Source organism: Mesorhizobium kowhaii, from assembly GCF_003253745.1.
GTDB classification, from domain to species: Bacteria; Pseudomonadota; Alphaproteobacteria; order Rhizobiales; family Rhizobiaceae; genus Mesorhizobium; species Mesorhizobium kowhaii.
In genome coordinates this window covers 170,306-281,240 of sequence record NZ_MZXV01000080.1, presented here as the reverse complement: position 1 = coordinate 281,240, position 110,935 = coordinate 170,306, and the positions used below count along the sequence as shown (strand labels likewise).

The window sequence follows — 110,935 nt, the reverse complement described above, 5'->3', positions numbered from 1 at the left end:
TCGCCGCCGTGGTCGAGAAGACCGGCAAGGTGTTTGTGCTCACCCACAACTACACCGCCTATCCGATGATCAGGCAGGCCCGCGAGATGGTGGCCAAGGGCGTGCTCGGCGACATCCGCATCGTGCAATCCGAGTATCCACAAGACTGGCTGACTGAAGACCTCGCCGCCACCGGCCAGAAGCAGGCGTCGTGGCGCGGCGATCCAAAACAGGCAGGCGCCGGCGGCGCGCTGGGCGACATCGGCACGCATGCCTACAATCTGGCGCGCTTCGTCTCGGGACTGGAGCTCGATTCCCTGTCAGCCGATCTCGACGCTTTCGTGCCGGGACGACAGCTCGACGACAATGTCAACGTCATGCTGCGCTTCAAGCCTGCCGGCAAGACGCATCCGGCCAAGGGCATGATCTGGGCCAGCCAGGTGGCGCCGGGCCATGAGAACGGGCTGAAGCTGCGCATCTATGGCTCGAAGGGCGGGCTGGAATGGGTGCAGGCCGACCCGAACTATCTCTGGTACACGCCGTTCGGCCAGCCAAAGCAGCTGATCACCCGCAATGGCGCCGGCGCGCTGCCGGTGGCGGGGCGTGTCAGCCGGGTACCATCAGGCCATCCCGAAGGCTATCTCGAAGGTTTCGCCAACATCTACCAGGAGGCCGCGCGCGCGATCCGCGCCGCGCGCAAGAAGGGTGGCAAGCCGGCAAAGGATGTCGTCTTTCCGACCATTCAGGACGGCGTCGAGGGCATGGCCTTCATCGAGGCCTGCGTGAGGTCGTCGAAGAAGAATGGGGCCTGGACGAAGCTTTAGTCTGAATGGATCTGGGGGGACCAAGGGGGAGAGGCGTCGATGAAAATCGGCATGTGCATGTTCTTGTGGACGACGGCGGTGTCGAAGAAACACGAGCCGTTGCTCCGCGACATCAAGGCAACCGGTTTCGATGGCGTCGAGATACCGATCTTCACCGGTACGCCCGACGACTACAAGAAATTGGGTGAGCTGCTCGACCGTATCGGGCTGGAGCGGACCGCGGTTTCAGCGATGGGCGATCCGGCGATGAACCTGATCGCGGCCGACGCCGCGACCCGCAAGGCTGGGGTCGACTACATGAAATGGGCAATCGACTGCGCCAATGCGCTCGGCGCCAGCACGCTGAGCGGCCCGCTGCATTCGACGCTCGGCGCTTTCTCCGGCTCCGGGCCGACAGCCGCCGAGAAGAAGCGCTCGGTCGCCTCGCAACGCGCCATCGGCGACCATGCCGGCAAGAGGAACGTCACCATCGGGCTCGAGGCGCTCAACCGCTTCGAATGCTATCTTCTCAACACGATGGCGGATCTGTCCGAGCATGTCGATGCCATCGACCGGCCGCACATCAAGGCGATGTACGACACGTTCCACGCCAACATCGAGGAGGCTGACCCGATCGGCGCCTATACAAAACACCGCGGGAATGTCGTGCATATCCACATCTCGGAGAATGATCGCGGCGTGCCGGGGCGCGGCAACATTCCGTGGAAGGAAACGTTCTCCGCCATCCGCAAGAGCGGCTATGACGACTGGCTGACGATCGAGGCGTTCGGCCGTTCGCTGAAGGACCTGGCGGCGGCCACCAAGGTGTGGCGTGATTTTTCCGAGAGCCCGGAAGCCGTCTATCGCGACGGCTACAAGCATATCAAGAATGGGTGGAAGAAAGCGGCATAGGGCGTGTCGATATTCAGGTGAGGCCGGTCTGCAAATGCCGGGTTCCTGCGCTTCCGGTACTCACGTACCCAAAAGTACGCTCCGTTGCGGTGCTCGGAACCCAGCATTTTCGACTCGGCCTGACCTGAATCTCAACACGCCCTGAAGCGCCGGGATCGTTAACCCTGCTCGGCCTGGATCCTGTTGTAGTCGTGGATGGTCCGGCTCAGCCGGCGGCGCAGGAAGTTGGATATGTTGTCGAAGATGAACACGACGGCCAGCGTCAGCAGCACCATGTAGAAGACGTTGGCCCAGTTGGAGTTGGTGCGCATCGCTTCCCACAATTTCAGACCGATGCCGCCGGCGCCGACGGCGCCGATGATGGTGGCCCCGCGGGTGTTGGATTCCCACTGGTAGAGCGTCTGGCTGATGAAGACCGGAATGACCTCAGGCATCACCCCATAGCGCTGCACCAGCAAGCCGTTGGCGCCGGTCGACTTGATGCCCTCGCGCGGTTTGTCGTCGATATTCTCGAGACTTTCCGAATAGGTTTTGCCCAGCGTGCCGATCTCGGTGAAGAAGATCGCGGCACTGCCGGCCAGCGGGCCGGGGCCGAAGGCGCGGGTGAAGAACAGCGCCCAGATCAGCATGTCGACGGAACGCATGAAGTCGAAGAAACGCTTGAGCACCTGACTGAGCAGCCCGTTCGGCGTGATGTTGCGGGCGGCGAAGAAGGCAAGCGGGAAGGCGACGATGCCACCGAGCAGCGTGCCGAGAAAGGCCATGACAATGGTCTGCAACAATTTAGTCCAGACGTCGCCGTGCTGCCACTGGGCGTTGTTCCAGATATTGTCTCCCGCCAGCGCGAGGTTCGAGGTACCGGGCTTGAGTTCGGGGCCGGACACGATCAGCGAGACCACTTCACCGGCCGACTTGCCGAAGAAGGGCGAGCGCGTGTCGAAGACGAAATTCGCCCAGCCGAGGAAGCGCTTGCGGACCTTGACGCGGTCGACGGTGACGCGCACTTCGCCGGCGAAGCCCATCTTGGCCACCACCTCATCGTCATGCGCGGTGATCCAGTCCGGCACCGGGCCCGAGATCACCGGCTTGCCGTCGGTCAGCGACACCGGCACCGTCTCGCCATTGGCCACGATCGTCGCCTTGCTCTTGTCGAAGGTGACGGACTTGCCGGGGCCGTCAATCAGGACGCTAAAGGTGCCTTCCGCGTTCTTGATGACCCAGTCTGGATTTGGGTTCTCGCCGAGCGCGGAAAAGCGCGGGTATTTCGGCGTGATCTCAGGCTGGTCGAGGCGGAACTCGGGCTGCAGGTCATAGCTGACCCACTGTGACAGGAAGAGTGGCAGGCGTTCCCAGCGCGATTCCCGCAGCACTTGCGGCAGGCTGAAGAACCACAAGGCATAGATGAGGTAAAGCAGGATGCCGACGAACAGGAACAGCGGGGCGAAGCGCTTGTACAGCGGCCGCTGGAACACTTGCGGGTAGCGTTCCTCGATCGACCGAATTTCGTCGGCGGTCATCGTCGCCATGATCAAGAGCCTGATCCATCCCGATAGAGCCGGGATGGGGCTCTATCTCTTGGTTTTGCCATGATCTTTTCCGAAAACCGGATTCCACTTTTCGGGATCATGGCTAAGCACCCATCAGGAAGGCTTGTTCGCCGACCAGCTTGCGGCGCAGCCAGGCGGAAAACTGGTCGATAATGAAGATGGTCGTGAACAGCAGCAGTACCAGCGCCAGTGTCTTGGCGCCGAAGCCGCGTGAGATCGAGAGTTTCAATTCCTCGCCGATGCCGCCGCCGCCGACGGCGCCGATGATGGTCGAGGCGCGCACATTGATCTCGACCCGGAGCAGCGTGTAGGACATGAAGTTGGGCAGCACCTGCGGCAGGTCGGCAAAGCGCACCCGCTCGAACCAGTTGGCGCCGACCGCCCTCAGGCCTTCCTCGGCGCGCATGTCGATGTTCTCGTTGATCTCATAGAACAGCTTGCCGAGCGCGCCGATCGAATGCAGGCCGATGGCGATGATGGCAGCGATCGGACCGGTCGAGACAATGGCCGCGAAGAGGCCGGCAATGACGATCTCCGGAAAGGCGCGCAGCAACTCCATGAAGCGCTTGACGACGAGCCTCAGCACCGGATGCGGCGTCAGGTTGCGTGCGGCGATGAAGGAAAACGGCACGGCGAAGATGAAGCCGATAAAGGTCGACACCAGGGCCACGTTCACCGTGGTCAGCATGAGCTCGAAATATTCAGGGATGTAGAACCCGCCCCAGACATAGACACGGCCGAGCGGAAAGTTGAATTCCTGGGTGCCGGTGTCATGCGGCGAGGCAATGTCGAACAGCGCCCGCCAGACGTCGTTCCAATCCTTGGGGACCAGCCAGCTCAGGAAATCCAGAATGTGCGGCAGCCGGTCGAAGAAGTGCCCGGCATTGGCTTCGTCGGCGAACCGCATGCTCGCGAACATCGCGGCAAGCAGCAAACCGACGGCGAGCACTGTATAGAGCCGGCGCAGCGATATCTGGCGTCGCCAGGCATCGGCCATCTGGTGGGTGGCGCCGGAGGGTGCTGTCACGGAAAGGGTCATTATCGGACACACAGAAAGGGCGGTGCTTTGAACACCGCCCTTCTGATTTCGCCGTCAGCCGCCGATGGCTGCCTTACGGGCTTCGACGATGACGCTGTAGAAGTCCGGCTTCACCGGAACGTAGCCGGTGAAATCGCCGCCTTCGACGCCCTCGAAGCAAGCCTGGTCCTTCTTCGGCAGATCGGTGAAGAAGGCGGTCAGCTTGGCGGTCATGTCGTCGCCGAGCGCGGTGCGCACGACCAGCGGGCCGTTCGGGATCAGGCCCGAGCGCCAGACTTCGACGAAGTCGTTGGGGTCGACGGCGCCCTTGGCGACTTCCTTGTGGAAGGTGCCGGAGGTGTAGCCGTTCTTGAAATCGCCGATGCCCGAGGAATCGTCCACCGCGACATCAACCTTGCCGTCGCGCACGGCGAGGACATTGTTCTCGTGGCCGCCGTTGAACTGGGTCGAAGCGAAGAAGGTTTCGTTCGAGGCGCCGGTGTCCTTCGGAATCTGGGTCAGCGGGATCAGATAGCCGGAGGTCGAATCCGGATCGGCGTAGCCGAGCTTCTTGCCCTTGGCCGACTTGATGTCGGTGATGCCGGAAGTCTTGAGCGCCAGGCCGATCGAATAATAGCCGGTGGCGCCGTCGGTCTGCTGGGTGGTGAGGATCGGGGTGACCGCCTTCGGGTCCTTGATGTAGACGCTGGCATAGCCGGAGGCGCCGAGTTCGGCGAAGTCGAGGGTGCCGCCGAGCAGGCCCTGGATGACGCCGTCATAGTCGGCGGCGGGGAACAGCGAGACCTTCTCGAAGCCGAATTCGGTCTTGAGGTGGTCGGCCAGGCACTGGTAGTTGCGCAGCCGGTCGGTTTCGTTCTCGCCGCCAAGGATGCCGACGCGGAATTCCTTCATATCGGCGGCGTGGGCCGCGCTGGTCGCCATGGCGAGCACGGAAACGGCGCTAAAAACCATCTTCCTGAACATTGGATATCTCTCCTGTAGGTTCCGGCCCCGCGCCGGTAGCGTTCGTTATTTTGACAGGTGCCCTTGACGCGGGCTGGCGATCCAGGTCGCTCTCAATATCCCGGGAATGCGGGCTCGAGCGGTCCGGCGGATGCGGTGATCTTTTGCTTGTAGGCGATGCTGGTCGAGGTGATGGCCTCGGAGATTTCGCCGCCATTGCTGTCGGCGCCATAGACGAGACGCACGGCCTCGCGGTTGAGCTCTTCCGGCGGGCCGTCGAAGACGACCTTGCCAGCGGCCATGCCGATGATGCGGTTGCAGTAGGCGCGGGCGGTGTCCAGCGTGTGCAGATTGGTGACGACGGTGATGCCTTCACGCAGATTGATGTCCTGCAGCGAATCCATCACCACCTTGGCGTTGAGTGGGTCGAGCGACGCGATCGGCTCGTCGGCGAGGATCACCTTGGGCTGCTGCATCATGGCGCGGGCGATGGCGACGCGTTGCTGCTGGCCGCCCGACAAAGTGCCGGCAGGCTGCATTGCGGTGCGGGCGATGTCGAGCCGCTCGAGCGCGGCGACCGCCTCGGCGCACTCGGCGCGGGAAAACATGCCGAGCAGGTTTGACATGGTCGAACGATGGTTCAGCTTGCCGAGCAGCACATTGGTCAGCACATCGAGGCGCGGCACCAGGTTGAACTGCTGGAAGATCATGGCGCAGTCGCGCTGCCAGCGCCGGAGCGGCGAACCGCGCAGCTGGGAGACCTCGGCGCCGTCAAAAAAAATCGATCCCTGGCTGGGATCGATGAGACGATTGATCATGCGAAGAAGGGTCGATTTGCCAGCACCCGAACGGCCGATAATGCCAACCATCTGGCCCTGCGGGATCGAGATGTTGATATCGCTGACGGCGGTGTTCTTGCCAAATCGTCGGGTGACGCCGCGGATTTCGAGCGTGGCTGACATGGTCGTTTCCAGTCCAGTCGCGTTGAAGGTCTGTTAGGACTTCGCTAGCGCAGCGCCATGAACCTGCGGTGTCGGATTGATGTCAGTTTTGTTACTGCCCACAGGTGCGGCGTCAGGCGCCTGTTGCCGTCGATCAGCCGAGCACCTGCAATTCCTCGAAATGCTCCATGTCCCTGAAGCCGCAGAAGGCCGGCGCTCTGATCTCGATCACGGGAGCCTGCCGCGCGACAAGCGCGAGAGAGTCATCGAACAGTTGCTGCCATGCGGCCGCCCTGTCGTCCGCAAGACGCTGGATCTGATAGGCGAAGGTGATGTGGAAGACGTAGCTGTCGTGATCGGGATGCCGGTAGCCGAACGGCACCGCCAAGGCATCGCGCCAGGCGCGCATGATGCGCACGTCGTCGTCCGTCGCGCCGGCGACGGTGAGGCCGGTCGGCACGATTTCGACCACCTTGATGTTGAACGGGCCGAAGCCCTTGAAACCCTTCAGGCGTTCCAGATAGAGGCGGGTCATGACGTCGATGCTGGTGTCGAGCGGCACGTCATGCGGCCAGTAGGGCAACCGGCGGCGATATTCGATGATGCCTTGGAACAGCGTCATGTGCAGGCTGGAGACGGGGGTGAAGGCCAGCCGGTCGGCGTCGGGCATCGCCAGCATCCGGTCGCGCACCGCAAGCACCACGGCCTCGGAGGGCGAACCGCTGACGAGATGGCTGACGACGGTGTTGCCGGGCTCGATCAGGAAATTGCCTGACGTGTCGTAGCGCGTGCCGAGATGAACCGGTGGCTTCGGATTGGAGCCGGCAAAGAATCCGGCGAGCGAGGGTCTGACAGAAACAGGCATTGCGATCTCCAGGGGGGGAACACCGCGTCCTGCCCCGGCGATGTGTCAGGGATATGAAACAGGCGCGCTCATGACAATGATGTGAGCGACTATCCCCGGTATTTCTCCAGGAAGGCCTCGGCCGACAGTTCCCGGAAATCATCGAGCGCTGTCCGCAGCCTTGCATGGTCCCAGTCCCACCAGGCGAGCGCCTGGTAGCGTTCGGCCGTGCGGCGATCGAAGCGCTCTCGGATCGGCCTGGCCGGCACGCCGCCAACGATTGTGTAAGGCGCGACATCCTTCGATACGACGGCACCGGCGCCGACCGCGGCGCCATCGCCGACAGTGACGCCGGGCAGGATGGTCGAGCCGTGACCGAGCCAGGTGTCGTGGCCGATGGTGACCCGCTTGGCGCGTCGCTGGGCGAAGAATTCGCTCTCATGCTCGGCGTCGTCCCAATAGTCGGAGGCGCGGTAAGTGAAATGGTGCAGCGTCGGCCGCCATGTCGGGTGGTTGGTGGCGTTGATGCGCACGCTGGCTGCAATGTTGGAAAACTTGCCGATGGTCGCGCACCAGACGGCGCAGTCCTGCATCATGTAGGAATAATCGCCGAGGGTGCTCTCGGAAACCCGGCTGCGGTCGGCGATCTCGGTCCAGCGGCCAAGCGTCGAGTTCTGCACGTCCGCTGTCGGGTGGATCAGCGGCGTCTCCGAGAGCTTCCTGGTCATGCGGCGATTTTTCCGGGCGCGAAAGCGGTGACGTCGATGATGCGGTCGGCGACCGCCTCGCGCACGTCGTGGTCGTGGAAGATGCCGAGCAGGGCGACGCCCGCCGCTTTCTTGGCGGCGATGAGTTCGATCACCACGTCGCGGTTCCTGGCATCGAGCGATGCGGTCGGCTCGTCGAGCAGTAGGATCGGGTGCTCGGTGATGAAGCCGCGCGCGATGTTGACGCGCTGTTGCTCGCCGCCGGAGAAGGTTGCCGGCGGCAACGCCCAGAGCTTTTCCGGCAGGTTGAGCTGCGCCAGCAAGGCGCGTGCCTTGCCGCGCGCGCTCTCGCGGTCCTCGCTGCGCTCGACCAGCGGTTCGGCGACGACATCCAGCGCCGAGACGCGCGGCACGGTGCGCAGGAACTGGCTGACATAGCCGATCATTTGCCGGCGTATGGCAAGCACGGTGCGCGGGCTGGCGGTGGCGAGATCGATCAGCCCGTCATCGTGCATGACGATGATCTGGCCCTCGTCGACGGCGTAGTTGCCGTAGAGCATCTTCAGGATCGAGCTCTTGCCGGCACCGGACGGGCCGCCGAGCACGGTGCATTCGCCAGCCTTGATCGAGAATGAGACACTGGCAATCACCGGCAATTTGATGCCGTCGCGCAGATGCATTGTGAAGCTCTTGGCGACGTCGGAAACAACGAGAGGCGTCGGCATGATTTACACCTGCAAAATGGAAGAAACGAGCAACTGGGTGTAGGGCGCGCGCGGGTCATCGAGCACGCGGTCGGTGAGACCGCTTTCGACGACGCGGCCGTCCTTCATCACCATCATGCGCTGCGACAGAAGCCGCGCGACGGCAAGGTCGTGGGTGACGACGATGGCCGCGAGACCAAGGTCTGTGACCAGGCCGCGCAGCAGGTCGAGCAGGCGCGCCTGGACCGAGACATCGAGGCCGCCGGTCGGCTCATCCATGAACACCAGCCGCGGCCCGGTGACGAGGTTGCGGGCGATCTGCAGGCGCTGGCGCATGCCGCCGGAAAAGGCGCGCGGCTCGTCGTCGATGCGGTCCTCGTCGATCTCGACGCGCGATAGCCAGTCGACGGCGGTGGCGCGGATCTTGCCGTAGTGGCGGTCGCCGACCGCCATCAGCCGCTCGCCGACATTGGCGCCGGCCGACACCGTCATGCGCAGGCCGTCGGCCGGGTTCTGGTGGACAAAACCCCAGTCGGTGCGCATCAGGAAGCGGCGCTCGGCCTCGCTCATGCGGTAGAGCTCACGGAACTGGCCGTCGCGCATGCGGTAGCTGGCGGTGCCGGAACTCGGCAGCAGCCGGGTCGACAGGCAGTTGAGCAGCGTCGTCTTGCCGGAGCCGGACTCGCCGACCACCGCCAGGACTTCGCCCGGCCACAGGTCGAAGGAGACGTTGTCGCAGCCGACGCGCGGGCCGTAGAATTTGGAGAGCGCCGAGACGCGCAGCAACGGTTCGTCGGTCATTGCGCCGGCTCCATGTTTCCTGGGGCAACATGGGTTTCGGGGGCAAGATGGCCGCGATGACCCTCTTCACGCCGCTTCTCGCAGTGATCGGTGTCGGAGCAGACGAACATGTGGCCGCCATGGTCGTCGAGGATGACCTCGTCGAGATAAACGTTCTCGGCCGCGCACAGCGCGCAGGGCTGGTCGAAGGTCTGCACCTCGAACGGATGATCCTCGAAGTCGAGGCTGACCACTTCGGTGAATGGCGGTACCGCATAGATGCGCTTTTCGCGGCCAGCGCCGAACAGCTGCAAGGCCGGCGAGCGGTGCATCTTGGGATTGTCGAATTTCGGCGTCGGCGACGGGTCCATCACATAGCGACCCTCGACCTTGACCGGATAGGCATAGGTGGTGGCGATGCGGCCGTGCCTGGCGATGTCCTCGTAAAGTTTGACATGCATGAGGCCATATTCCTCCAGCGCGTGCATCTTGCGCGTCTCGGTCTCGCGCGGCTCGAGGAAGCGCAACGGCTCGGGAATCGGCACCTGATAGACCAGCACCTGGCCCGCCGTCAGCGGATATTCCGGGATGCGGTGGCGGGTCTGGATGATGGTGGCCTTCGCTGTCTCGGTGGTGACGGCGACATTGGCGACCTTCTTGAAGAAGGCACGGATCGAGACCGCGTTGGTGGTGTCGTCGGCGCCCTGGTCGATGACCTTCAGCACATCGTCCGGGCCGATGATCGAGGCGGTGACCTGGACGCCGCCGGTGCCCCAGCCATAGGGCATCGGCATTTCGCGCGAAGCGAACGGCACCTGATAGCCGGGGATGGCGATGCCCTTGAGGATCGCGCGGCGGATCATCCGCTTGGTCTGCTCGTCGAGATAGGCGAAGTTGTAGGTGGCGATGTCTGTCGGTTGAGCGGTCATTCCGCGGCCTCCCTCTTGTCTTCCGCCTTCACTGGGTTTTCGCGCGCGTCGTATTCGGCGCGCATGCGGCGCACGAGGTCGAGTTCGGCCTGGAAGTCGACATAGTGCGGCAGCTTCAGGTGCTCGACGAAGCCGGTCGCCTGGACATTGTCGGAATGCGAGATGACGAACTCCTCATCCTGGGCGGCGGCGACAACGTCCTCGCCCAACTCGCTGGCGCGCAGCGCCCGGTCGCAGAGTGCCATCGCCATCGCCTTGCGCTCGCTCTGGCCGAAGACGAGGCCGTAGCCGCGGGTGAACTGCGGCGGCGCCTTGGCCGAACCCTTGAACTGGTTGACCATCTGGCATTCGGTGACCCGCACGGTGCCGAGCGGGACAGCGAACGGGAGTTCGGGCACATCCAGTTCCAGCTCGACCTCGCCGATACGGATCTCGCCGACGAAGGGATGGTTGCGGGCATAGCCGCGCTGGGTGGAATAGCCGAGCGCCAGCAGAAAACCTTCATCGCCGCGTGACAGCGCCTGCAGGCGGATGTCGCGCGCCATCGGGAATTCCAGCGGCTCGCGGGTGATGTCGCCGGGGACATTGTCCCGCGGCATCTCGCCATCCGGTTCGATCAGCCCTTCGCGGGCCAGGATGGCGGAGACGCGCGGCATGGCTTGCGCGTCCGTCTCGCGCTGCAGCGGCTCGGCAACATCGCCGCCGGCGGCAAGCTCGGGGTCTAGCAGCCGATGCGTATAGTCGAAGGTCGGGCCGAGCAGCTGGCCGCCGGGCAGGTCCTTGTAGGTCGCCGAAACGCGCCGCTCGACCAGCATGGCAGCGGTGTCGATCGCCTTGGAATAGCCGAAGCGCGGCAACGTGGTGCGATAGGCGCGCACCAGGAAGATCGCCTCGATCAGGTCACCGCGCGCCTGGACGATGGCGAGTGCGGCCAGCTCCCGGTCGTAGAGCGAGCCTTCGCTCATCACCCGGTCGACGCCGAGCGCCAGCTGCTCGACGATCTGGTCGAGGCGAAGGGCCGGCACCGAACGGTCGCCGCGCCGGCGGTCGGCCAGCAGGCTGTGGGCGTTGGCAATGGCCGCCTCGCCACCTTTTACCGCGACATACATCTCAGGCCTCCATCGTCTTGATGCGCGTGGTGCGCGGCAGGCAGGCGACGCCTTCGGCGGTGGCGAGGATGATGTCGACGCCGCGCGGAAAGCGCTTGATATTCTGCTTCCACTGCTCGACGAAATGTCGCGGCATCTGAGCCGGCGCGATCGTGGCGCTGGTTTCGATGCCGGGGCCTTCGAGCAGCAGCGGGGCGCCGGAGACGAGATCCCTCACCAGCAGGATCAGCGTGGTGGAGCGGTCGGGATAGTCCTGGGTACCTTGCGAAAAACCGTCGAGCGCCATCATCTCGGCCGGCGTGGCGATCAAAGCGAAATGTGCATCGGCCGGCGTGTTGGCCAAAGGCGCGCCGGTGTGGAAACCAAGCCAGGATCTGATCGCGGCGGAAGCTTGCAAAGCCGGGTCGAGCCAGAGCGGGGTGTCGTTGTCGCAAAGCGCGAGTGCTACGGCGCCGGCGGTCGCCGAAAGCGGCACCGGCGGGCGGGCGAAGGCCGGCAGGGGCTGCACGCTGCCCGGCCGCGCCATCGCGTCCATGACGGCGCGGAACACGGTCTGGGCGTTGAAGACCGGATCGGCGAAACCGCCCTCGATCGATTGCGCTGCCATTTCCATCAGTCTTCTCCGCGAACCATGGTGAAGAAATCCACCTTCGTTGCCGCCGTCTCGGCGCGGCGCCGTTCATGCGCCGTGGCCAGAGCCGACCGCAGAGGCGCTATGAGCCCGGTCTCGACCTCGGCGCGACGGGCCGGGTCCTGCCACAGCGCGTCGGCGATGGCCGCCAGCCTCGCCTTCTGCTTGTCGCGGCCAAGCGCATAGCAATGGCCGACCTGTCCGGACCGCAGCCGGACAGTGGCGCGGGTAACGGTCGTCTCACCAACATTGAAGGGGGAGCCGCCACCACCGATGCGGCCGCGCACGGTGACCAGGCCGGTCTCGGGACCGCGCAGCAGCTCAGCGTCCGAAGGCAGCCCGGTAGCGTTCCAGAGCCGGACGATGTCATCGCCGCTGGATTGTGCCAGTGTTGCCATGGCGGCCTTGCGCTCGGCCTGGTCGCGGGCTTCCTGTCCTCGCATGAGCAACATTCCTTTTGTCTAAATTTGTCTATTGATATAGACAACTATACAAATTATACCTATTATCTAACGCGAGTCCATGACGGGTGGATGACAGGGATAGAAGGCTGGGGGCAATTCATGGTCGGGCAGCTGGCAGCGGACAGCATCGAACGGCGCAGCGGTGTCTCGCTGTGGCGGCAGATTGCCGACAAGATCCTGCATGCGATCGCCATCGGCGATTTCGCCGAGAATGCAGCGCTGCCGCCGGAGGTAGCACTTGCCGAGCGATATGGCGTCAACCGCCATACAGTGCGCAGCGCCATCGCTGCCCTTGTGCAGGAAGGGGTGCTGCGGGCCGAACAAGGACGCGGCACCTTCGTGCTGTCGCGCAAGCGGCTGTCCTATCCGATCGGCGCGCGCACACGCTTTTCGGCAGGCCTGCAAGGGCAGGCGTCGGAACGGCATACCGTCCTGCTTACCTCGTCGGTCGAGCCGGCCAGCCAGCGCGTCGCCGAGGGGCTTGGCCTTGCCAGGGGAACGGATGTGATACGGCTGGAAACGCGCGGCGAAGCCGATGGCCGCCCGGTGTCGCGCGCCGCCGGCTGGTTCGAGGCCAGGCGCTTTGCCGGCATCGATGCCGCCATGACGGCAACCGGCTCGATCACCGTGTCGCTGGCACGTTTCGGCATAGACGATTATCTCAGGCAATCGACCATGCTGTCAGCGCGTCATGCCGATGCGGCCGACCTTGCCGACCTCGACCTGCAGCCCGGCGCCATCGTGCTGGTGACGGTGTCAGTCAACGTCACGCCCGACGGCCAGCCGATCCAGTTTTCGGAGTCGCGCTTCCCGGCCGAGCGGGTCGAGCTCAAATTGTCGGCGCTATGAGCTGACGCTGGCGACGGGCCGGATTGTCTGACGCAATTCCCAAGGGAAAGCGCTACGCGGTTTTCCCGGGAAAACCGCTTCACACTTTTCCCGGAATTGCTTCTATCCGACCTCGATCACAGCCTTGATCAGACCGGATTTCTCGTGTGTCCAGCGGGCGAGATCCCGTGGCGTATCGGCCAGCATGGTGCGGTGGGTGACGAGCTTTGCCAATGGCACGGCGCCGTTGCGGATCGAGGCGGCGACATGGTCGAAGTCGGCGCGCAGCGCATTGCGGCTGCCGATCAATGTCATCTCGCGCTTGTGGAATTCCGGGTCGGAAAAGCTGATGTCGTCCTTGACGACGCTGACCAGCACCAGTGTCCCGCCATGCGCGACATGAGCAAAGGCCGACTGCACCGACTGGGTGTTGCCGGTGGCGTCGAAGACCACATCGAAGCCTTCACCAGCGGTTGCTTGCCTGACCAGATCGGGCACCGCGCCGCGCGAGCCGTCGAGGGTCTGAAAACCAAGCTCGCTTGCCGCGAAGTCGAGCCGTTCGCTGCTCATGTCGAGCAATGTCACGTCAAGCCCGGCGATGCGGGCGAAGATGGCCGTGCCAAGCCCGATCGGGCCGGCGCCGATGACCAGCGTGCGGGCACCGGGCTGCCCCTGCGCACGCTGCACGGCATGCGCGCCGATGGCCAGGAACTCGATGGCGGCGGCGTCCGCCAGCGACAGGCCGTTTGCCGGATAGAGATTTTGCGCCGGCACCAGGATCCGTTCGCACATGGCGCCGTCGCGATGAACGCCGAGCACCTCGATCCTGACGCAGCAGTTCGGTTTGCCGTGTCGGCAGGCAATGCATTTGCCGCAGGAAAGATAGGGATTGATGATGACCGGTTCGCCAATGGCGAGATCGACACCATCACCGGCCTCGACGATCGTTCCCGACACTTCATGGCCCATGATGCGGGGATAGGCGAGGAACGGGTGCTTGCCCTCGAAGATATGGTAGTCGGTGCCGCAGATGCCGACATGGCTGACAGCCACCAGCGCCCAGCCGGGAGGCGGCGCGTCCGGCGCGAGACGGTCTTCCAGGACAAGGTCGCCGGGCGAGCGGCAGACAACGGCTTTCATGCTTCGATCCAGTCTGTTCATGAAATCGCCGGCCCGTCAGTCATGTCGGGCCGGCGATCGTTGAGGTCGGCTTACTTGCCGCGGCGGCGCAGCCCGTCGAAGTAGACGATGATGATAATCAGCGCGCCGGTGATGATGCGCTGCCAGAACGAGTTGACGTTGAGCAGATTGGCGCCGTTGTTGATGGTGGCCAGGATGAAGGCGCCGAGCAGCGGCCCGTGCACCGAGCCGACGGCGCCGAACAGCGACGTGCCGCCGATGACCGACGAGGCGATCGCCTGCAGCTCCCAGCCCTCGGCCTGGGTCGGGTTGCCGATGCCGATGCGGGCGGCAAGCAGCACGCCGACAAAGGCCGCGCACAGGCCGGACAGCGTGTAGGCCATGTAGATGGTGCGCTGGACATTGACGCCGGAAAGACGCGAGGCCTCGGCGTTGGAGCCGACCGAGAACAGGTAGCGGCCCCAGCGGCTGTGATGCAGGAAAATATAGGCCGGAATGCCGACCAGGATGACCATCCAGAACAGGTTGGGAATACCGATAAAGGAATTGCGCGAGAACGCCGTGAAGGTGTCGCTGTTGATATTGATGGAATTGCCGTTGGTCATCAAAAGGCCGATGCCGCGCAGCGAGGTCAGCGTCGCCAGCGTGATGATGAAGGGCGGCAGGCCCATCTTGACGATGCCGAACCCATGAAACATGCCGATGGCAACACCGACCAGCAGTGTCACCAGAATGGCGAGCCAGATGGGAAAGCCGGCATTGATCATCATGGCGACGACGACTGTGGCGAAGCCGACCACGGCGCCAACCGACAGATCGATGCCGCCGGTGATGATGACGAAGGTCTGGCCGACCGCCATGATGGCGATCATCGAACCCTGGCGCAAAAGATTGGCGAGGTTGTTGCCCGAAGCGAAGCTTGGCGTTGCCACGGAGAGCACAATCCACAGCAGCACCAGCAGCGCCAAAAGCGTCAGCCCAAACAGGACGTTATAGTTGCGCTTCGGTTTTTCGACAGCAATCGCCTCGGTGCTCATATCTGTCCTCCCAGCTTTTCTTGTTTCTCGGCGAGCGCCTGCGTCAGCACGTCTTCGTGGCTGGCGGCGCGGAAGCCATGGCTTGCCACCAGTTTGCCGCGCCGGAACACATGCAGCGTGTCGGCGAGTTCATAGACTTCCGGCAGATAGGACGAGATCAGGATGATGCCGGCGCCCTTCGACAACAGCGCGCCGAACAGGCGGTAAATCTCGGCCTTGGTGCCGACATCGACGCCAACCGTCGGCTCGTCGAAGATGAACAGCTTGGCGCCGTGGGCCAGCCATTTGCCGATGACGATCTTTTGCTGATTGCCGCCCGACAGGCTGGAGGCCAGCGCGCCACGTGTCGGTGTCTTGATGCGGAGATCGGCGATCTGGCGGTCGGCTTGCGTCTTCTCCTGCGCGCTCGAAATCAGCAAATTGTTCGAGATGCGCTTGTAGATCGGCAGGTTGAGATTGAGGCCGACCGGCAGGTTGAGGCAGAGACCCTGGTCGCGACGGCTCTCCGGCGCCAGCGCCATGCCGAGCTTGATCGCGTCGTGCTCGGAATTGACCTGAACCGGCTTGCCCTCCCAGAGAATTTGGCCTGCCGATTTGCGGTGGCGGCCGTAAAGTGTGGTGACGAATTCGCTGCGCCCGGCACCGATCAGGCCATAGAGCCCGACGATCTCGCCGGCGCGGACCGTCATCGAGACATTTTCAAACCCCTTGCCGGACAGGTTCCGGGCTTCGATGATCGCGGCACCCGGGGTGAAATGCTCCTTGTGGTAGACCTGCTCGATCGAGCGGTTGATCATCATCTTGACCAGTTCGGCATCGTTGGTTTCGGCAATGTTGCGCGTACCGACCAGCGTGCCGTCGCGCAGCACCGAGACACGGTCGGCGAGTTCGAAGACTTCTTCCATGCGATGGCTGATGTAGATGATCGTCACGCCTTCGGTCTTCAGCCGGCGGATCAGGGTGAAAAGCTGGTCGGCCTCCTTGCGGGTCAAGTAGGCGGTCGGCTCGTCGAAGATCAGGAATTTGGTGCCGCGCACGGTGGCGCGGGCGGCCGCGATCAACTGCTGCTGGCCGATGGTCAGGTCGCCCAGCGTGACATGCGCCGGCAGGTCGAAGCCGAGATCATCGATGATCTTCTGCGCTTCCTTGACCATGGCGCGTTGCTGCAGGATGCCGAAGCGCGAATTCTCCTCGCCGAGGAACATGTTGGCGGCGACCGTCAGGTGACGGCAGAGCACGACCTCCTGGTGCACAGCATTGATGCCGAGCGCCATCGCCTCATGCGGCGTCGCCAGGGCTGCCGGCTGGCCCTCCCAGATCACCTCTCCGGAGGTGCGCGGCATGACGCCGGTGAGAAGCTTGATGAGCGTCGATTTGCCGGCGCCGTTCTCGCCGACGATGGCGTGGATCTCGCCGGACTTGAAGGCGAGGTTGACCGGCTTCAGCGCGTGGGTGCCGGGATAGCGCTTCTCCAGCCCGCGCAATTCGAGGATGGTCCGCCCTGGTTCCAGCACGGGTGCCGGATGCAGGTCCTGCGCCGTCGACGTCATGACAATCCTCCCAGATTGGCCTCACGATTGGCACGCGGCGAGGCAAGGATATGCCCCGAAAAACAGCCTAGCCTAAGCTTGTGGATTGCCAAGCCGTTTGTGCCGGCAGTGGATGTTTCCGGGGCGCGAGGCCCCGGAAACGATTTGGATACGACGGCTTAGAGCTTCGGGTTGAGCAGCGCGTCGATCTTCGGGTCTTTCATGTTGTCCTTGGTGACGAGGTTGGCGCCGGTATCGACGTTGGCCTCGACCTTTTCGCCCTTCGAGGCGGCGAGCGCGGTCTTGATGCCGTCATAGCCCATCCGGTACGGATCCTGGACGACGAGGGCGGAAATGACGCCGTCGTTGAGGAACTTGATCAGCTTCTCGTCGCTGTCGAAGCCGACTAGCGCCAGCTTGCCGCCAAGATTGTTTTCGGCGACAGCCTGACCGACGCCCTGCGCCATGATCAGGTTGGAGGCGAAGATGCCCTTGAGGTTCGGGTTGGCGGTGATCAGGTCGGTGGCGATGTTGAGGCCGGTGGTGGCCTGGCCGTCGGCATATTTGTCGGCGACCAGCTTGAGGCCCGGATATTTTGCCTTGAGCTGTTCGGTGAAGCCCTGCTTGCGCTGCTCGAGCGAGCCGGCGCCAGGTGCGTTGGTGATCAGGGCGACGTCGCCCTCGACCTTGCCGCCGTTGGCGGCGCCGATGGCGGCTGCGAGGCCATCGGCAGCGACACGGCCGCCCTGTACGTTGTCGGTGGTCAGGAACGAGGTGAAGGCCTTGGAGTCGGCGCCGGAGTCGATGCCGATAACCTTGACCTTGGCAGCGGCTTCATCGATCGGCTTGCCAAGCGCCTTGAACTCGGTGGGCGCGATCACGATGGCCGCCGGGCTGCTGGCGACGGCGTTCTCGAGGATCGACACCTGACCGTTGACGTCGGTTTCAGCCTGGGCGCCGAGCTCCGGCACATTGACGCCGAGATCCTTGCCGGCCTTGCGGGCGCCGGCCAGAACGATCTGCCAGTAGAAGGACGTGGTGTCCTTGACGATGATCGGAATGGTCACGTCCGCCGCCGAAACCGGCGCCGAATGCATGACGCCGGCGAGCATCGACGCTGCTGCCAGCGCCATGACGGCGCGGCGGTTGAGAATGCTGGTCACGAATTTCATTAGGAATCCTCCCTAAGTCGCCCGGTGAACGTTACGGAAGCTCCGTCCGGATAGGCGTGGCCCAAACAGAACTTTATCAATAAAAAACAGTTGCCATGTTTTGATAGTGCATCGATCCGGCCGATGCAAGCGGTGTTTGACGCCAGTCCTCGCGAGGCCTGGCAGGGGCAGATCCACCGCGCTGCTCCTCCCTTACCGCCGTCAAACGCTCCCGTTTCCGTTGTGAATACATGGAATATTAATTCCACATATTCGTCAATATGGAATGTTCATTCTTTTATAGGATCGCAAGAATGTGAAGCTTGGGTCACCAGTTCATGGGCGGGTGGATGCGCGTTTCACGCCAGCTCCTGCACCAGCGTATAGGGGCGGTATCTGGCGTATTCCGTCTCCGGCACGTCGACGTCGAGCAGTTCGAGATTGCGCGTCAGGTTTGCCAGCTTGGCGGTGCCGGTCAGCACCGTGGCGACCGCGGGCTCATGCAAGGGAAACTGGAACGCTGCAGCGGCCAGGGGATAGCCGCCCTCAGTGGCGATCCTTTCCATCGCACCGACGCGGTCGAGCACATCGTGGTTGGCGGGCAGATAGTCGAAATGCGCGCCTTGCACCGGCCCGGTCGCCAGGATGCCGGAGTTGAACACGCCGCCGATGACCAGTGATGTCTGTTGCGCCTGGCACAGCGGCAGCAGTTCCGCTTCGGCGCTACGGTCGAGCAGGGAATAGCGGCTGGCGAGCAGGATGCAATCGAGCGGCGCCCGGCGCATCACGTCGAGGCAGATCTGGACCTCGTTGACGCCAAGCCCATAGGCGGAAATGACGCCGGATCGCTTCAGCGCCTCGAGTGCCTTGAGGCCGCCGTCCATCAACTCGCGAAAGTGCAGCTTGGTCCTCTCGACACCATGCGTGTAGACGCCGATGTCATGGACGAACAGGATGTCGATCTTGTTGAGGCCAAGCCGCGCATAGCTGAAATCGACCGAACGCATGATACCGTCATAGGAATAGTCGTAGTCCAGCGCGAAGGGCAGCGGATCGACATAGGAGTGATCGGGAACGTGGTCGTCCGGCACCGGGCGGAACAGGCGGCCGACCTTGGTCGACAGCACATAGGAATCGCGCGGCTTGTAGCGCAGGAAGTCGCCGACACGGCGTTCCGACAGGCCAAAACCGTAGAAGGGTGCGGTGTCGAAATAGCGCAAGCCGGCCTCCCAGGCGCCCTGCAGCGTCTCCATCGCGGCCTCGCGCGAACAGGCACGGTAGAGGCCGCCGATCGCGGCGCCGCCAAAGCTGATCTCGGTGACCTCGAGCGCGGTCTGGCCGATGCGGCGTTTGTCCATACGAAAACCTCCCCGCTGCCGACCGTTGTCCGGCTCGGCAGTCTACCAAATATCAGTTCAATCTAGAGCAATTCCAGGAAAAGTGTGTAGCGGTTTTCCGTCCGGAATTGCGTAAGAACAAAGAGTTACAGCGTTGCGCCAAGATGCCAGGGCACGAACTCGTTGTCGCCATAGCCGAAGTCTTCGCTCTTGGTCTTGCGGCCGGAAGCCGTCTCGACGATCAGTTCGAAGATCTCGCGGCCCATGCCGGCGATGGTTTTCTCGCCGGAGGCGATGACGCCGCAGTTGACGTCCATGTCCTCTTCCATGGTGTGATACATGGTCGAGTTGCTGGCGACCTTGATCGACGGCGTCGGCCGGCAGCCGAAGCATGAGCCGCGGCCGGTGGTGAAGACGATGATGTTGGCACCGCCCGCCACCTGGCCGGTGGCCGAGACCGGGTCGTAGCCGGGCGTGTCCATGAACACCAGTCCGCTGCCGGTGACCTTTTCGGCGTAGCCGAAGACGCCGTTAAGCGGCGTCTGGCCGCCTTTGGCGACCGCACCCAGCGACTTTTCCAGGATGGTGGTGAGGCCGCCGCGCTTGTTGCCGGGCGAGGGGTTGTTGTCGATCGAGGCGCCGTGCTTGGCGACGTGATCCTCCCACCACTTGACGAAACCGTCGAGTTTCTGCGCGATCTCCGGTGTAGCCGCGCGGTAGGCGAGCAGGTGCTCGGCACCATAGATTTCCGTCGTCTCGGAGAGGATGCCGATGCCGCCGACGCCGGCCAGGATGTCGACAGCAGCGCCCAGCGCCGGATTGGCCGTAATGCCCGACATGCCGTCGGAACCGCCGCATTGCAGGCCGACGACGATCTCGCTGACCGGGATCGGTTCACGCTTCAGCCGGCCGACTTCCTCTGATATCTCGGCCAGCACCAGCATCGCCTTTTCGACCGATTTGCGCGAGCCACCGGCGTCCTGGATGTTGAAGTGGCGTTTGCCGGCGGCGGCGCCCTTCTGGCCGTAGAGGGTGAGCTGATTGACCTCGCAGCCGAGCCCGACCATCAGCACGCCGCCGAAATTCGGGTGGCGGGCATAGCCGGCGAGCGTGCGGTGCAGCACCATCATGCCGTCGCCGGTGCCGCTCATGCCGCAGCCCTGGCCGTGGACGATCGGGACGAAGCCGTCGATGCCAGGATATTTAGGCAGCAGGGTCCGGTTGGCTTCGTCGGCGATGGCATGGCAGACAGTGGCCGAGCAATTGACGCTGGCAACGATGCCGATGAAGTTGCGCGTACCGGCGCGACCATCGGCGCGGCGATAGCCCATGAAGGTGCGGGCGCGGTCGGCGTCCGTCGCGTGCTCGGCCTCGCTTGGCGGCACGACGGGCAAGCGGCCGGATTCGAAAATCAGATTGTGCGAATGAACATGCTCGCCCGGTGCAATGTCCTGTGTCGCGCGGCCGATTGCCTGGGCGTATTTCACCACGGCCTCGCCGGCGGCGATCGGCTTGATCGCCACCTTGTGGCCGGGCTCGATCAGCGCGGTGGCGACGGCACCGCCCGGCAGCGCGGTGCCGATCTCGATGCGGCCGTTGGCGACGGCGACATTGTCGGCGGGGGACAGAAGGATGCTGTTGGAGGCGTTCACGGGCGGTTTCCTGGGTAATCCTGGGATGCGCGGGCGGATTGACACGCGCCTGTTAAAAGATAATGTCTTTTATCGTGAAAAAACAGTTTTGCGTCAATTGTTTTTTCGCTGGGGAGTTCCGCATGTCCTTGGGTGTTCCGAAAAGCGATTTCGCTTTTCGGGGGTCATGGGAACGTCATATTGCGCTTGAAGCCAGCAGCCGCAAGCGACGGCGTGCAACGGGTCAGGAATGTCGAAGAGCAACAACGTCTACAAGGATGCCTACAACAGGTGCCTCAGGCTGCTCGATGAAACACGCAGCCTGCCTTCGGAGCCGGAACTGGGTACATTGCTCGGCGTCAGCCGCACCACGGTGCGCACCATTCTTGCGCGCATGGAAGAGACCGGGCTGATCGCCTGGAACAAGCGCGCCAAGACGGTGCTGCGCGAACCGCGCCCCGACGATTTCTTCCCCGAGGAAGAGACCGACACGCTGGCCGAAATCATCGAGCGGTCGTTCATGCGACGGCTGCTCGCTGGCGGCGCCGAGGCCGGCATGCAGATCAATGAGCTCGAACTGGCACGCGAGATCGGCGTCGGCACCACCAGCGTGCGCGAGTTCCTGATCCGCTTCTCCCGCTTCGGCCTGATCGAGAAGCGCCGCAACAGCCATTGGGTGCTGAAGGGCTTCACCCGTGCCTTCGCGCTGGAACTGACCGAAATCCGCGAAATGTTCGAACTGCGCTCGGCGGCGGCCTTCGCCGCTCTGCCGCAGGACAGCGCGGTCTGGGCCGATCTTGACCGTCTGGAAGACGAGCATCGCCTGCTGGCAAGCGAGATCGCCACCCGCTTCAACGAATTCTCGGAGCTGGACGAGCGCTTCCATCGGCTCATCCACCGTGCGTCGCACAACCGCTTCATCGTCGATTTCTACGACGTCATCGCCATGATCTTCCACTATCACTACCAGTGGAACAAGGCGCAGGAGCGCGAGCGCAACGAAGTCGCGATCGGTGAGCATCTTGCCTATATCGAGGGGCTCAAATCGCGCGACCTCGGCAAGGTCGACGCAGCCTGCCGCAAACACCTGAAGTCGGCGCGCCAGACATTGCTGACCTCGATCCCGGAGAGCCGGCCGCCACAAAAATCCTGATCGCGCCGCGTTGCCGCAGCATCGAATTGCCGATTTTCGACCTGCCCCACCCGTGGTAGATATCTCTCAGGTGATTGCTTGATGAGGCAGATCGTTTGAACAGGCAAGTCATTTGAACAAGGAGGGGAGACGGTGGAGCATGCCGGTCGCGCTTGTCGCGGCCTATTTGCTGCTGCTCCAGTCGACGCTCGGTGCGTTCGCCTTCGGCACCGAGCCGAATGCGTCACAACTCGATGCCTTCGGCAACGTCATCTGTACCCGTGAGGGTGCGACCCAGCTTCCCGGCGGCAACCCGCCGCCGTCGCATCTGCCGGAATGCTGCGTGCTCGGCTGCGGCATGTTTTCGCCGGCCTTCGCGCCGCCGCCCGATGCGGGGCTTGCACTGGGCGCACTTTCCTTCGAGGCCGTCGCCTTCGTCTTTCCGGCGGCCATCCATCTCGACTTCGCGCGTGAGCGCTCGCCGTCGAACCCGCGCGCGCCGCCGCGGACGGCCTGAGCCTGTTTGCCCGGCGGAACCTTTCGCGGGCGTACCCATCCAAACATCAAACTGTTCGCGGCCGGCAACGGCGCGACCATCACTTCATGGAGCAACCATGTCCCAGTTTTTCCGCACCGCCGCGCGCCCCATGCTCGGCAGCATTCGACGTAGCTTCGAGGCGCGTCTCGAGCTTTTTTTTGACGCAATTCCGGACGGAAAACCGTTTCACACTTTTCCTGGAATTGCTCTTGCCGTACTGGCTCTTGCCCTGTTGTTCGCCAGCGCCCAGACCGGTTTCGCGCATGAGTTCAAGATCGGCGATCTTGAGATCGGGCACCCCTGGTCGCGCGCCACGCCGACCGGCGCCAAAGTCGCCGGCGGCTATTTCACCATCACCAACAAAGGCGGCACGTCGGACCGGCTGCTGTCGATTTCCTCCGATGTCTCGGACAAGGCCGAACTGCATGAAATGGGCGTCAAGGACGGTGTCATGACCATGCGGCCGGTTGCCGGCGGCCTGGAGATTCCGGCTGGCGGCAAGGTAGCACTGGCGCCTGGCGGCTATCATTTGATGTTCATAGGCCTGAAGCGGCAACCCAAGCAGGGCGAGAAGTTTTCCGCCACGCTGACCTTCGAAAAGGCCGGCACCGTCAGCGTCGACTTCGCCGTCGAAGGCATGGGTGGCGGCATGGACGACCACGCCGATTGATCGCGCCAGTCGGACAAATTTCGAAATCAGAGGGACCATCATGAACAAGTATCTTTTGTCGGCCGGCGCGTTTCTCGTCCTCGGAACAAGTGCTGCCTTCGCGCACATCACGCTCGAAACGCAGGAGGCGGCTGTCGGCTCGACCTACAAGGCTATCTTGCGCGTGCCGCATGGCTGCGACGGCAAGGCGACGATCGCCCTACGCGTGCAGATTCCGGAAGGGGTGATCGCGGTGAAGCCGATGCCGAAGCCTGGCTGGACACTGCAGGTCAAGAAGGGCAAGTACGACAAATCCTACCAGCTCTACGGTCAGGCGGTGACCGACGGGGTCAAGGAAGTCGACTGGAGCGGCGGAAGCCTGCCGGATGAATTCTACGACGAGTTCGTCTTTCGCGCGACGCTGACGGCGGATCTCCCCGTGGGCCAGAAGCTTTACTTCCCGGTGGTGCAGGAATGCGACGGCGCTGCCGATCGCTGGATCGAGATCCCGGCAGCAGGGCAGGATGAAGACGCGCTGGAAAGCCCGGCGCCCGGCATCAAGCTGTTGCCAAAGAAATAATGGCTTTCGGCGGCGCGCTCCGTTCGCAGAATGCGCCGCCATTTCATGGCAATGGCATGAACGCGATATCCTCACGGCGGAAGATTCACATAAGCAGCAAGCTCGTCTGCCGGCTTGCCGGTGGGCTGCTGGCCGTGGTCATGCTGCTCATCGTCATGGCCTCGACAAGTCCGGCGCTTGCCCATGCCGCGCTGATCAAGACCGACCCGGCCGACGGCGCGGTGCTGGCACAGGGTCCGGCACAATTCTCATTGACGTTCAGCGAGCCGGTCTCGCCGCTGGTGCTGACATTGGTGAAGCCCGATGGCACGCCGGTTCCGCTGACCGCCTTCCGCCTCAGCGACCAGACGGTCGAAATCGACAATCCGCAGACCCTCAAATCCGGCACGCATGTGCTGAGCTGGCGCGTCATCTCCGCCGACGGTCATCCGGTCGGCGGCTCATTGCTGTTTTCCATCGGCGCGCCAACAGAGCCGCCGATCGTGGCCGAGGCCGTCGACTGGCCGCAGCGGTCGGCGATCTGGCTCGGCAAGGTTCTTCTCTACATCGGCCTTTTCCTTGGCGTCGGCGGCGCTTTCGCCCTTGCCTGGCTGACCCATGGCTGGTCGGCCGGTCGGCGCTTCGTCGTCGCGGCAATCCTGTGCGGGCTGGTCGCGGCACCGCTGTCGCTCGGCTTGCAGGGGCTTGATGCGCTGGGCGCGCCGCTCTCTCATCTGGCGCAGCCGGTCATCTGGTGGACCGGGCTCGACACCAGCTTCGGCTGGACGGTGCTGGTCGCCTTGATCGCGCTGGGGCTCGGCCTGCTGTCGCTGGCCGGGCCGCGCGTGCCCGCCAAGCCAGTCGCGCTGGCTGGACTTGCCGGGGTGGGTGTTGCGCTGGCCGCCAGCGGCCATGCCAGTGCCGCCGAACCGCAATGGCTGACGCGACCGATGGTGTTCCTGCACGGCGTCGGCATCGCTTTCTGGGCCGGGGCACTGATGCCGCTCGGCCTGGCGCTGAAAGGCCAGTCGGCGGAGGCCACGCCATTCCTGCGGCGGTTCTCACGCATGATCGTGCCTGTGGTGGCTGTGCTTGTCGCTACCGGCATCGTGCTTGCCGTCATCCAGGTGCAGACGCCGGCGGCACTGGTCAACACCGCCTATGGCAAGCTGCTGCTGATCAAGCTCGGGCTGCTGGTCTTTCTGTTCACGCTCGCCGCCGTCAACCGCTGGAAACTCACGGCATCGGCCGAGGCCGGAGCGACGGAAGTGCAGCGCAGGCTCGCCCGCTCGATCGGCGTCGAAATGCTGATCGTGTTGGCCATCTTCGGTGTCGCCGCGGGCTGGCGCTTCACGCCGCCGCCACGGGCACTGGCGATCGCGGCCGCGCAACCAGTCTCGGTCCATATCCATGCGCTGCAAGCGATGGCGGATCTCAGCATCACGCCCGGCCATGCCGGATCGGTCGTCGCCTCGATGATCATCATGACCGGCGACTTCGGGCCACTCGATGCCAAGGAGGTGACACTGGTGTTGTCGAAGCCCGATTCCGGTATCGAGCCGCTCAGACGCGCCGCGACCAAGCCCGGCGATGGCAGCTGGCGTGTCGACAATCTCGTCATTCCGGTTCCCGGCCGCTGGACGGTGCGCATCGACATCCTGGTCTCGGACTTCGAGATGGTGAAGATCGAAGCACCCGTCGACATCAGGCCGTAAGCCGGACCGCCAAGCGCCTCGGCACGGGCTCGGGCCGATGCAACACAATTCGGCGAGGCGGTTGACGCGGCCCGAAAGGCCCGTCAATCATCTCGCCCAAGAATGGGCATCCCCGCAAATCGCGGGGCTTCAACCAACAAGATTCGAAGCAGGGAAGAAACGATGGAAAAAGCCGAAATCGGCCTGATCGGCCTTGGCACGATGGGCTCCAACCTGGCGCTCAACATCGCCGAACACGGCCACCGCATCGCTGTCTTCAACCGAACCAGGGCACGCACCGACGCTTTCGTCGAGAATGCCGGCGCGCTGAAGGACATGGTGGTGCCGTGCTACAGCCTGGAGGAACTCGCCGCCGCGATCCGACCGCCGCGCCCGATCATCATCATGGTGCTGGCCGGTAAGCCGGTCGACGAACAGATCGAAGCCTTGCGCGGCGTGCTGTCGGCCAACGACATCGTCATCGACGCCGGCAACGCCAATTTCCGCGACACGATGCGGCGCTTCTCCGAGCTTTCTGGCTCGGGTCTGACTTTCATCGGCATGGGCGTGTCCGGCGGTGAGGAGGGCGCGCGCCACGGGCCGTCGATCATGGTCGGCGGCACGGAAGAGTCTTGGAAGCGCGTCGAGAACGTGCTGACCGCGATCTCCGCCAAATTCAACGACGAGCCTTGCGCGGCGTGGCTCGGCACCGACGGCGCCGGCCATTTCGTCAAGACCATCCACAACGGCATCGAATATGCCGACATGCAGATGATCGCCGAAATCTACGGCATCCTGCGCGACGGCCTCGGCATGGGGCCGAAGGACATTGGCGCGGAGTTCGCCAATTGGAACAAGGGCAGGCTCAATTCCTACCTGATCGAGATCACCGCCAAGGTGCTGGCATCAGACGATCCGAAGACCGGCAAGCCGGTGGTCGACATCATCCTCGATCGCGCCGGCCAGAAGGGCACCGGCAAATGGTCGGTCATCGAGGCGCAGCAGCTCGGCATTCCGGCGACCGCGATCGAGGCGGCGGTGGCGGCGCGCGTGCTATCGTCGATCAAGGACGAGCGGCTGGCGGCGGAAAAAGCCTATGGCAACATCGGCGTGACGAAGATTTCCGGTGACAGGAACGCTTTGCTTGGAGATCTCGAACTGGCGCTGTTCGCCGGCAAGATCGCCGCCTATGCGCAAGGGTTTGCGGTGATGAGCGGTGCGTCGAAGGAGTTCAACTGGAACCTGCCGATGCCGACCATCGCCAGGATCTGGCGCGCCGGCTGCATCATCCGCTCGCAGCTTCTCGATACGATGGCCGAGGCGTTCGGTTCCGGCGGCGCATCGACCAATCTATTGATGGCGCCGGCCTTCATTGCCCTGATGCAGGAAGCGCATCCGTCGCTACGGCGTATCGTGGCAAGGGCATCGGAGGCAGGCTCGCCGGTGCCGGCGCTGTCTTCAGCGCTGGCGTATTTCGACAGTTACCGCCAGGGCCGCGGCACCTCGAACCTGATCCAGGCGCAGCGCGATTTCTTTGGCGCGCATGGCTTCGAGCGTATCGACGGACCGGGGGCATTCCACGGGCCGTGGGGCAGTGGTGCGGCTGGCTAAAGCAACTCCAGGAAAAGTGTGAAACGGTTTTTCCGTCCGGAGTTGCGTCAAGCAAGGGGCTAGGGCACTGCCTGGCTGAGCGACAGGACGTCACTGGCTGCGCTCAGGCTCTGCAACGAGCCGGGTGCGGCGCCACCGATCCAGCCCAGAACGGAGCGGGCAAGCTCGGAACCCGCCAGCCGGAAGTTCTCGTTGACGACCAACAATTCCCTGCGGAACAGGTGCAGCAGGTCCGACGACTGCTTGGACACCACGTCGACGTCGCGGCCGAGTTTGAGGCCGGCATCCTCGATGCCGGCGACGATGGCGAGTGTCGCGGCGGCTGCGCTGCTGACGAAGCCGTCCGGCCGGTTTTCGCGGCGCATCACCTGTGCGGTCCGGCTCCTGATCTGCTCGATCGTATGGTCGATTGAAACAGTGTTGAACGGAATTTCGCTGGCGCCAACCTCGCTCAGCGCATCGGCAAAGCCGTTCAGCGTGTGGCCATAGTAGGTCAACCCGGGCGGCGGCGACAGAAGCGCCAGCTTGCGCCGGCCCATGCTGGCCAACCGGTGCACGGCTGCAACCGCGAAAGCATGGTTGTCGAAGTCATGGTAGGGGTGGACGAGGCCCATGTCGGTGCGGCCATGCGTGGCAAAAGGCATGCCATGCTCCAGCATGTACCGGGCGCGCGGATCGTTCGGCTGGGTGCGCGAGATGATGACGCCGTCGGCGGAGCCTGTCTCGACCAGATAGCGTATGGGGTCGAGTGGATCCTGCGAGCGGGAATAGGGCGTGACGATCAGATGATAGGGCGTTTCGGCGAGCACTTCCGAAACGCCGTAGATGATGTCCGAGACGAAGCTCATGATCTCGCGATCGGTGTTGAGCACGAGGCTGATGACATTGGTCCTGCCGGTGCGCAGGCGCACGCCGGCGCGGTTCGGCCGGTAGCCGATCTGCTTGGCGACGAGCTGGACACGACGCCTGGTTTCGGCGCCGATTTCCGGGGCGTCCTTCAAGGCTCGCGACACGGTGGTGACGCCGAGCCCGGTCATGAAGGCAAGCGTCTTCAACGTCGGGCGCCCTTGCGCCAATGCCTCCTCGTTCTTTTCCGTACGCCGTCTGTCCATTCGTCCCGCCCGTCAGGCGCATAGCAGTCGCAGGCCGGGTCGGCAATCGCCGCCATAGCGATGTGATATTGCGTTCCAGCCCCGGCGAAGCGTCAATATACTGAAACGTTACAGATTGCCAATGTCGAGATGTCGGACGCTCGCGGCGAGATGGACGGCTGTCTTGCGAAACCCATTGGGATTCCAGAAGAAATCGCCTTGCCATCGCCTTTTGCCGGCCTTTGCGCGCCATTTCGATGTTTTGCAGCGCAGCGATCCATGTTGCAGCGCACATGGAGTGGCTGTCCACGCGAATTTGTTCGCAGCTCGAAAAAATGTCCAACTCGCTTCGTTTCATGGGTTGCGCAGCCCACGCAATTCCCGTATCGAAAATCTGTAACGTTTCAGATTCTGGGAGGAACCGAAATGCGATACAGACTTTTGACCGCTGCGCTGGCAGCGACGGCTGCTCTACAATTTGCCGGTCCGGCCGCCGCGACGGACCTGGAAGTGATTCACTGGTGGACGTCGAAGGGCGAGTCGGCGGCGGTCTCGCAGTTCGCAAAGGCCTTTGACAATGACGGCCACGGCGACCGCTGGGTGGATAGCGCCATCGCTCTCGGCGAAACCGCGCGCTCGACCGTCATGCAGCGCGTGCTCGGCGGCGATCCGCCCGGTGCCGCTCAGTTCAATCCCGGTCGGCAGTACGAGGAACTGATTTCGGGCGGGAAGCTGCTCGACCTCACGGACGTCGCGACCGCCGGCAAGTGGGACGAGGTCATTCGCCCGAAGGCTATCGGCAGCGCCTGCCTCGTTGACGGCCACTGGTGGTGCGTTCCGGTCAACATTCATTCCAACTACTGGGCCTGGTACTCCAAGCCGGTCTTCGAAAAAGCGGGCGTGCCAGAGCCGAAGAACCTGGCCGATTTCATCGCGGCAGCGCCGAAGATCAAAGAGGCAGGCCTCATTCCCTTCGCAATCGGCGGCGACGGAAACGGCTGGCAGATTCAGTTGCTCTTCCAGGACATGGTCACCGAGGCTCTCGGTGTCGCCCAGCGCGACAAGATGTATACCACCAAGAGCGCCGAAATTGCCGGCGGCCCCGAGATGAAAGGCGTCTTCACGCAATTGAGGACCCTGAAGCAGTTCACCGACAACGGCTACGCCAACCGCAACTGGAACGACACCACCAACCTGGTGATCACCGGCAAGGCCGGACTTCAGGTGATGGGCGACTGGGCGCGCGGCGAGTTCGCCGCCGCCGGCATGACCGGAGTCAAGGATTTCGGCTGCATGATCGGCTTGAACGAGGCCAAGCCGGTGGTCAGCACCGACGGCGACATCATCCTGTTCTTCAAGCAGGGCAATGCGGATGTCGAGGCAGCGCAGAAGCGTCTTGCCGCGCTGCTCATCAGCCCGGAGGTTCAGGTCGCCTTCAACAACGCCAAGGGTTCCATGCCCGTGCGTGGCGATGTCGACATGTCGACGGCCGACCCGTGCATGCAGAAGTCGCTGAAAGCGGTGGAAGACCCAGCCAACATCGTCACCGCGACGAACCGGTTCATCACCGAGAACACCAATCAGCAGCTCAATGAGCTCGTCGCCCAATTCTTCGCCGACGACTCCATGACGGCTGACGATGCCACTGCGAAGTTCGCCACGATCATCGGCAGTTCCGATTAGGAGCTGATCAGTACCCAGAGGCGCCGCCGTTGCAGCGGTGCCTCTGGCGCGTCCCGACCCGACAGGAAGCTCCTTTTCTCGGCGACGGGCTGACAATCGCAGGACGGGAAGCTGCGGCGATCCGGAGCCCGGTGGTCCGGACAGAGCTGATCTTCACGTCGGCAAATGACCCAAGGGTGTCGGTGGAAGCGGAGAAAGACTGACGATGCAGAAGAGCTGGAGGCGCAGATTTCACCTGCCCGCCGTCATCGGGACGATACCGATGATTCTCGTTGCCGTCGGCGTGTTCGTGATCGGCATCGGCTTCTCGGTGCTATGGTCCTTCACCAGTTCGAAGCTCTTCCCCACCTACGATTTCGTCGGTCTGGCGCAGTATAGGCGCCTCTGGGCCGATAACCGCTGGCTCGTCTCGGTCAACAACATCTGGTTCTTCGGCCTGATGTCCATCACCTGCAACATGGTGTTCGGCTATCTGCTCGCCGTTTTCATGGACCAGCGCATCCGGCAGGAGGACCTTTTCCGCTCGATCTTCCTGTATCCTTTCGCCATGTCGCTGATCGTCACCGGACTGGTGTGGCAATGGGCGCTCGACCCGAACCTCGGCCTGCAAGAGGCGCTCCGCAACTGGGGCTGGTCGAGCTTCAGCTTCGCCCCGCTGGTCAGTGCCGAGACCGCGCTGTACGCGCTGGTCGTGGCGGGCATCTGGCAGGGCTCGGGCGTGACGATGGCGATCCTGCTTGCCGGCCTGCGCGGCATTGACGAGGATATCTGGAAAGCGGCGAGGGTCGACGGCATCCCAACGTGGCGCACGCACATGTCCATCGTGGCGCCGATGATGAAAGGTGCCTTCGCCACTGCCTTCGTTCTCCAGTGCGTAAGCGTGGTGCGCGTCTACGACCTGGTTATTGCCATGACTGGCGGTGGGCCTGGCATCGCCACGTCCATGCCGGCAGTCTACGTCATCCAGCTCATCACAGTTCGCCAGAACGTCGGCCAAGGCATGGCTGCGGCAACGATGATGCTGCTGCCGGTCCTGGTCGTGCTGGCTTTCAGCGGAATTCTACTATGGCGGCGAAATCGTTTGCGGGAAGCGGGCGCATGACCGCCGGACAGATCACCGCAATTCAACCGGTCCAGGAAGCGCCGGATCAGGCTGGCGTGGCGCCCTTCGGGCCGAAACCGCGACGGATATCGGCCGGTCGCATCGGCATCTATGCTTTCCTGGTCGTTGCGGCTCTCTTCTTCCTCATTCCGGTCTACATCATGATCGTCACATCGTTGAAGGGGATGCCGGAGATCAGGCTGGGACATCTTTTCAACCTTCCGGGCGAGCCGACCTTTCAGCCCTGGGCCGACGCCTGGCGGCATGCCTGCACCGGTCGCGACTGCAACGGCCTCAGTCCAGGCTTTTACAATTCGGTGAAGATCACCCTGCCGAGTGTGTTCATCTCGATCATCTGCGCGTCGATCAACGGTTACGCGCTGACCTTCTGGCCATACAAGGGCGCCAACCTGCTCTTCGGGTTGCTCGTGTTTGGCGCCTTCGTGCCCTATCAGGTCGTTATCTATCCATTGATCATCGGACTGAGCTCGGTCGGGCTGTTCGCGTCCCTGCCTGGCATCATCATCGTGCACACGATCTTCGGAATGCCCATCCTGACGCTGCTGTTCCGTAATTTCTATGCGGCAATACCGGTCGAGCTGTTCAAGGCAGCGCGTGTCGACGGTGCGGGTTTTTGGCGCATCTTTTTCCACATCATGCTGCCGATGTCGGTGCCGATCACTGTCGTCGCCGTCATCCTGCAAGTTACCGGCATCTGGAACGACTTCCTGTTCGGCGTCGTGTTTGCCGGGCGGGCCAACTGGCCAATGACGGTGCAGCTCAACAACATCGTCAACACCACCACCGGCGTGAGGGAGTACAATGTCAACATGGCGGCAACCATTCTGACGGCTGCGGTGCCTCTGCTCATCTACTTCATCTCCGGACGATGGTTCGTGCGCGGCATCGCCGCTGGCGCGGTGAAAGGCTAGTGGATATGGCGCAGAACGGTACCAGCGTTTCGATCCAGGACCTGTCGCTGAGTTTCGGTGTGGTGACCGTCCTGCAGACACTCAATCTCGATGTCGCCGAGGGCGAGTTCATCGTGCTGCTCGGCCCCTCCGGCTGCGGCAAGTCGACCTTGCTCAACTGTATTGCCGGCCTGCTCGACGTCTCCGAAGGCCGCATCTTCATCAAGGGCAAGAACGTCACCTGGGAAGAACCCAAGGATCGTGGCATCGGCATGGTGTTCCAGTCCTATGCGCTGTACCCGCAAATGACGGTGGAGAAGAACCTGTCCTTCGGCCTGCGTGTCGCCGGCACAGCGAAGGACGAGATCGCCAAGCGGATCGCGCGGGCGGCCGAGATCCTGCAGATCGAGCCGCTGCTGCAGCGTAAACCGGCAGCACTTTCCGGCGGCCAGCGCCAGCGCGTGGCGATCGGACGGGCGCTGGTGCGCGATGTCGACGTGTTCCTGTTCGACGAGCCGCTCTCCAATCTCGACGCCAAGCTGCGTGCCGAGCTGCGCGTCGAGATCAAGCTGCTGCATCGCAAGCTGCAGAACACCATGATCTATGTCACCCACGATCAGATCGAGGCGATGACGCTGGCCGACCGCATTGCGGTGATGAAGGGTGGCATCATCCAGCAGCTCGATGCGCCGCAGACCATCTACAACCGCCCGGTCAACCGCTTCGTCGCCGGATTCCTCGGCTCACCCGCGATGAATTTCATCGATGGGCAACTCGAGAACGTGGACGGCGGCTGGCGGTTCGTGGCCGACGCTCTCAAGATTCCGCTCGGCACTTATGACTTTGCCGGGCTTCCAACTCCCGGCCCGGCCGTATTCGGTATCAGGCCCGAGCATGTGAGTCTGAACAGTGGCGCGGGCTGGCCGTTCTCGACAGCCGCCAATGTCGAAGTGGTCGAGCCCATGGGCTCCGACACGCTGGTCTGGCTCAAGCTTGCCCAGCAGAATTTCAGCGTCCGAGTCACCTCGGAACGCACGCCCGAAAACGATGAGGCGGTGACGGTCGGTTTCGATCCGATGCGCGCTTCGCTCTTCGATAGCGCAACCGGCAACCGCATCTAGCTTCCGAGAACCACTCTCCCAACGACAATCCACAAGCAGAACGGACAGAGACGATGAACTGGTCATTCCAACTTTACAGCGCCCGCAATTTCCAGCCCTGGGAAGGCGTCCTCGAGACGCTCGGCAAGCTCGGCTACACCCAGGTCGAAGGCTTCGGTGGCGTCTATGATGATCCCAAGGCCTTCCGCGCCGAACTCGACAAGAACGGGCTCGCCATGCCGACCGGGCATTTCTCGATCGACGCGCTCGAGAACGACTTCGACGGCGTGCGCAAAATTGCCGACGCGCTCGGCATCACACTGCTCATCTGTCCTTTTCTGATGCCCGACCAGCGGCCATCCGATGCCGCCGGCTGGCGCGGTTTCGGCGAGCGCCTGGCAAAGGTCAGCGATACCGCAAAGAAGGCCGGCTACGGCTTTGCCTGGCACAACCATGATTTCGAGTTCAAGAAGCTCGCCGACGGCTCGGTGCCGCAGGATCTCATCCTCACGGCGGCACCCGACATCGGCTGGGAGATGGACGTCGCCTGGGTGGTGCGTGGCGGCGACGATCCGTTGGCGTGGATCGACAAACATGGCAAGCGCATCAGCGCTGTCCACGTCAAGGACATGGCCAAGCCCGGTGAGGGGCTGGACGAGGATGGCTGGTCGGATGTCGGCCATGGCACGATCGACTGGGCCGGCCTGTTCAAGGTGCTGCGCGCCAAGAGTGCGGCCCAATACTACGTCATGGAACAGGACAACCCGAACGACATCGAGCGCTTCGCCCGCCGCTCGCTCGCAGCCGTCAAGACCTACTAGGAGCAATCAGCATGGCAAAGAAACTTGGCATCGGCGTCATTGGCTGCGGCAACATCTCGAAGGCGTATTTTTCGCTGGCGCCGCTGTTTCGCGGCATCGAGATGCGGGCCTGCGCCGACATCAACATGGATGCGGCGAAGGCTCGCGCGAAGGAGTTCAAGCTGCGCGCGGAGACCGTCGACGATCTGCTCAAGGCCGACGACATCGACATCATCGTCAACCTGACCATCCCGGCGGTGCACTATGAGGTGTCGAAGCAGGTGCTCGACGCGGGCAAGCACGTCTATTCGGAAAAGCCCTTCGTGCTGTCGGTCAAGGAAGGGCTCGACCTGAAGAAACGCGCCGAGGCGAAAGGCCTGCGCATCGGTTCGGCGCCCGACACGTTCCTGGGTGGCGCGCATCAGCTGGTGCGAGAGCTCATCGACACCGGAAAGCTCGGCAAGATCACCAGCGGCACGTGCCACGTCATGGGCCACGGCATGGAGCACTGGCACCCCAATCCCGACTTCTTCTTCCAGCCGGGCGCGGGACCGGTGCTCGACATCGGCCCGTACTACATCACCAATCTGATCCAGCTGATCGGACCGGTGAAACAGGTCGCCGCCTTCGCGTCGACGCCGGCCAAGGAACGCACCATCAGTTCAAAGCCGCGCGCGGGCGAAAAGATTCCGGTCAACACGCCGACGACCATCCATGGCCTGCTGGAGTTCGAGAACGGCGCCGTGATCACGCTCAACACCAGCTGGGACGTCTGGGCCCATGGTCACGCGCCGATGGAACTCTATGGCGAGACGGGTACGGTGTTCGTGCCGGATCCGAATTTCTTCGGTGGCGACGTGCGCTTCACCGAAGACAGCAAGCCGGTCAAGAAGCTGCCGAAATGGAAGCACCCGTTCGGCGTTCCCAACGAGATGCATTCGCAAGGCATGATGGCCAACTACCGTACCGCCGGCCTCGCCGACATGGCGGTGGCGATCGCGGAAGGCCGGCCGCACCGTTGCTCCATGGAACTCGCGCTGCATGCCGTCGACGTGATGACCGGCCTGTTGCGCTCCGGCGAAACCGGCAAGTTCGTCGCCATGCAGACCAGTTGCGAACGGCCGGCCGCACTTGGCGTCGAGGAAGCCAAGGCGCTGCTGGCGAAGAAGAAGTAGACCGCGCACCTCAACCCTCTCCCCGTTCCGGCAGGGAGAGGGTAAGGGTGAGGGGCAGAGCCGACTCGCCGCGTTGTCGTGATGGCAGCCGACTGGCTCGCTTCCATTTGAGGATTTTCCCATGCCCTACATCCCCGCCGAAAACCGCTACGAGAACATGATCTACAACCGCTGTGGTCGCTCCGGCCTGAAGCTGCCGGCGATCTCGCTGGGGCTGTGGCACAATTTCGGCAATGACACACCGCACAAGACCAAGCAGGCGATCGCGCGCAAGGCCTTCGACCTCGGCATCACGCATTTCGACCTCGCCAACAATTACGGCCCGCCGCCCGGCTCGGCCGAGACCGCTTTCGGCGAGATCCTGCGCACCGATTTCGCCGGCTATCGCGACGAGCTGATCATCTCGACCAAGGCCGGCTACGAGATGTGGGCTGGGCCTTACGGCGAATGGGGCGGGCGCAAATACATGCTGGCCAGCCTCGACCAGAGCCTGAAGAGGATGGGGCTCGACTATGTCGACATCTTCTATTCGCACCGCTTCGATCCCGATACGCCGCTGGAAGAAACGATGGGCGCACTCGACCATGCCGTGCGCTCGGGCAGGGCGCTCTATGCCGGCATCTCATCCTACAATTCGCAGCGCACGCGTGAGGCCGCCGATATCTTGAAGCAGCTTGGCACGCCTTGCGTCATCCACCAGCCGAGCTATTCGATGCTGAACCGCTGGGTGGAGGAAGACGGCCTGCTCGATACGCTCGAAGGGCTCGGCGTCGGCTCGATCGTGTTCTCGCCGCTGGCGCAAGGCATGCTGACCGACAAATATCTTGGCGGCATCCCCGAAGGCAGCCGCGCCTCACAAGGCAAGTCGCTGAAGACAGCCTTCATCAACGACAAGACCATCGCCAACATCAAGGCGCTCGACGCCATCGCCGGCAAGCGCGGCCAGACACTGGCGCAGATGGCGCTGGCCTGGGTGCTGCGCAAGGGCAAGGTGACCTCGGCACTCATCGGCGCCAGCCGGCCGGAGCAGGTCGAGGACTGCGTTGGCGCGCTCAAGGTGCTCGACTTCAGCGATGCCGAACTTGCCGAGATCGACAGCTATGCGCGCGAGTCCGACATCAACCTGTGGGCGGCTTCCGCCGAGCGCAAAGGCCCGCCGAGAAAGTAAGCTCGCTCGTTAAGCCGGCAAAATAAAACGGCGGGAACCCTTCCCGCCGTTTTTCATGTGAAGCGAAATGCTGTCGCTTCAGGGTGTGGCTGGTTTCTGGGCGGTGCCTAGTCCCACCTTGGGTTTGGCCGGAGCCGGAGCTGAGGTCTTCATCTTCGCCTCGATCCAGCCGGTGTAGTTGGCCAGCCGTGTGTAGATGCCGTAGGCATCCTTGTGGCCGCAGGCCGCACTCCCGTCCGCCGGGCCTTCGCCCCAGCTGACGACGCCGACCTGGACCGGACCGTCGGCGCCGGTCATGAACAGCGGGCCGCCGCTGTCGCCATTGCAGGCATCGCGCACGCCGCTGGTGGTGCCGGCGCAGATCATGTTGCCGGTCAGCGGGTCGGTCATGTCGGCGGCAATCGCAGTGGCGGCCGCGTCGATGCCTTTCTCCGAATAACGCATACGGTGAGAGAGATCGCCAAGTGCGGCCTTCAGATCATGCGCATAGATCGCCTTGATGCCGCTGTTGCAGGCCTGGTTCGGCTGCAGGTCGAGGTCGGCAACCATCAGCGCGGTTGGAAAAGTGCCATCCTGCATCTTGCCCCAGCCGGTGACGGTGGTCTTGCCGGCATCGGGTGTGGCGTCATGGGTGACCTTGATGGTCGGCGCGTCGGCCGGTTCGGCAAGGCGGAGCAGGCCGAGGTCGTTGTCGAGCGTCTGCTCGCTGTAGCCCTCGTTGACGATGACCTCCACCACCTTGTGGCGCTTGCCCTCGCTGAGATCGGTGGCGCCGGTCAGCACGGTGACGGAGTCAGGCGAAATCGGCTGGCCCTTGTCGTTGAGGCAGTGGGCTGCCGTCAGCACCCATTGCGGCGCGATCAGGCTGCCGCCGCAGAATTGTGCGTTGGCCTGCGAGGCCGGGTTCTCGTCCAGCCTGTCGGTGGTGAGCAGCGCGACCTGAAATGGATAGGCACCCTTTTCGGCCTGGTTGCCGCCATAGACGCGATCGGCGCCGTCGGGATTTTCCGCCGCAGCCTTCGCCTTGGCATCCGCAACGCGTTTCATCGGCGAGACCGCCGCTTCGGGCCTGGCTGTGTCATCCGCCTGGCTGGCGCTGACGGTGGCAAGAGCCGAGGCGATGGCGAGCGCCGACGCGGCGGCGATCGGCCTGAACCGATGGATGATGTGCACCTGAAATCCTCCTGAGACACGTTCCCGAACGAGCCAGCCCCCGGCGCATGATCAACCAAACAGTCGCCAGCAAGTCAGGCGTTGCTTCGCGGATTGCGTTCCCGTGCGGAACCCGTTCAAAACCCTATAGCCCCCCACGGGCTACGTGGAAGCGAATTGTCATTCCAATGTTGTATTAATTTAGGCAGTATACCGGCGCGGATGTCTTTGGCGGGGGCCTTCGACAGACCGCATGGGGTGATGATCAGGTTCAGGTACCGGTAACCAAACTCATTTTTCGACTTCACCACGATCTCGACAATATTTCTGTATTTTGATCCAGTCCTTGCTGACTTTTGGGAGAGTCTCACCATGACAAAACTGACAAACGCTATCATTGCGTCCGCATTGCTTTCCACTGCAATGTGGACGGTCCCTGTTTTCGCCGCCGATCCTGGCTCCGCCAGCGCCGGCAATGGTGAAAGCATGCGGGACGTAACTTCAGGCGACTACAAGCCCGGGCGGGCAAAACCAATCGCGTCGCCGAAGCTGACTGACGAAGACAGCCGCGCTGCGCCGCTTGCTGACGAGGCAACGGCTGTCAAATCCTATGGCATCGTCGGACGTTCCGCCGATGGCAAGGAGATCAAGATCGAGCCGAGCGAAGCGTTGCGGGACCTTATCATCAAGGAACTGAATGCGCCGGCCAACGGAAAAGACGCGGCTCCGCGCAAGACCGAAGATCCTGACCTTGGCGAGGGCGAAGCCGGTCGTCAGGTTTTCGGCACCGACGATCGCGAGCAGGTCAAGAACACCAAGACCTATCCGTTCTCGGCAATCGGCTATCTCGAAGCCAAATCGGCGAAGACGGGCAGCTATGGCAGCTGCTCGGCAACGCTGATCGGCCCGCGCACCGTGCTCACCGCGGCGCACTGCCTCTACAGCCATGAGGACAAGGACTGGCTCTCCGAGTATCTGTTCGTGCCAGGCCTCAACGGCAGCACTGCCGACGACGCACCGTTCGGTGCCTTCACCTTTGAAAGCGCCTATGTGCTGCAGGGCTTCATCGACAACTACCAGGGCTATTATGGTTCGGTCATCCCGTGGGATCTCGGCATCATAACCCTCAAGCAGGACGTCGGCACCAACCTCGGCTGGCTGGGCTATGCCAATTATGACGATCTTGGCGACTTCACCGCCAACCTCGTCGGCTATCCCGGCGACAAGCCGATGGGCACGATGTGGAAGGCGAACTGCGAAGTGCACGCCGAAAACATCGCCCCGGAATATTTCCAGTATGACTGCGACACGTTCCCGGGGTCGAGCGGCAGCTCGGTCTATGCCTATGACAACAACTCCAAGCAGCGCATCATCACCGGTGTCAACGTGGCGGAAAGCCCCGACGCGAACACCGCCGTGCGCCTGAACGCAGCCAACATCCAGTGGATCAACAGCCTGTATAAATAATCGCTGCGCATTCACTGTGGAGATAAGGCGGTGGGGCAATCCCGCCGCCTTTTTCATGCCGATGCTTCCCATGCGGCTTCTCTTGCACGAGGCCGGCTCGCCGACTACGCTTAAGGGGCCAAGGGGTTGGCATCCAAAGGGGCTCAAGGGATGGCGCGGGCAAGGGCAGTGTTCGGGATCGCGGCCGCATCGATGCTGGCCGCGTTGATGCTTTCGCCGGCCTTCGCCGATCCGGCGACCGCACCTGCCGGTGGCGCGTGGGCGGTACGGGTGCAGATCCTCTACCAGGCAGACACGCGCTCGGTGCTGCGCAGGATGGTCCGTGTGTGGGACTTTCATCCGGATAAGAATCTCGACTTCGTCTGGGAGCCGGCGGCCGGCCAGTCACCTGACCGGACGATCGCCGAAGACGGCACCATCAACGGCAAGGGCAGGCTGGTCTGGCGGGTGCGCGGCTCGGCGAGCTATGATCCCAAAACCATCTATTCCAGCTATTTCGGTGACGTTCGGAATGGCCGGCCCGACGGGCAAGGCCGGCTCGAGCTGCGCTCGGGCGAGGTTTTCGACGGGCATTGGCTGGCCGGTGAACTCAACGGAAAGGGCATCCATGTCGATGCCGACGGCAACCGCTATGAGGGGCAGTTCGTCGCCGGCGTGCCGAATGGTGAAGGCCGATTGCTGTCGAAGACCGGCGAGATATTTGCCGGCTCATTTGTCGACGGGTTGAAGAACGGCAAGGGCCGCACGCGACTGGCCGGAGGCACCGTCTACGAGTCGCAATGGGCAATGGGCAAGCAGGTTGGTGGCTCCCGCCCCGACGTGCTGGCCGATGCCAGGGTCGGCGGGCTGCTCAAGGCGCAGACCGGCGGCGGCGACGCCGACAAGGTCGAGATCGGCGTCGCGGTCGACCAGCGCATGACCCAGCAATCCGATATGCAGTACCAGCATCTGGCGCGCGATGAGGATATCGCGATCTATCCGCAGGCGGACCAGTATAATGACAGCTGGAACGGCACCGGCCAGGTCACCACCAGCAATGTCTATGAAGGCAAGGACTGGGAGGACGCGCCGGCCTTTGCCGAGGTCGACCTGAAGACATCAGACCAATCCAGGGTCAAGCTCGACAGTCTGGAAATGAAGGTCGCCGCCAGCGATGCCTACCGCAAGCCGATGCTGTCGATATCGGAGCATTTCGGCTGCGTCGGCTTCCGTCCGGATTTCTCGATCGTCAACAATGGCTGGGGTGACGCCAAGGACATGAAGATGTCTATCCAGTTCACCACGATCGATGACGAAGGCAATCCGACCGGTGATCCCAGCCGCATGTTCAGCAAGGACGTCGGCAGTTTTGGCGAAGGCGTCGACGTGTCGATCAAGAGCGTGCTCGCAGAGGCCGGCGTCGACACCGCCAGCCTGGAGACGGGGCGGTTTCCCTGTCCTTCGGTGGACAGTCTCAATGTCTGCCGCAGCCAGCTGACCAACAAGATCAAGTTCGGTGAGGTCGCCGACTATCTTGGCAATATGCAGCAGGCGATGACGCTGAATGCGATCGGCAAGTTCGACTATTCCTGGGCGGATGACGAAGGTCATGTCTACCAGCAGAGCGAGCCGTTCCGCACCTCCATCACCATGGCGGTTTTGGAGACGCCGGAAGCGATGGCCGAATGCGGCGATGGCGGCGGTGGCACGCCGGAAGCGATGCGCTACCAGAACATCGAGTTCCCGATCGGCAAGCATGACTACACCATCGCCATGCCGGTGCGTGGCAACAAGAAGATCAGCGCCTACACGGCGCGGCTGAAGATGTGGTCGTCGATGTCGTCGATCCATAGCTTCAGCATCGCCGCGCATTTTGCCGACGGCAGCGTGCGCGAGAGCAAGCCGGTGACCTTCTTCTACTTCCGGCCGAAACAGTCGTTGTTCGAGACCAAGACCGAGCCGGCGGCCTGTTACCTGCCGCGCGACATGGTCGGCTGCGGCTAACTATTTCCGGCCCATCTCGAAATAGTTGGGCAGCGGCAAAAGCCGGGTGAAGATTGTGCCCTGGGCGAAGACGCGCAGTTCCAGCATCGATCCCGACGACCGCTCGGCGCTCTGGTCGAAGAGGAAATTGCCGAGCGAATAGACCTCCGCCACATCGCCGCCGGCAAGCGGGACAATCGCCTCGCTCGACACATGCGGATGGCCGCCGACGATGGCCGAGACGCCACGCAGCCGCATCTGGTCGGCAAGCATGTCCTCACGCGCCGACGGTTCGGTCTTGTATTCGCGGCCCCAATGGACGAAGGCGACCACCGGCCGCTCGGCATCCTCGTGCAGCAGCCGGTCAAGCAGGGCAGGCGTCAGCAGGTCGGTGTTCTTCGAGCCGTTGGTGTCGATGTCGGTCAGGCCGACAAGATCGAGATCGGCAAGCGCCAGCGTCTCGCCCTGACCGAAATGGGCAATGCCGGCCTCGTCCAGCGCGCGCAGCGTCTCGGCATATCCTGACGGGCCGAGATCATAGGCGTGATTGTTGGCGAGGCCGACGCCGGCGACATGTAGCCTCCTCAGCATGTCGACAACCAGGTCTTGCGGCATCGCCAGCGTCATATCGTCGATCGCTTCCGGCACGTTTGGCAGGATGACGCCTTCGAGGTTGACGATCAGCGGCCGTGAGCCGGTGAGGGCCAGAACGCTGTCGACGATCCGGTCGGCAACGCCGTCGCGAACCAGAATCTTCTTCATCGCGCGGCCGAAATTCACGTCGCCGGCGAGATAGTAGATCCTGTCCTTCGGTCGCGTCGGGTTGTTGAAGCCGGGAGCGAAGGCGCCGAACAGCGCCACCACATAGCTGGTGGTCCGCTCGACATAGTCCGACGTGTGCTCCTGCGAGTTCTCGTTGGCGACGACCAGCGGCTGGGCGCCGAACAACTCGCGCTGCAGCCTGGTCTGGATGTAGAGCGCGCCAACGGAATCGGCGTGATCCGGCTGGCGAAGGGATGCGATGCCGTCGAGCGACCCGGCGGCCAGCATGTTCAGCGTCTGCTGGTCGAAGCGCCGTGCGTCGTGCTGCGGCAGATAGTGCGAGAAGTCGGTGGATTCGACGATCAGCGTGTCCTGGTCGACGATCGGCTTCAGAGCCTCGGCCAGCCTGTCCCAGTCGCCGCGCCGCGCCTTGACCGACATCGCGACGGGCACGATTTTCGCCTCGGGGAAGTAATGGTGCAGGAAAGGCAGCATGGCGCGCACGCCATGCTCCTTGTCGAACAGGCAGGATTCCTCGACCATGTCACCGTGCGTTTCGAGCTGGCGCACCGCTTGCGCGTCGGCCGCCACCGGGCCAAGCACGGTATCGAAGCCGCGCAGCGTGGTGGCGTACAATTTGTGCGTCTTGTGGAAATGGTCCGGCGACAGGATGACGATCCGCTTGTAGCGGAAGCTGGACGCCGCCCGGAAACCCAGCGCCACCAGGTCGGCAGCCAGAAGGTGATGCGGAACGGTGATGCCGGTCAGCCGCTGGTTGGAAGGCTCGACATCCGCGACCTTGGCGATGGCGTCGTCGTAGAAGGGCGGGAAGTTGTTGGTGCCTTGCGGGCATACGATAGGCACGGCAAAAGCTTTAGAGGGAGGGAGGGCGAGCAGAATAATTATCAAGGTCAGCAGAACGCTGACCGGCAGTTTGCCTGGGCGCAGACCTAGTCCCCTCATGGCTCGGCGAGCACAATGTTCTCCACGCCGCCGACATAATAGAACGGCTTTTGCTTCGACGACGCCACGCTGTTCAAGGATGCTGCGCGGCAAGGCCAGGACGTCCGACGGCGGCGTCACGCTGTTCGGCCTTGCCGACTACATTTCACGCGAAGTGGTGCGGCTGACGGCCCTCGAGGATCGAATAGGTGAACACGCCGTGGCCCAAGTTCGGGCAGTTCGGCTGCGGTGTTGTTGGCGGCGGTGGCCGAAAACACGACGATGCGCGCGTCCTGCGCGTCCTTTTCCAGGCGCGGGTTGAAGGCGTTGGCGGCATGGCAGGTGTCGAGCAGCATGAAGCGCATGCCCTTGGCCCGCTCGACCGATTTCTGGATGTCCGACCAGTCGACAAGCGAGGAGCGCTTCCAGCGCTCGGCATCCTGTTTGCGGCCGTCGGTCGGGATGAAATAATAGTCCTCGTCGATGTTGATGCCGTGGCCGGCGACGAAGATGATGGTGGTGTCGTGCTCGCCCGGTCTGTCGAGGAAATCGGCAAGCTGGTCGTCGATCGTGTCGGAGTCGGGCTCCATGACGGTGTCGGCGCTGGCGACGGCGTAGGTCTGCTTGGCCTTGTCGGGGGCCTCGTCGAGCGCTTCACGGTTGACCAGAACCAGCGTCTCCATCGATGAGAACAGCGGTGCCGATTTCTGCGAAATCACCTTGAGAAACTCGGTGGCATCATCGACGGGATAGCGCAGGTCGCAGGCGTGGCCCGAACAGGCGTCGGTCAGGAACGGATATTTGTCGACGCCGATGACCGCGACATAGAGCTTGCCCTTGGCCTCGGCCTTCTCGGTCTTTCTTGCCAGCGCCGTCACACTGCGTTCGGTCAGATAACCGAATTCGTTGGTGCCGGTGATGCGGATGGTGTTTTCGCCATTCTCGACCGGTATCTCGACAATGGTGCTGTTGCCGTCCACCGAGCGGGCGGTGACGTCGCCGACATTGCGGCTGTTCGACAGGATCGAGAAGCCGGCGACATCGGTCGCGGCTTGCCTGGCACCGGTGATTTCGACGGCGACATAACCGTCACGGACCTTGCTCTGGTCTTCGGCGAGGCCGATGTCGAACTCCGGCGGCTTGCGCTGCAGCAGCTTCTGCAGCTCATTGTCGACGCCTGGCCGCATCTCCCTGACCGCCTGTTTGGCGCTGCGCAGGATGATCGCGCGGCGCACCATTTCCGGGCTCCAGAGATATTTCTTCAACTGGCCGGCGCGGATGAAGCGGCCTTCATGGTCGCGGCCCTGGTTGACCTGCCAGCCGATCAGCTTGTCGCCCTCATCGGAGGAATAGTAGTAGCCCTGCGGCATCCAGGCGATCCATTGCGAGCCGGCAAAGAACATCGACACGATCAGCTCGTGCGTCTTCAGATTCCAGAGCCTGAGCGTCTGGTCGGCACTGCCGGTAACCAGCAGGCCGGCTTTCTCGGAAGCCACCATAGTGTTGATTTCGCCGGTATGGCCGGTGAATTCGCCCGACACTTTCGCGGTCGCCGTCCTGTATTCGATCAGCGTGCCGTCATTGCCGCCGGTGATCAGGCCAAGGCCATTGTCGATCAGCGTGTAGGCTGAATGGACAAAACCTTTGGTGGCATCGTTCTCGATGCTGCGCACCATTTTGCTGCCATTGGCGATCTCCAGCACCGCGTTTTCCAGCGCGTCCTTGCCTCCCTCCCTGGTGCGCAGCGACCACTGGCCGTCTGTCAATGCTGCGCGGGCAAACGAGTCCGGCTCCGCAAGCGGCTGCGGGTCGTCGAAGAAACGCTCGGCGGTGGGCAGCACCAACCTGTTGTCTAGTGCGCCTTGTTCCTCCGGACAGGACACGCGCTCGGGGCAAGGGTTGGCATTGCCCCAGGCGATGACGTCGTTCGCCGTATCGATGCCGACGGCGGTCACCGGTTCGCCCAATCCCTGCAGCAGGGCCTTGCGCTCGCCGGTCGCGGGGTCCCAGACCTGGATGGCGTTGCGCGTACCGCCGGCGGTTGCCACCAGCGAGCCGTCGGCATTGGCGGTGCTGGCATAAACCGTGCCGTCATGGCCGGTGTAGTCGAGCGCCTTCTCGCCGGTGTCGGTGTTCCAGACGATGGAGCGATGCCTGTCGGCGCAGCGATAGCCGCAGGAGGCGACCAGCCGCGACCCCTTGGCAAAGGTCAGGGAGCCGATGAGGAAATCCTGCTTTGGCATGGCGCGCAGCAGCGTGCCGTCGGCAGCGTGCCAGAGCTGGACCTGCCCGTCCTTGCTGCCGGTGGCAAACAGGCTGCCATCCTGCGACACGGCCAGCGCCATGACACTGATATCCCGCAGCGGCTCGGCTTCGGCCGGCAAGGCGATCTCCTCGCCCTTCGCGACGTCCCAGAGCCGGATGCCGTTGTCGGTGGTGGTCGCCGCCAGCCGGGTCCCCGCGGCAACGAAGGCGAGCTTGTCGATGTGCCAGGAATCGGCATCGAGCTTCTTGTCCAGCGTCCAGCCGGTCACGGATTTGTCGTCCAGCCGCCAGAGATAGACCACGCCGTCGGCGCCACCGGCGGCCAGGATCGTTCCGTCGGGAGAGAAGGCGAGGTCGTAGGTCGCGTAGTCGGTGGCCTTCAACACGGCCTTCATCTTGCCGGTGGCGAAGTCGAACAGTCTGACATCGCCATAAGGCGGCTTGTCGCCGAGGCTGGCGCCGAAATAGCCGCCGGCGGCGACCGTCTTGCCATCCGGCGAGACCGCGACCGCGAAGATCTTGCCGTCGCTGCCATTGCCGAGATAACCGCGAATGGTGCGCAGTGTCACCCCGCTCTGCCAATCCCAGATGCGGATGGTCTTGTCGTTCGATGCCGAGACGATGTTCTCTCCGTCGGGCGTGAAGGCGAGGTCGGTGACCTGCGCGCTGTGGCCGCCGGTGTCGAGATCGAGGTGGAAGTCAGGCGCCTCTTCGGCGCGAGCAGCCGATGCGATAACAAGCGCACCGGCCATGGCCAGCCTGCAGCAGGCGCGCATGAGGCGGCGAGCTGCTTTTCCCATCGCTATTTGACTTCGGCCGCGGGCTGCCCATTGCGCACATAGGTCTCGATCGCCGTGGCGAAAGTGGGTGAACCCGCCTTGCGCTGCTTGTCGACATAGCCGGCAAAATAACTCCAGAACGAGACGGCATAGTCGCGGAAATAAGCGTCGGTCACCTTGCGCGAACACAGATCGCCGTCGATGCAGAAGGACAGGCGGTTGAGGAAATAGACGATGCGGTCGAAATTTTCGCTGAAATCGGCGAGTGGCATGTCGCCACCGCTGGCGGTCATCGCCTCGATGCCGATCCGCTGCCGGAACACCTGCTCCTCGGTCGGCGAGGGGTTGGCGCTGAGCAGATTGTCGTATTTGGCGTTGAGGGCCGCAAGACGATCTTTCAGCGCGCGCTGCGCCTGCTGGTAGTCCTTGGTTTCCCAGAGCTCAACCAGCGACATGGTCTGCTCGACGCGCTTCTGCTCCTGGTTGGCGAGGAACTGGTAGATCGAGAACATCAAGGTGAAGATGATAGCCAGACGCACCAGCAGGCCCGACCAGGCATAGATCAGCATGCGCCAGTCGCGGTCGGTGAACGGGTTCGCCTCCTTCTTGATCTCGTGGCTGCTCGGCCACGGAAAACCCTCGGTGGTTTCCGGCAAAGCTGGCTCCGTGGCCGGCGCCTTCGCGGGGGCGGCAGCTGCCGTCTGCCTGGTGTTGCCCGCCGGTTTTTTCATTGGCAGCTGTCCAGATCGATGATGGCGGAAGGATCCAGCACGATGCCTGGCGCCTCCAGCTTCTTTTTCAGGCATTCCAGCTGCAGGCGCGAAATCATGAACTGCACGTCGGGCTCCGCCACCCCCTTGTTCGGTGACGGCAGCGCCTCGACCACGCCGCGCGAGGCGCAGTTGCTGAGATCGACGACAACGGCGCCGCTGCTGCTTTTGGCGATCTGGTCGTACTGATCGAGAAAACAGGTTGCCAGTTCGGAGTTGGTGACGATCTGCTTGACACAAAGACCGCAGGCCTCGTCCGCCGAAGCATTGGCGATCAGGAGCAGACCACCAGCAAGGCCGGCCACCGCTCCACGCCAGGAAAAAATAGAATTCTTCACAATCGATCCTATCCGCCTCATCCGGCCATCATGCGCCATTGCGCCTGCCGGGAATGTTCTCATATCGCGCCGATCGCGCAAGAGCCGGCTCTTGTGCCGGCATTCGCTCAGGCGCGTGGCACCGTCTCCATCGGGAAGATCATCACCGCGCCCTTCGGGCCGCTCTTGTCGGCAAGCCGCATCACCGAGCGGGTTGCCGGCGCCATGCCGATATCGGTCAGCATGTCGGTGAAGCTGGCAGGGCCTAGCCCGCGCGTCATGGACGCAACGCCATCCTGCGCCAGGAAGCTCAGATCCTCCTTCTCGCTCTCCGGCGGCGCCTCGGTCAAAACCGCGATCATCCTTTCCATGCCGAAGCTGGTGTCGGTGAAGGCCAGCAGCCCCTCCTCGAGCGTGGCTTGCGGCGCAAGGCGCTCGGCAACGATGTGGGTGATCGAATAGTCGCTGCCGACATAGAGCACGTTGATGTCGACCAGCAGATCAGAGCCGTTCTTTGCCAGCACATGCACTTCGTCGCCCGGCGAGACGCGAGGCACCACGGAAGCCTGCAACGGTTCGAGGCCGTCCTTGTCACGGCGTTTGACCTGGAACTGGACGTCGACGTCCTCGGGCTTGTAATCGGAGGCCGCCGCCAGCCGCGAAAGCCCGGTGGCACGGAAGATGGTGCGCAGATTCCTCGTTGTCGCCTCGACCAGCTTTTTCCGGTCATCCATGTGGATGATGATCAGCGGCGGCTTGCTGCCATCCTTCAAGGTCACGTCGCCTGAGGCTGGCAGGAACCATAGCGCCGGCTTGTCGGTCGCGTCCTTGGCGGCGCCGGCAATGGCATTCTCGCGCATCACCGCAAAGCGAAGCTCGGCGCTCTTGCCGGGGTCGACCAGTTCGATGTTGAAGCCGGTCTCCTTGGCCGTGGCCAATTCGTCGAGAACCGAATTGACCAGAGCAGTTTCCTTCTTCTCAAGTCCCTTGGTCGCCGCCGGCCGCGCCACGACGAGCTTGTAGTCGACGGCGATCTCGGCCACTCGCGCATAGGCATTGGCGGGGATGTCGGCGAGCTTGAGCGCCGGCTTGTTGTCGAATTCGACCGGCTTGACGCGGCTCTCCAGGTTCTTGGCAGACTGCACCTCGAGATAACCGACCGCGTCGGAAAGTTGCGACAGCGCCGACGGCAGGATGGCGAGCTTGCTGCCGGGGGTGAGGCGATGCAACAGGCCGGCGCCGATCGTCGCGTCGCCGTCCTTGATGACAACAGGCCATTGCATGACCGCGTCCGTCTTGTCGGTGCCGAACACGCGTGCGTCGAGTTCGCCCTCGAACAGCGGTGTCGGCCGCGTGCGGCTGTCGGCCGAATATTGCTGCAGCACGGCCTGGCCGAGCTGGCGATAGGTGATGTTGGGATTCTCGGCCAGTTTCGACAGGATGGTGAAGGTGAACAGACCGAACCGTGGTGCATCCGTCGTGCCCTTGGGCAGCGGCATCTCCGGCGTCGTCTCCACCGTCTGGGCGGCATAGAAGGCGACCAGCTTGCCCTTGGTGATCGGTTCGCCGCCGGTTGGCGTCAGGTTGAAGGCGGGCTTGCGCGTGCCGTTGTCGTCGACGCCGCGCGAGCCTGCGGCGGATGTCACCTCGTCATAGGCCTTGATCGCAGCGGCTCGCTCGGCTTCGCTGCCGCCGACCAGGTCGGCGAACTCGACCTTGCGCTCCATTTCGTCGTCGACTTCGACGGCGCGGGTCGCAGTGCCGGAATGGCAGCAGTCGAACACGACCCAGACGAAGGCACCCTTGTTGCGGATGGCGTCGAGCGCGGCGCCGATCTCGTTGTCGACCAGCGCATTCGGCACCCCGGCATCACGGTTTATCCATTTGTCGATGTCGACAGGCAGGAAAATCTCGTCGAGCCCGTCGGTCTCGTCGCCCTTGACCCTCTCCGGCTGCTGGGCGCCGTGACCGGACAGGTGCAGATAGACGAAATCGTCGCGCTGCACCTTTGCGGCGAGGTCGGCCAGCGCGGCCTTGATCGCGGCATGGGTCGGCAAGCCATTGGCGCCCGGGACGTCCTTGGCCAGCAGCGTGACATTCTCGGGCGCGAACCGCACCGGGTCCGGCACGTTCTTCAACAGGTACTCGTGGACGAGGCCGGCATCGTTCTTCGGCCCGATCAGCCAGTTCCTCTGTGGCAGGTTCGGATATTCGGTGCAGGCGACCAGCAGCGCATGATACGTGCGCGATGCAGCCATGGTCCTGAACGACACCATCCCGGCCATCGTCAGCGCGGACGTGCCGACCAGCAGCGTCCGCCGCGTCAATTTGATCATGATTGCTTCCCCAAGCCCGATCGAATTTCCCAAGCGCGGCAACTCTTGCCGAGGATTTTGTCAGTATTTTGAATGTTGCATCGCAGAGCAGCCCGCCTGTTATCCCACTCCGGTCGACGATAGGCGTTCTCGATAGCCTCCCGGGCAGAGATGTTGGAAACAGTAGCAAAAATGCCTGTTCGTCGCTATCTGGATGGACAGGGATCGTTTGCGCGCGGAAATGATGCGCAAGCGACGCAAGACAGGTTGGAAACAGGATCATGGCGGCAAGGGATGTGCTGACGAAGAACCAGCTGTGCGTGCTCGAGAAACTCGAGGCCGCCAGCGGGCCGCTCAGCGCCTACACCTTGCTCGACCAGCTGCGCGAGCGCGGTTTTCGCGCGCCGCTGCAGGTCTATCGCGCGCTCGACACGCTGGTGAAGTCCGGCTTCGTGCACCGGCTGGAAAGTATCAATTCCTTCGTCGCCTGCGCCGAGCCGCATGACCACAGCCATTCGATGACCGCCTTCGCCATCTGCGACACCTGCGGGCAAGTCACCGAAATGTCCGATCACGATGTCGACCACCGGCTGGACGAATGGGTCCGCTCGACGGGCTTTGCCGCCAAGAAGGCGGTGATCGAATTTCGCGGGACGTGTGCCAAGTGTCTGGCCGAGGCGGCTTAAGGTGCGCTGATATTCAGGTGATGCCGGCCTGCAAATGGTGGCTCCCTGCGCTTCCGGTGCTCACGTGCCCAAAAGTACGCGCCGCTCCGGTTCTCGGGAGCCATCAGTTTGGTCGCTTTGCGCCCGTCTTCGACTCCGGCTCGGCCTGACCTGAATCTCAACGCACCTTGAGTTGGCGCTAATGCGCCTCGTCCCAGTTGTTGGCGGCGCGGGCGTCGACATGCAGCGGCACCGACATCGACACTGCCGGCATCGCCGCGTTTTCCATGACGTGGCGCACGATGGGGATCGTCGCCTCGACTTCCGCCTCGACCGTTTCAAAAATTAGCTCGTCATGCACCTGCAGCAGCATGCGGGCCGACAGCTTTGCCTTCTCCAGCGCCTCGTCCATGCGCACCATGGCGCGGCGGATGATGTCGGCGGCGGTGCCTTGCAGGCGGGCGTTGATCGAAGCGCGCTCGTTGAAGGCGCGCAGCGACGGGTTCGACGAGCGGATATCAGGATAGTGGATGCGGCGGCCGAAGATCGTTTCGACGAAACCGTGCTCGCGGGCATAGGCCTTGGTCTCTTCGATGTAGTCGCGGATGCCGGGAAAACGCTCGAAATACTTCTTGATGTAATTGCCGGCCTCTTCGCGCGGGATCGACAGCTGGTTGGCGAGGCCGAAGGCGGAAATACCGTAGATGATGCCGAAATTGATCGCCTTGGCGCGACGGCGGATTTCCGAAGGCATGCCCACTACCGGCACGTTGAACATTTCCGACGCGGTAATGGCGTGGATGTCGGCGCCGTCGGCGAAGGCCTGCCGCAGTTGCGGGATTTCGGCGACATGGGCGAGCACCCGCAGCTCGATCTGGCTGTAATCGGCCGAGACCAGCCGGTTGCCCTTGTCGGCGATGAAGGCGGTCCTGATCTTGCGGCCTTCGGCGGTGCGCACAGGAATGTTCTGCAGGTTCGGATCGGATGATGACAGCCGGCCCGTCGTCGTCGCTGCAAGCGCGTAGGAGGTGTGGACGCGCTTGGTGTCCGGATGGATGAAGCCCGGCAGCGCGTCGGTATAGGTCGATTTCAGCTTGGTCAGCTGGCGCCAGTCAACGATCTTGCGCGGCAGTTCATGGCCTTCGGCGGCGAGGTCTTCGAGAAGCTGCGCCGAGGTCGACCATTGCCCGGTCTTGGTCTTCGAACCTCCGGGCAGGCCCATGCGGCCGAACAGGATGTCACCAAGCTGTTTTGGCGAGCCGATGTTGATGCGCTCGCCGATGAGCTGGTAGATTTCTTCTTCGAGGCGAGCGGCGCCCTGCGCCAGTTCGCCCGAGAGCCGCGACAGGATCTGCCGGTCGACCGAGATGCCGCGCTGTTCCATGCGCGCCAGTACCGGCACCAGCGGCCGCTCCAGCCGTTCATAGACCGACACCAGCCCCTTGGCGGCAAGCCGCGGCTTCAGCACCAGCCAGAGCCGCAGCGTCACATCGGCGTCTTCGGCGGCATGAGCGGTCGCCTTGCCGATGTCGACCTGATCGAAACCGACGGAGCTTTTGCCGGAGCCGGTCACGTCCTTGAGCTGGAGAGGGGTGTGACCAAGCCATTTCTCGGCAAGCGAATCCATGCCGTGACCATGAGGGGTGCCGGCATCGAGCACATAGGAAATCAGCATGGTGTCGTCAAAAGGCGCGACATCGATGCCATAACGGCTCATGACGACAAGATCGTATTTCAGGTTCTGCGCGATCTTGAGAACCGACTTGTCTTCCAATAGCGGTTTCAGCACGGCCAGCGCCTCGCGAAGCTGGATCTGGTTTTCGACCGTGCCGCCACCGAGCAGGTCACCGTTGCCGCTCTTGTGGGCAAAAGGAATGTAGGCGGCGCGGCCGGGCGCGGTGGCGATGGACATGCCGATCAACTCGGCCTGCATCGGATCGGCCGACGTCGCCCTGACGTCGAAAGCGGCAAGGCCGGTCTCGGTCGCCTCGGCGACCCAGGCTTGCAAGGTCGCGACATCGCGGATGCAGTGATAGGCTGACGTATCTATCTTGCGGGTGGCCGCGCTCTCCAACCGGAGCGCGGCCAGCAGGGAAGGGGTGTCGCCTTGCTTTGGCGTTTCCGTCGCCGGTGTGGTTGTCGCTCCGCCAGCTTGGCCCAGTTCGGTGCCGGCCGCGCTTCGGGCAACGGCCGGCGCTCCCGATCCAACATCAGGCCCATGCGCGCTATCGGCGCGCTCGACGGTCACCGCAACGGCCTGGACATCACCGGCCTCGGTGCCGGTCGCTTCCGCCACGCGGCGGGTCAGCGAAGTGAATTCCATGGTCTTGAGGAAGCCGATCAGCTTCGGTCCGTCCGGCGCGTGCAGGACGAAGTCGTCCAGCCCCTCGGTCACCGGCACGTCATTCTTCAGCGTCACCAGCTGGCGTGAAATGCGCGCCTTGTCGGTGTTGGCGATGATCGATTCCCGCCTTTTGTCCTGCTTGATCTCGCCCGCGCGGGCCAGCAGGCCGTCGAGGTCGCCGAACTGCTCGAGCAGCTGCGCGGCCGTCTTCGGCCCGATGCCGGGCACACCGGGTACATTGTCGACGGAGTCACCGGTCAGCGCCTGCAGGTCGACCATTTTCTCCGGCGGCACGCCCCATTTCTCGATGACTTCCGGAATGCCGATCTGGCGGTCCTTCATCGGGTCGTACATGCCGACCGTGTCGCCGACCAGTTGCATCAAATCCTTGTCGGAGGAGATGATGGTGGTGTCGCCGCCCGCTTCGCGGGCGAGCCTGGCATAGGTGGCGATGAGATCGTCGGCCTCGTAGCCTTCGATCTCGACGCAAGGCAGGTTGAACGCCCTGGTCGCCTGGCGGATCAGGCCGAATTGCGGGATCAGGTCTTCCGGCGGCGCCGAGCGGTTGGCCTTGTATTCGGGGTAGAGATCGTTGCGGAAGGTTTTCGAGGAATAATCGAAAATAACGGCGAAATGCGTCGGCACAATGCCTACATCGGTGTTGCGGGCATCCAGCATCAGCTTCCACAGCATGTTGCAGAAGCCGGAAACGGCGCCGACCGGCAGGCCGTCGGATTTGCGGGTCAGCGGTGGCAGTGCGTGATAGGCACGGAAGATGTAGCCGGAGCCGTCGATAAGGAAGAGATGATCGCCTTTTTTCATGTCGGCAGGGATAGCGCGGCTCGATGCTGCGGTCCATGCCAAAGGCACCGGCACCCACCGGTTCCGGCAACACCCTGACAGAATGGCTGCGGGCCGGCCTGCTCACGCCCATGTTACAAAAGTGTAATTTTCATGCCCTTGAATCGCCACGTTCAAAGACACAAATAAGGGTCATCGGCAGTTTTCGCCGAGTCCGGAGCAAGGCCCGTCCCCCGCCTATCCCGGACACTTGCGGCAGCCTATCCCCCCTCTCCGGGCTGCCGCATCGTTTCGAGTAGAAGACCGCCGTGGTTCCCCCTCCACCACGGCGGTCTTTTTTTGTCGTTCGACAGGCATGGCGGGCCTTGGTCCAATCGTCCCGGGCTTTTCGTTTGCCCGGTCTGCCTTTACGGTTCCGGCACTGAATCGAAAGGCTTCACAAATGTCCGCAGTTTCTCCCGTTCTCGATCGCCTCGACAAGAATCTCGACCAGAGCCTTGAGCGCCTGTTCGGCCTGCTCAGGATCAAGTCGATCTCCACCGATCCGGCCTATGCCGCCGACTGCCGCAAGGCGGCGGAATGGCTGGTGGCGGAGCTCAAGCTGATCGGCTTCGACGCCAGCGTGCGCGACACGCCCGGCCATCCGATGGTGGTTGCGCATCATGACGGGCCAGCCGGCTCGCCGCATGTGCTGTTCTACGGCCACTACGACGTGCAGCCGGTCGATCCGATCGAATTGTGGGAAAGCGATCCGTTCGCGCCCGCGGTCAAAGAGGTCGAGCCCGGCCACAAGGTGATCACCGGGCGTGGTTCGGCCGACGACAAGGGCCAGCTGATGACCTTCGTCGAGGCTTGCCGCGCCTGGAAGCAGGTGCATGGCAATTTGCCGTGCCGCATCACCATCCTGTTCGAAGGTGAGGAAGAGTCCGGCTCACTGTCGCTGAAGCCGTTCCTCGAGGCCAATGCCGACGAACTCAAGGCCGATTTCGCGCTGGTCTGCGATACCGGCATGTGGGACCGCGACACGCCGTCGATCTGCGTCGGATTGCGCGGACTGGTCGGTGAGGAGATCACGGTAAAGGCCGCCGACCGCGACCTGCATTCCGGCCTCTATGGCGGTGCCGCCGCCAACCCGATCCGCATCCTGGCCAAGGTTTTGGCCGATATCCACGACAAGGACGGCCACATCACCATCCCGGGCTTTTATGACGGCGTCGAGGAAACGCCGTCGCAGATCCTGAAATCATGGGAGACGCTTGGCGAAACGGCCGAGACCTTCCTCGGACCTGTCGGCCTGTCGATCCCGTCGGGTGAGAAGGGCCGCTCGGTGCTGGAATTGACCTGGGCGCGGCCCACCGCCGAGTTCAACGGCATCATCGGCGGCTACACCGGCAAGGGCTTCAAGACGGTGATCGCGGCGGAAGCCTCGGCAAAGGTCTCGTTCCGCCTCGTCCACAAGCAGGACCCGGCCAAGATCCGCGCCGCGTTCCAGAAATTCGTCAAGGAGCGCATTCCGGCCGACTGTTCGGTCGAATTCCACCCGCATGGCGGCTCGCCGGCAATCCAGCTTTCCTATGACTCGCCGTTCCTGGCCAAGGCCAAGAACGCGCTCTCCGACGAATGGCCGAAGCTGGCGGTGACGACGGGCGGCGGTGGCTCGATCCCGGTGGTCGGCGACTTCCAGACCTATCTCGGCATGGAATCGCTGTTGGTCGGCTTCGGCCTCGACGACGACCGCATCCACTCGCCCAACGAGAAATACGAGCTGAGCTCCTTCCACAAGGGCCAGCGCTCCTGGGCGCGGATTCTGGAGGCGCTAACCCGCTGACGTGGCGGGAACGCAACTTTCTGTTGATTTTTCGGCGGATCACAGCGAGGACGGGGCCACGAGATAAAGCGCCGCGGCGTCCCTTGCCGGTCAAGGGACGCCCAAGGCTCGACCGGAGAAGACAATGGCCGACATCCGTTTCCACAAACATGACCTGCCCGACCTTTCGCACTACAATGTCGGCGGGGTGGCCATCGACACCGAGACGCTGGGGCTCAACCCGCATCGCGACCGGCTGTGCGTGGTGCAGATCTCGCCGGGCGACGGCACAGCCGACGTGATCCAGATCGCGCCGGGCCAGAAGAAGGCGCCGAACCTCGTCAGCCTGCTGAGAAATCGTGGCGTAACCAAGCTGTTCCACTACGGGCGCTTCGACCTTGCCGTGCTCTACAATGCGTTCGGGGTGATGCCCGAGCCGGTGTTCTGCACCAAGATCGCCTCGCGGCTGACCCGCACCTACACTGACCGGCACGGGCTGAAGGACATCTGCTTCGAGCTTCTCGGCGTCGGCCTGTCGAAGGCGCAGCAATCGTCGGACTGGGCGGCCGAGACGCTGTCGCCCGAACAGCTCGAATACGCCGCTTCCGATGTGCTCTATTTGCACCGTTTGCGCGATGTGCTGGCCGGGCGGCTGGCGCGAGACGGGCGGACAAAGGAGGCCGATGCCTGCTTCCGCTTCCTACCGACGCGTGCCAAACTCGACCTCATGGGCTGGGGCGAAGAGGATATCTTCGCCCACAGCTGATGGGTTTGGCGAAGATCTGCTGCCGGCGGCCGTTTTGGAACCAGATGCGGGCCGCCGCGTTCTGTCGGCTCAGTCTTGTCGGTTTAAAAGGGGGGATGACATGGCGGACAGAAAGCCGATTTCGACCGCGCCGAGGGACGGCTCCAAGGTCTCCGTCACCTGGAAGGACAGCGACGGCGTCATCAACGAATCCATGGCGCAATATCGCGACGACGGCTGGTGGGTCTACACCGACAGTCATACGCAAAAGAAGGTCGAGCCGACCAGCTGGCGACCTGTCGCGAGCGATGATGACGACCAGTGAGCGCGCCGCTGGCGAGGCTGGCTGCTTTCGAATAGCCTGAAGTCGTTGATATCGAGGCCGATTCGGAGCTTTCCGCTTCGCCGTCGTCCTCTTGCTCGGAGGAAATCGCTATGGGTGCTGAAAGCCTGCTCGTCTTCATCATCATTGGTGCCATCGCCGGCTGGCTCGCCGGTCTCATCGTGTCCGGTTTCGGCTTCGGCCTGATCGGCAACATCATTGTCGGCATCGTCGGCGCGTTCATCGCCGGCTGGTTGTTCCCGCGGATCGGCTTCTCCATCGGCGGCGGCGTTCTCGCCTCCATCATCCACGCTACGATCGGCGCCATCATCCTGCTGGTGCTGGTCAAGGTCCTGAAACGAGCTTGAAGCTCGACAACCGAAAGAGCGCGCCATGAAACAGAATACGCTCTATCTCGTCATTGGCGCGCTCGTCGTCGTGGTCATCGCGCTCGGTATTTATGTCTATCGCGAACAGACCAAACCGAAGGGCGTCGAGCTCAAGATCGACGACAAGGGCATCTCGATCCAGCAGAATTGATGGCATCGGATCGGCGCCGACCGCCACCGCCTTGTTGTGGCAAGCGGGCGGTGCTGACGCGCCGTTCGAGCCGGTCCGCAAGCAATTGAATCCACATTGCTTCGATTTTTCCCGACTTAACCCGCCCTTAAATCGCCGCATCTACTCTTCAACCCGAACGCCATAGGCATCGGGGACAGACAGCACAGCGCATGGCGAACCGCAGAGACAGTCGCATCGAACCCAGTTTCGAGGGACCGCCGCAGGCGAGATCCTCGGCGGGTCTTTCGGTGAACGAGGAGGATCGCGTCGTGCCGAGCAACCGCAAAGCCTCTGCAAAACGCAAGCCGGCCAAGGGCAAATCGTCGCGCGGTGGGCGCGCCAGAAGCCGGCGCGGCCTGTTCGGCGTGTTCGGCCGGCTATTCTACTGGTGTTTCGTGCTCGCCATATGGGGCGGCATCGCGGCGGCTGGAATCGTCGTCTACTACGGCGCCAAGATGCCGGCGGCGACGACCTGGTCGATCCCCGACCGCGCCCCCAACATCAAGATCGTCTCAGCCGATAACCAACTGCTCGCCAATCGCGGCATGAGCGGCGGCGAGGCCGTCGGCCTGCACGAAATGTCGCCCTATATCCCCGAGGCCGTCATCGCCATCGAGGATCGCCGATTCTATTCGCATTTCGGCATCGACCCGATCGGCCTGTCGCGCGCGATGGTAACCAATTTGCTTGGCAGGCATTTCTCGCAGGGCGGTTCGACGCTCACCCAGCAATTGGCCAAGAACCTGTTCCTGACCCCCGACCGCACGCTGGAACGCAAGGTGCAGGAAGTGCTGCTGGCGCTGTGGCTTGAGCACAAGCATACCAAGGACCAGATCCTCGAAATGTACCTCAACCGGGTTTATTTCGGTTCGGGCGCCTATGGTGTCGAGGCGGCTTCGCGCCGCTATTTCGGCAAGAGCGCGCGCGACGTCACCCTGTCGGAAGCTGCCCTGCTTGCCGGCCTGTTGAAGGCGCCGTCGCGGCTGTCGCCGGCGCGCGATCCGAAGGCTGCCGAAGAACGCTCGCAGCTCGTGCTTGCCGCCATGCGCGACGAGGGCAAGATCAGCGCCAGGGAGCTGGCTTCTGCGATGAGCGCGCCGGCGACGCGCTCGCCGTCCTACTGGACCGGCTCGGAGAATTACGTCGCCGACACGATCATGGAAGAACTGCCTGACCTGATCGGCGACGTGCGCGGCGACATCATCGTCGACAGCACCGTCGACCTGACGCTGCAGAAGCTCGCCGAACAGTCGATCCGCAGGCTGATCGACGACAGCGGCAAGAAGCTCAACGTCACCCAGGGCGCTCTGGTGTCGATCGACGATTCCGGCGCGGTGCGCGCCATGGTCGGCGGTTACGACTATTCGACCAGCCAGTTCGACCGTGCTTCGGAAGCACGCCGCCAGCCGGGCTCAGCGTTCAAGCCATTCGTCTATATGGCCGCCCTCGAAGCCGGCCGCACACCCGACAGCGTGCGCAACGATGCGCCGATCAAGATCGGCAACTGGACGCCCGACAATTACGGCGGCAAATATTTCGGCAAGGTGACACTGGCCACCGCGCTGGCCAAATCGCTGAATTCGGTCGCTGCCCAATTGACCATGGAGGTCGGGCCGAACGCGGTTGTCGAGGCGGCGCACCGCATGGGCATCCAGTCCGAACTGCAGTCCAACACCTCGATCGCGCTCGGCACTTCGGAAGTGACGCCGCTGGAGCTAACATCGGCCTATGTGCCCTTCGCCAATGGCGGCTACAAGCCGGACATCCATTTCATCCGCCGCGTGACGACCACCGACGGCAAGGTGCTTTACGACAGCGGTGGCGGCAGCGCGCCGCGTGTCGTCAAGCCTGAAATCGTCGGCATGATGAACTCGATGATGACGGGTACGGTCGAGACCGGCACCGCCCGGAAAGCAGCTTTCGCCTGGCCGGCGGCCGGCAAGACCGGCACCAGCCAGAATTCGCGCGACGCCTGGTTTGTGGGCTACACCGCCAATCTCACCACCGGCGTCTGGTTCGGCAATGACGACGGCAGCCCGATGAAGAAGGTCACCGGCGGCGCACTGCCGGCGCAGGCCTGGCACGAATTCATGGTTGCCGCGCATGAGGGCGTGCCGGTGCGGCCGCTGCCCGGCACGTGGAAATCGACACCGGCCGACACCATCGTGCCCGACGAGATACCTTCGGCAAACAACGCACCGCCGGCGCCGGTTCCGTCCGTAGCCGTTGGCCGGCAGGCGCCGGCCGCACAGGCCGCCGCGCCTGCGCCGCCGCCAGCGCCGGTCCGCGCTGCCCGTCCCGCGCAGACGGTCGATGCCGATGGCCTTGCCATGCCGGAAGACGACGGCGCCACCGCGTCGATCAAGCATCCGGTGCCGCCGGGCAATGTCGGTGGCCCCCTGAAGAAGAAGCAGACCTCGATCCTCGACATCCTCGGCGGGGGGTGAGCGGCAACTCGCCTCTCGCCTCCGCGACGCGGTTCGGCTACACCTCCCAAAATGGCTGAACTCGACACCAGAAAGACCATCGTGCTGACCGGCGCCAGCCGCGGCATCGGCCACGCCACGGTCAAGCGTTTTTCACGTGAGGGCTGGCGCGTCATCACCTGCTCGCGCCAGGCCTTTGCCGAGGATTGCCCGTGGCCGGCCGGCCCCGAAGACCACATCAAGGTCGACCTGGCCGACCAGGAAGATGTCGGCATCGCCGTCTCGGAAATCCGCCACCGGCTGGAAGCGCATGGCGGCCAGCTGCATGCGCTGGTCAACAATGCCGGCATCTCGCCGAAGCTCAAGGACGGCAACAGCCGGATGGACTCGATCGACACGCCGATGCATGTCTGGCGCGACGTGTTCCAGGTCAATTTCTTCGCGCCGATCATGCTGGCGCGCGGGCTGTTCAAGGAATTGGCGGCAGCCAAGGGCTCGATCGTCAACGTCACCTCGATCGCCGGCACTCGCGTGCATCCCTTTGCCGGCACCGCCTATGCGACATCGAAGGCCGCTCTCGGTTCGCTGACGCGCGAGATGGCGCATGATTTCGGCCCGCATGGCATCCGCGTCAACGCCATAGCACCCGGCGAGATCGACACCGCTATCCTGTCGCCGGGCACGGACAAGATCGTCGAGACCATACCGCTGCGGCGCCTCGGCACCACGGCGGAGGTCGCCGACATCATCTTCTTCCTGTGCTCGCAGCAGGCGTCCTACGTGACCGGCTCGGAAATCCACATCAATGGCGGCCAGCACGTGTGAGCCGGTTGATCTTTGTCAATCGTGGACGCTATCCCCTGCGAGCTCTATCTCTTTGTTTGACGCAATTCCCTGAGGGAAAGCGCTATGCGCTTTTCCCGGGAAAACCGTTTCACACTTTTCCTGGAATTGCTCTAAGGGGACAGTACTCCCTCCGGGGCCGTGCGGTTAGATCGCTCTCGCCCGTCCGGCAAGACTGCCGAGCTTATGGTGAGAACAGCCTTGCCGCTGAAGCTGCGCTGTCGCAGTGCGTCGAGGGCGTGCGCGACGCCTGTCCACGGCACGGTCAAGGCCACGCGCGTTTCAAGCCGGCCCGCCGCGACCAGAGCGAGCAGCGAGGCGATGTCCGCACCAATGCCTGAACCAGAAGTGTAGTACGCGAAAGTCTGAAGCCTCGCTCCCTCGTGACCCGGAACGAACTGGCGGAAGCCGATGGGCGTGAGTTCGCCGCTGCTCGAGCCGAACATGACAATGGTGCCGCCAGGCGCGACCCGCTCGATCGCGTGTGCGAGGCTTTCACCGCCGACTGACTCCGTGATCAGCGAAAACGGCCCTTCGGCCAGCTCGATCGACTCGACAACCCGCTCGGCTCCAAGGCCGCGGAGATCATCAGCATGCCTCGCGGCGGAGACCGCGGTCACCGACGCGCCCTGCTCGCGGGCGATCTGGATCTGGAAACGACCGACCGCACCGCTTGCGCCGGTGATCAGAACCCGCTGGCCGGCCAGGTCACCGCCGTGGCGCAGAGTGCGCAGCGCCGTCGTGCCCGCGACCGGAAGCGTGGCCGCGGAGACGAAGCTGACGTCATCCGGCAGGACGGCGAGGCGGTCAGTTGGAACGGCGACACGTTCGGCCCAGCCGGCCTGGTCGACCAAAGCCACAACCCGGGCGCCTACGGCTGGCCCGGAGCCATCGGCTGCTGCGCGTTCGACAACCCCAACGATGTCCTGGCCGGGTATCCAGCCGTTCGGTCGGATGGCGAGCAGGCGCAGTTCACCACGGTTCAACGAGGTTGCGCGGACCGAGATCAGGGCTTCGTTCGAGGCCGGCTGAGGCTCGTCGAGCTCGGCGAGCTTCAGCCCGGTGGCGCTGTCGGGAGAGATGACTAGGGCGAGCATGGTTCATACCTCATTGCTGCGTGGTGGATGCATTGCCTTCGTGCAGCTGCTATGCGTCGGTCTTGCTGGTTCGCAGACGGCCGCTGATCGAAGAACCCCGCACCAAGCTTCACACGCTCCAGACGTGGTCATCCACAAGCCGGAACCTATCGACTTTCCCGCTTGAATAATTTAGATATCAGAGCAATTGATCGCTAAAAACCGTCAATCATGAGACAACCCCTCCGCTACCCCTGGCTCAATTTCGATGTGGATGAGCTTTCCGAGCCGGTGATTGCCGTGCGCGTTGACGTCACCGATACCAGGGCCGAGGTCCCCTCCCATCGGCACCGCAAAGGCCAACTTGTCTTCGCGCTCGGTGGCGGCGTCACCTGCCGCGTCCCCAGCGGCCTATGGATGGTGCCGCCTCATTGCGGCGTGTGGATTCCCGGCGATATGGAGCACAGCAATATCGCCACCGCCAATGCCCGGATTTTCTTCGTGTACATCGAGCCCGGAGCCACCGATCTGCCGGACCGGTGCTGCACGCTGTCGATCTCGCCTCTGCTGCGCGAACTGATCGTCGAGCTGGCCGATCATGGGCAGGACGACAATTCACGGCAGGATGTGCTGACCAAGGTTCTGCTCAGCGAGCTGCCGCGCATGCCTGTCCAGCAGCTGCATATGCCGATATCGTCAGAGCCGCGCTTGAGGCGGATCGTCGATGCCTTGGCTGAAAATCCTGCCGACCGCAGCAATCTGGCAGAATGGGCCCGGCGTGTCGCTCTCAGCGAGAGCAGCCTGGCACGCCTGGTGGTGAGAGAAACAGGCCTGAGCTTCGGACGCTGGCGCCAGCAATTGCATTTGATCGTCGCGATACGGGAACTGGCCTCGGGCGCGAGCGTGCAGCAGGTTTCGGCAGATCTCGGCTATGAGTCCGTCACAGCCTTCATCACCATGTTCAAGAAGGCGCTGGGCAAGCCGCCTGCACAGTATCTCAGCAGCGTCGCGCAGAATCGCGGCTCTGCATTCGTTGCGTGATCAATCCGTTTGAAGCTAAGGCCGTTTGAAGCTCAGGCCGCGGCCTGTGGCTTGTGACCGAGGACCTCTTCGACAATGCCCCGCGCGATCTCGCGCTCGCCCATGATCACCGTGTCGGCGCCGAGGCCCTTGAGGTGATCGACCTCGGCGTCGGAATGGGCGCGGGCGATGACGTTGATGCCGGGATTGGCGGCCCGCGCCCGCAGCACGATCTGGCCTGCCTCGAAGGCGTTGGGGATGGCCAGGATCAGCCGCCTGGCGCCTTCAGGATTGGCGGCGGCGAACACTTCGGCGTTGGCCGCGTTGCCGGCCACGGTCTCGATGCCGTCGGCCTTGAGCCTGGCCAGTGTCTTGTCGGCATCCTCGATGACGAGGAAGGGCAGGGCGGCCTCTTTCAGCGCCGCGCCGACGAGGCTGCCGACACGGCCATAGCCGATCAGGATGGCGTGGTTGGCGAGGATTGTCCTGGGCGGCCCGTCTTCCCCATTGGCCGTTGCCGAAACCGAGGCAACCTGGCCCGGTTCCGTCGCCGGGCCGACCGGCTTTGCCTCGACCGGCGGCGCCGTCCTGGCGGCCCGCTTCTCCAGCCACGGCTTCATCCAGTCGATGGCCAGGAACATCAGCGGGTTGAGGACGATCGACAGGATGGCGCCGGCGAGGATCAGGTCGCGGCCCTGTTCGGGCAACAGCTTCAGCCCGACGCCGAGCTCGGCCAGGATGAAGGAGAATTCGCCAATCTGGGCCAGGCTCGCCGAGATCATCAGCGCCGTGGCCAAGGGATAGCCGAAGGCAATGACGATGACGAACGCCGCCAGCGACTTGCCGATGACGATGATGGCCAGCGTCGCCAGGATCGGCCAGCCATTGTTGACCAGGCTGAACGGGTCGAACAGCATGCCGACCGAGACGAAGAACAAGACAGAGAAGGCATCGCGCAGCGGCAGCGATTCCTCGGCGGCGCGATGGCTGAGCTCCGACTCGCTCATGATCATGCCGGCGAAGAAGGCGCCCAGCGCCAGCGATACCCCAAACAGTTTGGCCGCGCCGAAGGCGACGCCGAGCGCGATGGCCAGCACGGCCAGCCGGAACAGTTCGCGCGAGCCGGTATGGGCGACATAGTGCAGGATCCAGGGAATGACCCGGCGGCCGACCACCAGCATGACGACGACGAAGGCGGCAACCTTGGCCAGCGTGATGCCGACGACGCCCCAGATGCCGTAGCTGGCCGGCAGCGACAGCAGGCCGCTCGCGTGGGCGTCCGCCTGTTCCTGGCCGCCGAGCACGCCGGCAAGGGCCGGCAAGAGCACCAGCGCCAGCACCATGGCCAGGTCCTCGACGATCAGCCAGCCGACGGCGATGCGGCCGCGCTCCGTCTCGATCATCCGCCGCTCTTGCAAGGCGCGCAGCAGCACGACGGTCGAGGCGACCGAGAGCGCCAGGCCGAAGACCAGGCCCGCGCCCATCGACCAGCCGAGCATCCAGGACAGCCCGGCACCGAGTGCGGTGGCAAAGCCGATCTGGACGATGGCACCGGGCACGGCGATGGCGCGCACCGACAGAAGATCTTTCAGCGAGAAGTGCAGGCCGACGCCGAACATCAGGAGAATGACGCCGATTTCGGCCAGTTCGTTGGCAAGGCCGGCGTCGGCGACAAAGCCCGGCGTGTTGGGCCCGACCAGCACGCCGGCTACGAGATATCCGACCAGCGGCGGAATGCGGAAGCGGTTGGCGAGAGCCCCGAAGACGAAAGCCAGCCCCAGACCGGCGACGATGGTGGCGATAAGGGGCGTGTCATGCGGCATTGTCTATGGAGCGCTTTTCAAACCAGGGATGTCGGATGTGCGCCGCCCGAAGCCGCCGCCTGTTTGCAATATGGTGGATGGGGTGTCGGCGGTGCAACCCGCAAGGGCGCGAAATCGACGACGACAGCCGCAAAAAACGAATGCCGTCAGAGTTCACGCAGATCATGCCACCGCCTGACCGAAAGGGCGGTGATTTCGCTGCCCTACCTGGGTTTTGGTGCAGGCGGCTTTAATCTACTAAATTGGTAGAATTTAGAAAAAACTGTTTTGCCGCATTTCGCGCTCGGCGCTAAAAGAGGTGTAAATCAAGGCCTGCGGCAGCAGCTTGAATCCGCTCCATGTGCCAACGAGGAATATTTTTCTCTTGGCCGAGAAGCTTTCAGAAAAGCGATTGCATCCCGACAAACGATGCGCGAGTGCGTTCCTTCAGGTTTTCCGCGCCCGCGCGTAGAACTGCAAGCCTGTTCAGGATTATGCTCGCGTCCATGCCGCACACTGCTCCCAAGCTCAATGCCTTCCCCGTCTTCGTGCGGGTCGAGGGCGAAGCTGTGGCCATCGTCGGCGGTGGCGAACAGGCGCTGGCCAAGGCGCGGCTGATCGGACAGTCAAGCGCGGTCTTGCGCATCATCGCGGAACACGCCGAGCCGGACCTGTTGACCTTCATCGCTCAGGCCGGCGCGAACCATTTTGCCGCCGCTTATGACGCGTCGCAGCTCGAAGGCGCGGTCATGGTGTTTGCCGCCAGCGGCGACGAGGAACTCGATCGCCGCGTGGCCACGGATGCGCACCGGCTGGGTATCCCGGTCAATGCCGTCGACCGGCCGGAACTCTGCGATTTCTTCACCCCGGCGCTGGTCAACCGCGCGCCGGTCGCCATCGCCATCGGCACCGAAGGCGCAGGCCCGGTGCTTGCCCAGATGCTGCGCAGCCGCATCGACCAGATGCTGTCGCCATCGCTCGGGCCGCTGGCAACGCTGGCCGCGTCGTTTCGCGGTGCTGCCGAGAAGCTGCTGCCGAAGGGCAATGCCCGCCGCCGCTTCTGGAGCGACTTTTTCGGCGGTGCGCCTGCCCATGCCGTGGACGCTGGCCAGCTGTCGCAGGCGCATGACGCCGCTGTTGATCTTCTGCTTTCGAACACGCCGGCTTCTGGCCATATCGCGCTCGTCGGTGCCGGTCCGGGCGCCGAGGATCTTTTGACCTTGCGCGCGCACCGTCTGCTGATGGAGGCCGATGTCATTGTCCATGACGCGCTGGTGCCCGATGCGGTCGTCGCCATGGGCCGCCGCGATGCAGAGCGCCTGCCGGTCGGTAAACGCAAAGGCTGCCACACCAAGAGCCAGGCCGAGATCAATGCGCTGCTGGTCGAGCTTGGGCGCCAAGGCAAGCGTGTCGTGCGGCTGAAGTCGGGCGATCCGCTGGTGTTCGGCCGGGCCGGCGAGGAGATGGCCGCACTGCGTGATGCAGGCATCGCCTATGAGGTGGTTCCGGGTGTTACCGCTGCTTTTGCGGCGGCCGCCGATTTCGAATTGCCGCTGACCTTGCGCGGCGTGTCGTCGTCGATGGTGTTCACGACCGGCCACGACCTCAAGGGCAATTCGCTGCCCGACTGGGCCAAGCTCGCCATTTCGGGCGCGACCGTCGCCGTCTATATGGGCCGCTCGGTGGCGGCCGAGGTTGCCGGCCGGCTGATCGAGGCCGGGCTGTCGCCCGATACGGCGGTGGCCGTGGTCGAGAATGCCAGCCTCGCCAATCGCCGTCGCTTCCACGGCACGCTTGCCGACCTGCCGTCGCTGGAAGCGCGCACCGATCTTTCCGGCCCGGTCATGACCATCATCGGCGATGCGGTCGCCGGCGCCAACTTTGAACGGTCCGAGCCGCTCACGGCACACAGGCATGAAGGCGCGCCCGTGGCTGCCGCCGAAGGAGTTCAGCAGTGAAGATACTGACCGCCAACCGCCTGAGTGACGGCATTGCCGTCTGGTATGCCGATGGCGGCTGGGCCGAGACGGTAGACCATGCCGACCTCGCGCACGACAAGGCGGCCGAGGATCGCCTGGAGGCGATCGGCGCCAAGGCCTACGCCGCCAACGAAGTGGTCGACGTCAATTTGATCGACGCCGATGTCGTCAACGGCATCGTCGAGCCGGTGCGGTTGCGCGAGAAGATCCGCGCCGCCGGCCCGACCATCCGCAACGATCTCGGCAAGCAGGCTGCCAGGGCAGCTTAACAAGACACCAGGCATGGGCGGACGCGCCCTGAAAGACGAAGCATGTACCGTTACGATGAGTTCGACCACGATTTTGTCCAGGCCCGCGTCGCCGAGTTCAGCGACCAGGTCCAGCGTCGTCTTGCCGGCGAGATCACCGAGGACCAGTTCCGGCCGCTGCGGCTGATGAACGGCGTCTATCTTCAGCTGCACGCCTACATGCTGCGCATCGCGGTACCCTATGGCACGCTGAACGGCAAGCAGTTGCGCATGCTCGGACACATCGCCCGCAAATACGACAAGGGCTACGGCCATTTCACCACGCGCCAGAACATCCAGTTCAACTGGCCGGCGCTGTCGGATATCCCGGCGATCCTGGCGGATCTGGCAAGCGTCGAGATGCACGCCATCCAGACCAGCGGCAATTGCATCCGCAACGTCACCGCCGACCATTTCGCCGGTGCCGCCGCCGACGAGGTCGCCGATCCGCGCCCCTATGCGGAAATCCTGCGCCAGTGGTCGTCGGTGCATCCGGAATTCTCATTCCTGCCGCGCAAGTTCAAGATCGCGGTGACGGGTGCCGAGCGCGACCGCGCCGCCATCCAGACGCATGACATCGGCCTACACCTGAAGAAGAACGCTGCCGGCGAACTTGGCTTCGCCGTCTATATCGGCGGCGGCCAGGGCCGCACGCCGATGGTGGCCAGGAAGATCCGCGACTTCCTGCCGGAAGCTGACCTTCTGTCCTACTGCACGGCGATCCTGCGCGTTTACAACCTCTATGGCCGTCGCGACAACAAGTACAAGGCGCGCATCAAGATCCTTGTCCACGAGACCGGCGTCGAGGAAATCACCCGCCAGGTCGAGGCCGAGTGGCAGGAATTGAAGGATGCCGAGCTGAAGCTGCCGGACGCCGACATCCGCGCCATCGAGGCCTATTTCGCGCCGCCTCTGCTCACTGACCGACCGGACGGCGACGCAGCGGTGAAGCTGGCGCGCCTCGATTCGAAGAGCTTTTCCGAGTGGCTCGACCAGAACGTGGTGACGCACCGCCATCCCGACTATGCGGCGGTGACCATTTCGCTCAAGGGCATCGGCGAGGTGCCGGGCGACGCCTCCGACAACCAGATGGAAGCGGTCGCTGACATCGCCGAGAAATACGCCTTCGACGAGTTGCGTGTCAGCCATGAGCAGAACCTGATCCTGCCGCATGTGGCGCGCGCCGACCTCAAGGCGGTCTATGACGCATTGGTCGACATCGGGCTGGCGACGGCCAATTCCAATTTGATATCAGACATCATCGCTTGCCCGGGCCTCGACTATTGCGCGCTGGCGACGGCGCGCTCGATCCCGATCGCGCAGGAAATCTCGCGTCGCTTCGCCTCGCTGGAGCGGCAGCGCGAGATCGGCGAACTGAAGCTGAAGATCTCCGGCTGCATCAATGCCTGCGGCCATCACCATGTCGGCCATATCGGCATCCTCGGCGTCGAGAAGAAGGGCTCCGAACTCTATCAGGTGACGCTGGGCGGCTCGGCCGACGAGAACACGTCGGTCGGCGAGATCATCGGCCGCGGCTTCAGCTCGGAAGAGATCACCGACGCCATCGAGCAGATCGTCGAGACCTATCTCGGCCTTCGGCTCAACAGCCAAGAAAAATTCATCGACGCCTACCGCCGTGTCGGTCCCGCGCCGTTCAAGGAGGCGCTCTATGCTGGCGAAGCCAAGGCCGCTTGACCGTATCGTCGACGTCGATGACGGCATCGCCGCGAAAGCGGCGGGGCTCGATGCGCTTTACGGGCATCTGAACCCGCTCGAGATCATCGAACGCTCGGCCCGCGAACTGTTCAACGACGAGATCGCCGCTGTGTCGTCATTCGGCGCGGATTCGGCTGTGCTGCTGCACATGATCTCCAAGATCGACCGGACGCTGCCGGTCATCTTCCTCGACACCGGCAAGCATTTCGAGGAGACGCTCGGTTATCGCGACGCGCTTGCCGCCGATTTCGGGCTGACCAACATCCGGGTGATCAAGCCCGAAGAAGCGGCGCTCGAACGGATCGATCCGACGGGCAATTTGCACCAGAGCAATACCGATGCCTGCTGCGACGTGCGCAAGGTCGAGCCGCTGGCGCGTGGCGTTGCACCCTTCCGCGCCTGGTTCACCGGCCGCAAGCGCTTCCAGGCCTCGACCCGGGCAGCACTTCCGGTGTTCGAAGCTGTCGGCCCGCGCATCCGCATCAATCCGCTGGCGCACTGGACGACGTTGGACCAGGCCGACTACATGCGCGCGCACGCGCTGCGCGAAAATCCGCTGGTCGCCTATGGCTATCTGTCGATCGGCTGCTTTCCGTGCACGCAGCCGGTGCAGCCGGGCGACGACGCGCGCAGCGGCCGCTGGGCCGGTCATGCCAAGACCGAGTGCGGCATTCATCTGTCGGGACTGGAAAAGTCGCTGACCGACGCATCGCTCTAGGGTATGCGGTATTCAGGTGATGCCGGCCTGCAAATGGCGGTTTCCTGCGCTTCCGGTGCTCACGTACTTAAGTACGCTCCGCTCCGGTTCTCGGAACCCACCATTTTCGTCTCGGCCTGACCTGAATTTCACGCACCCTGGAATTCTTTTGGACTTAGGAATTTTTGATGACTGAACCGACGACACCGGAGATCCGCCTCTGGACCCCAACGGGTTTTCGCGAGGACGAGTGGGCTCATGCCGAAAGCGCGGACGCGCTGTCCGGCAATGGCCGCTTCATCCTGCCGCTGCAGGCGTTCCTCCATCTCGATCCTGAGGTGCGCCGGTCCGCCAAAGAGCGGCTCGGCGTCGCGCTGCAGCCCGGCGACCAGCTCGAGAAGATAGTTGATCTGCTCGAGCAGCTATCACTGGTGGCACTGGCCTTCCCGGCCTTCAGCGACGGCCGCTCCTTCTCCAAGGGCGAACTGCTGCGCAGCCGTTATCATTTCGAGGGTGCGGTCCGCGCCACCGGCCAGGTGCTGGTCGACCAGTTGCCGCATATGCTGCGGCTCGGCTTCGACGAATTCGAGATTTCGAATCCGGTGCTGTTGAAGCGGCTGGAAGAGGGTCGCACCGGCGGGTTGGGGCTCTACTACCAGCCAACCGCCGTGCCGGAGCCCAAGGGACCAAAATATTCCTGGCGGCGCGTTCGCGTCAGCTGACGCAGCGGTAATTCCGCGCGTCTTTACATCGACTGTGATCGGGCCTTCTCTTGGTCATCCGGACGGAAACATCCGCCGGATGTGCATGAGTCTTGGAGCGTCCTTTGCGCGTCCTTTGGACGCGCGGCGCTCCAATCGGGAGGAGATCATGGATTTCGACTATGTCATTGCCGGTGGCGGGTCCGCCGGCTGCACGCTTGCCGCGCGACTCTCCGAAGATCCATCGAAAAAGGTTTGCCTGATCGAAGCCGGCGGCGAGGGCAAAGACCTGCTCATCCGTGCGCCGGCAGGTGTCATCGCGCTGTTGCCGGGCCGGCCGAAGATCAACAACTGGGCCTTCGAGACGGTGCCGCAGCAAGGACTTGGCGGCCGCAAGGGGTACCAGCCGCGCGGCAAGGCGCTGGGTGGGTCGAGCGCCATCAATGCCATGCTCTACACACGCGGGCACCGCGGCGACTATGACGAATGGGCCGATCTCGGCTGCGACGGCTGGTCATGGGACGAGGTGCTGCCTTATTTCCGGCGTGCGGAAGGCAATCAGCGTGGCGGTGATGCCTTGCATGGCGGTGACGGACCGTTGCGGGTCGCCGAGCAGCAGGAGCCGCGTGCGCTCTCCAGGGCCTTTGTCGAGGCCTGTGGCGAAAACCAGATCCGGCGCAACGATGATTTCAACGGGGCCGAACAGGAAGGGGCCGGACTTTATCAGGTCACACAATTCTGGGGCGAACGCCGCAATGGCGAGCGCTGCTCGGCGGCCGCCGCCTATCTGCATCCGGCGATGAGCCGGCCAAACCTCACCGTTGTCACCGGAGCACACGCCACGGGCATCGTCCTTGACGGCAAGCGGGCCACCGGCGTGCGCTACCGCGCGGGCAAGGGCGAAGCCGTTGCGAAAGCCAGGCGCGAGGTCATCGTCTGCGCTGGTGCCTTCGGCTCACCACAGCTCCTGTTGCTGTCCGGGATCGGCCCGGCTGTCGAGCTTGCAGCGCACGGAATCCCGGTCGTTCATGAACTGCCAGGCGTCGGCAAGAACCTGCAGGACCATCTCGATTTCATCATGGGCTGGACATCGAAGGATGCCGACATGATGGGCATCGGCCTGCGCGGTTTGCCTGGCCTGCTGCGGCATCTGCGGCGCTGGCGCAAGGATGGCGGCGGTATGATCGCCACGCCCTACGCGGAAGGCGGCGCCTTCCTCAAATCCGACCCGGCGATCGACCGGCCCGACCTGCAACTGCACTTCTGCATCGCCATCGTCGATGATCATGGCCGCAAGCTGCATATGGGCTATGGCTTTTCCTGCCATGTCTGCGTGCTGCGGCCGCATTCGCGCGGCGAGGTCGGGCTGTCGACGCCGGACCCGCTGGCGCCACCGCGCATCGATCCGCGTTTCCTGTCCGACGAACGCGACGCCGAGCTGCTGCTCAAGGGGGTCAGAATGATGCGCGGCATATTGGAGGCGCCGGCGCTGGCCAAATACCGCGCCAAGGAAATCTACACCGCCGGCGTTTCGAGCGATGCAGAGCTGATGACCCATATCCGAGCCCGCGCCGATACGATCTATCACCCGGCGGGCACCTGCAAGATGGGCATCGACGATCTGGCTGTGGTCGACCCGCAGCTCCGCGTGCGCGGCATACGGTCCTTGCGGGCGGTTGACGCCTCGGTGATGCCGACGTTGATCGGCGGCAACACCAATGCGCCGACCATCATGATCGCCGAAAAGGCGGCGGACATGATCAAAGCGGCTGTCTGATCGGAATTCTGGTCGAACCAGTATTGCCGTTTTCGTCTACTGTGAAACGCCCTGCGACGATGTCAGCCGCAGTGCACATGAACTGGTCTTACCAATCGTGCGATTTGCGCTTTCTCTTTTATCGTCCTGCCCTTAGGATAGGTTCATTATTTCGCGATCCGAAATAAATGTGGCCACAAGGGAGGAACCGGGAATGGCTGGCAAGAAAATACTGATGCTCGTTGGCGAGTTCAGCGAGGAGTACGAGATTTTCGTCTTTGAACAGGCCATGCACGCCGTTGGCCATACGGTGCATGTCGTCTGCCCCGACAAGAAGGCCGGCGATATCCTGAAGACGTCGCTGCACGACTTCGAAGGCCACCAGACTTATACGGAAAAGCCTGGCCACGACTACATCCTCAACAAGACCTTCGCCGAGGTGAAGCCGGACGACTATGATGCCGTCTATGCGGCGGGCGGGCGCGGGCCGGAATACATCCGCATCGACAAGCGGGTGCAGGCGCTGGTGCGGCATTTCCACGAGGCCGGCAAGCCGATCTTCACCATCTGCCATGGCGTGCAGATCCTGATCGCCGTCGACGGCGTGGTGCGAGGCCGGGAAGTCGCGGCGCTACATTATTGCGAGCCGGAGGTGACGCTGGCCGGCGGCATCTACGTCGACGTCGCGCCGACCGGCGCTCATGTCGACGGCAATCTCGTGTCAGCCAAGGGCTGGCCGGGCCTGTCCAATTTCATCCGCGAATGCTTGAAGGTGCTGGGCACGGAAATCCGCCATGGCGAGATCCTGATGCGCGACGAGCGCCAGGCGGCCTGATCCCGAGCAATTCCAGGCAAAACAAAGAGAGCAAGTCCAGGAAAAGTGAAACGGTTTTCCGTCCGGAATTGCGCCAAAACCAAATCCAGGATTTTGCCAATGCCGCCGCGCCGTATGGTGCGGCGGTTCTTTACGCCGCTGCCAGCGCCTCGCGGAACGACACCAGCTTGCGGCGGTTTTCGTCCCACAACGCCAGTTTGACGCAGCGCAGGCTGTCGAGCAGCGTGACGCGACCGATGCCGCGCAGCTCCGGATAATCCCGCAGCACTTCCTGCAACCGGTAGCCCGGCACCTTGGCGGAGAGGTGGTGGACGTGGTGGACGCCGATGTTGCCGGTGAACCAGTTCAGCACCGGCGGCAGATCGTAGTAGGACGATCCGTGCAGGGCGGCGTGCTGGAATTCCCAGTCGGCGTCCTTTGCCCATTCCGTCTCCTCGAACTGGTGCTGGACGTAGAACAGCCAGATGCCGGCCGAACCGGCGAGGATGACGATCGGCAGATGAACAACCAGGAACGCGCCGGGGCCGACGAACCAGATGAGGATAGCTGCCGTAACCGCGATGCCAAGATTGGTGGTCATTGACGACACCCAGGGCGTCAGGCCGCCCCGCATCATGCCGATGGGCAATCTTTGCTCGAAGATGAACAGCCAGATTGGCCCGAGCCCGAACATCACCAGCGGGTGGCGATAGAGACGATAGGCAAGGCGGCCTCGCCATGACAATTGCCGGTATTCGGCAACGGTCAGCGTCCTGATGTCGCCCATCCCGCGTTCGTCAAGATTGCCGGCGCTGGCATGATGGGTCGCGTGGGCGCGCCGCCAGCAGTCGTAGGGCGTCAGCGTCAGAATGCCGAGCGCGCGGCCGATCCAGTCGTCGGCATAACGATTGGCGAAGAAGGAGCCGTGGCCGCAATCGTGCTGGATCATGAAGATGCGCACCAGAAACCCGGCCGCCGGAAGAATGAGGACCAGACCCCACCAATGACCGTAGGAGTAGGCGGCCGAAGAGAGCGCCCAGAGCGTAACGAAGGGAACAAGGGTGATGGCGAGTTCGAGCGCGCTGCGGCGCCTGTCGGGCTTCTTGTAGCGCGCCAGAATCTTAAGCCAGGCGCGCTTGCTGTTGGCGGCCGCCTCAGGGGAAATCATGTTCATCAGGAAGCATAGTCAGGGCGCCCCGCCACCGCAAGACACAGGTCACGCAAAATTACTGTGCGTAATTGTCGCGTGCCCGGCGGTCGAGCCAGCCAATCGCTTGATCAGCATGATGGTTCACCCTTGGAGCGCCGGGCTTTCAAGTCCAACCGTTCCGGGACCCGATGCTCGCTCTGTCGTCTGAGCATAGGGGTTTTCCGCTTTTAGGGCCGATCTCTACTCGCGATCGAGGATGGGGCGGTTGTCGTGCTATTGCCGGCGCCAGCCGACGTCACTGTCCTCCGCCCCGTCGAGGCGGTCGAGCAACTCCCTGAAGCGGTCGGGAATGTCGGCCTCAGTGCGGAAGGCCGGCAAGGTGCGCAGAAAGCGCGTCACCGCCTCGGCGCCGAACTGGCGCCTGACCTCGGTGGCCAGCTTTTCTCCCTTTTCGCCTTTGTTGCGGGTCATCGTCTCAAAATCCTGTGTCGGCTTCGAAACTCCTCCAGCAAGGGAATGGTTCCCGCATCACGCCTTTGTGGCAAGCAAAGCTGGCGATCAGGGTAAAATTTGAATTAAAATCGAAGGACCCTGCCGTTCGTTGTCCTGCCCTGGCCGAGAGCCTCCACTATCGCTTACCCCTTGATTTTTGGCCGCCAAACCTCGATATCGGGCTCAAAATCCATACCATTCGAGATTGACGGGAAACGGCGATGAGCGACCAGGCAAAAGACGAACGCGCGTCCGATGAAGTCGAGGCGACCGAGGCCAATGCCGAGCGTACGGAGGGCAGCATCGATGGCGACTATGAAGCCCTTGTGCGGCTGCTGAAGGAAAATGAAGACCTGAAGGACCGCGCGCTGCGCGTCGCGGCCGAGATGGAAAACCTGCGCCGCCGCACCGCACGCGACGTGCACGACGCGCGCACTTACGCGGTGGCGAATTTCGCACGCGACATGCTGTCGGTGTCGGACAATCTGCGCCGCGCGCTCGACGCCATCCCGGCCGAGGCCAAGGCATCCGGCGATGCCGGCTTCAAGGCGCTGATCGAAGGCGTCGACCTCACCGAGCGCGGCATGCTGTCGGCGCTGGAACGGCACGGGGTCAAGAAGCTCACGCCGGAAGGCGAGAAGTTCGATCCCAATTTCCACCAGGCGATGTTCGAAGTGCCCAATCCGGATGTCCCGGCCAACACCGTGGTCCAGGTCGTGCAGCCGGGCTATTCGATCGGCGAGCGGGTGCTGCGCCCGGCCATGGTCGGCGTCGCCAAGGGCGGCCCCAAGCATGCCGCCGGCGAAACACCGGTCGAGCCGGGGCCGGTCAATGAGCAGGCCGAGAAGGATGCGTAGTTAGGGAATAAGGCAGGTAGAGGCAGTAGGGCAGTAGGGCAGTAGGAGAATTGGAGGTCGTCCCAAGAGTGCGGCTTCGTGCTAAAACATACTGCCCTACTCCCCTACTGCCTTACTCCCTGGTCCTGCCATGAACCCCATCGCGCTTCTCGACTATGCCGGTGTCGCCGTCTTTGCCGCGACCGGGGCGCTTGCTGCTTCACGCAAGCAGCTCGACATTATCGGTTTCCTGTTCCTAGCCAGCGTCACCGGAATCGGCGGCGGTACGTTTCGCGACCTGATCCTCAACGTGCCGGTGTTCTGGGTGGGAAACCGCGACTATGTGCTGATCTGCGCGGTGGTGGCGGTGGTGGTGTTCTTCACCGCGCACCGCGTCGAATCCCGTTACAAGCTGCTGCTCTGGCTCGACGCCATCGGCCTTGCCGCGTTTTCCGTGATGGGCGCGGCCAAGGGACTTGCCATCACCGGCTCGCCGGCGGTGTCGGTGATCACCGGCATGCTGACCGCCACATTCGGTGGTATCCTGCGTGATCTTCTGGCGGGGGAGCCTTCGGTGCTGCTGAAGCCAGAAATCTACGTCACGGCCGCGCTCGTCGGCGCTGCCATCTTTACAGCAGGCGATGTCGCCGGCTTGCCGCAGATTGTTTCAGGATTGGCCGGCTTCGCCGCGGCGTTCGCCGTGCGCGGCGGCGCGCTTCGTTTCGGCTGGGCGTTTCCCCCCTACAAGAGCCGGCCCGGCCGGCGACCGGAAGATATTCCGTGAAAAGAAAGTGAGGTAGCGAATAGGGAATAGCGAATAGTGGTTGTTGCCGGACAGCTCCCGCCACTACTTCCTATTCGCTATTCGCTATTCGCTATTCGCTATTCGCTATTCGCTATTCGCTATTCACGCAGCAAAGCGCTGGGCTTCCCCGCCATAGTAGTTGACGTAGCGGGCGCCGATTTCCTTGACCGGCATCACGACGAACACGTCGACCGTCGAGAATTCGCGGTCGATAACGCAGCCATCGCCGATGCGGGCGCCGACGCGCAGATAGCCCTTGACCAGCGGCGGCATCGCCGCGATCGCCGCCTTGGCGTTGACCGCCTCGATCGGCATCAGATCCATCGAACAGTAGCGCCCGGACACCGCGCGCACGTCCCAGGCCGAATTCGTCCGGCAATGGTGGGCGAGATAGGTGAACGCTTCGGCATGCGCGGCCGGCACGGTGCCGTGGAAGGACGCGCAGCCGGTCATCACACCGATTTCGTAGTGGTTGATATAGGCCCAGATACCTTGCCACAGCGCCTCGATGGTGCGCTTCGAGCGGTATTCAGGCAAAACGCAGGAACGGCCGAGCTCGAGAAAACGCTGGCCGGGATGACGGGCGATGAGCTTGGTGAGCTCGAATTCGCCCTCGGAATAGAATCCTCCCGCGGCGGCCGCGATTTCTTGCCGCAGCAGGCGATAGGTGCCGACGATGCGGCGATGTTCGGGGCCGGAGAGTGAAGTATCGAAGACAAGCAGATGGTCGCAGAGCGGATCAAACCGGTCGGCATCACGGCGATCCTGCGCCTGGAACAGATCCTTCCTGGCGCCGAGTTCATCGTAAAACACTCGGTAGCGGACTTCCTGCGCGGCCGCGATCTCGGCCTCGTTGCGGGCGAGCCGCACTTCAAGATTACCGATTCGGCCGAGTGCTGCGCCCTTTATGACGGAATCGACGTTACGTCCGGCAAGCAAGCTGCTGGCGTTGGGCCGAGTGTCACATTCCGGCATAACTGTATGCACGAGTGATTCTCCTTCGAGCCATCCCTCTTGGCACGGGGATACGGTGTAGGTGCAACAGGATTGTGACAGTACCGTGATACGACGTCGTGGGCAATACTTCGTCGGCTGGCGAATACGGTCAACCGGCTACGTTACGCGAGCGGGCGGGGTGGATGGGCGGTCGAAATCCTGACCTTCGGTTCGGGACCATGCGCTAGGCCGCGACCTGTCCTTCGACGGCATTGACCAGCGCGTCAGGGTCGAGTGGCTTGGTAACGAAGCCGCTGGCGCCATGGGCCAGCACCGCATGGCGGGTCTTTTCCTGGCTATCGGCCGACAGCACCATGATCGGCACCGGCGGCACGGCGGTTTCCTCCTCGTGGCGGCGGATGGCGGCAATCGCGTCCAGCCCGTCCATGACCGGCATGTGAAGATCCATCAGAACCACGTCGAAGCGGTGGTTGTGTCCGGCGCCGGTGACAGCCTCGACGGCGGCCTTGCCGTTGCCGACCACCTTGACCCGGTGCCCGGCCTTCAGCAGCGTGGCGCGGGCCAGCATGGCGTTGATGTCATTGTCCTCGGCAATCAGCACCGACAGGCCCCGCTGGCGGCTGCCGACGGCACGAAGTGCGGGCCCGCGGCTCTTTTCCGGCTGCGGCTGGGCGAGGGCGGGAGCATGACTGCTCAACAGCACACGCAGAAGCGTTCCGCCACGCACCGGCCTGGCAAGGAAGGTTGCGTAACCGCTGGCGCGGAACTCGCCAAGCATGCCACGGTCGGTCGGTGCGATCAGCGTGATGGCCTCGCAGTCGTCGAAACCGCTTTGGCGCAGGCGCTTGAGCAGCCTTCCGTCGCTCTCTTCCATGGCTGCGTCGACCAGAAGCACATCGCAGCCGTCGGCGAAGGGCGCGGCCTGCGCGGCGGTGGTGGCGACATCGACCGCGCCGCCATTGGCGCGGATGGTGCGGGCGATGGCGTCGGCCTCGACGGCGTTTTTCGACAGGATCACCGCGCGCTTGCCCGAGAGCGCGTTCTGCCGGCTCTGCGGCGCCTCGGTGGCCGATATTGCCGGGATTTCGAAGACGAACTCCGATCCCTGACCGAGCCGGCTCGATACTGAAATCGTGCCGCCCATGGCGGCCACCAGGCGTTTGGAGATGGCAAGGCCGAGGCCAGCCCCGCCATGTGTGCGCGTCGACGTGCCGTCCGCCTGCTCGAATTCTTCGAAAATGCGCTCCAGGTCGTCCTCATGCAAACCTGGACCGGTGTCGGCGATGGTGAAGCAGATGCGGTCGGTGGTCTCGGTGCGCGCGCGCGCGATGCTCACCAATACGCCGCCGCTGTCGGTGAACTTGATGGCATTGCCGATCAGGTTGAGCAGCACCTGCCTGACCTTGCCCGGATCGGCGGTGATCAATTGCGGCACGTCGGGTTCGACATGGCAGCCCAGCCCGATATCCTTGGCGAAAGCGCGGGCGGCCAGCAATTCGACGATGTTGTCGGCGATCTCGCGCACCGACATCGGCTGCGGCTCCGGGTCGAAGCGCCCGGCCTCGATCTTGGAGTAATCGAGCAGATCCTCGATCAGGGCGAGCAATGCGCTGGCCGAGGTCGACACGGCGCCGACATAGGTCTGCTGTTCCGGCGACAGGCTGGTGTCGGCCAGCAGCCTGGCCATGCCCATGATGCCGTTCATCGGCGTACGAATTTCATGGCTGACGGTGGCGAGGAAGCGGGATTTGGCCTGGCTGGCGTATTCAGCCCGCTCGCGAGCGGTGATCAGCGAGGATTCGGCGCGTTTTCGGGCGGTGATGTCGCGCGCGATGGCGCGATGCGAAACGGCGCCGCTGTCCTTGTCGCGCACCGACAGTTCGATCCACGAAAACCAGCGCGGACCGCTCGGCGTGCGGATGGCGACATCGGTGGAGCTCAGGCAGTCATGGTCGGAAAAGGCGGCATCGGGAACGATGCCGACATCGATGCCGAGTTCCGCCAGGGTCTTGCCAGCGAGGTCGCGTTGATCGCTTTCGACGAGGTTCGCGAAGATCTTGTTGGCATAGACGATGTAGCCATCGCGGTCGCGATGAATGACGAGGTCGCCAAGCGCGTCGATCAGGCCGCGAAAGCGTTCCTCGCTCTCCTGCATTTCCCACATGCGGTCGGCCAGCGTCTCGATCTCGGCGCGGCTGCGGGCAGTGGTCTCGTCAAGCAGGACCGCGGTACGGTGTTTGCTCCGCCTTGCGTGCAGATGCATGACAAGGCCGGCGAGGCCGGTTACCAGCAATCCAACGCTGATGAAGATCGGCGCCCCGGTCAGATGCGCCAGGCCGGCCAGCACGACGATGGCGACAAACGTCAGGAGGGGCAGGCCTTCGCGCGTGGAGAACTGTGGCTCGGGCACCAGCGGCGGCGCGGCGACAAAGCGCCGCGTCGACGTCGGCGGGGTCGCCGCATCAACGTCTTCGCCAGTGTCCGCCTGTTGGCTGCCGGATTCCGCGATCATGCGAGACCCTTGCCAGATAGAGATTATGGAAAATTGCGGCGGATCGTTCGAATTTTAGCGGATGAGCGCTTTTTGCCGCCGCGGTGGCGGATTTGCCATCAGACGTGGCAATTCCGTCCGCTTTCTCCCGGCCGTCGAGCGGTTCACATATCCACGACGACGCGCCCGCGGATCTTGCCGTCGACGATGTCGTGCGCGGCATCGACGATGCCGTCGAAACCGATGGTCGTCGACAGGCTGGCGAGCTTCTGCAGATCGAGGTCGGTGCCGATGCGCCGCCATGCTTCGAGGCGGACCGCCTTCGGCGCCATCACCGAATCGATGCCGAGCAGCGAGACGCCGCGCAGGATGAAGGGGGCGACGCTCGTCGGCAGGTCCATGCCGCCGGCCAGGCCGCAGGCGGCGACCGCTCCACCATAGGAGGTCATCGACAGGACGTTGGCCAGCGTGTGGCTGCCGACCGCATCGACGCCGCCGGCCCAGCGCTCCTTGGCCAGCGGCTTGGCCGGCTGGGCAAGCTCGTCGCGCGATATCACTTCGGCGGCGCCAAGGTTGATCAAATAGGGGCTTTCGGCATTGCGGCCGGTGGAAGCAATGACATGGTAGCCGAGGCTGGACAGGATCGAAATCGCGACCGAGCCGACGCCGCCGGCCGCCCCCGTCACCACCACCGGGCCGCGATCGGGCAGGATGCCGTGCCGCTCCAGCGCCATGACGCAGAGCATGGCGGTATAGCCTGCGGTGCCGACCGCCATCGCGTCATGCGGGCTCATCCCTTGCGGCAGCGGCACCAGCCAGTCGCCCTTGACGCGGGCGCGGCCGGCATAGGCACCGAAGTGGGTTTCGCCGACGCCCCAGCCGTTCAGGATGACCTTGTCGCCGGCGCGCCAGTCGGGATGGGAAGACGAGATGACGGTGCCGGCGAAATCGATGCCCGGCACCAGCGGCCAGCGGCGGATCACCGGCGCTTTGCCGGTGATTGCAAGACCATCCTTGTAGTTCACCGTCGTCGCCTCGACCGCGATGGTGACGTCGCCTTCCATCAGGTCGGCCTCGGTGAGATCGGTCACGGCTACCGACTGCTTTTTCTCGGCGTCACGCGAAACGAGGATGGCTTTGAAGGTTTCGGGCATCTCTTTCTCCGCGATCTTGTTTGGCGACATGGACTGTGCGGCGATGGCCGCACGGGGTCAATCGTTCGAAGGTCTCGGCTCGCGCCGCCAGCCGAACAGTTCGTCGAAGACGACCAGTGCCGCGCCCATCGAGATGAAGGCGTCGGCCAGGTTGAAGACGGCGAAGGACCAGACCGGCGTGTGGAACAGGATGTAGTCGATGACGTGGCCGTAGACGGCGCGGTCGATCAGATTGCCGAGCGCGCCGCCGACGATCAGCGCAAAGCCGGTACGGGCAAGGATCTGGGACGGCGCGATCCGCGTCGCCAGGAACAGCACGAAGGCAACGACCGCCAGCGAGATGACGATCAGTCCGGTGTCGCCGAAGGACGAGAACATCGAGAAGGCGATGCCGGTGTTGTAGGTGCGAAACAGCGCCAGGAAAGGCACGAGATCGAGCTTTTCCTGAAAGGGCAGGCCGGTCTCGACCAGGTGCTTTATCCACTGGTCGAGCGCTATGGCCGCGATGACGAGCAGCGCGTAGGGGGACCATGATCTCACGGGCGGGCAACCTTCATTGCTGGTCCACGATTGGTTCGAGCTTCAGCGCGCCGCGCCGGATCTCGAACAGCATGACGCCGGTGGCAACCGCCAGATTGAGCGAATCGGCGCGGCCTGCCTGCGGGATTCTAAGCAGCCTGTCGCAACTCGCCGCCAGGCTTTCGGGCAGCCCCTGCTGCTCGTTGCCCATCATCAGCAGCACCGGGCCGCGGGAAAAATCGACCGAGCGGTAGTCGACCGCGCCTTTCAGGTGGGTGCCGGCGACAAGGCCTGAAAATCCGCCTCGCCAGGCAAGGAAGGCCTCGGTCGTCGCCCTGGCCACCGGCACGGCAAAGATCGAACCCATGGTGGCGCGCACCGTCTCGACGGAAAAGGGATCGGTGGTGTCACCGACCAGGATGACACCCTTGGCGCCGACGGCATCGATCGTGCGGATGACGGTGCCGAGATTGCCGGGATCGCGCACCCGGTCGAGCGCCACCCAGACATCGCCATTGTCGGCGCGGATATCCTTCAAGGCCAGGAATTTCTGCGAAAAGACGCCGACCACCATTTGCGGATTGTCGCGGCGGGTGATGGCGACGAGCACCTTTTCCGACACTTCGAGCACCGTGCCGCCGGCGGCAACCGTGCGTGCAGCGACCTTCTCCACCGCGGCGTTGCCGCGTCCGGCCTTGGCGAAAACCAAAGTCCTGATCTGCCAGCCGAGATCGAGCGCATCGATGACCAGCTTCAATCCCTCGGCCATGAAGGCGTTCTGCTGGTCGCGGAATTTCTTCTGGGCAAGCGCCTTGATATCCTTGACCAGCGGGTTGGCGAGGCTGGTGACTTCCTTCACCAGCCCGGGTGCGCCTGCATGCCGCTCGTTCATTCAGACCACCCAACGCGAAAACAAAGAGGTCGAAAGCGCCCGGCCGGCGGACTTTTCACGGATGATCAGCTCGCCCGATTCGACCGTGCCGCCCATGCCGGCAAAGGTGTCGCGCATCAAGGCATGGATGGCGAAGAAGGAGGCGCGGATCGAATAAGCGGTCAGCACCACGGCGAGCGGTTTCGGTGTCAGGATCGCGCGGCAAAGGTCGGTCAGATCAGGCAGATCCTCGAACAATTGCCAGACCTCGCCCTTGGGGCCGCGGCCATAGGCCGGTGGGTCAAACAGGATGATGTCGTAGCGGCTGCCGCGGCGTTCCTCGCGCTCGGCGAATTTCACCGCGTCGTCGACTATCCAGCGGATCGGCTTGCCGCCGAGCCCGGCCATTTCCTGGTTTTCGCGGGCCCAGCCGATCGCCTTCTTCGAGGCATCGACATGCGTGACCTCGGCGCCGGCGCGGGCCGCCACCAGTGAGGCAAGACCGGTATAACCGAACAGGTTCAGCACCTTGACCGGCCGTTTCGCCGCCAAGATCAGCCCGGCCATGTGATCCCAGTGCGAGGCCTGTTCCGGAAAAACGCCGACATGCCGAAACGAGGTGAAACGGCCGAGATAGTCGATGCCATCATGCTTCATCGGCCAGGTCTCGCCGAGCGGCGTTTTCGGGAAGCGCCAGCGGCCGATGCCTTCCTCGTCGGTATCACCGGTGAAGATGGCGTCGGCGCGCTCCCAGTCTTTTGCCGGCAAGGCCTTTTGCCAGATCGCCTGGCCTTCGGGCCGCACGATGCGGTAGGGGCCGTATTGTTCGAGCTTCTGCCCGGCGCCGCTGTCGAGCAGCGCATAATCGGCATTGGGCGCCACTTCGAGGATTACAGGAAGATGCTCGGTGGGCAGGATACCATCGCGGCGGGCAAGGATGCGCGGCGCCGTTTTCGGCCCGGAGCGGTCTTCCGCTTTCGCCTCAAGCCGCCCGCGCGGCCTGGCGTCCGGCCTTGCTGTGCCACGCGTCTCATGCGGGCGCGCCTCTCCAGATCCGCCCTTCGCGGGCGGGCGGTTGTCGCGGCGTTTGTCGCGAAAAGACTTCAAGCAGGAGCATCTCCGAGCGGCGAGGCCGCTTTTGGCATAGGCCAACCTGCTTCGCAACCAAGTCCGCCGCGCAAGCCTCTCCGGTTTGTGTCGGCCGACGATGGACCAATGTCAAAGAAACAGGCAAATCTTCGATATGTCCCGCTCAGAACGCCTGCTCGACCTGATCCAAACGCTGCGCCGGCACCGCCGGCCGGTGAGCGGGCAGGCGCTGGCTGATGAACTCGGGATTTCGATCCGCACGCTCTACCGCGACATCGCCACGCTGCAGGGCCAGGGTGCGCCGATCGACGGTGAAGCTGGCCTGGGCTATGTGCTCAAGCCCGGCTTCATGTTGCCGCCGCTGATGTTCAGCGACGAGGAGATCGAAGCCATCGTGCTCGGTTCGCGATGGGTCGCCAAGCAGCCGGACCAGCGTCTCTCGGCCGCTGCCGCCAACGCGCTGGCCAAGATCGCCGCCGTGCTGCCGGACGATCTGCGCGAGGATCTCGATGCGAGCACGCTGCTGGTCGGGCCTCCCGCCGCGGCCATCGAGGGCATCGACCTCGGACTGGTTCGGCAGGCCATCCGCAATGAGCGCAAGCTCGGCTTTTTGTACCGCGACGCCGGTGGCGCCGCCTCCGAACGCGTGGTCTGGCCGTTTGCGCTGGGGTTCTTCGACAAGGTGCGGGTCGTGGTGGCGTGGTGCGAGATGCGCCAGGATTTCCGGCATTTTCGCGCCGATCGCATATCTGGCCTCAACACCACCGATACGCGCTATCCGCGCCGTCGCCAGGCGCTGCTGAAGGACTGGCGGGCGACACTCGACAAGCCGCGTGGTTCCTGACGGCCATTGCCCTAATTTGGTACGGGTCAGTTTGAATTTTCCCCTAGCTTTCTCAAGAACCAGCTGGCTGCGATCACGGTCCCGAATCCCAATGCGGCTACGACGGCAGCGAAAGACGTCATGCCAATCGTCAGGTAGGCGAATACTCCAATCGCAAGGCCGAGGGATTTAATCCAACTGGGCAACGATTGGCCTACCCGATTTTCGAGAATGATTTCACCGACGAACATAATGCTGGATTGAAAGACAAACAGCCAGAATAGAGCTGCAAAGAATCCAAATTTTCTCGCAAAATAGAGTCGTTCAAGACCATACGGGATGGCGACTGCTACAAAGGATAAGATCAGAAAAAACATCTAACTGAACTAGCATGATGCACTAAAATGTCCAATGCCCGCAAGGGTTCACGGCGGTTGGACGAATGAACCACCGCGTTGGCGTTCTGCTCTACCTTCTTCGAGAAACCGTTGGTCAGGCGTAGGTCGCCTGACGGCTACTGCCAGAATCTGACAGCAGCTCATCCTATGGTCGCCAAGTCGAAACATTGAACCTTGGAGAGCAGACATGACCGCCCCGAATTTCGTCATCCTCTATGTCGACCAGCCGCAGCAGAGCGGCGCCTTCTACAGCGCGCTGCTCGGTCGCGAGCCGGTCGAAAGTTCGCCGACCTTCGTGCTGTTCGTTCTCTATGCGGGCTTCAAGCTCGGCCTCTGGTCGCGCCACACGGTGGAGCCGGCAGCCGCCGCGGCAGGCGGTGGCGCCGAAATCGTCTTTGCGCTGGATACGCCTGATGCCGTCGACGCTACCCATGCCGACTGGGCCGGGCGCGGGCTGAAGATCCTGCAGACCCCGACCGACATGGATTTCGGCCGCACCTTCGTCGCGCTCGATCCCGACAATCATCGCCTGCGCGTCTACTGGCTGTCCGACGGGGAACAGGCCAATGGGGGACAGAAATGAGTGCGTATTGGATCGCGGTGGCGTCGGCCGAACATGTCCGGCGCGGCCGCCTGGGCGGCTTCATGCAGGTCAATCACGGCAAGGCAGCACCCTTGCGTCGCGTCAAACCCGGTGACGGCATCATCTATTATTCGCCGACCACTGTTCTTGGCGAAAAGGACGGCCTTCAGGCTTTCACGGCAATTGGCACGGTGCGGGAAGGCGAGCCCTATCAGGGCGACATGGGCGGCGGCTTCACGCCGTTCCGGCGCGATGTCGCGTGGGCAAAGGCCGAGGAAACATCGATCAAGCCGCTGCTCGACAGGCTGGAATTCACCGCCGGCAAGTCGAACTGGGGCTATCAGCTTCGCTTCGGGCTTTTCGAAATCAGCGATCACGATTTTCGTGTGATCGCCGAGGCGATGGCCGCCAAAATGGCCGTGGCAGCAAACTAAGCCACGAGCGCCTTGTAGACGGCAATGCCGGCGGCAAGGTCCTCAAGTGCTGCGCCGACCGACTTGAACAGCGTGATTTCACTGGCGCTCTCGCGACCCTTCTTTTGGCCGCGCGCCAATTCGTGCAGATCGGCGACGATGGCGTCCGGCTTCAGCACGCCGGAAGCCAGTGGTTGGACGATGTCGCCGGCCTCCTTGGTGGCGCCGGCGCGGGTGTCGACATAGACGCGGGCAAGCGCGATCGCGTCATCATCGCTTTCTCGCATCGTCGGGGTAAAGCCGCCGACCAGGTCGACATGGGTTCCCGGCCGCAGCAATGCGCCCTTGATCAGCGGCGTGGTGGTGATCGTCGCCGAGGACACGATGTCGGCCTGCCCAAGTTCGGCATCGAGATCGCTTGCGGCGCTGGCCGCCAAGCCTTCGGCACGCAGATCGGCGGCGACCTTCTCGGCATTGGCCGGCGTGCGGTTCCAGATGCGGATGGTCCTGATCGGCCGCACGGCGCAATGCGCCTTGGCGAGGAAGGGCGACAGCGCGCCGGCCCCGACCACAAGCAGCCGCGAAGCGTCCTCGCGGGCGAGATAGGAAGCGGCCAGCGCCGAAGCGCAGGCGGTGCGCCACTGCGTCAACCGCTGGCCGTCGATCAAGGCTTCAGGTTCGCCGGTGGCACCGTTGAGCAGGAGATAGAGGCCCATCACCGCGGGCTTGCCGATGGTATTGTTGTCGGGCGAAACGGTGACGATCTTGACGCCGATGTGACCAACGGAAGACGTGCCGGCGGCGTTGAAGTCGGTCCATGCCGGCATCAAAAGCAGCGTCGAGGCGGCGCCGTCGGGCCGTTCTACCGAGTGATGGTGCCTGACCGGCTGCACCGCACCGTCACGAAACGCCGAGCGCAGCGTCTCGACCAGTCCGGGAAAGGTCAGCGCATGATCGACCTCGGCGGCCGAAATGGTTAGCATGGAAAACTCCGTGGAGAGAAAACCGCCGACCGGCGGTTCAAGTGGTCGGTTTCGGCAAGACCGGTGTTTGGGCTGACCCCTGGGCCGATCCTTGCGGTGCCGCCGGCGCGCGGCTGATCGCCTGGCGCAGGTTCTCGGCCTCGGCGCCACGCTGGCGCGCCAGCTTGCGGTAGCGGCCCTGCTTGACCCAGGTTGCCAGGCTGCCGACGACCATGCCGACGGCGAGCGCCAGGAACAGGAAGATGAACAGCGGCAAGGTCAGCGTCAGCTTTGGATTGCCGGGGTTGAACGGGTCCAGCGTGAAGGCGACCAGTTCGCGATTGGCGACGGCGAGCGCGATCAGGATGACCGCCAGGGGTACGAAGACCACGATGAGCATGAAGCGATTGAACATGATGTTTTCCGTCGGAAAGGCCGTTTGGCGCTGACGCCGCGGCTACTTGCCGCCGTTCAGCCTTTCACGCAGCTCCTTGCCGGTCTTGAAGAACGGCACCCATTTCTCCTCGACCTCGACGGATTCGCCGGTGCGTGGATTGCGGCCGGTGCGGGCGGGACGGTTTTTCACCGAAAAAGCACCGAAGCCGCGCAGCTCGACACGATTGCCTTCGGCAAGAGCGTCGGTGATCTCATCGAAGATCGCGCCGACGATGTTTTCGACGTCGCGCAGGAAAAGATGCGGATTGCGCGTGGCAATAATCTGCACAAGTTCGGACTTGATCATCAGACGGGTCCCCGTGAAAGCAGTGCGGTCAAAATTATGAGGATGATTTTATTTGCTTTTTCACTTGCCCCAAGCGGCATCTCAAGGGTGCCAGACGGAAACGAGACCGTCAAGAAACAAGCGGTCGACGCCGAGTTCATGGATGACATCGCCGCTGTAGGCGGGCAGACCGAGCGCGCTGCCGATCGTTTGCGCCATCGCTTTCGAGAACAGGAAGCCGCCGCGCCGTTCCGTATCCTTCCACTCGACGACCTTCAGTTTGGCATCGACGCCCTTGGTCGCCAGCCAGTCGACCGCTTCGGTCTCGCCGCCGACAGCGTCGATCAACCCGTTGGCGACGCCCTGGCGGCCGGTGAAGATCGAGCCATCGGCGAGCGCCAGCGCTTGCTCGCGGGTCATCTTGCGGCGCTCGGCGACGATGCCGACGAACCAGTCGTAGCTGTCGAGGATGAGCTTGCGGACCATGGCGCGCTCTTCGTCATTGGTCGGCTTGAAGGGAGACGGCGAGGCTTTCAGCGGTGAGGATTTCACTTCCTCCAGCTTGACGCCGAGCTTGTCCATCAGGCCGCTGACGTCCGGATACTGGATCAGCACGCCGATCGAGCCGACGATCGAGGTCTTGCGGGCGACGATGTGATCGGCGGCACTGGCGATCATGTAGCCCGCCGATGCGGCAAGCGTGCCGACTTCGGCCACGACAGGCTTGTCGGCGGCCAGCTTGCGCACCTCTTCGTAGATCGATTCACCGCCGACCGTGGTGCCGCCAGGCGAATCGATCGACAGGATCACGCCTTTCACCTTCGACGACTGGCGGATGGTTTCCAGCCGCTTGATCAGCTCCTCGTCCTCGGTGATGGTGCCTTCGATCCTGACCTTGGCGATATGGTCGACCGCCGAGCCGGTGAAATCGTCGCCGTAGAACCAAGCTGAAAGTGCAATCACCCCAAGGGCTACGATGCCGATGGCGGCAATCCGCCAGAATGTCAGCTTGCGCCGCAAGCGGCGGCGGTCGATCAGGTCGTCGGCTCTCAGTGCCATGGTCAGCCTTTCAGTCGGCGGGAGGACACGCTTTTAGACCATCATCTTCCCATCTGGAAGCAATTCTCTTTTCCGGCCAGACGAGACAATCGGCGCGGACGGTCAAGATGGCCATGCCGGATGCGCGATCGGGCGGTCAGGCGGGCTCCGCCCCCCTCCAGGCACAGCTCTCTTCACGTATTTGTGCAATCGCCGCGAGGTCGGACGGCGTGACCGATAGTTGATAAATTTTACGCCGCGTGTCTGTTTCTGCTATGAAGAACGGGCAGTTGTGCGGATCTCATTTTCATCTGTACAAACGCGGCTGTCACATTTTTGCAGTTTTCATAGGCTTGTGCTTGCTTGAAGGCGCCGGCGTCCCACCTATAGGCGGTGCTCGCGGGTGGGCAAGGGGTTTAGAAGAAAGCGGTAAATGTTAGCGCGACCGATTGAATCGACCAACGCCGAGATGGAGTTGGCTCCCCCGGCGGACGGCCGGATGCGTGGCGATGCTTTCGACCGCGCGCAGCGTCATTCGCGCCGCGTGCGCGTTCTCAAGTTTGCCGTGCCGTTGGCTGCGGTACTGATCGCCGTCGCTTTCCCGGTCTATTCCTATCTCGCCGCACCCGTCTCCGTCGCGGTCCAGGCGGATGGCACCGCTTTTTCCAACGGCAAGCTGGTGATGGCCAATCCCAAGCTCAACGGTTTCACCAAGCAGAAGCAGCCCTATTCGATGACCGCCCTGCGCGCCATCCAGGATGTCAGCACGCAAGGTATCATCGAACTGGAAGGCATCGACGCCAAGGTCCCGGTCGGACCTGACAATATCGCGGCGATCAAGGCCTCGCACGGCACCTACGATCGCAACGGCAATACGATGAACCTGACCAGCGACGTTACCATCACCACGACCGACGGCATGCGGGCCAAGTTCAAATCGGTCTTCCTCGACATGGGCAAAGGCACTATGAAGACGGGAGATCCCGTCGATGTCGGCCGTGAAGGGTCGCGGATCACGGCGGATTCGATGTCGGTCCAGGACAATGGCAAGGTTCTGGTTTTCGAGAACAAAGTGCGCGTCAACATCGATTCCGCCGCCTTGAAGACGGCAGAGGGAAACAGCGGAGAAACCAATGCGGCTCAGTAGTTCGACGCGGCTCGCGGCTGCAACTTCGGCGTTGCTGCTGCTCGGGCTGGTGCCGTCATTGGCGCAGTCCACCAGCCAATCAGGTCTCAAACTGTCCGGCGACAAGCCGATCCAGATCGAAAGCGACAAGCTGGAAGTCCGCCAGGCCGAAAATGTCGCCATCTTCACGGGCAATGTCAGCGTCGTCCAGGGGCCGACATTGATGAAGGCCGGCAAGATGACGGTCTATTATGTCAAGGACCCCAATGCCGCGGCCAAGGGCACGGAAGCCGCGGGTGCGGCGATGACCGGCTCGGCCAACATCGATCATCTGGAGATCTCCGACAAGGTTTACATCAAGTCGGATGCGCAGATCGCGACCGGCGATCAGGGCAGCTTCGATATGAAGAGCCAGGTTCTGGTGCTTTCGGGTCAGAAGGTGGTGCTCTCGCAAAACGACAACGTGCTGGTCGGCTGCAAGCTCGTAGTGCAGATGAAAACCGGGCTGGCCCAGGTTGATCCGTGCGCTGGGCAACGTGTCCAGATGTCGATCACACCGCCGCCGAAATCGGGAGCGGCGAACCCCTGATGGCCAGCCTGTCGTCGCTGACGGCGCGTCTTCCGGGACGGGCCGCCGGCAAGGTTTCGGCGCCGGCCACGGTGACCGTCGATAAGGGAAAGTTCAAGGGAACCCTGATCGCCAAGGGTCTGACCAAGAGCTACAAGGGCCGCAAGGTCGTCAGCGGCGTCACCATCGGCGTGCGCGCTGGCGAGGCCGTCGGGCTGCTCGGCCCCAACGGCGCCGGCAAGACCACCTGTTTCTACATGGTCACCGGCCTGGTGCCGGTGGATGAGGGCACGATCGAGATCGACGGCTTCGACGTTACCTCGATGCCGATGTACCGTCGTGCGCGCCTCGGCATCGGCTATCTGCCGCAGGAGGCTTCGATCTTTCGCGGCCTGAGTGTCGAGCAGAACATCCGCGCCGTGCTCGAAGTGGTCGAAAAGAGCCGCAAGGAGCGCGAGCGCAATCTCGACGAACTGCTCGAGGAATTCCACATCAGCCATCTGCGCAAGGCACCATCCATGTCGCTTTCCGGCGGCGAGCGGCGGCGCCTGGAAATCGCGCGTGCGCTGGCGACGCGTCCGGCCTACATGCTGCTCGACGAGCCTTTTGCCGGCATCGATCCGATCGCCGTCGCCGATATCCAGCAATTGGTGCGCCACCTGACGGCGCGCGGTATCGGCGTCCTCATCACCGATCACAATGTGCGCGAAACGCTCGGCCTGATCGACCGCGCCTACATCATCCATGCCGGCCAAGTGCTGACCCATGGCCGGGCCGACGAAGTGGTGGCAAACCCGGATGTCCGGCGGCTCTATCTCGGCGAGGGTTTTACGCTCTGAGCGTGAAATTTGTTTCCTGACACGATTTTTGGTGCCCAGTCGGCCCTTTTTCTTCGATTTTGCCGCCAGATAACGCTCCGGTAAGCGAGTTTTGCTAGCTATTGCCTTGACAAGCAAAAGCTGGGCCAGTTTCTATGACCGGCTGCAAAAATTCCTGTCCGGAAGCCCGGATGCGTAGACGAGGCGTTTGAAACCAGACGATGGCATTGGCGGCGAAACTACAGCTACGACAATCGCAGTCGCTGGTGATGACGCCGCAGCTGATGCAGTCGATTCGGCTGCTGCAGTTCACCCATGTCGAGCTCGAGCATTTCATCGACGAGGAAATAGAGCGCAACCCGCTGCTGGAGCGCGCCGAGCCGCAGGACGATGCCGCCAGTGATCAGTCGCAGAAGACCGAGGCGGAGCCGCAAGCCGCCGCCGACGGCGACTGGTTCGAAAACGAGACGCAGTGGAGCGCCGAGGCGATCTCGGACAAGCTCGATACGTCGCTGGAAAACCTGTTTCCCGACGATCCGGGGACGAGCGAGCGGCTCGGTCCCGACCTGACGGCGCAATGGAAATCGGCTTCCGGCAATGGCGCGAGTTCCTCATCCGAGGGTTTTGACGCCGGCGACATGGCGGCCGCGGCGATCACGCTGCGCGACCATGTCGGCGAACAGGTGGCGCTCGCCTTCGCCGATCCGGCGGCACGGCTGATCGCTGCCGACCTTGCCGACGGCCTCGACGAGACCGGCTATCTGCGCGCAGACCTGGCCGAGATCGCCGCCCGTCTCGGCACGGACGCTGCCGCGGTGAGCAAGGTCCTGGCGGTGTGCCAGACGTTCGAGCCAGCCGGCCTGTTTGCCCGCGACCTTGCCGAATGCCTGTCGCTGCAGCTTGCCGTGCGGGACCGGCTCGATCCGGCGATGAAGGCGCTGGTCGCCAATCTCGAACTGCTGGCACGGCGCGATTTCCATGCGCTGAAACGGATCTGCGGCGTCGACGAGGAGGATCTGCTCGACATGCTGGCCGAGATCCGGGCCCTTGATCCGCGGCCGGGCATGGCGTTTTCAGGCGGCGCCAGCGACGCGATCGTCGCCGATGTCGAGGTGCGCGCGGCCAATGACGGCAGCTGGACGGTCGAGCTCAATGCCGAAACGCTGCCGCGCGTGCTGGTCGACCATATCTATTTCGCCCAGGTTTCGCCGCAGGCAAAGAACCAGGCGGAAAAGGACTTCCTCGCCGAATGCCTGCAAAACGCCAACTGGCTGACGCGCAGCCTTGACCAGCGGGCAAAGACCATCCTCAAGGTCGCCTCGGAAATCGTTCGCCAGCAGGATGCGTTCCTCGTCCATGGCGTGCGCCAGCTGAAGCCGCTCAACCTGCGCACGGTGGCCGATGCCATCGGCATGCACGAATCGACGGTCAGCCGGGTCACCGCGAACAAATACATGCTGACGCCGCGCGGCGTGTTCGAACTGCGGTACTTCTTCACCGCCTCGATCGCTGCGTCGGGTGGCGGCGATGCGCATTCCTCGGAATCGGTGCGTGATCGCATCAAGCAGCTGATCGATGAGGAAAAACCCGTCGACGTGCTTTCCGACGATGCGATCGTCGACATGTTGCGCGAGAGTGGCGTCGATATCGCCAGGCGCACCGTCGCCAAGTACCGGGAAGGCATGAATATTCCCTCCTCGGTGCAGCGCCGACGCGAGAAACGGGCACTGGCCAGCGCCGGGCGCTGATACGGTTCGATTTTCCACAGGCCAGCACTTCATTGACAAGCCGCGGCGAAGTGGCTAGAAGCCCGCCCGCATGAGAGGGGCTAGATGCCCCCATGCGGATGGTCCGTCACGACGTTGGCCTCGGGACGGTCAAAAGGACGGCTTGTGATCAACCGGAAAGTTCGGATTTAAAATCGGCGCGAGTGACGCCGCAAAGCTTGTGCGCACGGACCACGAGTATAAACTCGGGCCAGTTTGAAGCCTGAGCAAGGAAGGTCAGTTTTCAGATGAATCTGCGCATATCGGGAAAACACATGGATATCGGCGATGCGTTCCGTACACGCATCAACGATCGTGTCGGCGAAGCGATCGGCAAATATTTCGATCGCGGTTTTGCCGGACACGTCACGGTCATCAAATCAGGTTCGCGCTATTCGGCGGATTGCATGATCCGGCTGGATTCCGGCGCCTCGCTGCAGGCCACCGGCGATGCCCAGGATCCGACGGTGGCCTTCGAGGCCGCCGCCGATCGCCTGGAAACCCGGTTGAGGCGCTACAAGCGCCGGCTGAAATCGCACAATTCGGGCGCCGCCAACGGCGATCTGACCGACATCGCCTACACGGTGATGGCGCCGCTGGCCGATGACGACGAGGACATCCCGGAGAATTTCGCGCCGGCCATCGTCGCCGAATCAACCATGACGCTGAAGACCATGTCGGTGGCGTCAGCGGTCATCGAGCTCGACACCAAGGACAGCCCGGTCTTCGTCTTCCGCAACGCCGGAAACGACCATCTCAACATCGTCTATCGCCGGCCCGATGGAAACATCGGCTGGATCGACCCGTCCACGACCAAGGTCGCACAAGGATAAGAGCCGGCCGCACGAGGGGTGAGGACTGGTGACGGCAGGCGAACAAGGGATTTTCAAGCATGGATCTGAGCGATCTTATCAACGTTCCGGCGATACTGCCGGCGTTGAAGGCGAACTCCAAGAAGCAGCTGTTGCAATTGCTGTCCGAACGGGCGGCGGCGATTTCCGGCATTCCGGAGCGGGAAGTTTTCGACACCATCCTGCAGCGTGAACGGCTGGGCTCGACGGGCGTCGGCAACGGCATCGCCATTCCGCACGGCAAGCTGGCCGGCGTGAAGCGCATCGCCGGGGTTTTCGCCCGGCTGGAGACGCCGGTCGATTTCGAATCGCTGGACGATCAGCCGGTCGATCTGGTGTTTCTGCTGCTGGCGCCGGAAGGGGCAGGCGCCGACCATCTCAAGGCCTTGTCGCGCATCGCGCGGGTGCTGCGCGATGCCGACACGGTGGCCAAGATCAGGGGTACGCGCGACGCCACGGCAATCCATGCGCTGCTGTCGGATACGCAAGCCTCGCACGCGGCCTGACATTTTTCTGGATTGGACCAGACTCAAGGGCCGCCGTGGGCGGCCCTGTCCGTTTGAGCCGGGTGCGCCGGGCTTAGTGAATGGCGACCGTGGTCAGGTCGTTTTCCATGGCGCCGGCCAGCGCGCGGTCGCGCGCGTCGGAAAGCAGGATCGGCTGGCCATTGGCGGCAAACAGCGCCCACAGTTCCATGCCGGGAGCGATTTCACCGAGGTTCGGGAAACGGCCGAGCAATTCGTCGCTCGAGACCTTGCGCAGATAGGCGACCGAGCCCTCGCCGAGATGGGCGAATTCGCCGCTGGTCATGGTGAGATTTTCGTCAGTTCTGGTCATTTCAAAGCCTCCTTGGCGCGAGGACGCCGCTCAAGGCCATCCCGCATTAGAGCCATCGGTAAAGATCAGTCTTTCACCGATATGTTTATTTTTCGTACCAGCCGTTCGGACTCCGGCCGATCGAGATCGATCGACAAAAGGCCGTTCTTCAGTTCCGCCGCGATCACCCGCATGCCGTCGGCCAGCACGAAACAGCGCTGGAACTGGCGCGCGGCGATGCCGCGATGAAGAAATTCGCGCTCGGTATCGTCGGTCTGACGACCGCGCACGACCAGCTGGTTTTCCTCCGTGGAGACATCGAGATCGCTTTCGGCGAAACCGGCGACCGCCAATGTGATGCGCAACCTTTCGGTCTTGCCGTCGGCGCCGCTGAGGCGTTCGATGTTGTAGGGAGGGTAGCTGTCACCGGACTTCGCCAGACGTTCCAGTGTCTTTTCCATGGCGTCGAAACCAAGGAGAAGCGGGCTGGAAAAGGGCGTCATTCGGCTCATGTTACACTGTCCTCTCAAGAGCGACATAAAGTGGAAAAACCCAGATGGCATTTTTCCCGATGGTCTTGATATGGTCCGCCCCGCGACCAAGTTCAAGCCGTCAAAAGACCCGCCCAAAAAGACCAGGTCGTGGACTCACAGGAATGATCGACATGGCGCTTGAAACGGCTAGCAGATGCAAGGAGAAGCGCGCAGGTCGGGATTGTCTTCCCCGGTCGAGCGGTTCGACATGGCAGCTCGCAGCCGCTTCGGCGTCATTTAGATGTTTCGATCGGATTCGTCCAAGTCCACGGCCTCGCCAAACAAGGAATTGAAATGCCTCAATCACGCAAGATCATCATCGACACGGATCCCGGCCAGGATGATGCCGTCGCCATTTTGCTGGCGCTCGGCAGCTCCGAGCTGGAGATCGTCGGCATCACCGCCGTTGCCGGCAACGTGCCGCTGAAGCTTACTGAAAAGAATGCCCGCAAGATATGCGAGCTGGCCGGCCGGCCGGACATCAAGGTCTATGCAGGCGCCATCCGGCCATTGATGCGCGAACTGGTCACCGCCGAGGAAGTGCATGGCAAGACCGGTCTCAACGGGCCGCAATTGCCCGAACCGACGATGAAGCTGCAGGAGCAGTATGCCGTCGATTTCATCGTCGAGACGCTGATGAAGGAAGAGAGCGGCACCATCACGCTTTGCCCGCTCGGGCCACTCACCAACATTGCGCTGGCGCTGATCCGCGAACCGCGCATTGCACCGCGCATCAAGGAAATCGTGCTGATGGGCGGCGGCTTCTTCGAAGGCGGCAACGTCACGCCGTCGGCCGAATTCAACATCTATGTCGATCCGCAAGCGGCCGACGTCGTGCTCAAATCCGGCATTCCGATCGTGATGATGCCGCTCGACGTCACCCACAAGGCGCTGACCACCGCCAAGCGCACGCAGGCCTTCCGCGCGCTCGGCACCAAGGTCGGCACGGCGACCGCCGACATGCTGGAATTCTTCGAGCGCTTCGACGAGGAGAAATACGGCACCGACGGCGGGCCGCTGCACGACCCCTGCGTCATCGCCTATCTGTTGAAGCCGGACCTGTTCAAAGGCCGCAACTGCAATGTCAGCGTGGAAACCACCTCGGAACTGACCATGGGCATGACCGTCATCGACTGGTGGAGCGTGACCAATCGGCCGAAGAACGCCATGGTGATGCGCGACATCGACCATGATGGCTTCTTCGCACTGCTGGTCGAGAGGTTGGGGAGGCTTTAGGCGCCTACATGTCGCCGGCACTGCTGCCTACGCTCGGGTAAGCCCGGGCGTAGGCTTCTGGGCGTCACGGATCGGGTTCATCCGTTGAGCAATCGGTACGTGTCGGTGCCATTCTGGTGGTGCTGTCGTTCGAGAGAAACTTCCGATCCGATCCTATGTGGCGTATCGACTTCGCCATCGACAAACACAACGGCATTGATGTCCTGAAGGCGGACTTCATAGGTGAAATAGAATCCGCGACCGATGGAAACTTTCGGATTTTGCGGCATCGTAACGTATTCGACGATGCCGCTCACGCGTTGCGTGTCGACAATCGGGCTATACTGCCTTGTCAAAATCGGCAAGGATTTCACCAGAGCAATCGCACAGAATAAAGCCACGCCGATCACTGCGTCTCGATATCCTGCTTGAAGCAGAATTAGTCGATTTCTAAGAGAAAGCCGTGTTTGGCCCATGCTGTATATTTGAGTGGAACAAGAGTTCACTTCAATAGAGCCGATCTAAAATATGTTGGCCAATTCGATCCTGATAAATGCCGGCCAGGACCGTTCACTCGCGAAGCAACCGGAAGGTATCGACCCCGTTCTCACGATATTGCCGTTCGATCGAAACGCTAGATCCGGCAGCTCGCGGCGCTGCGTCGTAGACGAATACCAACGGGCCATTTTCGTCGAGGCGGATTCCGTAGAGGTAGCGGAACCCGCCGGTGATCCCGGTATCAGGTGATGGAGAGGCGTCGAGCACGGTGGCGACTGTACCTGTCAAGCGCTCCAGCGTGACGATCGGGCTGCTCCGCCTTGCAATCGGGATGCCGATCACAAGAATGCACGTGCCGACGATCAGGCCAGTAATGACGATACCCCTGAGATTCTCCTGCAGGAGCATGAAGGCGAGGGCGAACCGCGCTTTTGCCATATGGCTCAATTGGCAAACCGGTAAGAGACGGAACCGTTGTCGTGGGTAGCGCGCTCAAGCCTGACGTTTGAGCCGATGAGGTGCGGTTGCTCATCGTCGACGAGCACCAACGAGTTGTCGTTGAGGGACAGCGCGTATGTGGTGCCGTGGCCTTTGCCCCAATAGACGCTTTTGATCGTTGCATCGAACACGTCAACAGATCGGATCGGACTCACTTCATTTGCAAGCCTGATAAAAAACAGGGCAACCAAAATTGCAAAAAAGACGCCTATGATGATTGCACCCGGCGTATCAAGTCGCGATTCCAAAGAAGTCCGCGGCACGAACCCTGGCCCCCTGTTCATGAAATCATGTGGAGACCAGAAATCCCAATTTCAATGCATCGGCTTGATGCCCTGACGAACGCATGTCGCCAGTGTCGGTGCTTTAGCGGCCTTGTTAACTACTTCGACCGTGAAAACGCCAGCCACAGGCCGCCGCCGACCAGGAAGCTGCCGCTGATCCTGGACATGAGCTTGATGCGGCTGGCCGACAGCAGACGCCCGGCGCGACCGGCGGCCAGTGCATAGGTCGAATCCGATATGGCGGCGAAGATCATGGCGGTGAGGCCCATGACGACGATCTGCAGCGAGTAGTTGCCCTGAGGCGCGATGAACTGCGGAAAGAAGGCGCCGAAGAACACCAGCGTCTTGGGATTGCTGAGCGCCACCAGCAGGCCCTGCAGGAAGAAGCCGCCGCGCGGTTTCCTTGCCGTTCCATCAGCGTTCAACGTGCCCTTGGAACGGAACATCTGCACGCCCATCCAGATCAGATAGGCGGCGCCGATCAGCCTCACCCATTCGAACCAGTGGCCCATGCCCGAGATCAGCGTGTTGAGGCCAATGCCGACGATGGCGATCATCACGGCGAGCCCGGCCTGCGTGCCGGCGACATTGGCGAGCCCGGCGCGGGAGCCATGGCGGATGCTGTTGGCGATGATCAGCGTGACCGTTGGGCCGGGCACCAGGATGATGACGATGCAAGCGACGACATAGGCGGCGTAGAGTTCCAGCGACATGATTTTTCCCTTGGAATGCCGCCAGGGCGGCGCGGCTGACGATAATCAATGCATAGCTGCGCTGCCGGTGCAAGCCGGTACGCGAAGCGCTGCGATACGCCAGTGCACCCGGTTCAGGCGCCGGCCTGCCAGGGCAGCGTCGCCTCATAGGCGGCTGCCGCCTTGAGCACGGCGAGGTCACCGCGCGGGCGGCCGATCAACTGCATGCCCATTGGCCGGCCCTTGTCGTCGAAGCCGACCGGCACATTGACCGCCGGACAGCCGCCCAGGGTGGCGAATGCGGAAACCTGCATCCAGCGGTGGTAGCTGTCCATCGCTCGTCCGGCGACCTCGCGAGGCCAGTGCGTGCCGACATCGAAGGGGAAGACCTGCGCGGTCGGCAGCGCGACGAGGTCGAAGCGGTCGAAGATCGACAGCAGCGTTCGATGCCAGGACGTGCGGATGACCGAGGCCGCGCGGATCTGCGGCGCCGTCAGCAGCATCGCGTTCTCAACCTCCCAGACGGCTTCCGGCTTCAGCAGGCCGCGTTTCGAGGGATCGTCGTAGTGGGTTTTGAGCGCACAGCCGCTGCTGGCTTGACGCAGTGTCACAAAGGCCTGCCACAGAGCTTCGAAATCGAAATCGGGTCGTAGCGGTTCGCAGGGGAATGATGCATCGGCGAACCGGCCGAGCGCTGTCTCGCACAGGTCGACAATACCGGCTTCGACCGGCAGATGACCGCCGAGGTCGCCGAACCAGGCAATGCGGCCGCCAGTCATCGCTGTTCCAAGCCCATCGAGGAACGAGCTCGGCTTCTCATAGGACAATGGCGCGTGCGGATGATAACCCGCCTGCACGTCGAGCAGCAGGGCCATGTCGCGGACGTTGCGGCCCATCGGCCCATCGACACCCATCTGCGCATGAAAGACCTCGAAGTCGGGTCCGCCGGGAACAAGCCCTTGCGACGGGCGGAAGCCAAAAACATTGTTCCAGGCCGCCGGGTTGCGCAGCGAGCCGCCGAAGTCGCTGCCATCGGCGACAGGCAGCATGTCGAGCGCCAGCGCCACCGCCGCGCCGCCGCTCGAGCCGCCGGCGGTCAGGGCTGGATCGAAGGCGTTCAGCGTCGGCCCGAACACATTGTTGTAGGTGTTGGAGCCAAGCCCGAATTCCGGAACGTTGGTCTTGCCGATGATGATGGCGCCGGCGTCGCGGATACGCTCGACGAAGAAATCGTCTTCCTGCGGCACGAAATCGGCGAAGATCGGCGAGCCGAGCGAGGTCCTGAGGCCCGCGGTCGAGGCGAGGTCCTTGATGGCGATCGGCAGGCCGAAGAGCGGGCCGGTTTCGACATCTGCCCGCCGGGCATCGGCAGCGTCGGCCTCGCGCAGGATGTCGCCGCGGTCGCGCAAGGAGACGATTGCGTTGACCAGCGGATTGACCGTCTCGATGCGGTCGAGGAAAGCCGCGACCACCTCGTGGACGGAAAGCTTCTTTTGGCGGATCGCGTCGGCAAGTGCGACCGCGGACAGGCGGCAGATGTCGCCGGCCGGCGCCACGGCGTGTTTCGTCTGAGGGCGCAGCATCTCAATGAGTTTCCTGCAACGCCTGGTCGACATCCTTGGCCAGCGGGATCGCCGGCTGGGCGCCTGGCTTCAGGCAGGCAAGCGAGCCGGCCGCGCCGGCGCGTGCCAGCGCCTTGTCGAGCGCGAGGCCGGACGACAGGCTGGCGGCAAAATAACCACAGAATGTGTCGCCGGCCCCGACCGTGTCGACAGGGGTGATCTTCATCGCCGGAACGGTCAGGAAATCGCTTGGCGTCGCTGCCATCACACCGTCGCCGCCGAGCGTGACGACGATGGTGCGGCCGGTCTTCCCGGCATAGTCGCGCATGCGCGCCGCCCGGTCGCGGCCGTTCAGCGACAGCGCCTCGCCATAGAGGTCGAATTCGGTTTCGTTGGCTACGGCATAGTCTGCCTTGCCGAGAAAGGCCGCTGCTTCGCCTTGGAAAGGCGCGGTGTTGAGCACCGTGATGGCGCCGGCCACTCTTGCCTGGTCGAGCGCGGCATCGACGGTCGCCAGCGGAATCTCATGCTGCAGGAGTACGACATCGCCCTTTTTCAGAAAGGCTTTTGAGAGATCGCCGGGCACGACCGAAGCGTTGGCGCCCGGCACCACGGCGATGATGTTCTCGCCGTCGTCGCCGACCATGATCAGGGCTGTACCCGTCGAGGCAAAAGTCTCGGCGACGCCGGACAGGTCGACCTTGCCGTCGCGCAGCAATGCCAGCGCCTCGGCGGCGAAGCTGTCCTTACCAACGGCGCCCACCATGCGCACCGGGGCGCCGGCGCGTGCCGCCGCCAGCGCCTGGTTCGCCCCTTTGCCGCCGGGCGCCGTGGCAAAGCTTGAGCCGCCTACCGTTTCGCCTGGGCTCGGCAAGCGGTCGACATTGGCGATCAGGTCGAGGTTGATCGAGCCGATAACGATAATCAAGCAAGGCCTCCTGCCAGAACAAATTCAAATGTTGGAGCGTCCTTTGTGCATGCGGGCGAACGCCGGTCGTTCCAACCGCGCGGGAAGCTAACCTGTAAGGCCGCGGCTTGCCAGACCACGCGAATGGTCCAGCTCGATTTGTGGTTATTCACAGCGCACGGTGACCGTGCCCTGATAGTTGCCGGCAGGAAAGATACCGCTCGACTTGGTGGCGGTCAGGTCGACCTGCATGGGGTGGGTGCCGTTGATAACCCTCTGCGGCACGCTTCCGTTGTTGTCGACCCCCGAGCCGTCGAGACGGAAGACCGAGGCGAAGGTGACGTTGGTGCCGCCGCCGCTTGGCGCGGACGAGAACGCGGCAGGCGCCGGCGCCGAAACGGAATAGCAGTCCAGCAAGTTGAGCACGGAGCACGCCAGGGAACTTGCCACGATGGTGGCGCTCGCACTCGATCCGCCTGCCTGTTTGGAGCCCAGTATGCCGATGGCGGGATTTGCAGTCATCGTTCCCGACGCCCCGACCATGATGGTGCAGGTGCCGATGATCGCCGCTTGCACCGGAAGGCAGAGGCCGGCAAGTGCTGCCGTTGCAAGCAGCGCACGGTTATTTCTTCTTCTTTTTCTTGCCATCGCCATTTCCGGTCCTGATGCTCCAGCCTTCGTTGGCCCATCCGGGTGATGCGACCGCAGGAGCTGGAGCGCTGGCGGCCACGCTCGCCGTCTGGCCGTCGGCGCCGAGCCCCATTTTGAGGAGTTTCAGTTCCAGTTGCAGGCGCTCGACCTCAAGCTCGTAGAGGCGGCTGCAGTCGACGCGCTTCGGCGTACGCCCGATCGGGATCACCACGCGGCCGTAGGTGGCGACGTCATTGTTCGACTGGTTGTTGCCTCTGATGACGCCGAGGTCAACATAGGCGCCGGAACCGGAGACGGCGGAACGGCAGGTGGTGCCGTCGGAAGCGTGGACCTCGTCCTGCCCCTGAGGCAAGGTCACACCGGGCAGGTTGAAGCCGCTCTCATTTTGATTGAGATTGTAGATATCCTCGGCCAGAACCGACGAGATCCCCGCCGACATCACTGCAAGCGCGACTGTCAGGACTTGCGGTGCCCAAAAAACTTTCCGCATATCTGTGCCTTTATCTGGGTCTGCTGATTGGGAAAGGGGATGCTTTCGGTACAGATACGCACTTTACGCTCGGCGGCGCCGGCGAAGGGCACGACGACAAGGACAGGACGGGAGGCCTGGGAAGCCAGTTGGAAGACACTCGGAGAAATCCTGGCTTCCACCGGCTGAAAATCCTGATCGTAGACGTGGATTTCGACCCTGATCTTCTGGTCGTAGGGATTGGCCGGGAAAACCCGGACCGCGAAGGCGTCGGTGAAGCTGTTGACCTCGCCTCGCATCGGCGACATCGACTGGGCCACGGCGGCAATAGGCATCAGGCCGACGGCCAGCGCCGTCGCCAAGGTTCGAGCATGTGTCAAGGACCCCTCCTTCCGAGAGCTTATTCGCAGCGTACCGTCACCGTCGCCTGATAGCTTCCGGCGGCGAAGCGGTTGCTGCCGCCCTTGGTGCCGGCGAGGTTGACCGAGACAAGCGAGGCGCCGGGAGCGGTCAAGCTGCTGGCTGAACCCGTTTCGGCGACAGTGTGGGCGCCGCTGGCGGAATAGGTCGGCGTCCAGGTGGTGGCCGTCACATCGGCAGCCGGCGCCGAGGTGGTGGTGACCGGGTCTACGCTGAGCGACACACCTCCGGTCGTCGTCAGCGTGACCGTTCCGGCCGAGCCGCCACTGTTGTGCGAGCTTAGCGACTGCAGATCGGGGCTCACCGTCATCGTGCCGTTGGTGACGACCACGAGCGTACAGGTCGCGGTGATCGTGCCATTGAAAATGACATTTTGCGTTGTGGCCAATGCGGTCTGGTCAATACAGGTGACCAGCAGAGCTGCGCCGAAGGCGGCGCGAAACAGCGTCATCGAGACCTCCCATTAAGCCGGATCGCCCGAATTAATATGGGTCATCATCACTTTATCGTGGTTAATTTAGAGTTAACTTAAATAATTGATGAAAATAACAATCGGGTAAACCAGAGGTTGCCTTTGGTTGCAATCAAGAAAATCCGATGCAATAATCGTACCTATACTTGATAAGTCTGGCATTTATAGATTTTTCGGCAACATTTGAAAAAATCGACATTCACTGCGACACTTGCCCTGCTTCCCAACCCAGGATGGCGCGCTTGCGGGTCAGGCCCCAGTGATAGCCGGTGAGGTCGCCGGACTTGCCGATGGCGCGGTGGCAGGGAACCACGAAAGAGAGCGGGTTGGCGCCGTTGGCGGCGCCGACGGCACGGCTGGCGCTCGGCGCGCCGATGCTGGCGGCGATCGAGGAATAGGTGCGGGCGTTGCCCATCGGGATCTTGAGCAGCGCCTCCCAGACACGGACCTGGAAGTCGGTGCCGATCATGACGACATGCAGCGGCTGGTCGGGGCGCCACAGCGTCGGGTCGAAGATGCGCGCGGCATAGGGTCCCGTCGCGGCCATGTCTTCGACATAGATGGCGTTTGGCCAGCGGCTGGACATGTCGGCGAAGGCGGCGCGTTCCTCGCCTGGATCGCTGAAGGCGAGGCCGGCAAGCCCGCGGTCGGTAGCCATGATCAGGGCAGTGCCGAACGGCGAGGGGTGGTAGCCGTAGCGGATGGTGAGGCCTGCGCCGCGCGTCTTGTAGTCGCCCGGCGACATTGCTTCATGGGTGACGAAGAGGTCGTGCAGCCGGCCGGGGCCGGACATGCCCAGCTCGAACGACGTTTCGAGCAGCGGCATGCCCGAATCCAGCAGCTTGCGGGCATGGTCCAGTGTCACCGCCTGCAGGAAGGCTTTTGGCGACAGGCCAGCCCAGCGCGTGAACAGTTTCTGCAGGCCGGTCGGCGTCTCGCCGACCTCCTCGGCCAGTTCTTCCAGCGATGGCTGGTCGCGATAGTCGAGGCTGATCTTCTCGATGGCGCGGCGCACGATTTCGTAGTCGCTGCCTTCGGGCGTGATGTCCTTTTTGAGAACTGCTGTCTGTGTGCTCATGGAACTGTCTCCTTGGGCAGGAATATCGCCCCTTGGGGCGTCGGTCGCCACCCGAAACTTGCCTTCTTGCAGCGCATACCCAGATAGACTCGGGTTTCGGCTGAGGAATTGCTCATGGCTGGCGAGAAAGTGCATCTGACCGGGGAAAAGGAGACCTTGCTGATGACGCTCTACGGCAAGGCGCTGGAGAGCAGGTTGCAGGATTCGCTGCTCGTGGATCATTTCGCCGACGAGGCGGTGCTCAAGATCGACTATGATTTCTCAAGGCTCAAGGTCGACACCAATCTCGGTGTCGGCCTGGCGATCAGGGCAAAGACGCTGGATGTCCGCGTTCAGGACTTTCTCGCCAGAAATCCCGACGCCATCGTGCTGCATCTTGGTTGCGGGCTCGATACGCGCATCTTCCGCGTCGATCCACCACAAGGCGTGGACTGGTTCGATGTCGACTACCCGGAAGTCATCGAACTCAGGCGCAAGCTTTACCCGTCCCGCGACCACTGCCATCTGGTCGCTTCGTCGGTGACCGAACCGGGTTGGCTGGCTCAAGTGCCCCGCAATCGCCCGGCCATCGTGGTGGCAGAAGGACTGACTCCCTATCTTCCCGCCGACGAGGGGCCACGGCTGTTTGCGCGGCTCGTCTCGCATCTTGCCAGCGGCGAGCTGATGTTCGATGCCTACAGCCGTTTCGGCCTGAAGCTGCTTCGCCTCAATCCGACCATCAAGGCGACGGGAGCTCAGGTCCACTGGGCGATCGACGATCCGCACGAACTGGAGCTGGCCATTCCGAAGCTGCGGTTCGTCGAGGACATTTCGGCCTACAAGCCCGAACACGCCGCCCGTATGGGCTGGTCCGCCAAACTGTTCATCCGCCTCTGGAGACACATTCCCGCATTGCGCAAAGTCGGCAGGCTTTTGCGTTACCGGTTCTAGAATCAGCGCGCCTTGGCGGTCGCCAGTGCCCGCGAAAAGGCGGTGGCGAAGGTCTCGCGGTCGTCAGGGTTGAGGAAGCCACCGATCGGCACGTTCTGGCCGTGTCCTTCCACCGTCATCCGGGTGATGCCGATCTCGGCGTGACGGGCGACCGAGAACCGCGCCCAGAACGGGTTGAAGCGATGCGCTTGCGACTTCCCAGATGGTGCGGTCTTGCGGATGTCGAGGCTGGTGCGCGAGACCGACACCTCCTCGCGGGCACGTGCGGCACGATAGTTGGCGCGAAAAGCGATGTAGACGGCGACCACGTCGAGGCCGAAGAAGCCGAACACCGGCCAGGCGCCGCGCGACAGGAAAAACGCGCCTGTCACCAGCCAGCCGAACAGCAGCGCGCCCATCAGCATGGCAAAGCCGGTTTTGCCCAAAGACCGGTGCGGGGTCAGCAGTGCCTGAAAGAATGGTTCGTCGGCCTGGAATGAGGCGTTTGTGTCGCTCATGGCGGGATATTATAGGAAGGAAATGGCGAGCCCCAAGTCCAAAGAGTCATCCATGCCCAAAAAAGAGCTGTTGCCCGGCCGGCGTGACGGGTCGAACGCCAAGCCGCGCCCGCGGCGGGTGCGGCACTCGTCGCGCTACAGCCCGGCCGAAATGCACGAGATCTTCCGGCGCTTTGCCGTCCAGCGGCCGGAGCCAAAGGGCGAGCTCGAACATGTCAACGCCTTCACATTGCTGGTGGCGGTGGTGCTGTCGGCGCAGGCGACCGATGCCGGCGTCAACAAGGCGACGCGGGCGCTGTTCAAGGCCGCCGATACACCGCAAAAGATGCTGGCGCTGGGCGAAGCCAAGGTTGGCGACACCATCAGAACCATCGGGCTCTGGCGCAACAAGGCGAAGAACGTGATTGCGCTGTCGCAGGCGCTGATCCGCGACCATGGCGGCGATGTGCCTGATGACCGCGATCAGTTGGTCAAGCTGCCGGGGGTCGGGCGCAAGACCGCCAATGTCGTGCTCAACATGGCCTTCGGCCAGCACACGATGGCGGTCGATACCCACATATTCCGCATCGGCAACCGGCTCGGGCTGGCGCCCGGCAAGACACCGGAAGAGGTCGAGCAGGGACTGTTGAAGATCATCCCGGACGAATATATGCGCCACGCGCATCACTGGCTGATCCTGCATGGCCGCTATGTCTGCAAGGCGCGCAAGCCGGATTGCCCGGCCTGTGTCATCGCCGACATCTGCAAGGCGCAGGAGAAGACGACCAGCATTCCGGCACCGCTGATCGAGCTCGCGCCGCTCGATTCAACACCTTAACTCTCCTCCACAAACACCTCCTCGCGCTTTTTCTTGACCGCGGGCAGGAAGACGATGACGAGCACGGCGAGCGCAATGAGCAGCAGGCTGGCGCTGATCGGTCTCGTCACGAAGGTGACCGGGTCGCCGCGTGAGAGTATCATGGCGCGGCGCAGGTTTTCCTCGAGCAGCGGGCCGAGCACGAAGCCGAGCAGCAGCGGCGCCGGTTCGCAGCGCAGCTTGGTCAGGAGGTAGCCGAGGAGGCCGAAGAAGGCGACGGCGTAGAGGTCGTAGACGTTGCTGTTGACGCTGTAGACGCCGATCGAGCAGAACGCCATGATGATCGGGAAGAGCACGTAATAGGGGATCGTCAGCAGCTTCACCCAAAGCCCGATCAGCGGCAGGTTCAGGATGATCAGCATCAGATTGCCGATCCACATCGAGGCGATAATACCCCAAAACAGCGCCGGCTGTTCGGTCGCGACATTGGGGCCGGGCACGATGCCCTGGATGATCATCGCGCCGATCATCAGCGCCATCACCGGGTTGGCCGGAATGCCGAGCGTCAGCATCGGGATGAAGGAGGTCTGCGCGCCGGCATTGTTGGCTGATTCCGGTCCGGCGACGCCTTCGATGGCGCCCTTGCCGAACTCCCCCGGATTTTTCGAGATGCGCTTTTCGACTGTGTAGGAGGCAAAGGCTGCAAGGATCGCACCGCCTCCCGGCAGGATGCCGAGCGCCGAACCGATGATCGTTCCGCGCACGATGGGCGCTGCCATGCGCCGAAAGTCCTCGCGGGTCGGCATAAGGCCGGTGACCTTTCGGATCAGCACCGAGCGCTCGTCCTCGTTTTCGAGGTTGCGCAGTATCTCGGCGACGCCGAAGACGCCGACCGCCACTGCAACGAAATTCAGCCCGTCGGCATATTCGCGGATACCGAGCGTGAAGCGCGGCGTGCCGGTGTAGATGTCGGTGCCGACAATGCCGAGCAGCAGGCCGAGCACGACCATCGCCAGCGCCTTGACAATCGAGCCGTGGGCGAGCGCGACGGACGAGACGAGGCCGACGATCATCAGCGAAAAATACTCGGCCGCGCCGAATTTCAGCGCTATCGCCGTCAGCGGCGGGGCAAAGATGGCGACGAGGAAAGTCGACACCGTGCCGGCAAAGAACGAGCCTATGGCCGCGATCGCGAGTGCCGCCCCGGCGCGGCCGTTCTTGGCCATCTGGTAGCCGTCGATCGCGGTGACGGCCGACGAGGATTCGCCGGGCATGTTGATGAGAATGGCGGTGGTCGAGCCACCATATTGCGCCCCGTAATAGATGCCGGCGAGCATGATGAGGGAGGAAACCGGGTCGCCAATCTGGAAGGTGATCGGCAAGAGCATGGCGATGGTTGCGGTGGCGCCGATGCCGGGCAAGACGCCGATCAGCGTGCCGAGAAGGACGCCGATCAGGCAGAAACCGAGGTTTGCCAGCGATGTGGCCGTCGAAAAGCCGAGCGCGAGGTTGCCGAGGAGTTCCATGTTCATCGCCTCATAATGGCAGCCATGGGCCGAAGCGCCGGAACGGCAGGCCGAGCGCGTAACTGAAGACGAGGAACGCAAACAACGTCAGGCCGGCCGACAGCGCGAGCGCGGTCAGCGGCTTCATGCGGCTGCTGGCAAACGACGCGATCAGCGCCGTCAGGAAGATCGACGGGATGAAGCCGAGGCCGCGCACCGTCAGGCCGAAGAAGATCGGAGCAGGGAGGATGAACAGCATGCCGCGCCACGCAATGTGCCCAATTGGCTCGCTGCTATCGAAGCGAACTGCCTGGACGAGGATGATGGCGCCCAGCAGGATCAGCACGATCGCCAGGACCAGGGGAAAATAGCCTGGTCCCATGCGGAAGGCGGTGCCGATTTCGAGGCCGAGCGACTGCAGCGCGAAACATGCGCCGAAGCCGATGAACAGCGCGGCGCATATGGCGTTGACCCTGTCGACTGCGAAAGGTTTCATGACATCCTCCCAGGCCCGCGCCGCGGGCGCGCCGCTGCATGCGAAAACGGGGCCGAAGCGAAAACGGGGCGCCGGCGGCACCCCGTTTGAAGCCCTCAGTCGGCGTACTGGCCGGCGGCTTCGATAATCGGCTTCCAGCGCGTGATCTCGCCTTCCAGCTTGGCCTTCAGCGCGGCAGGCGTTGCGTCGGCCTCGGGCGACGGCTTGGTGCCAAGTTCGGCGAAGCGGGCCACGACGTTCTGGTCCTTCAGCGCGACCTGAAGCGATTTCGACAGGCGTTCAGTGATCTCAGTCGGTGTGCCCTTGGGTGCATAGAGGCCGTGCCAGATGCCGACCTGCACCTGAGGAAGGCCCGCCTCCGTTGCCGTCGGGACGTCCTTCAGGACATCGAGGCGTTCCGGCGAGGTGACGGCATAGGCCTTGATCGTGCCGCCCTGGATCTGCTTGGTGGTGTTGGTCGTCTGGTCGCACATGATGTCGACCTGACCACCAAGAAGATCGGTCATGGCCGGGCCGGTGCCCTTGTAGGGCACGGTGACCAGCGGTGTGCCGATGGCGCTCATGAACAGCATGCCGCACAGATGCGAGGCCGCACCTATTCCGGCATTGGCGACGGTGAGGCTATCCTTGTTGGCCTTGGCATAGTCGACCAGCCCCTTCAGATCGTTCGGCTCAAGGTCCTTGCGGCCGACGATGGTCATCGGCACCTCGGTGACGAGGCCGACATATTCGAAGGCGTTCAGCGTGTCGTAGGCGAGCTTTCTGTATAGCGTTGCGCTTGTCGCCATGCCGATGTGATGGAGCAGCAGCGTATAACCATCCGGTTCGGCGTTGGCGACGCGGCCCGCGCCAAGCGTGCCGCCGGCGCCGCCGACATTCTCGACGATGACCTGCTGGCCGAGATCCTTCGACATGGCTTCCGCGACGAGGCGCGTGACCGTGTCGGTCGGGCCGCCGGCCGCAAACGGTACCACAACGGTGATGGTGCGCTCAGGATAGGTCTGCGCACCCGCGGCGAACGGATAGAGCGTGACGGCCGCAGCGGCAGCCAGAGCGGCGACAAATTTTCTCATCGTGATCTCCTCCCAGGATATAAATCTCCAACCGCTGCGCGGAGTTCCTCCCAAGACCGGCTGCGGATAGAGCAACAACTAGCGCAAGCTAGCAGATTGCAATCGGCCTCAAACGGCAAACTGCGATTCTCTGCCGTTCCTCCGCTCTATTCTAGTAGCCGTAGCCGCGTGCCATCGCCGCCGCAAACACCGGGATCAGCAGGAAGATGAATGCCTCGGCGCGGATGTAGGTTTTCACCGAAGCAAGCTCGGCTGCCGGCACTAGGAACGAGGGATTGGCGCCTGCCTGCCTGTTCCAGGAAATGAAGCGGACGGTCGGGATGATCGACAGCAGGCCGACGATGCCAAACGCCGCCATCTTGGCCCAGAACACCCAGTTGTAGACGTAGAATTCCCAACCCTTGAGGCCATAGAAGACGCGGCCGATGCCGACGATGATGATCAGCGCGGCGATGATGCCATAGTGACGGTCGATGCCGGCGAGCCGCTTGAGCGTGGCGGCGGCCAGATTGCCGCGGATCAGCACGAATTCGGCGCCGATGATCCCTGCCAGGGAAAACACCAGCAGATGGTGGACGATGGCAAGCACAAGATCGGTGGTGTCCATGCTTTTCCCCTTGTTGGCAGGCACTGAGACCGGCCACGCTGAACCAGTCACCTTGCCAAGGGTAGCATCGTTCCGCAAGATTCCCACACGCGAGCTCGCTTTCGACCTAGCCGTGAGCGTCATTGACGCCAGTTCCTGACAGCCTAGAAGTTGCGCGCATGACCGGATTGAAGCGCACCCTGAACCCGATGCCAGACGATGTCAGCGCTGTCCTGGTGGAGCGCGGTTTGATAACGGCCTATGAGGCGCGGCCGGATTACCAGAAGAACGATTATCTCGGCTGGATCAGCCGTACCAGGCGGCCGGATACCAGGCAGAAACGGCTCGACCAGATGCTGGACGAGCTGCAGCGCGGCGGCGTCTACATGAACATGGCCTGGCGCGGCTGAGCGCGATTTTCTCGTCTGGAAGATGACATGCTCTGCCTTGGCCCTTGCCTGGCCCGGGCAATTTGCTACGCGCCGGGTAGACAAGCGAGGCAGAACCCATGAGCAATCCGCAATTAACCAGTGCTCCCGTCATCGAGACGCAGCGAACCATCCTGCGGGCACATCGGCTGGGAGATTTCGACGCCTATGCGACGATGTGGACCGATCCCGTCGTCACCCGTTTCATCGGTGGCAAGCCGCGCACGCGCGAAGAAAGCTGGATGCGCTTCCTGCGTCATGCCGGCCTGTGGTCCCTGCTCGGCTATGGCTTCTGGGCGATCGAGGAGAAGGCGACGGGCCGTTTCATCGGCGAGGCCGGTTTTCACGATCTGAAGCGCGATATGGAGCCGTCGATCGAAGGCATTCCCGAGGCCGGCTGGGCGCTGGCTCCGGCCGTTCACGGCGCAGGCTTCGCCACCGAGGTGGTTGGCCGCGTCCTGGCATGGGGCGAAGAGATTTTCGGGCCTGCGAAAACGGTCTGCATCATCGATCCGGAAAACGCCGCTTCGCTGAACGTTGCGAGGAAGTGCGGTTACCGGGAAGTGGTCCGGACCACCTACCACGACGCCCCGACCATCCTGCTGGAGCGGCTGCCCTGAGCAGCGTCATCGACTGGACATACCCGCTCTGCTAAGCATCGATCGCAGTGCGAAGGGGGGATGATCGATGCATGCATTGAAGACGACAGCCATCAAGTTTTTCTGGGCAGGGCTTGTGCTCGTGCTGACATTGCGGCTGGCGGCAGCCGACGCGACGGTGCCGACCGCCGATATCGAGGGCGCCGCAGACAACCAACTCGCCAAGCGATACGAAGGCTCGTTCATCGTCTCCTATGAGAAATTGGCGTTCACCGATTTCAGTGTGCCGCTGTCGCCGCTGAAGCCAAGCGCCGACCCTGACGCGCGTGATGCGATGAACAATCGTGTCTTCGCACCCGACAAGAAGGCCGAGGTCGAGGGCGCTTTGACTCGCATCGCCTATGTGCTGCCGGCCGAGCGCTCGCCGCTCGAAGTGCTGCGCAACTATCAGGATGTGGTTGAGGCGGCCGGCGGCGAAATCCTGTTCGAATGCAAGAAGGAGGAATGCGGCGGCGCCGCTGACCGTTCGTCGAGCGGCGGCGGCGGCGACATGAGCCTGACGATGTATTCCTTCCATGAGAGCGATCTCAAGGACGCGGCCTTTTCCAATGGCGCATGCGCGCTGACCTCAGGCATCAACGACCAGCGCTATTTCTCGGCCAAGGTGCCGCAGGACGGCGGCGACGCCTATGTGACCGTGCAGACCTATTCGATGACTGACGATCTCTACTGCAAGGAGCTCAACGGCCGCACCGTCGCCGTCGTCCAGGTGCTGGAACCCAAGGCGCGCGACAAGAAGATGGTGGTCGTCGAGGCGGCCAAGATGGCGGATTCGCTGTCCGCCACCGGCAGCATTTCGCTGTACGGCATCTTCTTCGACACCGACAAGGCCGACATCAAGCCGGAGTCAGAACCGACACTGAAGGAGATTTCGACACTGCTGGCAAACGAGCCCAGCATGGCGGTGATCGTCGTCGGCCACACCGACAATCAAGGCGCCTTCGACTACAATCTCGACCTGTCGTCGCGGCGGGCGCAAGCGGTCAAGGCAGCACTTGTGGCGAAGTACGGCATTGACGGGGCGCGGTTGACCGCTGCCGGCGCCGGCATGATGGCGCCTGTCGCCAGCAATGAAGACGAGGCGGGCCGCGCCAAGAACCGCCGTGTGGTTCTGGTCAAATTGAACTGACGCAGCCCCGGCTGCGGCGCCTTCGACCCCGCTACGACACAGCGTCCGCGGCGAGGCTCGCCTGCTCAAGCATGGAGGCGTCCTCGCCGAAGGCACGGGTGGCGCGCGCCGCTGCCTCGAGCAGCGGGCGTTTCATGCGCTGAAGGAACGCCGCGTCGACGCGCGTGCTGGGGCCGGCCAGCGTCAAGGCGCCGAGCAGGACCCGACCCGGTCCAAATACCGGCGCCGACACGCCTGCCGTCTCGGGGTCGCGGTCGCCGACGGCGAGACAGTTGCAGGTCTTGCGGATGGTCTCGTAGGGCTCGCCCTGCTGGCCGGAAAACGCCGCAAGCACGCGGCCGCCGGACCCTACCAGCAGAGGCAACACGTCGCCTTCGCGTATCGTGTAGCGGATCGGATGCTTGGATTCGACGCGGTAGAGACAGGTGCGGACGTCGCCCGAGCGAACATAGAAGGCAACGCTCTCCCAGCTTCGCTCGGAAAGGTCACGCATGATCGGCAACAGGATGTCAACCGCCACCACCGACCGCTGATAGAGCGCGCCGAGCCGGAAGGTGGCGGGTCCGACGCGGTAGCGGCCATCGTGCAGACGCTCGAGCAATTGCCCGCGCAACAGGGAATGCGCAAGCCGCAGGATGGTGCTCTTGTAGAGGCCGGTACGCGTTGCGATTTCGGCCAGGCTGAGCGACCGGTCGGCCGTGGTGAAGGCATCGAGGATGGTGATCGCCCGGTCAAGCGCTGCAACACCTTCGGCCGCCGCGTGCCGGATGTCTGGATCAGCCGATCTGCTTGATGAGTCCATTGCGGTTTCCAATTCGGAGAAGGTCCGAGCGGAGCCACTGTGTCGCGCCGCCGCCCCGTTCTGTCTAGTAGAATATCGTTCCCGTTGACAGAACTCGGTAACATCTGCTTGAACTCGATTACGGGTCTGGATTCAGGCGCGTTTTGGCAGGCACCGGAGGAGGTGTCGTGATCTGGAGGAATCCCATGCTGAACAGACGCAGATTTTTGATGAGCACG

Annotated in this window: 112 protein-coding genes (2 of these 112 cut by a window edge); 52 read left to right on the top strand and 60 right to left on the bottom strand. The window is 63.2% G+C overall.

The window, feature by feature from the left end:
- Positions 1-803, top strand: the 3' portion of a protein-coding gene (locus B5V02_RS36865; RefSeq protein WP_111548857.1) for a Gfo/Idh/MocA family protein. It extends 385 nt beyond the left edge of the window; only the last 803 of its 1,188 coding nucleotides appear in the window; the start codon falls outside the window, past its left edge; it ends in the stop codon at positions 801-803.
- A gap of 39 nt (positions 804-842) precedes the next feature.
- Positions 843-1,694, top strand: coding sequence for a sugar phosphate isomerase/epimerase family protein (locus tag B5V02_RS36860; RefSeq protein ID WP_111548856.1), 852 nt, complete (start codon positions 843-845; stop codon positions 1,692-1,694).
- 158 nt (positions 1,695-1,852) lie between these two features.
- Here the strand turns inward: B5V02_RS36860 and phnE (B5V02_RS36855) are convergent, their stop codons facing one another.
- The 12 genes from phnE (B5V02_RS36855) to phnG form a co-directional block, all read right to left on the bottom strand.
- The gene (phnE, locus tag B5V02_RS36855; protein ID WP_111548960.1) at positions 1,853-3,220 is read right to left on the bottom strand and encodes a phosphonate ABC transporter, permease protein PhnE; all 1,368 of its coding nucleotides are present in this window, start codon (positions 3,218-3,220) and stop codon (positions 1,853-1,855) included.
- A 103-nt stretch (positions 3,221-3,323) separates the two neighbouring features.
- Positions 3,324-4,280 carry a phosphonate ABC transporter, permease protein PhnE gene (phnE, locus tag B5V02_RS36850; protein ID WP_111548855.1) on the bottom strand — a complete coding sequence of 319 codons (957 nt, stop codon included), beginning with the start codon at positions 4,278-4,280 and terminating at the stop codon, positions 3,324-3,326.
- Between the two features lie 54 nt (positions 4,281-4,334).
- Positions 4,335-5,243: a phosphonate ABC transporter substrate-binding protein gene (gene phnD, locus B5V02_RS36845; protein WP_111548854.1), complete on the bottom strand. Its 909-nt coding sequence runs from the start codon at positions 5,241-5,243 to the stop codon at positions 4,335-4,337.
- Between the two features lie 92 nt (positions 5,244-5,335).
- The gene (gene phnC, locus B5V02_RS36840) at positions 5,336-6,184 is read right to left on the bottom strand and encodes a phosphonate ABC transporter ATP-binding protein (protein WP_111548853.1); all 849 of its coding nucleotides are present in this window, start codon (positions 6,182-6,184) and stop codon (positions 5,336-5,338) included.
- 133 nt (positions 6,185-6,317) lie between these two features.
- Positions 6,318-7,028 carry a DUF1868 domain-containing protein gene (locus B5V02_RS36835; RefSeq protein ID WP_111548852.1) on the bottom strand — a complete coding sequence of 237 codons (711 nt, stop codon included), beginning with the start codon at positions 7,026-7,028 and terminating at the stop codon, positions 6,318-6,320.
- A gap of 89 nt (positions 7,029-7,117) precedes the next feature.
- Positions 7,118-7,735, bottom strand: a complete 618-nt coding sequence (locus B5V02_RS36830) for a DapH/DapD/GlmU-related protein (protein ID WP_111548851.1) — start codon at positions 7,733-7,735, stop codon at positions 7,118-7,120.
- A complete protein-coding gene (gene phnL, locus B5V02_RS36825; protein WP_111548850.1) occupies positions 7,732-8,439 on the bottom strand; it encodes a phosphonate C-P lyase system protein PhnL in 708 nt (235 codons plus the stop codon). The genes B5V02_RS36830 and phnL overlap by 4 nt, the downstream gene beginning before the upstream one ends.
- A 3-nt stretch (positions 8,440-8,442) precedes the next feature.
- Positions 8,443-9,219 carry a phosphonate C-P lyase system protein PhnK gene (gene phnK, locus B5V02_RS36820; RefSeq protein WP_111548849.1) on the bottom strand — a complete coding sequence of 259 codons (777 nt, stop codon included), beginning with the start codon at positions 9,217-9,219 and terminating at the stop codon, positions 8,443-8,445.
- Complete coding sequence (locus B5V02_RS36815) at positions 9,216-10,127, bottom strand: alpha-D-ribose 1-methylphosphonate 5-phosphate C-P-lyase PhnJ (protein ID WP_111548848.1); 912 nt, start codon at positions 10,125-10,127, stop codon at positions 9,216-9,218. Before B5V02_RS36815 ends, phnK begins: the two co-directional genes overlap by 4 nt.
- Positions 10,124-11,236 (bottom strand): carbon-phosphorus lyase complex subunit, encoded by a 1,113-nt coding sequence (locus B5V02_RS36810; RefSeq protein ID WP_111548847.1) that lies wholly within the window; start codon positions 11,234-11,236, stop codon positions 10,124-10,126. Before B5V02_RS36810 ends, B5V02_RS36815 begins: the two co-directional genes overlap by 4 nt.
- Position 11,237: 1 nt before the next feature.
- A complete protein-coding gene (gene phnH / locus B5V02_RS36805; RefSeq protein ID WP_111548846.1) occupies positions 11,238-11,849 on the bottom strand; it encodes a phosphonate C-P lyase system protein PhnH in 612 nt (203 codons plus the stop codon).
- On the bottom strand, positions 11,849-12,310 hold the full coding sequence (gene phnG / locus B5V02_RS36800) for a phosphonate C-P lyase system protein PhnG (RefSeq protein WP_111548959.1): 462 nt from the start codon (positions 12,308-12,310) through the stop codon (positions 11,849-11,851). The genes phnH and phnG overlap by 1 nt, the downstream gene beginning before the upstream one ends.
- Before the next feature lie 120 nt (positions 12,311-12,430).
- On the opposite strand from phnG, the gene phnF reads away from it, so the two are divergent.
- Entirely contained in the window at positions 12,431-13,180 is a 750-nt protein-coding gene (phnF, locus tag B5V02_RS36795; RefSeq protein ID WP_111548958.1) for a phosphonate metabolism transcriptional regulator PhnF, read from the top strand.
- Between the two features lie 102 nt (positions 13,181-13,282).
- Here the strand turns inward: phnF and B5V02_RS36790 are convergent, their stop codons facing one another.
- The 6 genes from B5V02_RS36790 to B5V02_RS36765 form a co-directional block, all read right to left on the bottom strand.
- A complete protein-coding gene (locus B5V02_RS36790; protein WP_111548845.1) occupies positions 13,283-14,299 on the bottom strand; it encodes a zinc-binding alcohol dehydrogenase family protein in 1,017 nt (338 codons plus the stop codon).
- 71 nt (positions 14,300-14,370) lie between these two features.
- The gene (locus tag B5V02_RS36785; protein WP_111548844.1) at positions 14,371-15,336 is read right to left on the bottom strand and encodes an ABC transporter permease; all 966 of its coding nucleotides are present in this window, start codon (positions 15,334-15,336) and stop codon (positions 14,371-14,373) included.
- Complete coding sequence (locus tag B5V02_RS36780) at positions 15,333-16,886, bottom strand: sugar ABC transporter ATP-binding protein (protein WP_111548843.1); 1,554 nt, start codon at positions 16,884-16,886, stop codon at positions 15,333-15,335. The genes B5V02_RS36785 and B5V02_RS36780 overlap by 4 nt, the downstream gene beginning before the upstream one ends.
- A 158-nt stretch (positions 16,887-17,044) precedes the next feature.
- Positions 17,045-18,037: an ABC transporter substrate-binding protein gene (locus tag B5V02_RS36775; RefSeq protein WP_111548842.1), complete on the bottom strand. Its 993-nt coding sequence runs from the start codon at positions 18,035-18,037 to the stop codon at positions 17,045-17,047.
- A 338-nt stretch (positions 18,038-18,375) separates the two neighbouring features.
- Positions 18,376-19,374: an aldo/keto reductase gene (locus B5V02_RS36770; protein ID WP_111548841.1), complete on the bottom strand. Its 999-nt coding sequence runs from the start codon at positions 19,372-19,374 to the stop codon at positions 18,376-18,378.
- A gap of 125 nt (positions 19,375-19,499) precedes the next feature.
- Entirely contained in the window at positions 19,500-21,005 is a 1,506-nt protein-coding gene (locus tag B5V02_RS36765; RefSeq protein WP_111548840.1) for a UxaA family hydrolase, read from the bottom strand.
- 229 nt (positions 21,006-21,234) lie between these two features.
- Here B5V02_RS36765 and B5V02_RS36760 point away from each other — a divergent pair, with 229 nt between their 5' ends.
- The 6 genes from B5V02_RS36760 to gndA all read left to right on the top strand — a co-directional run bounded on the left by B5V02_RS36760 (position 21,235) and on the right by gndA (position 27,167).
- Positions 21,235-22,137 (top strand): GntR family transcriptional regulator, encoded by a 903-nt coding sequence (locus B5V02_RS36760; protein ID WP_111548839.1) that lies wholly within the window; start codon positions 21,235-21,237, stop codon positions 22,135-22,137.
- A 139-nt stretch (positions 22,138-22,276) separates the two neighbouring features.
- Entirely contained in the window at positions 22,277-22,633 is a 357-nt protein-coding gene (locus tag B5V02_RS36755) for a DUF2946 family protein (protein WP_111548838.1), read from the top strand.
- Positions 22,634-22,730: 97 nt separating this feature from the next.
- Positions 22,731-23,324: a copper chaperone PCu(A)C gene (locus tag B5V02_RS36750; RefSeq protein WP_111548837.1), complete on the top strand. Its 594-nt coding sequence runs from the start codon at positions 22,731-22,733 to the stop codon at positions 23,322-23,324.
- 40 nt (positions 23,325-23,364) lie between these two features.
- A complete protein-coding gene (locus B5V02_RS36745) occupies positions 23,365-23,883 on the top strand; it encodes a YcnI family copper-binding membrane protein (protein WP_111548836.1) in 519 nt (172 codons plus the stop codon).
- 56 nt (positions 23,884-23,939) lie between these two features.
- Complete coding sequence (locus B5V02_RS36740) at positions 23,940-25,577, top strand: copper resistance CopC/CopD family protein (protein ID WP_111548957.1); 1,638 nt, start codon at positions 23,940-23,942, stop codon at positions 25,575-25,577.
- Positions 25,578-25,739: 162 nt separating this feature from the next.
- Positions 25,740-27,167: an NADP-dependent phosphogluconate dehydrogenase gene (gene gndA / locus B5V02_RS36735; RefSeq protein ID WP_111548835.1), complete on the top strand. Its 1,428-nt coding sequence runs from the start codon at positions 25,740-25,742 to the stop codon at positions 27,165-27,167.
- 59 nt (positions 27,168-27,226) lie between these two features.
- Here the strand turns inward: gndA and B5V02_RS36730 are convergent, their stop codons facing one another.
- The gene (locus B5V02_RS36730) at positions 27,227-28,279 is read right to left on the bottom strand and encodes a LacI family transcriptional regulator (RefSeq protein ID WP_111548834.1); all 1,053 of its coding nucleotides are present in this window, start codon (positions 28,277-28,279) and stop codon (positions 27,227-27,229) included.
- 405 nt (positions 28,280-28,684) lie between these two features.
- On the opposite strand from B5V02_RS36730, the gene B5V02_RS36725 reads away from it, so the two are divergent.
- The 7 genes from B5V02_RS36725 to mgrA all read left to right on the top strand — a co-directional run bounded on the left by B5V02_RS36725 (position 28,685) and on the right by mgrA (position 36,197).
- Complete coding sequence (locus B5V02_RS36725) at positions 28,685-29,941, top strand: ABC transporter substrate-binding protein (protein ID WP_111548833.1); 1,257 nt, start codon at positions 28,685-28,687, stop codon at positions 29,939-29,941.
- 205 nt (positions 29,942-30,146) lie between these two features.
- The gene (locus tag B5V02_RS36720) at positions 30,147-31,043 is read left to right on the top strand and encodes a carbohydrate ABC transporter permease (RefSeq protein WP_111548832.1); all 897 of its coding nucleotides are present in this window, start codon (positions 30,147-30,149) and stop codon (positions 31,041-31,043) included.
- Positions 31,040-31,975 (top strand): carbohydrate ABC transporter permease, encoded by a 936-nt coding sequence (locus B5V02_RS36715; RefSeq protein ID WP_111548831.1) that lies wholly within the window; start codon positions 31,040-31,042, stop codon positions 31,973-31,975. The genes B5V02_RS36720 and B5V02_RS36715 overlap by 4 nt, the downstream gene beginning before the upstream one ends.
- 5 nt (positions 31,976-31,980) lie before the next feature.
- Positions 31,981-33,075, top strand: a complete 1,095-nt coding sequence (locus B5V02_RS36710) for an ABC transporter ATP-binding protein (protein ID WP_111548830.1) — start codon at positions 31,981-31,983, stop codon at positions 33,073-33,075.
- A gap of 53 nt (positions 33,076-33,128) precedes the next feature.
- Positions 33,129-33,875, top strand: a complete 747-nt coding sequence (locus B5V02_RS36705; protein WP_111548829.1) for a sugar phosphate isomerase/epimerase family protein — start codon at positions 33,129-33,131, stop codon at positions 33,873-33,875.
- Between the two features lie 11 nt (positions 33,876-33,886).
- Entirely contained in the window at positions 33,887-35,029 is a 1,143-nt protein-coding gene (locus B5V02_RS36700; protein WP_111548828.1) for a Gfo/Idh/MocA family protein, read from the top strand.
- Between the two features lie 121 nt (positions 35,030-35,150).
- Positions 35,151-36,197 (top strand): L-glyceraldehyde 3-phosphate reductase, encoded by a 1,047-nt coding sequence (mgrA, locus tag B5V02_RS36695; protein ID WP_111548827.1) that lies wholly within the window; start codon positions 35,151-35,153, stop codon positions 36,195-36,197.
- Positions 36,198-36,275: 78 nt separating this feature from the next.
- Here the strand turns inward: mgrA and B5V02_RS36690 are convergent, their stop codons facing one another.
- The gene (locus tag B5V02_RS36690) at positions 36,276-37,370 is read right to left on the bottom strand and encodes a S1 family serine peptidase (RefSeq protein ID WP_111548826.1); all 1,095 of its coding nucleotides are present in this window, start codon (positions 37,368-37,370) and stop codon (positions 36,276-36,278) included.
- A 351-nt stretch (positions 37,371-37,721) separates the two neighbouring features.
- Here B5V02_RS36690 and B5V02_RS36685 point away from each other — a divergent pair, with 351 nt between their 5' ends.
- On the top strand, positions 37,722-38,816 hold the full coding sequence (locus B5V02_RS36685) for a trypsin-like serine peptidase (RefSeq protein ID WP_111548825.1): 1,095 nt from the start codon (positions 37,722-37,724) through the stop codon (positions 38,814-38,816).
- 150 nt (positions 38,817-38,966) lie between these two features.
- Positions 38,967-40,799 carry an MORN repeat-containing protein gene (locus B5V02_RS36680; RefSeq protein WP_111548824.1) on the top strand — a complete coding sequence of 611 codons (1,833 nt, stop codon included), beginning with the start codon at positions 38,967-38,969 and terminating at the stop codon, positions 40,797-40,799.
- On the opposite strand, the gene amrB is transcribed toward B5V02_RS36680, so the two are convergent.
- The 5 genes from amrB to B5V02_RS36655 form a co-directional block, all read right to left on the bottom strand.
- Positions 40,800-42,404 (bottom strand): AmmeMemoRadiSam system protein B, encoded by a 1,605-nt coding sequence (amrB, locus tag B5V02_RS36675; RefSeq protein ID WP_245446373.1) that lies wholly within the window; start codon positions 42,402-42,404, stop codon positions 40,800-40,802.
- Between the two features lie 215 nt (positions 42,405-42,619).
- Positions 42,620-45,499, bottom strand: coding sequence for a WD40 domain-containing protein (locus tag B5V02_RS36670; protein WP_245446372.1), 2,880 nt, complete (start codon positions 45,497-45,499; stop codon positions 42,620-42,622).
- A 50-nt stretch (positions 45,500-45,549) separates the two neighbouring features.
- Positions 45,550-46,257, bottom strand: coding sequence for a DUF4760 domain-containing protein (locus B5V02_RS36665; protein ID WP_111548822.1), 708 nt, complete (start codon positions 46,255-46,257; stop codon positions 45,550-45,552).
- Positions 46,254-46,634, bottom strand: coding sequence for a hypothetical protein (locus B5V02_RS36660; RefSeq protein ID WP_111548956.1), 381 nt, complete (start codon positions 46,632-46,634; stop codon positions 46,254-46,256). Before B5V02_RS36660 ends, B5V02_RS36665 begins: the two co-directional genes overlap by 4 nt.
- 107 nt (positions 46,635-46,741) lie before the next feature.
- Positions 46,742-48,949 (bottom strand): caspase family protein, encoded by a 2,208-nt coding sequence (locus B5V02_RS36655; protein ID WP_111548821.1) that lies wholly within the window; start codon positions 48,947-48,949, stop codon positions 46,742-46,744.
- Between the two features lie 260 nt (positions 48,950-49,209).
- On the opposite strand from B5V02_RS36655, the gene B5V02_RS36650 reads away from it, so the two are divergent.
- Positions 49,210-49,614, top strand: a complete 405-nt coding sequence (locus tag B5V02_RS36650) for a Fur family transcriptional regulator (protein ID WP_095084745.1) — start codon at positions 49,210-49,212, stop codon at positions 49,612-49,614.
- 178 nt (positions 49,615-49,792) lie between these two features.
- On the opposite strand, the gene polA is transcribed toward B5V02_RS36650, so the two are convergent.
- A complete protein-coding gene (gene polA, locus B5V02_RS36645; RefSeq protein ID WP_167458811.1) occupies positions 49,793-52,759 on the bottom strand; it encodes a DNA polymerase I in 2,967 nt (988 codons plus the stop codon).
- A 421-nt stretch (positions 52,760-53,180) separates the two neighbouring features.
- Here polA and B5V02_RS36640 point away from each other — a divergent pair, with 421 nt between their 5' ends.
- The 7 genes from B5V02_RS36640 to B5V02_RS36610 all read left to right on the top strand — a co-directional run bounded on the left by B5V02_RS36640 (position 53,181) and on the right by B5V02_RS36610 (position 59,424).
- The gene (locus tag B5V02_RS36640) at positions 53,181-54,566 is read left to right on the top strand and encodes a M20/M25/M40 family metallo-hydrolase (RefSeq protein WP_111548820.1); all 1,386 of its coding nucleotides are present in this window, start codon (positions 53,181-53,183) and stop codon (positions 54,564-54,566) included.
- 124 nt (positions 54,567-54,690) lie between these two features.
- A complete protein-coding gene (locus tag B5V02_RS36635; RefSeq protein WP_111548819.1) occupies positions 54,691-55,311 on the top strand; it encodes a ribonuclease D in 621 nt (206 codons plus the stop codon).
- A 100-nt stretch (positions 55,312-55,411) separates the two neighbouring features.
- Positions 55,412-55,615, top strand: coding sequence for a hypothetical protein (locus B5V02_RS36630; RefSeq protein ID WP_111548818.1), 204 nt, complete (start codon positions 55,412-55,414; stop codon positions 55,613-55,615).
- 110 nt (positions 55,616-55,725) lie between these two features.
- Positions 55,726-55,980: a GlsB/YeaQ/YmgE family stress response membrane protein gene (locus tag B5V02_RS36625; RefSeq protein WP_111548817.1), complete on the top strand. Its 255-nt coding sequence runs from the start codon at positions 55,726-55,728 to the stop codon at positions 55,978-55,980.
- A 25-nt stretch (positions 55,981-56,005) separates the two neighbouring features.
- Positions 56,006-56,152, top strand: a complete 147-nt coding sequence (locus B5V02_RS36620) for a hypothetical protein (protein ID WP_013529552.1) — start codon at positions 56,006-56,008, stop codon at positions 56,150-56,152.
- 191 nt (positions 56,153-56,343) lie between these two features.
- Entirely contained in the window at positions 56,344-58,620 is a 2,277-nt protein-coding gene (locus tag B5V02_RS36615) for a transglycosylase domain-containing protein (RefSeq protein ID WP_111548816.1), read from the top strand.
- 51 nt (positions 58,621-58,671) lie between these two features.
- A complete protein-coding gene (locus B5V02_RS36610; protein WP_095199543.1) occupies positions 58,672-59,424 on the top strand; it encodes an SDR family NAD(P)-dependent oxidoreductase in 753 nt (250 codons plus the stop codon).
- A 131-nt stretch (positions 59,425-59,555) separates the two neighbouring features.
- On the opposite strand, the gene B5V02_RS36605 is transcribed toward B5V02_RS36610, so the two are convergent.
- On the bottom strand, positions 59,556-60,539 hold the full coding sequence (locus tag B5V02_RS36605; protein ID WP_111548815.1) for a zinc-binding dehydrogenase: 984 nt from the start codon (positions 60,537-60,539) through the stop codon (positions 59,556-59,558).
- Between the two features lie 210 nt (positions 60,540-60,749).
- Here B5V02_RS36605 and B5V02_RS36600 point away from each other — a divergent pair, with 210 nt between their 5' ends.
- The gene (locus B5V02_RS36600; protein WP_111548814.1) at positions 60,750-61,559 is read left to right on the top strand and encodes an AraC family transcriptional regulator; all 810 of its coding nucleotides are present in this window, start codon (positions 60,750-60,752) and stop codon (positions 61,557-61,559) included.
- 32 nt (positions 61,560-61,591) lie between these two features.
- Here the strand turns inward: B5V02_RS36600 and ybaL are convergent, their stop codons facing one another.
- Positions 61,592-63,361, bottom strand: a complete 1,770-nt coding sequence (gene ybaL, locus B5V02_RS36595) for a YbaL family putative K(+) efflux transporter (protein WP_111548813.1) — start codon at positions 63,359-63,361, stop codon at positions 61,592-61,594.
- Positions 63,362-63,846: 485 nt separating this feature from the next.
- On the opposite strand from ybaL, the gene cysG reads away from it, so the two are divergent.
- The 7 genes from cysG (at position 63,847) to B5V02_RS36560 (ending at position 71,311) form a co-directional block, all read left to right on the top strand.
- Positions 63,847-65,298 (top strand): siroheme synthase CysG, encoded by a 1,452-nt coding sequence (gene cysG / locus B5V02_RS36590; protein ID WP_111548812.1) that lies wholly within the window; start codon positions 63,847-63,849, stop codon positions 65,296-65,298.
- Complete coding sequence (locus B5V02_RS36585) at positions 65,295-65,588, top strand: DUF2849 domain-containing protein (RefSeq protein ID WP_111548811.1); 294 nt, start codon at positions 65,295-65,297, stop codon at positions 65,586-65,588. The genes cysG and B5V02_RS36585 overlap by 4 nt, the downstream gene beginning before the upstream one ends.
- A gap of 42 nt (positions 65,589-65,630) precedes the next feature.
- Positions 65,631-67,301 (top strand): nitrite/sulfite reductase, encoded by a 1,671-nt coding sequence (locus B5V02_RS36580; RefSeq protein ID WP_111548810.1) that lies wholly within the window; start codon positions 65,631-65,633, stop codon positions 67,299-67,301.
- Entirely contained in the window at positions 67,276-68,040 is a 765-nt protein-coding gene (locus B5V02_RS36575) for a phosphoadenylyl-sulfate reductase (RefSeq protein WP_111548809.1), read from the top strand. Before B5V02_RS36580 ends, B5V02_RS36575 begins: the two co-directional genes overlap by 26 nt.
- Positions 68,041-68,207: 167 nt before the next feature.
- Positions 68,208-68,741, top strand: coding sequence for a DUF934 domain-containing protein (locus tag B5V02_RS36570; RefSeq protein WP_111548808.1), 534 nt, complete (start codon positions 68,208-68,210; stop codon positions 68,739-68,741).
- Between the two features lie 148 nt (positions 68,742-68,889).
- Entirely contained in the window at positions 68,890-70,497 is a 1,608-nt protein-coding gene (locus B5V02_RS36565; protein WP_111548807.1) for a GMC family oxidoreductase, read from the top strand.
- Positions 70,498-70,690: 193 nt separating this feature from the next.
- On the top strand, positions 70,691-71,311 hold the full coding sequence (locus tag B5V02_RS36560; protein WP_111548806.1) for a DJ-1/PfpI family protein: 621 nt from the start codon (positions 70,691-70,693) through the stop codon (positions 71,309-71,311).
- Positions 71,312-71,441: 130 nt separating this feature from the next.
- On the opposite strand, the gene B5V02_RS36555 is transcribed toward B5V02_RS36560, so the two are convergent.
- Both B5V02_RS36555 and B5V02_RS36550 read right to left on the bottom strand, forming a co-directional pair.
- Entirely contained in the window at positions 71,442-72,464 is a 1,023-nt protein-coding gene (locus B5V02_RS36555; RefSeq protein ID WP_111548805.1) for a fatty acid desaturase, read from the bottom strand.
- Positions 72,465-72,713: 249 nt separating this feature from the next.
- Positions 72,714-72,911 carry a hypothetical protein gene (locus B5V02_RS36550; protein WP_111548804.1) on the bottom strand — a complete coding sequence of 66 codons (198 nt, stop codon included), beginning with the start codon at positions 72,909-72,911 and terminating at the stop codon, positions 72,714-72,716.
- A gap of 242 nt (positions 72,912-73,153) precedes the next feature.
- Between B5V02_RS36550 and grpE the strand changes: the two genes are divergently transcribed.
- Both grpE and B5V02_RS36540 read left to right on the top strand, forming a co-directional pair.
- Complete coding sequence (grpE, locus tag B5V02_RS36545; RefSeq protein WP_111548803.1) at positions 73,154-73,789, top strand: nucleotide exchange factor GrpE; 636 nt, start codon at positions 73,154-73,156, stop codon at positions 73,787-73,789.
- A 130-nt stretch (positions 73,790-73,919) separates the two neighbouring features.
- The gene (locus B5V02_RS36540) at positions 73,920-74,552 is read left to right on the top strand and encodes a trimeric intracellular cation channel family protein (protein ID WP_111548802.1); all 633 of its coding nucleotides are present in this window, start codon (positions 73,920-73,922) and stop codon (positions 74,550-74,552) included.
- A gap of 123 nt (positions 74,553-74,675) precedes the next feature.
- Here the strand turns inward: B5V02_RS36540 and olsB are convergent, their stop codons facing one another.
- The 6 genes from olsB to B5V02_RS36510 all read right to left on the bottom strand — a co-directional run bounded on the left by olsB (position 74,676) and on the right by B5V02_RS36510 (position 81,672).
- Positions 74,676-75,548, bottom strand: coding sequence for a l-ornithine N(alpha)-acyltransferase (gene olsB, locus B5V02_RS36535; RefSeq protein ID WP_167458820.1), 873 nt, complete (start codon positions 75,546-75,548; stop codon positions 74,676-74,678).
- A gap of 205 nt (positions 75,549-75,753) precedes the next feature.
- Positions 75,754-78,042, bottom strand: coding sequence for a hybrid sensor histidine kinase/response regulator (locus tag B5V02_RS36530; protein WP_111548800.1), 2,289 nt, complete (start codon positions 78,040-78,042; stop codon positions 75,754-75,756).
- A 143-nt stretch (positions 78,043-78,185) separates the two neighbouring features.
- A complete protein-coding gene (gene acuI / locus B5V02_RS36525; RefSeq protein ID WP_111548954.1) occupies positions 78,186-79,175 on the bottom strand; it encodes an acrylyl-CoA reductase (NADPH) in 990 nt (329 codons plus the stop codon).
- Between the two features lie 57 nt (positions 79,176-79,232).
- A complete protein-coding gene (gene lspA / locus B5V02_RS36520) occupies positions 79,233-79,715 on the bottom strand; it encodes a signal peptidase II (RefSeq protein WP_111548799.1) in 483 nt (160 codons plus the stop codon).
- Positions 79,716-79,728: 13 nt separating this feature from the next.
- Positions 79,729-80,586, bottom strand: coding sequence for a TrmH family RNA methyltransferase (locus B5V02_RS36515; protein ID WP_111548798.1), 858 nt, complete (start codon positions 80,584-80,586; stop codon positions 79,729-79,731).
- Positions 80,587-81,672: an RsmD family RNA methyltransferase gene (locus B5V02_RS36510; RefSeq protein WP_111548797.1), complete on the bottom strand. Its 1,086-nt coding sequence runs from the start codon at positions 81,670-81,672 to the stop codon at positions 80,587-80,589.
- A gap of 136 nt (positions 81,673-81,808) precedes the next feature.
- Here B5V02_RS36510 and B5V02_RS36505 point away from each other — a divergent pair, with 136 nt between their 5' ends.
- Positions 81,809-82,498 carry a helix-turn-helix transcriptional regulator gene (locus B5V02_RS36505; protein WP_111548796.1) on the top strand — a complete coding sequence of 230 codons (690 nt, stop codon included), beginning with the start codon at positions 81,809-81,811 and terminating at the stop codon, positions 82,496-82,498.
- A 26-nt stretch (positions 82,499-82,524) separates the two neighbouring features.
- Here the strand turns inward: B5V02_RS36505 and B5V02_RS36500 are convergent, their stop codons facing one another.
- On the bottom strand, positions 82,525-82,854 hold the full coding sequence (locus tag B5V02_RS36500) for a hypothetical protein (protein ID WP_111548795.1): 330 nt from the start codon (positions 82,852-82,854) through the stop codon (positions 82,525-82,527).
- Positions 82,855-83,062: 208 nt separating this feature from the next.
- Between B5V02_RS36500 and B5V02_RS36495 the strand changes: the two genes are divergently transcribed.
- A complete protein-coding gene (locus B5V02_RS36495) occupies positions 83,063-83,458 on the top strand; it encodes a VOC family protein (protein ID WP_111548794.1) in 396 nt (131 codons plus the stop codon).
- On the top strand, positions 83,455-83,892 hold the full coding sequence (locus B5V02_RS36490; RefSeq protein ID WP_111548793.1) for an EVE domain-containing protein: 438 nt from the start codon (positions 83,455-83,457) through the stop codon (positions 83,890-83,892). The genes B5V02_RS36495 and B5V02_RS36490 overlap by 4 nt, the downstream gene beginning before the upstream one ends.
- On the opposite strand, the gene lhpI is transcribed toward B5V02_RS36490, so the two are convergent.
- The 4 genes from lhpI to sppA all read right to left on the bottom strand — a co-directional run bounded on the left by lhpI (position 83,889) and on the right by sppA (position 86,613).
- Entirely contained in the window at positions 83,889-84,854 is a 966-nt protein-coding gene (gene lhpI, locus B5V02_RS36485) for a bifunctional Delta(1)-pyrroline-2-carboxylate/Delta(1)-piperideine-2-carboxylate reductase (protein ID WP_111548792.1), read from the bottom strand. The two genes, B5V02_RS36490 and lhpI, sit on opposite strands and share 4 nt — an antisense overlap.
- Before the next feature lie 37 nt (positions 84,855-84,891).
- Positions 84,892-85,248 carry a LapA family protein gene (locus tag B5V02_RS36480; protein ID WP_111548791.1) on the bottom strand — a complete coding sequence of 119 codons (357 nt, stop codon included), beginning with the start codon at positions 85,246-85,248 and terminating at the stop codon, positions 84,892-84,894.
- A 42-nt stretch (positions 85,249-85,290) separates the two neighbouring features.
- Positions 85,291-85,575, bottom strand: a complete 285-nt coding sequence (locus B5V02_RS36475) for an integration host factor subunit beta (protein WP_006200394.1) — start codon at positions 85,573-85,575, stop codon at positions 85,291-85,293.
- A gap of 81 nt (positions 85,576-85,656) precedes the next feature.
- A complete protein-coding gene (sppA, locus tag B5V02_RS36470; RefSeq protein WP_111548790.1) occupies positions 85,657-86,613 on the bottom strand; it encodes a signal peptide peptidase SppA in 957 nt (318 codons plus the stop codon).
- Positions 86,614-87,025: 412 nt separating this feature from the next.
- Between sppA and lptC the strand changes: the two genes are divergently transcribed.
- The 6 genes from lptC to ptsN all read left to right on the top strand — a co-directional run bounded on the left by lptC (position 87,026) and on the right by ptsN (position 92,227).
- Entirely contained in the window at positions 87,026-87,739 is a 714-nt protein-coding gene (gene lptC / locus B5V02_RS36465) for an LPS export ABC transporter periplasmic protein LptC (protein WP_111548789.1), read from the top strand.
- Positions 87,726-88,307, top strand: a complete 582-nt coding sequence (locus B5V02_RS36460; RefSeq protein ID WP_111548788.1) for an LptA/OstA family protein — start codon at positions 87,726-87,728, stop codon at positions 88,305-88,307. Before lptC ends, B5V02_RS36460 begins: the two co-directional genes overlap by 14 nt.
- Positions 88,307-89,125, top strand: a complete 819-nt coding sequence (gene lptB, locus B5V02_RS36455) for an LPS export ABC transporter ATP-binding protein (RefSeq protein ID WP_111548787.1) — start codon at positions 88,307-88,309, stop codon at positions 89,123-89,125. Before B5V02_RS36460 ends, lptB begins: the two co-directional genes overlap by 1 nt.
- Positions 89,126-89,325: 200 nt before the next feature.
- Entirely contained in the window at positions 89,326-90,852 is a 1,527-nt protein-coding gene (gene rpoN / locus B5V02_RS36450; protein WP_111548786.1) for an RNA polymerase factor sigma-54, read from the top strand.
- A gap of 266 nt (positions 90,853-91,118) precedes the next feature.
- Positions 91,119-91,703, top strand: coding sequence for a ribosome hibernation-promoting factor, HPF/YfiA family (gene hpf / locus B5V02_RS36445; RefSeq protein ID WP_111548785.1), 585 nt, complete (start codon positions 91,119-91,121; stop codon positions 91,701-91,703).
- Between the two features lie 59 nt (positions 91,704-91,762).
- A complete protein-coding gene (gene ptsN, locus B5V02_RS36440) occupies positions 91,763-92,227 on the top strand; it encodes a PTS IIA-like nitrogen regulatory protein PtsN (RefSeq protein WP_111548784.1) in 465 nt (154 codons plus the stop codon).
- A 73-nt stretch (positions 92,228-92,300) separates the two neighbouring features.
- Here ptsN and B5V02_RS36435 read toward each other — a convergent pair whose 3' ends face one another.
- Both B5V02_RS36435 and B5V02_RS36430 read right to left on the bottom strand, forming a co-directional pair.
- Positions 92,301-92,558, bottom strand: a complete 258-nt coding sequence (locus B5V02_RS36435; protein WP_095084707.1) for a BQ00720 family protein — start codon at positions 92,556-92,558, stop codon at positions 92,301-92,303.
- Between the two features lie 65 nt (positions 92,559-92,623).
- A complete protein-coding gene (locus B5V02_RS36430; protein ID WP_111548783.1) occupies positions 92,624-93,049 on the bottom strand; it encodes an Hsp20 family protein in 426 nt (141 codons plus the stop codon).
- A 315-nt stretch (positions 93,050-93,364) separates the two neighbouring features.
- Here B5V02_RS36430 and B5V02_RS36425 point away from each other — a divergent pair, with 315 nt between their 5' ends.
- The gene (locus tag B5V02_RS36425; protein ID WP_111548782.1) at positions 93,365-94,306 is read left to right on the top strand and encodes a nucleoside hydrolase; all 942 of its coding nucleotides are present in this window, start codon (positions 93,365-93,367) and stop codon (positions 94,304-94,306) included.
- Positions 94,307-94,383: 77 nt separating this feature from the next.
- Here B5V02_RS36425 and B5V02_RS36420 read toward each other — a convergent pair whose 3' ends face one another.
- The 11 genes from B5V02_RS36420 to B5V02_RS36370 all read right to left on the bottom strand — a co-directional run bounded on the left by B5V02_RS36420 (position 94,384) and on the right by B5V02_RS36370 (position 101,816).
- The gene (locus B5V02_RS36420) at positions 94,384-94,695 is read right to left on the bottom strand and encodes a hypothetical protein (RefSeq protein WP_167458810.1); all 312 of its coding nucleotides are present in this window, start codon (positions 94,693-94,695) and stop codon (positions 94,384-94,386) included.
- 160 nt (positions 94,696-94,855) lie between these two features.
- Positions 94,856-95,230: a hypothetical protein gene (locus B5V02_RS36415; RefSeq protein WP_146606216.1), complete on the bottom strand. Its 375-nt coding sequence runs from the start codon at positions 95,228-95,230 to the stop codon at positions 94,856-94,858.
- Positions 95,227-95,544 (bottom strand): hypothetical protein, encoded by a 318-nt coding sequence (locus B5V02_RS36410; RefSeq protein WP_146606215.1) that lies wholly within the window; start codon positions 95,542-95,544, stop codon positions 95,227-95,229. The genes B5V02_RS36415 and B5V02_RS36410 overlap by 4 nt, the downstream gene beginning before the upstream one ends.
- Positions 95,545-95,663: 119 nt before the next feature.
- Positions 95,664-96,278: a LysE family translocator gene (locus tag B5V02_RS36405; RefSeq protein WP_111548778.1), complete on the bottom strand. Its 615-nt coding sequence runs from the start codon at positions 96,276-96,278 to the stop codon at positions 95,664-95,666.
- A gap of 113 nt (positions 96,279-96,391) precedes the next feature.
- Positions 96,392-97,840 (bottom strand): amidase, encoded by a 1,449-nt coding sequence (locus B5V02_RS36400; RefSeq protein ID WP_111548777.1) that lies wholly within the window; start codon positions 97,838-97,840, stop codon positions 96,392-96,394.
- A gap of 1 nt (position 97,841) precedes the next feature.
- Positions 97,842-98,747, bottom strand: coding sequence for a ribokinase (locus tag B5V02_RS36395; RefSeq protein WP_111548776.1), 906 nt, complete (start codon positions 98,745-98,747; stop codon positions 97,842-97,844).
- Positions 98,748-98,891: 144 nt separating this feature from the next.
- On the bottom strand, positions 98,892-99,374 hold the full coding sequence (locus B5V02_RS36390) for a hypothetical protein (RefSeq protein ID WP_167458809.1): 483 nt from the start codon (positions 99,372-99,374) through the stop codon (positions 98,892-98,894).
- Positions 99,349-99,867 carry a hypothetical protein gene (locus tag B5V02_RS36385; RefSeq protein WP_111548774.1) on the bottom strand — a complete coding sequence of 173 codons (519 nt, stop codon included), beginning with the start codon at positions 99,865-99,867 and terminating at the stop codon, positions 99,349-99,351. Before B5V02_RS36385 ends, B5V02_RS36390 begins: the two co-directional genes overlap by 26 nt.
- Positions 99,834-100,226: a hypothetical protein gene (locus tag B5V02_RS36380; RefSeq protein ID WP_111548773.1), complete on the bottom strand. Its 393-nt coding sequence runs from the start codon at positions 100,224-100,226 to the stop codon at positions 99,834-99,836. Before B5V02_RS36380 ends, B5V02_RS36385 begins: the two co-directional genes overlap by 34 nt.
- Positions 100,227-100,246: 20 nt before the next feature.
- Positions 100,247-100,717: a hypothetical protein gene (locus B5V02_RS36375; RefSeq protein WP_111548772.1), complete on the bottom strand. Its 471-nt coding sequence runs from the start codon at positions 100,715-100,717 to the stop codon at positions 100,247-100,249.
- Between the two features lie 220 nt (positions 100,718-100,937).
- On the bottom strand, positions 100,938-101,816 hold the full coding sequence (locus tag B5V02_RS36370; RefSeq protein WP_111548771.1) for a methylated-DNA--[protein]-cysteine S-methyltransferase: 879 nt from the start codon (positions 101,814-101,816) through the stop codon (positions 100,938-100,940).
- A gap of 114 nt (positions 101,817-101,930) precedes the next feature.
- Between B5V02_RS36370 and B5V02_RS36365 the strand changes: the two genes are divergently transcribed.
- On the top strand, positions 101,931-102,746 hold the full coding sequence (locus B5V02_RS36365; protein ID WP_111548770.1) for a class I SAM-dependent methyltransferase: 816 nt from the start codon (positions 101,931-101,933) through the stop codon (positions 102,744-102,746).
- Positions 102,747-102,748: 2 nt separating this feature from the next.
- Here B5V02_RS36365 and B5V02_RS36360 read toward each other — a convergent pair whose 3' ends face one another.
- Positions 102,749-103,243: a DUF2244 domain-containing protein gene (locus tag B5V02_RS36360; RefSeq protein ID WP_111548769.1), complete on the bottom strand. Its 495-nt coding sequence runs from the start codon at positions 103,241-103,243 to the stop codon at positions 102,749-102,751.
- 22 nt (positions 103,244-103,265) lie between these two features.
- On the opposite strand from B5V02_RS36360, the gene nth reads away from it, so the two are divergent.
- A complete protein-coding gene (nth, locus tag B5V02_RS36355) occupies positions 103,266-104,060 on the top strand; it encodes an endonuclease III (RefSeq protein WP_111548768.1) in 795 nt (264 codons plus the stop codon).
- Here the strand turns inward: nth and B5V02_RS36350 are convergent.
- The 4 genes from B5V02_RS36350 to B5V02_RS36335 form a co-directional block, all read right to left on the bottom strand.
- Positions 104,057-105,565, bottom strand: coding sequence for a tripartite tricarboxylate transporter permease (locus tag B5V02_RS36350; protein ID WP_111548953.1), 1,509 nt, complete (start codon positions 105,563-105,565; stop codon positions 104,057-104,059). The genes nth and B5V02_RS36350 overlap by 4 nt on opposite strands.
- 10 nt (positions 105,566-105,575) lie before the next feature.
- Positions 105,576-106,040, bottom strand: coding sequence for a tripartite tricarboxylate transporter TctB family protein (locus B5V02_RS36345; RefSeq protein WP_111548952.1), 465 nt, complete (start codon positions 106,038-106,040; stop codon positions 105,576-105,578).
- A 95-nt stretch (positions 106,041-106,135) separates the two neighbouring features.
- The gene (locus B5V02_RS36340; protein WP_111548767.1) at positions 106,136-107,113 is read right to left on the bottom strand and encodes a tripartite tricarboxylate transporter substrate-binding protein; all 978 of its coding nucleotides are present in this window, start codon (positions 107,111-107,113) and stop codon (positions 106,136-106,138) included.
- 151 nt (positions 107,114-107,264) lie between these two features.
- Positions 107,265-107,720, bottom strand: a complete 456-nt coding sequence (locus B5V02_RS36335; protein WP_111548766.1) for a DUF2214 family protein — start codon at positions 107,718-107,720, stop codon at positions 107,265-107,267.
- Positions 107,721-107,878: 158 nt separating this feature from the next.
- Between B5V02_RS36335 and B5V02_RS36330 the strand changes: the two genes are divergently transcribed.
- The 3 genes from B5V02_RS36330 to B5V02_RS36320 all read left to right on the top strand — a co-directional run bounded on the left by B5V02_RS36330 (position 107,879) and on the right by B5V02_RS36320 (position 109,915).
- On the top strand, positions 107,879-108,109 hold the full coding sequence (locus B5V02_RS36330) for a YdeI/OmpD-associated family protein (protein WP_111548765.1): 231 nt from the start codon (positions 107,879-107,881) through the stop codon (positions 108,107-108,109).
- Between the two features lie 98 nt (positions 108,110-108,207).
- Positions 108,208-108,747, top strand: a complete 540-nt coding sequence (locus B5V02_RS36325) for a GNAT family N-acetyltransferase (RefSeq protein ID WP_111548764.1) — start codon at positions 108,208-108,210, stop codon at positions 108,745-108,747.
- Between the two features lie 67 nt (positions 108,748-108,814).
- The gene (locus B5V02_RS36320) at positions 108,815-109,915 is read left to right on the top strand and encodes an OmpA family protein (RefSeq protein WP_111548763.1); all 1,101 of its coding nucleotides are present in this window, start codon (positions 108,815-108,817) and stop codon (positions 109,913-109,915) included.
- Positions 109,916-109,946: 31 nt separating this feature from the next.
- Here B5V02_RS36320 and B5V02_RS36315 read toward each other — a convergent pair whose 3' ends face one another.
- Positions 109,947-110,717: an IclR family transcriptional regulator gene (locus tag B5V02_RS36315; protein ID WP_111548762.1), complete on the bottom strand. Its 771-nt coding sequence runs from the start codon at positions 110,715-110,717 to the stop codon at positions 109,947-109,949.
- A gap of 185 nt (positions 110,718-110,902) precedes the next feature.
- Between B5V02_RS36315 and B5V02_RS36310 the strand changes: the two genes are divergently transcribed.
- On the top strand, positions 110,903-110,935 hold the 5' portion of the coding sequence (locus B5V02_RS36310) for a Bug family tripartite tricarboxylate transporter substrate binding protein (protein ID WP_111548761.1). 948 nt of this gene lie beyond the right edge of the window; 33 of the gene's 981 nt are visible here — the first part of the coding sequence; its start codon is at positions 110,903-110,905; its stop codon lies beyond the right edge, outside the window.

What these genes read in the sequence shown, in the direction of transcription:
- B5V02_RS36460 (WP_111548788.1), top strand. Translation starts at nt 87,726, where the DNA reads ATGCGGCTCAGTAGTTCGACGCGGCTCGCGGCTGCAACTTCGGCGTTG.
- B5V02_RS36770 (WP_111548841.1), bottom strand. Translation starts at nt 19,374, where the DNA reads ATGGACAAACGCCGCATCGGCCAGACCGCGCTCGAGGTCACCGAGATC.
- B5V02_RS36725 (WP_111548833.1), top strand. Translation starts at nt 28,685, where the DNA reads ATGCGATACAGACTTTTGACCGCTGCGCTGGCAGCGACGGCTGCTCTA.
- B5V02_RS36775 (WP_111548842.1), bottom strand. Translation starts at nt 18,037, where the DNA reads ATGAAATTCGTGACCAGCATTCTCAACCGCCGCGCCGTCATGGCGCTG.
- sppA (WP_111548790.1), bottom strand. Translation starts at nt 86,613, where the DNA reads ATGGCACTGAGAGCCGACGACCTGATCGACCGCCGCCGCTTGCGGCGC.
- B5V02_RS36715 (WP_111548831.1), top strand. Translation starts at nt 31,040, where the DNA reads ATGACCGCCGGACAGATCACCGCAATTCAACCGGTCCAGGAAGCGCCG.
- B5V02_RS36500 (WP_111548795.1), bottom strand. Translation starts at nt 82,854, where the DNA reads ATGTTTTTTCTGATCTTATCCTTTGTAGCAGTCGCCATCCCGTATGGT.
- B5V02_RS36790 (WP_111548845.1), bottom strand. Translation starts at nt 14,299, where the DNA reads ATGAAAGCCGTTGTCTGCCGCTCGCCCGGCGACCTTGTCCTGGAAGAC.
- B5V02_RS36600 (WP_111548814.1), top strand. Translation starts at nt 60,750, where the DNA reads ATGAGACAACCCCTCCGCTACCCCTGGCTCAATTTCGATGTGGATGAG.
- hpf (WP_111548785.1), top strand. Translation starts at nt 91,119, where the DNA reads ATGAATCTGCGCATATCGGGAAAACACATGGATATCGGCGATGCGTTC.
- B5V02_RS36630 (WP_111548818.1), top strand. Translation starts at nt 55,412, where the DNA reads ATGGCGGACAGAAAGCCGATTTCGACCGCGCCGAGGGACGGCTCCAAG.
- B5V02_RS36740 (WP_111548957.1), top strand. Translation starts at nt 23,940, where the DNA reads ATGAACGCGATATCCTCACGGCGGAAGATTCACATAAGCAGCAAGCTC.
- B5V02_RS36490 (WP_111548793.1), top strand. Translation starts at nt 83,455, where the DNA reads ATGAGTGCGTATTGGATCGCGGTGGCGTCGGCCGAACATGTCCGGCGC.
- phnK (WP_111548849.1), bottom strand. Translation starts at nt 9,219, where the DNA reads ATGACCGACGAACCGTTGCTGCGCGTCTCGGCGCTCTCCAAATTCTAC.
- ybaL (WP_111548813.1), bottom strand. Translation starts at nt 63,361, where the DNA reads ATGCCGCATGACACGCCCCTTATCGCCACCATCGTCGCCGGTCTGGGG.
- B5V02_RS36785 (WP_111548844.1), bottom strand. Translation starts at nt 15,336, where the DNA reads ATGAGCACCGAGGCGATTGCTGTCGAAAAACCGAAGCGCAACTATAAC.
- B5V02_RS36760 (WP_111548839.1), top strand. Translation starts at nt 21,235, where the DNA reads ATGTCGAAGAGCAACAACGTCTACAAGGATGCCTACAACAGGTGCCTC.
- B5V02_RS36435 (WP_095084707.1), bottom strand. Translation starts at nt 92,558, where the DNA reads ATGACCAGAACTGACGAAAATCTCACCATGACCAGCGGCGAATTCGCC.
- B5V02_RS36405 (WP_111548778.1), bottom strand. Translation starts at nt 96,278, where the DNA reads ATGTCGCTGGAACTCTACGCCGCCTATGTCGTCGCTTGCATCGTCATC.
- B5V02_RS36655 (WP_111548821.1), bottom strand. Translation starts at nt 48,949, where the DNA reads ATGATCAAATTGACGCGGCGGACGCTGCTGGTCGGCACGTCCGCGCTG.
- phnL (WP_111548850.1), bottom strand. Translation starts at nt 8,439, where the DNA reads ATGCCGACGCCTCTCGTTGTTTCCGACGTCGCCAAGAGCTTCACAATG.
- mgrA (WP_111548827.1), top strand. Translation starts at nt 35,151, where the DNA reads ATGCCCTACATCCCCGCCGAAAACCGCTACGAGAACATGATCTACAAC.
- B5V02_RS36720 (WP_111548832.1), top strand. Translation starts at nt 30,147, where the DNA reads ATGCAGAAGAGCTGGAGGCGCAGATTTCACCTGCCCGCCGTCATCGGG.
- polA (WP_167458811.1), bottom strand. Translation starts at nt 52,759, where the DNA reads ATGAAAAAAGGCGATCATCTCTTCCTTATCGACGGCTCCGGCTACATC.
- B5V02_RS36620 (WP_013529552.1), top strand. Translation starts at nt 56,006, where the DNA reads ATGAAACAGAATACGCTCTATCTCGTCATTGGCGCGCTCGTCGTCGTG.
- phnC (WP_111548853.1), bottom strand. Translation starts at nt 6,184, where the DNA reads ATGTCAGCCACGCTCGAAATCCGCGGCGTCACCCGACGATTTGGCAAG.
- B5V02_RS36425 (WP_111548782.1), top strand. Translation starts at nt 93,365, where the DNA reads ATGCCTCAATCACGCAAGATCATCATCGACACGGATCCCGGCCAGGAT.
- B5V02_RS36830 (WP_111548851.1), bottom strand. Translation starts at nt 7,735, where the DNA reads ATGACCAGGAAGCTCTCGGAGACGCCGCTGATCCACCCGACAGCGGAC.
- B5V02_RS36325 (WP_111548764.1), top strand. Translation starts at nt 108,208, where the DNA reads ATGAGCAATCCGCAATTAACCAGTGCTCCCGTCATCGAGACGCAGCGA.
- B5V02_RS36540 (WP_111548802.1), top strand. Translation starts at nt 73,920, where the DNA reads ATGAACCCCATCGCGCTTCTCGACTATGCCGGTGTCGCCGTCTTTGCC.
- B5V02_RS36680 (WP_111548824.1), top strand. Translation starts at nt 38,967, where the DNA reads ATGGCGCGGGCAAGGGCAGTGTTCGGGATCGCGGCCGCATCGATGCTG.
- rpoN (WP_111548786.1), top strand. Translation starts at nt 89,326, where the DNA reads ATGGCATTGGCGGCGAAACTACAGCTACGACAATCGCAGTCGCTGGTG.
- B5V02_RS36330 (WP_111548765.1), top strand. Translation starts at nt 107,879, where the DNA reads ATGACCGGATTGAAGCGCACCCTGAACCCGATGCCAGACGATGTCAGC.
- B5V02_RS36385 (WP_111548774.1), bottom strand. Translation starts at nt 99,867, where the DNA reads ATGCGGAAAGTTTTTTGGGCACCGCAAGTCCTGACAGTCGCGCTTGCA.
- B5V02_RS36625 (WP_111548817.1), top strand. Translation starts at nt 55,726, where the DNA reads ATGGGTGCTGAAAGCCTGCTCGTCTTCATCATCATTGGTGCCATCGCC.
- B5V02_RS36745 (WP_111548836.1), top strand. Translation starts at nt 23,365, where the DNA reads ATGAACAAGTATCTTTTGTCGGCCGGCGCGTTTCTCGTCCTCGGAACA.
- B5V02_RS36375 (WP_111548772.1), bottom strand. Translation starts at nt 100,717, where the DNA reads ATGACGCTGTTTCGCGCCGCCTTCGGCGCAGCTCTGCTGGTCACCTGT.
- B5V02_RS36755 (WP_111548838.1), top strand. Translation starts at nt 22,277, where the DNA reads ATGCCGGTCGCGCTTGTCGCGGCCTATTTGCTGCTGCTCCAGTCGACG.
- B5V02_RS36815 (WP_111548848.1), bottom strand. Translation starts at nt 10,127, where the DNA reads ATGACCGCTCAACCGACAGACATCGCCACCTACAACTTCGCCTATCTC.
- B5V02_RS36555 (WP_111548805.1), bottom strand. Translation starts at nt 72,464, where the DNA reads ATGAACATGATTTCCCCTGAGGCGGCCGCCAACAGCAAGCGCGCCTGG.
- B5V02_RS36370 (WP_111548771.1), bottom strand. Translation starts at nt 101,816, where the DNA reads ATGAGCACACAGACAGCAGTTCTCAAAAAGGACATCACGCCCGAAGGC.
- B5V02_RS36835 (WP_111548852.1), bottom strand. Translation starts at nt 7,028, where the DNA reads ATGCCTGTTTCTGTCAGACCCTCGCTCGCCGGATTCTTTGCCGGCTCC.
- nth (WP_111548768.1), top strand. Translation starts at nt 103,266, where the DNA reads ATGGCGAGCCCCAAGTCCAAAGAGTCATCCATGCCCAAAAAAGAGCTG.
- B5V02_RS36320 (WP_111548763.1), top strand. Translation starts at nt 108,815, where the DNA reads ATGCATGCATTGAAGACGACAGCCATCAAGTTTTTCTGGGCAGGGCTT.
- phnE (WP_111548855.1), bottom strand. Translation starts at nt 4,280, where the DNA reads ATGACCCTTTCCGTGACAGCACCCTCCGGCGCCACCCACCAGATGGCC.
- acuI (WP_111548954.1), bottom strand. Translation starts at nt 79,175, where the DNA reads ATGCCCGAAACCTTCAAAGCCATCCTCGTTTCGCGTGACGCCGAGAAA.
- B5V02_RS36670 (WP_245446372.1), bottom strand. Translation starts at nt 45,499, where the DNA reads ATGGCCGGTGCGCTTGTTATCGCATCGGCTGCTCGCGCCGAAGAGGCG.
- B5V02_RS36575 (WP_111548809.1), top strand. Translation starts at nt 67,276, where the DNA reads ATGCTGGCGAAGCCAAGGCCGCTTGACCGTATCGTCGACGTCGATGAC.
- cysG (WP_111548812.1), top strand. Translation starts at nt 63,847, where the DNA reads ATGCCGCACACTGCTCCCAAGCTCAATGCCTTCCCCGTCTTCGTGCGG.
- B5V02_RS36340 (WP_111548767.1), bottom strand. Translation starts at nt 107,113, where the DNA reads ATGAGAAAATTTGTCGCCGCTCTGGCTGCCGCTGCGGCCGTCACGCTC.
- B5V02_RS36530 (WP_111548800.1), bottom strand. Translation starts at nt 78,042, where the DNA reads ATGATCGCGGAATCCGGCAGCCAACAGGCGGACACTGGCGAAGACGTT.
- B5V02_RS36610 (WP_095199543.1), top strand. Translation starts at nt 58,672, where the DNA reads ATGGCTGAACTCGACACCAGAAAGACCATCGTGCTGACCGGCGCCAGC.
- B5V02_RS36430 (WP_111548783.1), bottom strand. Translation starts at nt 93,049, where the DNA reads ATGAGCCGAATGACGCCCTTTTCCAGCCCGCTTCTCCTTGGTTTCGAC.
- B5V02_RS36605 (WP_111548815.1), bottom strand. Translation starts at nt 60,539, where the DNA reads ATGCTCGCCCTAGTCATCTCTCCCGACAGCGCCACCGGGCTGAAGCTC.
- B5V02_RS36480 (WP_111548791.1), bottom strand. Translation starts at nt 85,248, where the DNA reads ATGTTCAATCGCTTCATGCTCATCGTGGTCTTCGTACCCCTGGCGGTC.
- B5V02_RS36705 (WP_111548829.1), top strand. Translation starts at nt 33,129, where the DNA reads ATGAACTGGTCATTCCAACTTTACAGCGCCCGCAATTTCCAGCCCTGG.
- B5V02_RS36335 (WP_111548766.1), bottom strand. Translation starts at nt 107,720, where the DNA reads ATGGACACCACCGATCTTGTGCTTGCCATCGTCCACCATCTGCTGGTG.
- B5V02_RS36810 (WP_111548847.1), bottom strand. Translation starts at nt 11,236, where the DNA reads ATGTATGTCGCGGTAAAAGGTGGCGAGGCGGCCATTGCCAACGCCCAC.
- ptsN (WP_111548784.1), top strand. Translation starts at nt 91,763, where the DNA reads ATGGATCTGAGCGATCTTATCAACGTTCCGGCGATACTGCCGGCGTTG.
- B5V02_RS36560 (WP_111548806.1), top strand. Translation starts at nt 70,691, where the DNA reads ATGGCTGGCAAGAAAATACTGATGCTCGTTGGCGAGTTCAGCGAGGAG.
- B5V02_RS36615 (WP_111548816.1), top strand. Translation starts at nt 56,344, where the DNA reads ATGGCGAACCGCAGAGACAGTCGCATCGAACCCAGTTTCGAGGGACCG.
- B5V02_RS36685 (WP_111548825.1), top strand. Translation starts at nt 37,722, where the DNA reads ATGACAAAACTGACAAACGCTATCATTGCGTCCGCATTGCTTTCCACT.
- grpE (WP_111548803.1), top strand. Translation starts at nt 73,154, where the DNA reads ATGAGCGACCAGGCAAAAGACGAACGCGCGTCCGATGAAGTCGAGGCG.
- phnH (WP_111548846.1), bottom strand. Translation starts at nt 11,849, where the DNA reads ATGGAAATGGCAGCGCAATCGATCGAGGGCGGTTTCGCCGATCCGGTC.
- B5V02_RS36475 (WP_006200394.1), bottom strand. Translation starts at nt 85,575, where the DNA reads ATGATCAAGTCCGAACTTGTGCAGATTATTGCCACGCGCAATCCGCAT.
- phnE (WP_111548960.1), bottom strand. Translation starts at nt 3,220, where the DNA reads ATGGCGACGATGACCGCCGACGAAATTCGGTCGATCGAGGAACGCTAC.
- B5V02_RS36365 (WP_111548770.1), top strand. Translation starts at nt 101,931, where the DNA reads ATGGCTGGCGAGAAAGTGCATCTGACCGGGGAAAAGGAGACCTTGCTG.
- lptB (WP_111548787.1), top strand. Translation starts at nt 88,307, where the DNA reads ATGGCCAGCCTGTCGTCGCTGACGGCGCGTCTTCCGGGACGGGCCGCC.
- B5V02_RS36565 (WP_111548807.1), top strand. Translation starts at nt 68,890, where the DNA reads ATGGATTTCGACTATGTCATTGCCGGTGGCGGGTCCGCCGGCTGCACG.
- B5V02_RS36635 (WP_111548819.1), top strand. Translation starts at nt 54,691, where the DNA reads ATGGCCGACATCCGTTTCCACAAACATGACCTGCCCGACCTTTCGCAC.
- B5V02_RS36400 (WP_111548777.1), bottom strand. Translation starts at nt 97,840, where the DNA reads ATGCTGCGCCCTCAGACGAAACACGCCGTGGCGCCGGCCGGCGACATC.
- B5V02_RS36390 (WP_167458809.1), bottom strand. Translation starts at nt 99,374, where the DNA reads ATGGCAAGAAAAAGAAGAAGAAATAACCGTGCGCTGCTTGCAACGGCA.
- B5V02_RS36505 (WP_111548796.1), top strand. Translation starts at nt 81,809, where the DNA reads ATGTCCCGCTCAGAACGCCTGCTCGACCTGATCCAAACGCTGCGCCGG.
- B5V02_RS36665 (WP_111548822.1), bottom strand. Translation starts at nt 46,257, where the DNA reads ATGAAAAAACCGGCGGGCAACACCAGGCAGACGGCAGCTGCCGCCCCC.
- B5V02_RS36570 (WP_111548808.1), top strand. Translation starts at nt 68,208, where the DNA reads ATGACTGAACCGACGACACCGGAGATCCGCCTCTGGACCCCAACGGGT.
- phnD (WP_111548854.1), bottom strand. Translation starts at nt 5,243, where the DNA reads ATGTTCAGGAAGATGGTTTTTAGCGCCGTTTCCGTGCTCGCCATGGCG.
- B5V02_RS36315 (WP_111548762.1), bottom strand. Translation starts at nt 110,717, where the DNA reads ATGGACTCATCAAGCAGATCGGCTGATCCAGACATCCGGCACGCGGCG.
- B5V02_RS36580 (WP_111548810.1), top strand. Translation starts at nt 65,631, where the DNA reads ATGTACCGTTACGATGAGTTCGACCACGATTTTGTCCAGGCCCGCGTC.
- phnG (WP_111548959.1), bottom strand. Translation starts at nt 12,310, where the DNA reads ATGCGAGGACAGGAAGCCCGCGACCAGGCCGAGCGCAAGGCCGCCATG.
- lptC (WP_111548789.1), top strand. Translation starts at nt 87,026, where the DNA reads ATGTTAGCGCGACCGATTGAATCGACCAACGCCGAGATGGAGTTGGCT.
- B5V02_RS36730 (WP_111548834.1), bottom strand. Translation starts at nt 28,279, where the DNA reads ATGGACAGACGGCGTACGGAAAAGAACGAGGAGGCATTGGCGCAAGGG.
- B5V02_RS36750 (WP_111548837.1), top strand. Translation starts at nt 22,731, where the DNA reads ATGTCCCAGTTTTTCCGCACCGCCGCGCGCCCCATGCTCGGCAGCATT.
- B5V02_RS36515 (WP_111548798.1), bottom strand. Translation starts at nt 80,586, where the DNA reads ATGAACGAGCGGCATGCAGGCGCACCCGGGCTGGTGAAGGAAGTCACC.
- B5V02_RS36780 (WP_111548843.1), bottom strand. Translation starts at nt 16,886, where the DNA reads ATGACGTCGACGGCGCAGGACCTGCATCCGGCACCCGTGCTGGAACCA.
- B5V02_RS36860 (WP_111548856.1), top strand. Translation starts at nt 843, where the DNA reads ATGAAAATCGGCATGTGCATGTTCTTGTGGACGACGGCGGTGTCGAAG.
- gndA (WP_111548835.1), top strand. Translation starts at nt 25,740, where the DNA reads ATGGAAAAAGCCGAAATCGGCCTGATCGGCCTTGGCACGATGGGCTCC.
- phnF (WP_111548958.1), top strand. Translation starts at nt 12,431, where the DNA reads ATGGTCGGGCAGCTGGCAGCGGACAGCATCGAACGGCGCAGCGGTGTC.
- olsB (WP_167458820.1), bottom strand. Translation starts at nt 75,548, where the DNA reads ATGCCGGAATGTGACACTCGGCCCAACGCCAGCAGCTTGCTTGCCGGA.
- B5V02_RS36550 (WP_111548804.1), bottom strand. Translation starts at nt 72,911, where the DNA reads ATGACCCGCAACAAAGGCGAAAAGGGAGAAAAGCTGGCCACCGAGGTC.
- B5V02_RS36495 (WP_111548794.1), top strand. Translation starts at nt 83,063, where the DNA reads ATGACCGCCCCGAATTTCGTCATCCTCTATGTCGACCAGCCGCAGCAG.
- B5V02_RS36650 (WP_095084745.1), top strand. Translation starts at nt 49,210, where the DNA reads ATGGCGGCAAGGGATGTGCTGACGAAGAACCAGCTGTGCGTGCTCGAG.
- B5V02_RS36640 (WP_111548820.1), top strand. Translation starts at nt 53,181, where the DNA reads ATGTCCGCAGTTTCTCCCGTTCTCGATCGCCTCGACAAGAATCTCGAC.
- B5V02_RS36700 (WP_111548828.1), top strand. Translation starts at nt 33,887, where the DNA reads ATGGCAAAGAAACTTGGCATCGGCGTCATTGGCTGCGGCAACATCTCG.
- B5V02_RS36710 (WP_111548830.1), top strand. Translation starts at nt 31,981, where the DNA reads ATGGCGCAGAACGGTACCAGCGTTTCGATCCAGGACCTGTCGCTGAGT.
- B5V02_RS36345 (WP_111548952.1), bottom strand. Translation starts at nt 106,040, where the DNA reads ATGAAACCTTTCGCAGTCGACAGGGTCAACGCCATATGCGCCGCGCTG.
- B5V02_RS36350 (WP_111548953.1), bottom strand. Translation starts at nt 105,565, where the DNA reads ATGGAACTCCTCGGCAACCTCGCGCTCGGCTTTTCGACGGCCACATCG.
- B5V02_RS36360 (WP_111548769.1), bottom strand. Translation starts at nt 103,243, where the DNA reads ATGAGCGACACAAACGCCTCATTCCAGGCCGACGAACCATTCTTTCAG.
- lhpI (WP_111548792.1), bottom strand. Translation starts at nt 84,854, where the DNA reads ATGCTAACCATTTCGGCCGCCGAGGTCGATCATGCGCTGACCTTTCCC.